Here is a 115,343-nt window from a genome sequence, read left to right on the forward strand (position 1 = left end):
GATGATGCCCGTCCCCCGCTGATCATTTCCGGCCCCATACCGCGTGGCGAAGAGCAGGAGTTCCATGTACTGAAACCCCGCATTCAACGCCTGGTAGATGCCCAGAAAAAAGTAACCACCCAGTTCCTGAACGATGCCAAGAAATTAATAGCAGAAGGCAAGGACGATCCCAAAACAGGCGGTTTAGCGCTGATGCGCGCCTGGCGCGGGTTGCCCAAGAACAGCGCTTTAATTAAATACCTGAGCGAACCTGGTAACAAAGTGCTGCTGCAAAAAGCAGAGAACTATTACCTGGCCGACCAGCAGCGCGAAATGCCGAAGGTGGATGAGCAGCTGTACTTTCATATAGATGAAAAGAACAACAGCGTAGACCTTACGGACAAAGGCATTCACCTTATTACCCAGGAAGGCGAAGATGCCAACTTCTTCATAATGCCGGATGTAGGTTCAGAGATCGCTGAAATAGAAAAGCTGGATATTACCGCTGAAGAAAAGCTGCAACGTAAAGATGTATTGCTGCAGGAGTTTGCACAGAAATCTGACCGCATACACTCCGTACAGCAGCTGCTGAAAGCATACACGCTGTTTGATAATGATGTGGAATACGTGGTAATGGACGGTAAGGTAAAGATCGTGGATGAGCAGACCGGCCGTATACTGGAAGGCCGCCGCTACTCCGACGGTTTGCACCAGGCCATTGAAGCCAAGGAAAACGTGAAAGTGGAAGCTGCTACCCAAACCTTTGCTACCATTACTTTACAGAACTACTTCCGTATGTACCACAAGCTGGCCGGTATGACCGGTACAGCGGTTACAGAAGCCGGTGAACTGTGGGAAATATACAAGCTGGATGTAGTAACCATTCCCACCAACCTGCCTATTACCCGTATTGATGCGGAAGACCTGGTATACAAAACCAAACGCGATAAATACCGCGCTGTAATAGACGAGATCAAGATATTACAGGGTAAAGGCCGCCCGGTACTGGTAGGTACCACCTCCGTGGAAGTATCCGAGCTGCTGAGCAAAATGCTCACCTTTGAAAAAATACCGCACAATGTACTGAACGCCAAACAGCACGCCCGTGAGGCCCAGATAGTGGCTGAAGCAGGGTTGGCAGGCGCTGTAACCATTGCCACCAACATGGCCGGCCGTGGTACGGATATTAAGCTGGGCCCCGGTGTTAAGGAAGCCGGTGGTTTGGCAATTATAGGTACGGAAAGGCATGAAAGCCGCCGTGTAGACCGCCAGCTGCGTGGCCGTGCCGGCCGCCAGGGCGACCCCGGTACTTCCCAGTTCTTTGTATCTCTGGAAGATGACCTGATGCGTATGTTCGGCTCTGACCGTATTGCAGGCCTCATGGACCGCATGGGTTATAAAGAGGGCGAAGTGATACAGCACAGCATGATCACCCGCTCTATTGAACGCGCACAGAAGAAAGTGGAAGAAAACAACTTCGGCATCCGTAAGCGTTTGCTGGAGTATGATGATGTGATGAACAAACAGCGTACCGTGATCTACTCCAAACGTAACCACGCCCTGTTTGGCGAGCGCCTGGCCATTGACATTGACAACTCTTTCTACGATGTGGCGGAAAGCATTATCACCACACATAAGGAAAGCGGCGACCATGAAGCCTTTACGCTGGATGTAATCATGAACTTTTCTATAGATACCGATATTACATTGGAAGATCTGCAGAGAACAGATATTGCACTGTTAACAACTAAATTATACCACCAGGCTAAGGAAAACTATGAGCGTAAAACCGCTGAAATAGCTGCCAAAACCCTGCCGGTGATCACCCAGATCCATAAGGACCAGGGCCACCAGATAGAGAATATTTCCATTCCCTTCACCGATGGTAAAAAAGGCATTAACGTGCTGGCTAACCTGCAAAAGGTGATCGATACCCAGGGACAGGAAACGCTGAGCGCACTGGAACGCAGCATTACCCTGGCGCTGATAGATGATGCGTGGAAAGAGCACCTGCGTGCTATGGACGATCTGAAACAATCTGTACAGGGCGCAGTGTATGAACAAAAAGATCCGTTACTGATCTATAAGTTTGAAGCGTTTAACCTGTTCAAACAAATGGACGGGGAAACCAGCCGCGAGATCGTATCATTCCTGTGCAAATGCGGTATCCCGGTGCGGGAAGACCGGCACCAGGAACAGCAGATCCGTGAAGGACGCGAGCAGAAAACGGATATGAGCCGTATGCGCGCCTCTCACCAGGAGTTTGAAGGTAATGGCCAAGGCGCTGCTACCGCTACTGCAGAACAGGAATATGCTACCAATGCAGAACCTGTGCGCCAGGAGCCGGTTCGTATAGGCCCCAAGGTTGGGCGTAACGATCCCTGCCCTTGTGGAAGCGGGAAGAAGTATAAACAGTGCCACGGAAAAGACCTGTAGATAATTAATTACGAATTAGTTAATTACGAATTACGAATGAATGCGAAGAAAGCATTAGATTCGTAATTCGTAATTTTTTTTATAGTTAATCCATTGTATCCCATGAAGAATGCTACGCATTTTGTAATTGACAACTCGTAATCCATGCAGCTAAATAAATATATTGATCATACTATCCTAAAGCCAACTACCACTAAAGAGGACATTAAAACCCTGTGCATGGAGGCGGTGGAGTATGATTTTGCAGCCGTATGTGTGCCGCCCCCCTTTGTGAAAATAGCTAAGACCTTTACCGGCAATACGGGCGTGAAAGTGGCTACTGTGATCGGGTTCCCGTTTGGGTATTCTGCCATAGAGGCCAAGGTAGCGGAAACCGTACTGGCTATTGTGGACGAGGCCGATGAGCTGGATATAGTGGTTAACCTGATTGCCATCCGTAACCAGGACTGGGCTTACCTGGAAAAAGAAATTGCCACCCTGCTGCCTATTGCGCGCAGCAAAGGGAAAGTGATCAAGGTGATCATTGAAAGTGGCATATTATTGGAAGATGAAATTATACAGTGCTGTGCGCTGTACACCAAATACGCGGTGGATTATGTAAAAACCTCTACCGGGTATGCGGAAAAAGGCGCCAGTGTGGCGGCCGTACAGCTGATGCGGCAACATTTGCCGGCTAATATCCAAATAAAAGCTTCCGGAGGTATTCGTACCTTTGCTTTTGCCCAGGAGCTGATAGCTGCGGGCGCTACCCGGTTAGGATGCAGTGCCAGCGTAGCTATTATGAAGGAAAGCAAGGGACAGGGCTCCAATGGCGCTTCCGGTATTAATTATTAAGTCTTCATTATTAACTATATATGAAATATCTGATTACAGCAGCTTTAGTATTGATGGGTGGCATAGCCGCTGCACAGGACAGTACCTTTGCAACGGCCAGCGGCGGTAATGTAAAGGTGATCAAAGACAGCCGTATTGATATGCTGATCAAAAAACAGATCTACATCAATACGCTGGCTATCCGTAACCAGCCGGGTTTCCGCGTGCAGGTGATCACCACCAACCGCCGGAATGATGCCAGTGAAGCCAAAGCCCGCGTGATGCATGCTTTCCCTGATTACCGCACCTATCTTGACTTTCAGGCGCCTTATTTCAAAGTACGTATTGGCGATTTTAAAACCAGGGAAGAAGCTACCGAGCTGCGCGACAAGCTCTCTGACCTGTTTCCCAACGGCGCATTTGTAGTGCCTGCCCTCATCAACGTATCTCCGGATAAAGAATTGTCGAATGAAGAACCGAATTAAGTCATTAGCCAGTGAATTTGCACCAGCATTCATAGATATCAGACATCATATTCATTCCCATCCTGAACTCTCTTTCCAGGAATATGCCACCTCACAGTTCATCCAACAAAAGCTGGATGAATTTGGCGTTCGTTACCAGGCCAATGTAGCCGGTACCGGCATAGTAGCGCTGGTGGAAGGGAAGAACCCCTCCAAACGCACGGTGGCCATCCGCGCAGATATTGATGCCTTACCTATCGTAGAAGCCAATAACGTTCCTTACAGATCAAAAAATGAAGGCGTAATGCATGCCTGCGGGCATGATGTGCACACCACCTGTGTGCTGGGCGCTACCAAAATATTACAGCAGGTTAAGGAAGAATTTGAAGGCACTGTGAAAGTGCTGTTCCAGCCCGGTGAAGAAAAACATCCCGGCGGGGCCAGCCTCATGATCAAAGACGGCGCGCTTGAAAACCCACGTCCGCAGGCCATTTTAGGGCTGCACGTGTTACCTAATATGGAAACAGGCCTGCTGGGTTTCCGGAGTGGTAAATACATGGCCAGCGCCGATGAAATTTACATTACCATTAAAGGTAAAGGCGGGCATGCCGCAGCGCCTCATCTTACGGTGGATACTATTTTAGTAGCATCCCACCTGGTGGTAAGCCTGCAGCAGATCGTGAGCCGGAATAATGATCCCTTCTCTCCTTCTGTATTATCTATCTGTGCATTTAACGGCGGGCATACTACTAACGTAATTCCCAGTGAAGTTAAGCTGATGGGCACTTTCCGCGCCATGGATGAAACCTGGCGTTTTAAAGCGCATGAACTTATTAAGAAGCAGGCCACTGAGCTGGCGCATGCCATGGGTGCGGATATTGACATTGATATTTTAGTAGGTTACCCTACTTTATATAATAACGAAGAAGTAACTACCCAGGCACGTTCCTTAGCAGAAGCCTATATGGGTAAGGAGCAGGTGGTAGATACGGAAGTGCGGATGGGCGCAGAAGATTTTGCTTTTTACTCACAGATAGTACCGGCCTGTTTTTTCAGGCTGGGTACCGGTAATAAGGCCAGGGGCATTACCTCCGGCGTACATACGCCTACTTTTGATATTGATGAAAATGCCATTGAGATCGGTATGGGCGCAATGGCGTACCTGGCCGCTACACTGGCCGTTTAATTACGAATCAGGTATTTTAAATAAGAAGGCCTCAATCATTATAAAATGATTGAGGCCTTTGTTATTTTATTCGTAATTGAATTACAGTTCCGGGTATAGCGGGAATTGGCCCATAAAGCCGTTCACTTCTTTGCGGATCTTTGTGATCAGCGCCTCGTTATCTGCGTCCAGTAACAGCTCATCCATCCACTGTACTACCTGCGGCATATGCTCTTCTTTCATACCACGGGTGGTGATGGCTGGCACGCCTACGCGGATACCGGAGGTTACAAAAGCAGATTTATCGTCAAAAGGCACCATGTTCTTGTTCACGGTAATATCTGCCTTTACCAGGGTTTGTTCTGCTTTTTTACCGGAAATATTCTTGTTACGCAGGTCAATCAGCAGCAGGTGGTTATCCGTACCGCCGGAAATGATCTGGTAACCTTTGTCCACAAATGCTTTGGCCATGGCCTGGGCATTTTTCAGGATCTGGCGGGCATATACATCATATTCATCTGTCAGGATCTCAAAGAAGGATACTGCTTTAGCTGCGATCACATGCTCCAGCGGGCCGCCCTGGATGCCGGGGAATACCGCGGTATCCAGCAGAGAGCTCATCATACGGATCTCGCCTTTGGGCGTTTTCAGACCAAATGGGTTCTCAAAATCCTTGCCCAGCAATATCATACCGCCACGGGGGCCGCGCAGTGTTTTATGGGTGGTAGTAGTTACAAAGTGGCAATGCTCAAAGGGAGAGTTCAGCAACCCTTTGGCAATAAGGCCTGCGGGGTGGGCAATATCTGCCATTACAAAAGCGCCTACCTGGTCGGCTATGGCGCGGATGCGTTTATAATCCCAATCGCGGCTGTAAGCGCTGGCGCCGCAAACGATCAGCTTCGGCTTTTCTTTCAGCGCTATTTCCTCCATTTTATCATATTCTACCAGGCCGGTTTCTCTGTTAACGCCGTAAAAGAACGGCTGGTACAGCTTTCCGGAGTAGTTCACGGAAGAACCGTGGGTCAGGTGGCCGCCCATGCTCAGGTCCAGTCCCAGAATTTTATCGCCGGGCTGCAGAATGGCCATCATTACAGCGGCATTGGCCTGTGCGCCGGAGTGCGGCTGCACGTTGGCATATGCTGCACCAAAGATCTCCTTAGCCCTGTCAATAGCCAGCTGCTCGCTCTGATCCACTATTTCGCAACCACCATAATATCTACGTCCGGGATACCCTTCTGCATATTTATTGGTTAATACCGTACCCATGGCCTGTATTACCTGCAGGCTGGTAAAGTTTTCAGAAGCTATCAGTTCAATGCCGTGGCGCTGACGTTCCAGTTCCTGGCCGATGATATTGAATATCTGGTTGTCTCTTTGCATGGAGCTTTAAAATTTGCTGCAAAAATAGGTTAAAGGGGAATGAAATGCAATTTGTAAATAGTCCATGGCCGATGGTCCATAGTCCGTTATAAAAAAATTACTATCTTCACGCCCCTGGGGCCATATCCGGCCAGAGAGTAAGCGCTGGAACAACAAACAGCAGCACAGATTTTCTAAACCTAACGCTAAGAATGAAGGCCATAATACCAGTAGCAGGTGCCGGCACCAAGCTACGTCCGCATACATATACACAACCCAAAGCGCTGATACCACTAGCCGGGAGAACCATCCTGAGTATTATTATAGATCAGCTGGTGGAAGCAGGCATACAGGAATTTGTGTTTGTAGTAGGTTACCTGGGAGAGAAGATACAGCATTACGTACAGCAGAAATACCCGGGCCTCACCTGCCATTTTGTACAACAGAACAGCCGCGAAGGTACCGGCCACGCCATTTTACTTACCCGCGACCTGGTGAAAAATGATGAGATCCTGATCGTGCTGGGCGATACCATCTGTGAAGGGGATTACAGTGAGCTGATCAGCTCACCTGTATCTATGCTGGGACTGAAAAAAGTAGATGACCCGCGCAACTTTGGCGTAGCTGAGATAAATGAAGAAGGGCATATTGCCCGTGTGGTGGAAAAACCGCAGATCCCCAAATCCAACCTGGCTTTGGTAGGATTGTACAAGATCAAGGAAACGGAGCAGCTGTATGATTGCCTGCAAAACAATATTGACCAGAAAATAAAATCGCACGATGAATTCCAGCTTACCGATGCGCTGGAATGTATGATACAGCATAACGTGCAGTTCAAACCTTTTAAAGTAAGCAACTGGTTCGATTGCGGGCGTAAAGAAACCCTGCTGGAAACCAATGCCATCCTGCTTAAAAAATACAAGCTGGCCAATAACCCGGTGCTGCCCTATGAAGGCACTATTATTATACCGCCGGTAAGTATTGGTGAAGGCTGTAATATCAAACACTCCATCATTGGGCCCAATGTAGCCATAGGGGATAATACCGTGATCAGCTATTCCATTGTAAAAGATTCTATTATCGGCTCTTTCACCAACCTGTATGAGGTGGTGTTAAAGTCTTCCCTGATCGGCAGCGATGCCAATATCCGCGGGCTAAGCCAGAGTTTGAATATTGGCGATAATACGGAGATTGATCTCGGGTAATGGTCAATTACGAATGGTCAATTCGTAATTATATTTAAATTGCTGTATGGCTAACCGCATCGTACAACTCTTTAACATAAAATACCCCATCATCCAGGCCGGCATGGTATGGGCCAGCGGCTGGCGTTTAGCCAGTGCGGTTAGTAATGCAGGCGGCCTGGGGTTAATTGGCTCCGGCAGCATGTATCCTGATGTGCTGCAGGAGCACATCCGCAAATGCAAGCAAGCTACCCAACAGCCTTTTGGTGTGAACGTGCCCCTGCTATACCCTGACATTGAGCAGCTAATGCAGATCATTATCCGGGAAGGGGTGAAGATCGTATTCACCAGCGCCGGCAATCCTAAAACCTGGACTCCCCTGCTTAAAGAGGCGGGCATTACCGTGGTACACGTGGTATCCAGCTCCGTATTTGCCCTAAAAAGTCAAACCGCTGGTGTGGATGCAGTGGTGGCAGAAGGTTTTGAAGCAGGCGGGCATAACGGGCGGGAAGAAACTACCACCATGGTGCTGATACCTGCTGTATGCGGGCAGGTGCAGATCCCTGTTATTGCAGCGGGTGGCATTGGCTCTGGAAAAGCTATGGCAGCGGCTTTTGCGCTGGGTGCCGAAGGCGTGCAGGTGGGCAGCCGTTTTGTGGCTACGCCGGAAGCCTCATCCCACACAAATTTTAAAGAAGCTGTGCTGCAGGCCAAAGAGGGAGATACTGCATTGTCATTGAAAAAGCTAACGCCGGTACGCCTGCTCAGGAACCGGTTTTATGAAAGCGTAAAAACCGCAGAAGACCGGGGCGCCACGGCAGAAGAGCTGCTTACGCTGCTGGGCCGCAGCCGCGCTAAAAAAGGGATGTTTGAAGGGCAGCTGGAAGAGGGAGAATTGGAAATAGGCCAGGTGAGCGCGCTGATACAAACCATTAAACCTGCGGCCGCCATTGTGCAGGAGATCTGGGAAGAGTACTTACAAACCTGTAAAAGATTGTCGGCCCCCTTCTAATAAGTGTGTAATACAAAAATATATTAGCGCCACTGATCATATTCTTTGGTGATTATGATTTATTTAACATTATTATTGTTAACTTACTAACCAATTACAGCGATAAGCATCTCCAACGACGTTTTTACTGCCAATCAAACTCCCGGTAGTTTTCTAATCTGTTGCCTTACTTAATTGCCTGTTGAATTTCTTTTTAAAAGTGAACTTGTATGAATATCAATGTGTCAAACCTGATGCCCTCTTTTCGTGAAGAAGACTTACGGAACCTTTTTACAAAATTTGGCCAGGTGGCCTCCTGTAGTATTATTACCGATATATTCACCGGCGCCTCCAAAGGATTAGCGAATGTAGTAATGCCGGATAACAATGCAGCAATGGAAGCCATTGCCCAGCTGGACGGATACCGTGTAAACGGCCGGCCCATTGGGGTTAGCATGGCTAAAGAACGCCGGCAGCTCTCTTCCAGCAATGGCAGGAACTACCGGTACTAATGGTGTAGACAGCCCCAGCGTCCCCGTTGCCGGTAATATTGCCCGGCAATCATCTTAAAATGAACACCATGAAAAATATACTGATCATTGACGATGAACCTGGCATTTGCTCCCTGTTACGTACTATACTGGGTAAACAGGGTTTCATGGTGGACACTACTTTATCGGGAAACACAGCACTAAAAATGATTAAAGAAAAATCATATGATATTGTGTTCTGTGATTTCCGGTTAAAAGATAAGGAGCAAGATGGCAGTACACTGCTGCAGGTGATACACACTGCCAACCCGGAAACCGCTGTGATCATTATGACCGGGTACCCGGATGTACGCATTGCCATCCGCCTGATAAAAGAAGGCGCTTATGATTACCTGCCCAAACCCTTTACTGCCACGCAAATAACGGAAGTAGCCAACCGCGCATCAGCTGCGCAGCCGCTGCCCGTTACCACTTTTATAACACCGGCGCCGTTAAATGCAGCCACTCCTAAAAAGGGGCCTGGCCTGCAGCTTAGCGATCATTATGTATATGGCGAAAGTGAAAGCGCCCGGGAGCTGCTGCGGCAAATTAAGCTGGTAGCACCTACCAATTATAGCATTGTAATTTTCGGGGAAACGGGTACCGGTAAAGAATCGGTAGCCCGCCTGGTACATATGAACAGCGCACGGGCCCAAAAGCCATTTGTGGCGCTGGACTGCGGCTGCCTGAGCGATGAGCTGGCGGCCAGTGAATTGTTTGGTCATGAGAAAGGCGCCATTACCGGCGCTGTTAATGCTGTGCAGGGCGCTTTCCGGGAGGCGCAGGGGGGCACCCTGTTCCTGGATGAAATAGGCAACCTGAGTTATAATGTACAGGTAGCGCTGCTACGTGTGGTGCAGGAAAGGGCTATACGGCCTGTTGGCAGCACACAGGAAATACCGGTAGACATTCGCCTTATTGTAGCCTCTAATGAAGATCCGGCTAAAAGTGTAGAAAAAGGCAACTTCCGGCAGGACCTTTTTTACCGGCTGAATGAATTTAATATTGCCGTTCCGCCGCTGCGGGAAAGGCTGCAGGACCTTCCCCTGCTCATTAACAGTTTTGTAGAAGAGATACAGGAAGAGCTGCAGAAAAAATGCGGCGCCTTTTCCGATGATGTAATAGAATACTTTTATACCTACGCCTGGCCCGGCAACATCCGTGAGCTGAAAAATGTGATCAGGAGATTATGCCTGCTGTCCGTAGGTTTGCAGGAAATACCTCTTTCTTTTTTACCACAGGAAATGATGCCCGCTTCGCAGGAAACCGCACAGCAGGATGACAGTACCGCAGCTGAGCAGGAAGACCAGCATCATTTAAAAACAATTTCCCGGCAGGCGGAGTATGACAAGATCCTGTCTGTAATGAAACAGGCCCTGTATAATAAAACCAAAGCAGCACGGCTCATGAATATAGACCGTAAAACATTGTATAATAAGCTGCACCTCTACAACATCAAGCTGTAAACGGCTGCCATCAACCCTTTCTAACGATCCACTTAGCCGCTTCTTTCAGCGTTATCTTTTTACCATACATTAAAATACCGGTACGGTATATTTTACCGGCCAGCCAGGTAGTGAGTAAAAACCCTGCTACCAGGAAGATCATGGATAATGCCAGCTCCCAATAAGCTACCGTGCCCGGTACGCCATAAGGCAGGCGCGCCATCATTACCATAGGAGATGTAAAAGGTATAATGCTGCCCCATACTGCCAGCGCGCTGTTAGGGTTTTGCACGGCCGATATCATGACCATAATACCAATAATGATCGGTAAGGTAATGGGAAAGGTAAGGGATTGCACATCATTAGGATCCTCATTTACCAGGCTGCCTACTGCTGCAAATAAGGCAGAGTAAAACAAATAACCACCCAGGAAATAAAAGATAAAACAGCTGATAAGCAGGCTCCAGTTAATGCTGCCTACTATAAAGTTTATTTTCTCCATTGCATCCGCCATTGCAGCATTATTGGCATTCTGCGCCATGGCGCCGCCCTGGTTAATGGTATGCACGGTATCGGCAGAAAGGAATAAGGGTAACAACATTTGTATAGCCGTCAGCAATACACCCCATATCAGGAACTGTAACAAGCCTACCCCTGCAATACCTACGATCTTACCCATCATGAGCTGAAAAGGTTTTACGCTGGAGATCATTACTTCTGCAATGCGGCTTACCTTTTCCTCCATTACCCCACGCATTACCGACATGCCAAATACCATCAGTATAATATAAATAATAAACCCGCTGCTATAACCTACGGCATAAGCCACGGCGGAGCTGCCTTTGGTTTCCTCATCGCCGCTGCGAAAATCTATTTTTATATCGCTCTTCACCTCATCCAGCTTTTGCCGGTCAATGCCGGCTACTTCCATCCGCTTTTTTTCTATTACATCATTTATCTGCCGGTTCAGATTGCTTTCCAGCATAATGCTGGCGCGGCCTTTACTGTAGTATTCAATGCCGCTGGGGCGGTTAATATCTATGTCGGGAATGTATAATACCCCTGCGTAACCGTATTCCTGGTACTTTTGTTTAAAGGTATCTATCTTCACCAGCTCCAGCGGTTTAAAATAAATGCCTTTGGCATCCGGCAGCTTGCCAATGAACAATTTACTTTCGTCTATTACGGCTATGCGTTTACTATCTTCCCCTTTTACTGCTATAAGAATGGGGATGATAATAGTACCGGCAAAGAACAGCGGTATTAATAACGTTAATATTAAAAAGCTTTTTTTGCGTACGCGGGTACGGAATTCCCTTTTTATGATGAGCCAGATCTTATGCATATTCTTCGGTTTTCTGTACCTGGGTAATAAATATTTCGTTGAGGGTAGGTAATATCTCTTCAAAGTGAGTTACCGGTATATCCTGGCGGATGAAGTGCAGCAGGATATCGTTGGTGCTGCTGTCCTCATTCAGCTTCACGGTATAGGCATGGTCATGCTGTTTAATGATGGTAAAGTGGTGCGTGGCCATTTGCGCAAAGTTGGGTACTACGCCTACGCCAATGCGGAAAAGGTGCTGCTTAAAGGTTTGCTTCACTTCCTGCACCTGGCCTTCCAGCAGCTTCTTGCCTTTATTTACCAGTAAAATGCGGTCGCAAATTTCCTCTACCTGCTCCATCCGGTGGGTGCTGAAGATGATGGTGGTGCCGGCCTTGCTCAGGTCAAAGATCTCCTGCTTAATAAGGTTTGCATTCAGCGGGTCCAGGCCGGAGAAGGGCTCGTCCAGGATCAGCAGGGACGGGTTATGCAGGATGGTGGAAATGAACTGCACTTTTTGCTGCATGCCTTTGCTCAGCTCCTCTACCTTTTTATTCCACCAGGTATTCATATCAAACTTATTGAACCAGTGCTTCACTTTTTCCAGGGCTTCTTTTTCAGAAAGGCCTTTCAGCTGGGCCAGGTAAAGGGCCTGCTCTCCCACCCTCATCTTTTTATACAGCCCCCTTTCTTCCGGCATATAACCAATGGAGTGTATATCTTCCTGCGGGTTAAAGGGACGCCCGTTAAACAATATATTACCTTCATCGGGATAAAAGATGCCGGTGATCATGCGCAGCAGCGTGGTTCTGCCGGCGCCGTTAGGTCCCAGCAAACCAAAGATGCTGCCCCTGGGTATGTCAAAGCTGATATCATCCACTGCTTTGTGTGTGGCATAGTATTTTTTAAGGTGTTGCACCTCCAGTAAGTTCATGCTATAACAGGTAAGGTTAGGAAATAACTTACAATTAAGACTCAATATAAAAGAAAAAATTATGCTTCACGTAACTCATCCAGCAGTTTGCCTACCTGGCGCAGGTATTTTCCGTAAAAGCAGCCTACCCACCACTCTACCAGCGCTATTACTACAACTACCATTGCAATGAACGTAACCACAAAGGAGATGATGATCACCATTTTTTTATGCGGCGTAACCGGCGCAGCAGCTAAATGATCCAGGTCCAATATAACCATTACCAGGTACAGCATTATCAGGGGTATAATGGAATAGTTGAAGGATTTATACATTTCAATATTCAGCTTTATATCATAATACACTTCATATAAATTATCTTTTGAGCTGAGTGTATTGGCATACAGGCGCTGGTAGAACCGGTAGAATTTTGTGAGATGAAACACTGCAAGCATGATCAGCGCTGTATACATGGCATAAAAGGGAACAGGCGGCACACCACGTATTGACAGCAGGGGAAAAAATCCCATCAGGAAAAAGAACACGATGAGCATAATAAACTCTGTACGCATATTCTTCCTGAGCTTTGTTACCGGCATGTGTGCGCTTTTCAGGCGCTGCAAGGTTTCCGGCAGCACGGCATCTTTTCCTTCATCACTGTTCCAGGCAGACTGTAGCTCATCAAAATTCATAACCTTGTTGTTTTATAAGTGCTTTCAATTTTGTTTTGGCCCTGTTTAGCTTTACCCGGGTGTTGCCTTCACTGATGCCCAGGTTGGCTGCTATTTCTTTGTGCGAATAATTTTCCAGGTGGTAAAAGATCAATGCCTTTTCTATATTATCCAGCTTTTGCACGGCTTTGTAAAAGTGCGCCAGCTGCAGCTCTTTGAGGACTGACGGATCTTCTTCAACCGCTATATGTTCCGGCAGCTCAGGGATGCTGCTGATCTTCTTATTTTCTTTCCTGAAAAATACTACGGCGGTATTCAAAGCCACGCGGTACATCCAGGTGGAGAATTTACTCTGGCTGTTAAATGAATCATAGGATCTCCAAAGCTGGTATATGACCTCCTGGAAAAGATCCTGCTGATCTTCCGGGGTATCCATATACATTTTGGAAATTTTATGGATAATGCCTTTATGCACTTCCATAAGATTAAGGAATGCTGTTTCCCTGGTGTTCAAAGTAGCCATGCTTTAATTCATAATAGCCCCTTTGCTGTGGTATTTGCGCCAGGTATTATGATCCATTTATAAGATGAGTAGCTGCAAGCGGGGAATTGTTACAAGTTATCTTGCATTAAATTTTATGATCGCATCAGCTACCCGTTCTCCATCCATAGCGGCAGATACAATGCCGCCGGCATAACCGGCGCCTTCGCCGCAGGGATATAAACCTTTTATCTGCGGATGCATGAGTGTATCATTATCGCGGGGTATACGTACCGGCGAGGAAGTGCGGGATTCAGTGGCCACCAGTATAGCATTGTCCGTATAATAACCTTTCATTTTACGGCCAAAGGCTTTGAAAGCGGCCGCCAGCCGCGTGTGCACGGCCGGGGGTAATACATTACGCAAGTTGGTGCTGTGTACGCCGGGTACATAAGAACAATCCGGCAGGGTGGCGGATACTTTGCCGTTTACAAAATCCGTCATACGTTGTGCAGGTGCTACAAATTTGCCGCCGCCCATTTTATAGGCCTGCTGCTCTATCTGTTGCTGGTAGTACATGGCAGCCAAAGGGCCTTTATCTGCAAAAGGAGCAAAGTCTGTTTCATCCACCGTTACTACCATACCGGAGTTGGCAAAAGGGTTATTACGTTTGGAGGGCGACCATCCATTTACTACCAGCTCACCAGGATTAGTAGCAGCGGGTGCAATAATGCCACCGGGGCACATACAAAAAGAAAATACGCCGCGCCCTTCTACCTGCTCAACCAAACTGTAACTGGCAGGCGGCAGGTATTCGCCCCGCACCGCGCAATGGTATTGCGCACTATCTATTAATGCCTGCGGATGTTCAACGCGTACACCTAACGCAAAGGGTTTGGCTTCAATAAGAATTTTTTGCTGATGCAGCATTTCAAAAATATCACGTGCAGAGTGGCCGGTAGCCAGTATGACATGCGCTGCATCAAAGGTATGTCCGGCAACGGTACTTACACCTGTGATAGCGCCATTCCGCAACTGTAATTGTGTCACCTTTTCATTAAAGTGTACTTCGCCTCCGCTATCAATGATCTGCTGACGCATAGCAGTAATAATATGCGGCAGCTTGTTAGTGCCTATATGCGGATGCGCTTCATAGAGTATTTTTTCTGCTGCGCCAAAATGGACAAAAACGTTGAGCACGTGATCCACGTTTCCACGCTTTGTAGCGCGCGTATATAGCTTACCATCTGAATAGGTACCGGCGCCGCCTTCTCCAAAACAGTAATTGGATTCAGGATTTATTTCACCGTTCTTATTTAATGCGGCCAGGTCGCGGCGGCGGGTACGCACATCCGGCCCGCGTTCCAGCACAATGGGTTTAATACCCGCGCTGATGAGGTGTAATGCGGCAAATAATCCTGCCGGCCCTGCGCCTATAATTACTACGCGCGGTGCGTTGGGGGCAAGCATCTCATATGATGGTATGAAAACTTCGCGTGCATGGAAGGGCTCATCTGCAAATACCTGTAACGTTAATATATAATATACCTGCTGCCGGGAGCGGGCATCAATGGAACGTTTTAAGATGTTGTAACCGGTAATATTGCGGGCGGGGATGCCCAGGGCTGCTGCCGCCTGTTGGGTGATGGCGGTATCTGAGGCCGCTTCCTGCGGCAATAATTTTAAAGAGAGCTGTTGTATCATGCAGGTTAGGTATTTATCCTAAAACAATGCAGCCATTATGTATGGCAGGGGAAAAAGTGAAAGGTGAAAAGTGAATGAATCACCTCTCACCTTTTACTATTCATTTAAGTAGTTATACTTAGAACGGAAGATCATCAGAATCTCCTCCGCTTTGGGAGGCCGGTACTTCCTGGGAGGTATTATAGTTAGGCATGCGGTCTGCACCTGGCGCTGCGCCGGCTACTACAGACTCCATACGCCACGCATCCAGGTTAGTGATATAGTTCACTTTACCATCTTTTTCCCAGCGGGTGCCTTTAATATTAAAATATACTTTTACGGTTTCGCCTTCGTTATAACGGTCTACAATACCGGTGCGGTCCTGTACGCACTGGAACTTAATATAGTTATTAATAACCCGGCCATTGATATCATCTGATTTCTCAATAACGAACTCCCTTGTTTTAAAGGTTTCACTGCGTTGAACCGTATTATATTTTACGATCAGCTTTCCTATGATTTCAAAACTCATAAAAATATTTTTTTAACTGTTCAGATGCGCCAAAGATAGGCTTTTGAAAGGATTCACCGGAAATTAAATTTTACACAGGCTATGCACCGCCCGGCGTTCATATAATAAATTTGCACGGTATTTGATACAGGAACGACATTTTTTTTAATGCAGATACTAACATAGTTTTACACCCGCGTTGAACTTTGTTAACGAGTTGTAAACATCATTTTTTTTGTACCATGTTATTTTATCTTTCATATAGCATATCTATGGTAAACAGGTTAATCAAAATTAGAAGCAACTGTATATCAGACCAGTGTATTTTACCTTTATTATACTAGTGTAGTACACAATGAAAATCAACGCATAAACAAAGGGAAAAGTAACACCGAACAGGAGGACAAAGACTGTAAACAGATGGAGATAAACAAGGGTAGGAAAATTTTTTTTTTCAACATTTTCTACAGATATTCGTCGTCCTGTCTGAAAATTTTCTGACATCCACTGTTGGGAAATTTTGAAATTCGAGAACATCCTTAATTAACAACAATATAATTTTTTTAATCTCAATGAATAAAACTTGCGAACAAGTTTGGGAAAGGTGTCTTAATATAATTAGGGATATTGTGGAATGGCAGCCATTTAAAACCTGGTTTGAACCTATTAAGCCCATCAAACTTGAAAACAATGTTTTAACGATCCAAGTCCCCAGTCAGTTTTTTTATGAATATCTGGAAGAGCATTACGTTGGACTGTTAGGAAAGACCATCAAAAGGGAATTAGGTAAAGAGGCGAGGTTAGAGTACAGAATAGTAGTTGAAAATGGAACACCACACCAGCATCCCAAAACGGTGAATATGCCTACGCAGTTCACGAAGCTCCAGAAAGACAGTGAAGTGGACTTCCCGTTAACCATACAGAATCCGGTTAAGAATCCTTTTGTTATACCGGGCATTAAACGTGTACAGATTGATTCACAGCTCAATCCTAATTACACCTTTGATTCCTTTATAGAAGGTGACTGTAACCGCGTAGCCCGCAGGGCAGGTAAAACTGTTTCGGAGAAACCAGGCGGTACTTCGTTTAACCCCTTAGTAGTATATGGTGGTGTTGGCTTAGGCAAAACACACCTTGCACAGGCTATTGGGAACGAGGTAAAAAGAGTACATCCCAACAAGGCGGTATTATATGTAAGCGCGGAGAAATTCATTAACCAGTTTATTGATCACTCCAAGAACAGTATTATTAATGACTTCATACATTTCTATCAGCTGATAGATGTATTAATAGTAGATGATATACAGTTCTTTGCCCGTGCTGAAAAAACGCAGGATGCTTTTTTTGCCATCTTCAACCACCTGCACCAATCCGGTAAACAGCTGATCTTAACTTCTGATAAGCCGCCCAAAGACCTGGATGGTTTACAGGAAAGATTACTGAGCCGTTTCCGCTGGGGCCTGAGCGCTGACATGCAGGTGCCTGATTTTGAAACGCGCATGGAGATCCTGGAAATGAAGATGCGTAACGATGGGCTGGAGATGCCGAAAGAAGTGATCAAGTATGTGGCTTATAATATACAAAGCAATGTACGCGAGCTGGAAGGCGCATTAATATCCCTGCTGGCACAATCTTCCCTGAACCGGAAAGAGATTGACCTGGAGCTGGCCAAACGCGTGCTGAAATCCTTTGTGAAAACATCTTCCAAAGAGATCACTATTGAAAGCATCCAGAAAATGGTGTGCGAATATTTTGATGTGCCTTATGATAAGCTGCTGCAGAAAACACGCAAGCGCGAAATTGTACAGGCCCGCCAGATCACCATGTACCTGGCCAAATCATTTACGAAAAATTCTTTAAAGACCATTGGCGAACATTTTGGCGGCCGTGACCACACTACGGTGATACACTCCTGCCAAACGGTGAAAGACCTGATGGATACTGATATTACCTTCCGCGACAGCGTGATTGAATTACAACAGAAAGTGCAACTGGCCGCTATGTAAGCGTGCCCTCCCTATCCCTGCAACATAACCCTGCTAACCTTATTGGAAAAAATGTCCCGGCACACGCCGGGACATTTTTCTTTTGTATACTCCTGTTAACCCTTAACAATTTCATAAATTCGCCCATGCGTAAAACTTTCCACGCAGTCAATATCTTTGAGCGGCAATAGCCATATGCAATACGAGGCTACGATATGGGACAGGGTTCAACAAGGGAATGCAAATGCATTTCAGCAGCTGTTTGACCAACACTGGGAGCCCCTTTTTACCTATGCCTGTAAAATATTAAAAGATCCCGCCCTTGCCCAGGATACCCTGCAAAGCTTATTCATTCACCTCTGGGAAAAACATAACACACTGCCACAGGTAAAAGCCGTGGCTCCTTACCTGCGCCAGGCGCTGCGCAACCGCCTGCTGAACGTATTGCGGGACCAGCAGGTGTATGAGCACCATGTAGCTGCGTTCCGGCAAGCCGTACTTGATAGCGATAATTCGCTGCTGGAAGACCTGCAGGGAAAAGAAACCGAACAACAACTATTGCAGTCTATCAATACTTTGCCGGAGAAAATGAAAAATGTATTTTACCTGCACCGTATTGAAAACCTGTCTGTGACTGAAATAGCCGCCCGTACGGGTTCATCCGAACAAACCATCCGTAACCAGCTGAATACTGCTTTACAACGTTTAAAAACCAGGTGGAATTCAATTGCCTGGTTCTTTTTGTGAGGATATAAAAAAAGAGGAGACAGGGTATACCGGTTAACTACTGCTTGTGCTTATTACTTATGTACCTGGCCTTGCGTTTATCTCATACTTTTAGCATCCTGCCTATATAACGCCCAATGTTACCGAATTGTTAAGCGCTTTTCAAAAATAGTTAAAACCTTTTGCGGCCGTGTCTTTATATAAAAGACAGCTGTATCGTGAACAAAGCTACCCTGCTATATTTACTGGATAAGTTCAAACAAGGCCTTTGCACTGCGGAGGAGCACCAGCTGTTATACCGCTGGCTGGATCAGCTGGAGCAGGAAGCCCCGGAACAGGCCTTACTTACCGCAGAAGAAAAACAGCAGGTGAAGAACAGCATGCTGCAGCACATTCTTTCAGCCATGGCCCCCTCCCGCCGCAGGCTCCCGCTGCACTTACGCTGGGTGCAGGTAGCAGCTGCCATTACCATACTGGCAGGCATCACTTATTTATTACGTTTGCAGCTTACGCCCAAACAGGCAGGCTGGCTTACGCAGCAGAACAACAGCACAGCCATGCAGCGCCTGTTATTGCCGGATAGCTCACTGGTAATGCTGGGGGCACATACCACCCTGCAATACACCCGCAGCGGCAGAACTATTAAATTATTACAGGGCAAGGCATTTTTTGATGTGCGCACCAATCCGCAGCAACCTTTTACCGTAGAAAGCAATGGCATACATACTACTGTGCTGGGCACCTCCTTTTCGGTAGCTGCCTATAAACAATTGTATGCCTGCCGTGTAACCGTAATAACAGGTAAGGTACAGGTACATAACTATGGCATTTTAACACCCGCACAACGCATTACCATACCAGCCGCAGAAAAAACAGCGCTGCGCGATAGTATAGCGCTGCCCGATGCGCTGGCCTGGACCAGCGGCACTATTGTGCTGCGCAATGCCAGCCTGCAGGAGCTGTTATATATGTTACAGGAGCAGTATGGCATTACGCCCCATACACGGCTAAATACACAGCAGGGGAATTACACCCTTCGCTTACAGGCAGCTATGCCTTTGGAGCAGGTATTAACTATCGTAGAAAAAATAAGTTATAAACCAAAAATCCGCTTCCGTATGCAGCAACATCAACTAACTGTTTATTAAGCTTAGCTATAACGCACCACTGACTATTATTTAAGAAAAAACTACCTGCAGCTCTTAGCGTAAAAAATAAGCCCGCTAAAAGCTAATAGCCTTGTCATGACCTTAACAATTACCCATATGGAAAAAAACAGACCACTATTGCATTCCGCTTTTTACCGTTTGGCCTTTGCGGCCTCACTGGCCCTGATGCTGGTGAGCGCAGTAGCCATGGCCTTACCCGGCTCCGCACAGGTGCTTAAAAAAGTAGTACGCCAGCTACAGGTACCTGCCGGCAGCCTTTCCAGCGCTTTAAAGAAATTAGAGACCACGGCAGGTATCAGCCTCGCCTACGATGAAACTGCCCTGCAGAAAGTATCTGTTACTGCCGGTACTTACAAAGCCAGCGCAGTGGAAGATATTTTGCAGGCGCTGCTGCGTAATACGTCGCTCACTTTTGAAGAACGCTACAACACCATTCTTATTTATGATAAGGAAATGTTGCAGCACAGCTCTGTGCAACAGGTAGCGGAAAAGATCACCCTTGCCGGTACAGTTGCAGATAAGAACGGCCCGTTAATAGGCGCTACGGTTGTGGTGAAAGGCACTACCACCGGCACCAGCACAGATGCAGGCGGACGTTTTACCCTGTCCGTAGCCGCTGCTGACAACCTGGTATTACAGGTTAGCATGGTAGGTTTTAAAACAGCAGAAGTGCCGGTAGGCGCACAACGCAGCTTTACCATTCTGCTGGAAGAAAATGCGCTGAACCTGGACCAGCTGGTAGTAGTAGGTTATGGCACCCAGCGTAAAGCCACACTTTCCGGCGCAGTAGCAGATGTGCAGCTGGATAAGCTCAGCTCCCGCTCCCTGAACGATCTTGCAGAAGCCTTACAGGGCAAAGCCCCGGGCGTAATAGTACAAAACCAGGGTGGCGATCCTACCTCTGTGCCTAAAGTATATATACGCGGCCTGGGTGGCATTAACGGGGAAGATCCGCTGTACGTTGTGGACGGCGCTATTTATACCGGCGGCCCTATTAACCCGAATGACATTGCATCCATGAACGTGCTGAAAGACGCTGCTGCCGCTATTTACGGCGCACGCGCATCCGGCGGTGTAGTGATCATTACTACTAAAAAAGGAAAAGAAGGCGCTGCCACCGTTACGCTGGATGCCAAGGCAGGTTTCCAGATGGCGGCCAAAAAATTAAATACCCTTACTGCCAAACAGTTTGCAGATGTAATGAACACAGCTGCTGATGCAGCCGGCAACCCGCGCCTGGATGCATTTGACGCCAGCAAATACCCCGACGGACAAATTACCCGCACCAACTGGCTGGATGAAATTTTTCGCACCGGTAAGATCCAGGACTACAATGTGAATGTAAATGGCGGTAATGCCAAATCACACTACTACATGGGTTTTGGCTACCGCAAAGGCGAAGGCATTTTGCTGAACACTTATAGTGAGCGCTACTCCTTCCGCATGAATTCCGATGCGCAGATCAAGCCCTGGTTAAAGATCGGTGAAAACCTTTCCTACACTTACACGAATGGTAACGGCACTAACACCACCAGCCCTTACACCGGTGTTATTTATACCGCATTGGGTTACCCGCGTAATGTAACACCTTATACATCTACCGGCGCTTTCAGCGGCATGCCTGAACAATATGCCGGCGCTTATGGCGACCTGGCTAACCCGGTAGCTATATTGCAACGCCTGGATTATAAAGAACCAGTAAGCAATATTAACCTGAACCCTTATGCAGAAGTGCAGCTCACCAAAGACCTGCTGTTCCGCTCCAACTTTGCAGTTACCAAATCGTTCGATAACGCCAAGAGCTTTGCCACCAAAGCACCGGAGATCGGTAAGATCAGCAACAGCAATGAGCTGCGCCAGCAGATCAATAACTTTTCCGAGCTCCTCTCAGAGCAAACACTTACCTATAACAAACAGCTGGGCGATCATCACCTGAACGTGCTGGCCGGTTATACCTTCCAACAGCATGATGGCGATTACCTGACCGTATATGCCAACGGCTTTAACGATGAACGGAATGAGTACCGTTATTTTGATAACGCCACCATCCTCAACAAACCTTCCAGCGGAAAAGATAAATGGGCCATTGAATCATACCTGGGCCGTGTGAACTATGATTACCGGAGCAAATACCTGTTTACGCTGTTAGGCCGAAGGGATGGTACTTCCCGCGTAGCAGCCGATCACCGTTATGAGAATTATTACTCTGTTTCCGGTGGCTGGGTGCTTACAGAAGAAGATTTTTTACATGATATTAAATGGCTCAACTTTCTGAAGCTGCGCGGCAGCTATGGCCTGTTAGGCAACCTGGCCAGCCTGCCCAGCAACGCGGTAAGCATTCCCATGAAATCCACACAGATCTTTATAGGCGCTGATCCTACGCAGGTAGGGGGCTACGCGGAAGATGCACTGTCTAACCCCTACCTTACCTGGGCTAACTCCCGCCAGGTGAACATTGGTACAGACATTGGCCTGTTTAACAACAGCCTTTCATTAGTGGCAGATTATTTTGTGAAGACCACTGAAAAAATGCTGATGCAAACCGCACCGCCCAGCACTGCCGGCGTAACCAACGGTGCATGGAAAAATGCCGGTAAGTTCCGCGACAATGGTATTGAGCTGGGATTGAACTATAACGGCAGCAGCGGTAAAGACTTTCAATACAGCGCAGGCGTTACTTTAACCAAGCTAAATAACAAGCTGCTGGCGCTGGATGAAGGCAGAACCACTTTGCCCAACAGCATTAACGTGCGCAGCAGCCTTACCCCCATCCGTATTGAAACCGGCCATCCGCTGTATTCTTACTACGTGGTAAAAACCGATGGCATTTTCAAAACACAGGAAGAGGTAAATAATTATAAGAACAAGGATGGTGATCTGATACAGCCCAATGCCAAACCAGGTGATATCCGTTTTGTAGACAAGAACGGCGATGGTATGATCACGAATGATGACCGCCAGTTTGCAGGCAGCCCCTATCCTGATTTCACCTATGGATTTAGCTTTAACGCCAGCTATAAGGGTTTTGACCTGAACCTGTTCATGCAGGGTGTACAGGGCAATAAATTATTCAATGCGCTGAAGTACACTAACATGAACGCCAGCATTGGTACTAACTACAACATGCTCTCCGGCATTCTGAATGCATGGACACCGGAAAACCCCAACAGCAATATACCGCGCATTAATGCCAGTGATGCCAACGGCAACTACGGCACCACCTCTGACTGGTATATTGAGAACGGATCTTACCTGCGTATTAAGAACGTAACGCTGGGTTATACCTTACCGGGCATACTTACCAAACGCGTTGGCTTAAACAGTTTACGTGTATACGTTACTGCTAATAACCTGTACACCTTTACCAAGTATAAAGGTTTTGATCCCGAAGTAGGTATGGACCAATACGGCATAGACGCCGGCCGCTACCCGCAGGCACGCAGCGTATTGGTTGGGTTGAATGTTAATTTTTAGGCTGAAAGCGCAAAGCAGAAAGCATAAAGCTGAAGGCATTTGATGATTAAAAAATTGAATGATAATATGAAAATGATTATAAAGAATTTGATCTGGGCAACGGTGGTTATTATAGCGCTGGGCGCCTGTAACAAAAAGCTGGACATTGTGCCGGAAGGCTCGCCTACTACCGGCAATTTCTGGACCACTGATAAAGACGCCATAGCCGGCGCCAACGCCATGTATGATCAGTTTGACGATGAAAACTTTTACGGCCGCGGTTACTGGTGGTTCATTAATGCCAGCGACGATATGGTTACCGGCCGTATAAAAGCGGAAGGTGATAACATCAAGAACTTTAACCGCAACTTTATAGGCGGCTCTTATACGGAAGGACAGTGGAAGCTGCGCTACATTGTGATCAAACGCGCCAATGACGTTATCCTGAAAGTGCCGTCCATTAATATGGACGCTGCGCTGAAGAACCGCATTTTAGGGGAAGCTTATTTCCTGAGCGGTTTAATGTATTTCCAGCTGGCATATACGTATGGCGGTGTACCCATTGTTAACCGCGACAGCCTGTTGAATGATAAACCTATTCCCCGTGCAGCCAGCGCAGATATAGTGTATGAATATGCAGAGAAGGAACTGAAACAGGCATCTGCCCTGCTGCCTTATTTTGATCAGCTGGCGCAGGCAGACTATGGCCGCCCGCATAAAACAGCGGCCCTGGCATTCCTGAGCAAAATGTTCCTGTATAAAAAGGATTATGCGCATGCAGAACAGTATGCAGATTCTGTGATCTTAAGCGGCAAACACCAGCTGTTGGATAACTTCAGCGATGTGTTCACCATTGCCAACAACTGGTCTAAAGAATACATCTGGAGCGCTTACTCCACCATGAAAGGCACCGGTGGCTGGGGCAGCATACTGCCTGGTGTAATGCTGGAAAACAAAGGCTGGGGTAAGTACAACGGCTGGGGTTATTACATGCCTACCAAAGAGCTGTATGACGCCTATGAAACCGGCGATAAACGCAGGGAAGCCACCATTCTTAAACCCGGCGATCATTTTACCTTTTGGGGAAAAGATACCGTGTACGGATCGCTGAACAGCCTTTCCGGCTACCAGTTCCGCAAATACATGGAGCCTTTCAGCTATGCCAACGCCATTCACCTGAGCCCTAACGGCGACCACCCTACTACGGACCTGTGTGTGCCGCTGCTGCGCTATGCGGAGATCATTCTCATAAAAGCAGAAGCCAAGCTGATGCAGGGTAAAAATGCAGATGTGGAGATCAACCAGATCCGCCACCGGGCAGGGTTAGCCAATGTAACCAATGCTACCATGGACGAGCTGAAAAAACAGCGCCGCTGTGAGCTGGCCGGTGAGTGGGCCAACCGCCATTATGACCTGGTACGCTGGGGCGATGCGCAGGCTGCCTACAGCAAAGCGCTGCACGGCACCGGTGGGCGCGAAGTGTGGCCCGCCCGCACTTTTAACCCGGCCATCCATAACGTTTGGCCCGTGCCGCAAAGTGAGATCGACAACAGTGGCGGTATTGTAACCCAGAACACGGGCTGGTAAACCGTTCATAATTTTTAATAGTATGATCAATTACGAACTATGAAAGATGATCAAACCGATTATTAAATTCGTAGTTCGTAATTGATCTTTTTCATTTAAACAGCAGCCATATTTATGCAACAACACATCCGGAATATTTTATTCGCCCTCCTCATACTACCCTCTGCCTATGCGCAAATCATTACGCATACCACTGCTAATGCGCATGCACATAACGATTACGAACATCTCCTCCCTTTTTATACCGCTTATTACAAAAACTTTGGCTCCATAGAAGCAGATGTATTTGCCCGGAACGGGCAGCTGTATGTAGCCCACAATGAAAAAGATATTGACAGCAGCCGTACACTGACCGCTTTATACCTGCAGCCGCTGCGGGCCATGATCCGGAAAAATAACGGCAATGCTTTTAAAGATGGTAAGCCATTACAGCTGCTGATCGATTTTAAAACAGACAGTGTGCTCACCATGCAAACGCTGGTGAAGCAATTGCAGCAATACCCGGACATTACCGGCAATGCGCATGTACAGATCGTTATCAGCGGCAGCCAGCCCGTACCAGCGCAATGGGCGCAATACCCTGCTTATATCCTGTTTGATGGCAAGCCGGGAAGCTACCCCGAGGGCGCCTTACAGCGCATGCCCCTGTTCAGCTATAACTTCCAGGAGTACACGAAATGGAATGGGAAGGGCAAAATGGTAGTTGCAGATGAAAAGCATGTACAGGCGCTGATAGACAGCGTACACCAGCTGCATAAAAAGATCCGTTTCTGGGGCGCTCCGGACAACGTAAATACCTGGATCACTTTGGCACACATGGGCGTGGATTATATTGGCACCGACCAATTGGATGAGCTTTCAAAATACCTGGAAACCCGCCCCTCCGGCGAATACCAGTCTACAAATAATACGCATGCGCTTTACAAAGCGCGTTATGTAAATAATGATAAGCTATCAAGGGTAAAGAACGTGATACTGCTGATCGGGGATGGCATGGGCCTTACGGAAATTTATGCCGGTTACACCGGTAACCGCGGGCAGCTGAACCTGTTGCAGATGATCAATATCGGTTTTTCCAAAACCAGCTCCGCGGATAGCTATATCACAGATTCTGCTGCCGGCGCTACTGCCATAGCCAGCGGGCAAAAAACCAATAACCGTTACATTGGGGTAGATGCTACCGGCGTGGCCCACCCGCCTATACCCCAGCTGATACAGCGTTATGGCATGGAAAGTGCGCTGATCAGCGCCGGCGATATTACGGATGCAACGCCCGCTGCTTTCTACGGCCACCAGGCAGACCGCGCTATGGAAGATGGCATTGCTGCAGATTTCTTAAACAGCCCCGTGAGCATTATGATAGGCGGCGGCAGGCTGCATTTTACACAGCCGCTTAAAGGCCAGCCGCTTACACCCCGGCTGCAGCAAAAAGGCTATACCCTTTACCCGCGTTTTGCAGAGCTGGACAACATACAAACCCGCAAATGGCTGCTGCTGGACGATAGCGCCGTAGTACCTGTATTAAAAGGCCGCGGTGATTTCCTGACCCGCTCTTTACAGAAAACCATACACACTTTGCAGGATAACAGGAACGGCTTTTTTGTAATGGCAGAAGGCGCGCAGATAGATGCCGGCGGCCATGCCAACAATGTGCCCTATAATGTTACAGAGATGATGGATTTTGATAAAGCAATAGGCGCCGCTATGGAATTTGCAGATACCAATGGTGAAACACTGGTGATTGTAACTGCGGATCATGAAACGGGTGGACTGAGCCTGTTAGGCGGCGATATACGAAAAGGATATGTAAGCGGCCATTTCAGCACCAATGACCATACTGCCGTAATGGTGCCGGTTTTTGCCTATGGCCCGCATTCCCTGGACTTCAGGGGCGTGTATGAGAATACGGAGCTTTTTGAAAAGATCATGAAAATACTATCAGTACGTAAGTAGATCCAGCTAATACGGACAATAAATATTGTGCTTACTGCAAATGTATTGCGGCAAGAACCCTCATCTTACACCTGCACCACAAGTACACACATAGAAGGGATATAACGACCAGGAACTTTCGCCTCTATTTTTGACCCTTCAATTAATGCACATGATGCAATACCACGTTTCAAGTAAAACGGCGGCATATACCTCTGTGAGCAATGAGATCCCCAAACATTACCAGCAGCACCGTTTACCGGGTGCTACCTATACGGAATGCATGCAGGGCCCTTTTGGCACTGTGTTGCGGCAGATGATAGAAAATGGAGAATGGATCGTACAGCAGGCGCAATTCTTTATATCTAAAATGGTACGTATATACCCCGTAGCTCAGGAGCCGCTGGGCGTGCTGCACTGCATGCTGTCTGGCTCAGTACCTACTGTATTAAGCGGTTTTGGCGAAGTGCTGCTTCGTGAAAATGCAATACAGTTCTTTTATGTACCGGCCGGCAAAGGCAATACGGCCCTGTTTTCCAAAGGCTATTATGAATCTTTCCAGATAGGCCTTTCAGCAAATTACCTGTCTAATTTTTCACAGAACGGCTCTCTTTTGAGTGAGCAGCTCCAGCAGCTGGAGCAGGCTGCCCCCCAAGGCAGTAATGCCGGCACCTGCCCGTTAAGCCTGCAGGCCCTGGACCAGATCGGGAAAATAAAACATTGCGAGCTACAGGGGCACCGCCGTAAGCTATATTACCAGGCCCGCATCAATGACCTGATGCTGTTATACCTGCATGCGCTGGATGACTGCCAGCAGCTGGCAGTGGTGAATGGTAACAGGTATGAAAAAGAAATGCGGCAGCTGGCCAGCTATATTACAGAGAACCTGGAAAACCCGCTGATGATAGGGCAGATGGCCGGTAAAATGGGATTGCAGCTGCAGGTAATGGAAAAAGAGTTCAAGAAAGTGCACCAGCAAACCATTAAATCCTTTATCCAGGATCAACGTATGAAAAAAGCCTGCATGTTGCTGGCAGATGGGAAAATGAACATTATTGATGTGGCTTATACCGTGGGCTACTCAGATGCGGCTTATTTCACCAACACTTTTAAAAAACAATTAGGCCTTACGCCTACTGAATACCAAAAAAGGGTAAAAAGCAGTACAGACAAGGATCTGCAATGAAAAACGCATCAGGTTGGTAAAAATTACAAGCCATTCTCCTTAAATACTACAAGCAGGTAACAATTGATTTAAAGAAATTTGTTCAGGCGAAGGAAGTCACTCAAAATTACCATTAAACAAACACAGAATAATACCGTATCATTTATTACTCATTTTTTCCCTGGATCTTATTTTCTCATGCTATTTGTATTTGTTGAGCAAACTAATACTATAAGCCTATGTACAAAAAGCCTGTAGTTCCGCAAGGGCCTCCCGCTGATCTGAATGCCGGTACTGTATCAGGTAGCGGCGCCATTACCCCAGCTATGCAGAAAATTCTTAGTAGTATGGAACATTATAACCCATCTGCACAGGAAGCCACTGAACAGTTTTTCCGAGATGCTGTGGGAAAGCTGTTCCTGGCTGCATTAGAGCAAATGTATCAGCAGCAGGAAGCCAAATAACAGCAATAACAAACGATAGGATCTTTAACCACACCTGCGCCATCTCCCGGCCGCTGAAATTATTTCAGGGAGATCACTCATTAAAAAAGCACCCCAAACACCTGCTGTAATGGCGGGGCGGCTACAACAGCGCCAGGTAAAGCTTTTCATCTATGGAAATTTTTCCAAAAGGTACACCCACGGATGTACCCGAGAGGCTGATGCCTTTCATTGCCGGCTGGGCTACGGCCAGCTATACAAAACATGATTTTGGGCACCTGCTGCTGCAGACATTTATGTACAAACGTTACCGTATTTATATTCAGCGCTTCATTACAGAGCAGGCGGCAATTACCTATTTCCGCTGCCCGGTAGGCACAGCGGTATTGCAATTGGCTATTATGGGCCCGGTCAGCAGCAATATTAAAGGGCATGGTGAAAGCACCTTGCAAACAGGCCAGTTCAATTTCTTTTACTTACCTGCAGGCATACACGAACTTCACCTGGGGGCCGGGGAATTTGAGCTGATACATATTGTACCGGACGGCCTTATGCTGGATGAGCTGTCAGCCAGCCGGGAAGATATGAAAAGAGCGCTAACCCACCTGCGCACTGCCAGCGAAGAAGGCTGCTGCCTTACCCCACGGCAAATGAATTACCGGGTGCATGATGTACTTGCCAGTATGCTGCAATGCAAAGAATCCGGCGGCAACCTGCTGGTAGAGCTCAGCACCGGCATCAGCAATCTGCTGAACCTGTATCGTAAATCCTTAAATGACGCGGAATGTATGAAACAGCTACGGGCCTCCTATTACACCGGCACGCTCATTACCATGCGGGAGGAGATACTTCTGAACCCGCATATACAGCAGCATACGCTGGCCTACTTTGCCAGGAAGTATAACATGAGCCAGTCTACCCTGAAAAGATATTTTAAGGAAACCTTCCATCAAACCCTGCATGAATTTGTACGGGAGGAGTGTATGAAAAAAGCAGCCTGGATGCGGGGCAATGCTTCCCTGAGCCTGGAAGATATTGCCGATGAAGTAGGGTATGCCGATAAATCCGGCTTCCTGAAATCGTATAAAAAATACCGCCGTAATGCCTCCTGATAAGATGGTGTGGCGTATTTTTGCTGCATGGTATCTGTTCAAACCTATATTCCAGCTGCATTAGCGCCCTTCATCAAATCGTTCTGGTGCCTGCGGGTTGATGCCGGCATTCAACAGCCGTATGTAGAAGATATTATACCAGACGGGCACCATGAGATCATTTTTCATATGGAGCCGTACATTGCCCAAAGAAACCCGGAACTGCATAACTGCGGTTATGAGCCGGATGCTTTTTTTGCCGGGCAAAACCTGTACAGCTATATGCTGCAATTGCAGGCGGGCGCTATGTTATACGGCATCCGGTTTTACCCGCATACACTGGCTTTACTATTTAATTTTCCTGCTGACCTGCTTACCGGGCAGCTGCTCCCGTTAAATGATGTACCTGCGGCAGATGCCCTGCGCCATTGTATTACGGAAAACCCCGCCCGCACCTTTGCCCGTTTTGAAAAACTGCTGACCAAACAGGTAGCGGCCCTTAACACCGGCAAAGGGTTTGATTATGTAAATGCTGCTGTGGGCTTAATATTGCAAGAGAAAGGGAATGTAAAAGTAGACCGGTTAATACAGGCCACCGGCGTTTCTGTTAAACACCTGGATACCTCCTTTAAAAAATTCGTAGGGATCACCCCTAAAACGCTGTGCCATATTATTAAGCTCAATTATTTTATCCATTACCGGGAGCAGCACCCTGGCAAAAGCCTTACTGACTGCACCTATGAGGCCAGCTTTTATGACCAGTCGCACCTGATAAAATTATTCAAAACCTTTACCGGCAAATTGCCTAAAGCATATTTTAACGAGGTGAATATCATTAGCAACCATTTTACCGGCATGTAAGGCAGTTCATTTTTTTACAATTTTGCGCCGGGCCGGTTGGCTAGGTTTGTATTAAAAAAATGAAAGTACTCTTCTTCCTGCCATTCTTCTTTTGCAACACATTACTGGCCCAGCAGCACATAGCACAGTTTGCGCTATGGCAGCCTAAGAACGGGCAAACGGCCGCTTTTGAAACCGGTTATAAAAAACACCTGGTATGGCACCAAAGCAATGGTGATACCTGGAGCTGGTATGGCTGGTATTTTATTTCCGGCCCGCGTTACGGGCAGTTCCTGGATGCTACTTTTGGCCATGCCTGGCGTGATTTTGACCATCGTGTAAACCCCGCCGGCGATGGGGCAGATAACCAGTTGAACGTAGAACCTTATGCCGATTTTAAGCTGGCATACAAAGCGGCTTTTTTAAGCACCCTCAGTACCGGGGACAGCACCCTGCTGCATTCCAAATTTTTGCGGATGCTCACCTTACAGGTAAGTGATATGAATGAGGGCGCCAAACTGCTGGCCGGCCTAAAACGCAGCTACCAGGACTGCCGTTTCCTGGTATACCGGCTAACAGACGGCGGGCCGGTTAACCAGCTGATCTTATTGCTTGGTTTTAGTAACTTTGAATTGTACGGGTTAAGCGAAAGCCTGCCGGAGGAAATACAACGTATGGAAAGCACTTTAAAGCAGCACACCATTACGGGAATTACCTCTGAAACGCTGGCCTACCGTGCAGATCTAAGCCTGTTAAATTAATATTCATGGATAACATAAACATCAGAGAGAAATACGGATTATTTACAGAACAATGGTCGCCCAGGATCATTGGCGAGCTGAATGGCCAATATGTAAAACTGGCCAAGGTACAGGATGAATTTGTATGGCACAGCCATGATAATGAAGATGAAATGTTCCTGGTTTTCAAAGGTACGCTGTTCATGCATTTCCGCGATAAAATGGTGGAAGTAAAAGAAGGCGAAATGATCATTGTGCCCAAAGGTGTGGAGCATAACCCGCGCACTAACGGGGAGGAAGTATGGATTATGCTGATAGAGCCCAAAGCTACTTTACATACAGGCAATGTGGATCATGAAAGAACGGTGAAGGATCTGCAATGGGTGTAAAATAAAAACAGTAGTGTATCAGGTATGATACACTACTGTTGCGGCTTCCCATAAGGCGGGCACTTCCAGCTTATCTATCAGCTTCTCAAGCACTCTCATAGGTACAACAGCCTCCCGGTTCCGGTTCTGCTGATGCAGATGTTTATACGGTGCTTCCACATACACGATCTTCACACTGGCCTTATACGTTTGGAACAGCTCAATAAGCTGGGCCCTCATTTGCCGGGTGGTATTGGTGGCATTCCATACAAAGGCGGCTTGCCTGCGTAAATATTCCCTGGCTTTTTCTTTAGCGGCCTGTATCACCTGCCCGTTACCAGTTTTATCGGTAGGGTCAATATCCCATTCATTACGGATATCATCCAGTGATATTACCGGCAGATCCAGGAAATGTTTTTTAACATACGTATCTTTTCCTGCGCCGGGCAGGCCGCTCATCAATATCACTTCCGTTACCGCTGTTTCAAAAGGCACATAATCCACATGCACATCCTCCCGCTGCAAATAATGCATGCGGGCGTGCGGCGATGCAAATGTTCTGGAAATACCCCAGCAGCCATGCTCTTTACAAAATTCTTCAAAACAATCTATCCGGTACAGCATCTCTGCCTGATCGGTGCAAATACGGCCCAATACATCTGCCCGGGCCAGTAGCGCCAGCCACTGTGTATTTACTTCCAGGCTGGCTTTCACCAGCTCTTTCAGCGGATCTTTCTTTTCCAGGATCCAGATGGGCAGCCCATGGTAACGCACCAACGCCACGATCTGCTCACGGATCTCAAAAGGGGCCGGCACCGCTGTGTAAAGGATATTCCGGGCTTTCAGCGCGCCCTTGCGGGCATGCCCGTGCGCGGTAATGCTGCCATCCGGCTCCGCAACGGTGGTGCTGTATTTTTCTACATCATGCAGCAAGGCAGCGGCCCATAGTATTTCCTGCTCCTGTACCTGCAGCTGTTCAAAAGCCGGTATTTGAGCTAACGCATCTAATACCATTTGCGTGTGTACGGCTACGTTACCCTCTGCATGGTGGCGGGCATCCTGCGGCACAGTGGCCATACGCTCTACCCAATCAAACGTGCCGGCTAAATGATCCCAGGTTTTATTTTCACTGATCGTCCACATGTTTACCTCCTTCATAATTTAAGCGGGCCCGTTTCCAGCTGCGCGTCCAGTGCTGGTCTGTTTTTACGTGCCCCTTTCTAACATATTTAAATACATTTTCCGCAAATGCAGTAGCCGGGTAACCGGCGGTGCTGCGGGTTACAATACCTTCTATAATGGTTGGCTGCCCGTTGTGCGTATCATAGGGATCAAAGGCGCCCCTGCCGGATACAATGGTTTGTACTTCGTGCTCAAAAACATGCCGGTTCTGCGGTGCAGGAAATACTTTGATCTCCGGCACTACCGGCAGGTCCAGCATAGCTGCATAATACTTTGTTTCTTCCCAGCTAAGCCATTGCCCGTGCTCGCGTACTGCAAACACATAAAAATGATGATCCAGGTTACGATATTGAATAGAATGTACGGCGTAGAGATTTTCCAGGAAGATCTCCAGCGTACCCAGGTCATGCCGGATGCTTTGCCAGAAGCGCCACAGGCTCTCCGTCCACGGAGAGGTGGTAGGCGCTGCATGGGAGCGTGCAAACACGCCCAAACGGGATAAGCAGTTATTTTCCCCGTCCAGCTTTTCAGTATGCACCAATTCAGGTATCCTGCTCAGATGTTCCCAGTAATCATGCTGTATGCGGTCATCACTGGTAGTGCCGGGCGAAAACGGATAATGATAGGTACGGCCGTATTTTTGTGAAATAGCCATGTAATGAGGTTTAATATCAACAATAAGATTCCCCGCCTGCTTTAGAACAGCAGGCTGTGATTGATCCTTAATATGTTGATGATATTACATGGCCCAAGGCTTTGACAATTTTTATTTGATTGCCCTGCAAAGATATAGAATCACTTTCATACCGCAACGGCACATTATTTGCACCCCACTCCAAAAACAGTTATGGAAAAACGCATTTTAGGTATTGTTTTATCCCTGCTGGGCGTGGTAGGGTTAATTATAGCAGCGGTGCAGTTTATAAATGGCACACAGGGTACCCGGGGCGTTAAAAGCATCATTATCTTTGCATTATTGGGCGCCATCTTCTTTTTCTCCGGCATAGGGCTGATCAAAAATACCAAGGACAAACCTTCCTGAACATTTATTTATACAACGCCAGCACTTCTTTTAAAATAACATTGATCTTTTTTATAGGCAGGTCTTTATCTGCATCCAGCAGCAATATTTTCATCCGTGCCCGTTTTTCCGTAAGCAGGTCGGGATGATGAATACTTTTCCCTTCCACAATCCCAATGTAGGGCTGCCCCGTACACTTTATGTACCCACAGGTAGCAAGCTGTAACAAGACCGGTTTATTATTTTTTGTACCTTGCAGCCGTTATACTTCACCAGGTCTAAGTCGTTTGATGTTCGCCACCATCTAAAGCCTTTTCATATGTCCACAGCAACTATGGCGTTGCCTAATACCGCCATTAAACGTACACGTATTGAATCTATTGATCTGCTGCGGGGTACTGTAATGATCATCATGGCATTAGACCATGTACGGGATTACTTTCACGGCAGCGCTTACATTTTTGATCCTACGGATCTATCTCAAACCACGGTGTTCCTGTTCTTTACACGGTGGATCACGCATTTTTGCGCGCCTGTTTTTGCATTCCTGGCCGGCACTTCCGCCTACATCAGCAGCACGCGGAAAACTAAAAAGGAGCTTTCCTTTTTCCTGTTAACACGCGGCCTGTGGCTGGTACTGCTGGAATTTGCCTTTGTAACTTTTGAATGGACGTTCAACCCGGCCTATAAAGTGTTCCTAGTGCAGGTGATCTGGGCGCTGGGCGTAAGCATGATCGTTTTATCCGCATTGATCTACTTACCCTGGCGGTCTATTTTACTGATCGGGCTTGCCCTTATTTTCGGGCATAACCTGCTGGATGGCGTGCATAAGGAAGGCAGCATTTTCTGGGCTTTCCTGCATGATCAGCGTTACTTCCAGCTGGGCGCTACCGGCTTGTTTGTGGGGTATCCTATTCTGCCCTGGATAGGTATTATGGCCACGGGGTATTGTTTGGGTAAGCTATATACCCCGCAGTTTGATGCGGCTAAAAGAAAACAAACGCTCATCTACCTTGGGCTGGGCGCCATAGCTTTGTTTATTATTATCCGCGCCATTAACATCTATGGCGATCCGAATGCATGGAGCACACAACCTAAGCCGGTGTTCACCTTCCTGTCTTTCCTGAATATTACCAAGTATCCGCCATCCCTGTTGTACACCTTAGTTACGCTGGGCCCTGCATTCCTGTTCCTGGCCTTCACGGAAAAGCCGCTGAACGGCCTTACGGAAAAGCTGGTGGTCATTGGCCGGGTGCCTATGTTCTTTTACCTGGTGCATATTGCGGTTATACACGCATTGGGTTTTATAGGCGCTGAAATATCCGGCCATCATTGGACGGATATGATCCTTAGCAACTGGGTAACCGCCAGCCCGGAGCTGAAGAACTACGGCTTTAGCCTGGGTATTGTATACCTTTTATGGATAGTGGTGATCATTGGCTTATATCCTTTATGTAAATGGTATGATACTTACAAAAGGAATCACCGGGAAAAGCAATGGTTGAGCTATCTTTAAAAGATAAATGAACCAACATGCAGGATATTGATACTACCTTACGCAACTGGGCAGGCAATTATGCGTACAGCACGCAAAACTTACACTGTCCTGATTCAGTGGCAGCCGTACAGCAGCTGGTAAAGGAGCTGCCGCATTTAAGAGTGCTGGGCACCCGGCATTGTTTTAACAGTATTGCTGATTCTACGGAGCATTTGGTTTCCCTGCAGCAGCTAAACCAGGTAATATCCCTTGACGCCGAAAACCAAACGGTAACGGTAGGCGGTGGTATCAACTACGGGCAGCTATGCCCTCACCTGCAAAAGAACGGTTTTGCCTTACATAACCTGGCATCTTTACCACATATTTCAATAGCAGGCGCCTGCGCTACTGCTACCCACGGATCGGGCAGCGGGAATGGCAACCTGGCTACGGCTGTTGCCGCGCTGGAAATGGTGGTTGCTTCCGGAGAGGTGGTTACGCTATCGCGGGAAAAAGATGGCGCTACATTCCGGGGAGCCGTGGTGGGCCTGGGCAGTGCAGGTGTAGTAACCCAGCTAACATTAGACATTGTTCCTTCCTATTCTATACAGCAGGATCTTTACGAGCACCTGCCTTTTACTGCGCTGGAAAACCGGCTGGAAGCTATTTTTTCCAGCGCTTACAGTGTAAGCCTGTTCACTGACTGGAAGCGCCGCACCTTTAGCCAGGTATGGCTGAAACGCCGGGTGGAAGCGGGCCAGCAGCTGGGAATGCCAGATGATTTTTTTGGCGCAACGCTGGCTACAAAAGCATTACATCCCATTGGCGAATTATCTGCAGTGCATTGTACAGAACAAATGGGCGTTCCAGGCCCCTGGTTTGAACGGCTGCCGCATTTCCGTATGAACTTTACCCCCAGCAGCGGCGAAGAATTACAATCAGAATATTTTGTATCGCTGGATGATGGGTATGATGCGCTGCTGGCTATAGACCAGATAAGGGACCATATTGCGCCGCACCTGTTAATTTCAGAGATCCGTACTATTGATGCAGATGGCTTTTGGATGAGCCCCTGTTACAAACAACCCTGCCTGGCCATTCACTTCACCTGGCAGCAGGACTGGGAGGCCGTACAGCAGGTATTACCATTAATTGAAACGCAGCTGGCGCCTTTTAATGCCCGCCCTCACTGGGGTAAAGTATTTACCATGGCGCCGGAACGGATAAAGCTCTTATACAAAAAGCTGCCGGAGTTCCGGCAGCTTTTGCAAACGTATGATCCCGGAGGAAAGTTCAGGAATGCGTTTGTGGACGGGTATATTTTTTAGCGCTTTTGCATCAGTGCGCGCCTGCAGCAGCAGTGATGTTGCTGAATACAGGGTTTATCCTCAGGTATTTATTTGACCCGTCAAAGCTCACTTCATAATCTGAGCTGAAGTGGGTGCTTTTACGATAGTAATCCGTAGTAATGATCTGCGCCCCGGAATTGCAGGCGGCCTGGAAAGATGACTTATCATTCAGGCGGGCTTCTTTGGTATCTGCATCGGCACGGGTGCGGATGATATAACCTTTGGCTACCAGGTCTTTTATTTCCGGCATCCTGGGATTGTTGCGGATCATCATGGCTGCTTCAGGTGTGCCGGGATCTGCATTTACAAATAACACGCGGCCTTTTAAAGACGGGTGGCCGGCAATGTACATGGCTCTTTTACGGTCATGATCATCCAGCACAAAAAGAAATTTACCCCGGGCTGCTTTCAGGGCAGGCCAGTTATCATGCAGCACGGCTTCTTCCAGGGTATTGTAATTACCCCGTACCTTATCCGGTGTAATAATATTTTCTGCGCCTAAATAATCCGTCAGCTCTTTATCCAGTGCCTGGAAAGTGGCTTCTGTAACAGGTTCCGGCTCTGTAAGCATGGAATTTTCTTTGCGGGGCTCCCCTCCTTTTACTTCCAGGGTAATGAATACGGGATAATGATCCGGGTGTTTATCCGACCAGGCTTTCAGATCCTGCAGGCCCTGTTTAAGGGTCAGGCAATAGCTGCGGAAATCCAGGTCAGGGATATGAAATACTTTAAAGCCAGGCTGGTTCATCACGCCATCAGGATCAAAAGGCGGCTGACCGGGCGCCCAGTCCAGCCCTTTGGGATGCGCATATCTTCCGCCTTTTTCATCTGCATACGCATCAATCTCCAGGTTCAGCAAACCCATATCCAGCTGCGCTGTTAAGGGAATGTGCTCGTAATCTATTTTGCTGGCGGAAACAGAATCTTTTTGCTGAAATACTTTAAATAATGCGGGGTCAATGGCCTTTTTATAACTGTTGTGCGAGCCTATCACCTGGATCCTGTTCATATGCAGATCGTCCGGCAGTCCTTCTTTATGCAGCACCGGCAGGGCCAGCGCCAGGCTAAGGCTTATTAATGTTTTCAACATAATCATGGTTTTAAAAAAGCCGGCCTGTTGTTACAGGCCGGCTACAGGTTTCAACAAAGTTAGTTAGGATATCCCGGATTTTGTCTCAGGTTTGTGTTTAACCTGATCTCCGTGATAGGTATAGGATAAATACGACGGGTTACATCTTTATTCATGCTCAGGTTATCGTTCGGCAAAGGATATTCCGTTTCAAACTGGCCAAAGCGGATAAGGTCCTGGCGGCGCCAGCCTTCCCATGAAAGCTCGCGTGCACGCTCGTCCAGGATAGCCTGCAGGTCTACACTGGTAGCCTGCTGAGCGCCGGCGCGGGTGCGCAGCTTGTTCACCAGTATAAGCGGCGTTTGTACTTCCCCGTTCACCGCAGTTGCAGGAGCGCCGCGTAAAATGGCTTCTGCTTTCATCAGCAGCACATCGGCCAAGCGGAATACCGGCACATCATTCCCATTCAGGCGGGTTGCCTGTGTGATGGCAGGATCCGGGTAGTATTTGATAGAACGTACGCCGGAGGCCTGGCTAAGACGTGTGTTACCAATATCCATAGGTTTGCCGGGTACCAGTATAAGCGGTTTATAAATTATGATCTGCGTGCCGTCATCAGGGTACAATACCGGCTGGTTTGTGAAACCGCCTGCACCATCCGGGTAGAACTGCGGGCCTGCCAGCCAGGTTTGGGTGCGGGCATCGCCGGGTATATTAAAGCGGTCATAAAACTCAGGCGTAGTGCTCATGGCAATACTTAAACCTACGTTAAAACCGTATGCCTGTACCAGGTAATAGTAAAACCCAAAACGGGTGAACTGGTTGCCGGGGATCTGCTGATCATAAGGCACCGCAAAAATGGTTTCGTTGATCTGCGGACCATTATTAGGCAGGAAAATATCACGAAAATTGTGGTCCAGCGCGTAGTTGGTGTTTGACTGAATGCTGTCGGCCATGGCCACTACATCCTTATAACGGTCTATACCGGTATACGTTACGGAGTTCAGGTACAATTTTGCCAGCAGCGCAAATGCCATAGCTTTAGTAGGACGGCCATACTGCAGCAGGTTAGTAGCTGCGTTATTGCTTTTGGAAGGCAGTGATGGTGCAATGGCCTTCAGCTCTGATTCAATATAGGCAAATACGGTAGCACGCGGCTGTGTACTGGGCAGGGTATCTACCGGGAAAGTAGTGATCAGCGGCACATTACCATAGGTATCCATCATAAAGTAGTAGTACAATGCGCGCATAGCCCTTACTTCCACTGTTAAAGATGCTTTGGTGGCATCATCCAGCTTGGAGCCGGCCAGCACGCTAACCAGGCGGTTACAGTTATTAATACCGCCAAAACCCCATTGCCATATACCGGTTACATATGGGTGGTCAATGGTCCAGGTGTGGTAGTGGCACTGGCGGTACTGGCCACCATCATCAAAGTTACCATCGCGTGCAGGAATAATAGCTTCGTCTGTTGACAGCTCCTGCATACGCCAGTAGTTAATGGCGTAATTAGATGACAGGTTGGAGTACATGGTACCCAGCAAAGCGGCATAATCTGAGGATGTTTCCGGGAAGTTGCCGCCTACGTACTGCGACTCAACATCCACATCCAGCTTGCGACAGCCACTGATGGATACAAGCGCCGCCAGTGCTGTTATGATCAAATATATTCTTTTCATCCGTTAATATTTTTGTAGTTACTTTTTTAATCTGCCTCCGTTAAAACGCAGCGGATACCCCTATGATATAAGTGCGTGTTTTAGGATAGAAGTTGTTGTTATCAATACCGGGGGTAACGCCGCCGATGTTAATCTCAGGATCCACACCACGGTATTTGGTGATCACAAAAAGGTTATTACCGGATACATAAAAGCGGATGCTTTTTACAGATTGTGTATGCGGTTTGAAGGTGTAACCTAAAGTAACGTTATCCATACGCAGGTACGAACCACTTTCCAGGAAACGGTCAGAGATCAGGTAGGCATTAATATCCTTGTAAGATTCCTGTAAGGTAAAAGTGGGAATGTTCTGGATCTTGGAATCTACCGGGTTGTTTAAACCTGCCAGGGTAGCGTTCAGTATTTTGTTACCGGTTACGCCGCGCACCAGGAAGTTCAGGTCAAAACTTTTGTAGTAGAAGGTGTTGGTCCAGCCGTAAATAAGGGATGGCTGGGCGTTACCGGCAATCCTTGCATCAGTGGTCAGCGGCTGTGTGGCGATCACTTTCCCGTCTGCATTTTCATAAGAGCTTACGCCATTCTCATTCTTACCTACATAATGCCACAGGTTAAAGGTACCCAGGGCCTCACCGGGCAGAATGATCTGGCTGTAGTTACCTGACTGGCCTTTACCACCCAGCTGCGCGGTTTGAATGTAGTTGATGGTGAATTTATCGTTCGATAATTTTTCGATCGAATTCTTGTTGTGCGCCAGGTTAACGGAGGTTTTCCAGGTAAAGCTCTTGGTTCTTACCGGCACGGCGTTGATCACCAGCTCTATACCACTGTTCTTAATGCTGCCTACGTTTGCGGTATAGGTAGGTACAAAATACTGGGTAGTGGAAACCGGGTACTGATCATAGATCAGGTCAGATGTTTTCTTGATATAATAATCCACAGAACCATTGATACGGTCTTTCAGAAGACCGAAGTCCAGGCCGATGTTGGTAGTAGCGGTGCTTTCCCATTTCAGGTCAGGATTGTCATTACGTACCGGGCCAATGGAATTGGTAACATTACCGTTATACAGGAACTTGGGACTGGCGGATGAACCATATACCAGCAGCGAAGAGAAGGCGTTGAAGCCGGCGCTGTTACCGGAGGCTCCGTAACCTACCCTTAATTTCAGGAAGCTGATAGCCCGTATATTCTTCATAAATTCTTCATTGCTGATATTCCAGCCGGCAGAGATGGCCGGGAAATACCCCCAGCGGTTGTTCACACCAAATGCAGAAGAGCCATCATTACGCAGGGATGCCTGGAACAGGTATTTATCTGCATAGGCATACTGCACACGTGCATAATAAGAGATCAGGCGCAGGGTGGAGATCGGGTTGTTATCAAATGCGATCTGCGAAGTATTGGACGGGTTGGAGAGGTACAGGTTATTATACGTCAGGTTATCATTGGAGAAGTTCTGCGTAGTGATCCCGAAACCATCATTGCTACGGTCCTGCTGATAGGTGTAACCACCTAACAGGCGCAGGGTATGCTGCCCAAATTCGCGGTCGTAATTGAAATAGGATTCCAGTACGGTGCTGGTGTTCAGATATGATTTACGGGTAGCCAAACCGTTAAAGTTCACTGCCAGACCGGAAAAGCGGTTGTAGTAGCTGTTATAGTTGTATTCATCCCGTTGGGTAGATGCGGACAGGGTATATTTCAGGCCTTTTATAATGTCTACCTGTACCAGTCCGTTGATCAGTGTTTTGTTATCATCTGTTTTAATGAAGTTATTATCGATCAGGGACAGCGGGTTTAAAGTGCCGCTACCGGTACGGGCATAATATTCTTTATAAGAACCGTCTTTATTGAACGGGCTTACTGTTGGCAGGTAAAAAAGGCGGTTGGATAATACCTGCGGCTGTACGATGTCGTCGCCTTTAGTATGGCTGTTAGTAACGGTAACGCCTAATTTTAAACGGTTACTGAAGAAACGTTGTGTCAGGAAACCTCTTACAGTGGTACGTTCCAGGGAACTATTCTTCAGCACACCATTATTTTTCAGATAGTTTACGCTGCCGCCATAATCGGTGTTGGCTGTGGCGCCGCCAAAAGAAATATTATGGTTCATTGAATACCCTTTTCTTTTGGTGAGGGCCTGCCAGTTGGTGCTGGAGCCGTCATCATTCAGAACAGGGATCAGGGTTTGGCCGTTCTTGGCCAGGTAACCACGCAGCTCGTCTGCGCTCAGCATATCAATTTCTTTGGATACTTCTTCCATAGCGCCGTAGGCACTGTAATTCAGCCTTGTTTGTCCGGGTTTGGCTCTTTTGGTAGTTACCATAATTACGCCGTTGGAGGCACGTGCACCGTAAATAGCAGTGGCAGCGGCATCTTTCAGCACATCAATGCTTTCAATATCTGCAGGCGCCAGCAGGTCAATAGAAGCGCCGGGTACACCATCAATTACATAAAAGGGTTCCATAGCGCCACCGGTAGTACGGATGGTGGAGGGGCCCCTTAATACCACGGCAGGCGCCTGGTTGGGGTCACCGCTTTTGGTTACGTTCAAACCGGCTACTTTACCCTGCAGTAATTCTGCGGGGCTGGTTAATACGCCCTGGTTAAACTCTTCCGACTTAATAGTGGTGATGGATACCGTTACATCTTTTTTACTGGCGGTACCATAACCAATTACCACTACATCTTTTAATTGTTTGGTATCTGTTACCAGGGTAATGTTAATTACTTTTTTATTTTCTGCTTTTGCTTCTTTGGGTACGGATCCCATTAAAGAGAACAGCAACACCTCATCGGGTCCGTTCACAGTAAGCGTGTAGGCGCCGTTGGCGTTGGTGGTGGTGCCCCGGTTAGTGCCTTTTACCGACACGGTTACACCGGGCAGCGGTGCATTGTTTTCGTCCGTAACGATACCTTTAATGGTGCCATCTGTGCGCTGGGCATAGGATGTAATTCCCAACAGCATTACCCATAACAACACAAAGGTTGCTTTGACAGCTGTACGGCAAAATGGCTTTAATGATAAAGCGTACATTTTCTTCATTTCATTTAATTGTTAAGGATTGCTTTGAATCTGATAGATCTTGTTGGTCCGTTTTTGGTTCAGTAGCTATAATATCAATTGTCGTCATTTTCCCCTATGGTAATACGTGTGTCAAAAAGCTATCCCCCAGCCTTAACAATTCCTTCACATTGAAGGGCCTGTTATAGGATGACCAGATAAGCATATGACATACATGATCACCTTGGACATTATTACTTGTATTGGCTCCTGTTTCAGGTTATTGCTACAGTATACATTTTACGATCCTGGTTTATGTGGCGTTGTTTTTCATACGGGTACAGTTAGCGGCGCAGTTTTATCCGTGATCCATAACAGCTGGGTCTTTCTATAGGTTTTACCGGTATTTTACTGGCCAGGGCAATATTAGATAAAAAAGTGCAACCGGATAATAATATTGGGGATAAAAAAAACACCAGGTGGTAAACCCGGTGTTTTAGGATATATTAAAAACGGTCCCAGAATGGCGGCGGTTCAATGCCCAGGGATCGCAGGTACACATAACCCTGGCCGCGGTGGTGAATTTCATTATCCACCAGGTATAAAAAGTTAGCGTAAATGGGGCCTTCGTACATCCCAAAAGCTTTTTCCACTTCGTGAAAGCGTTCCGGGGAGATCTGCGGCCAGAGCGCTTCTATTTCCGCGGTCACCTCATCCCACTGCTTTAATATTTCTTCTTTGGTGGCCGGCAAAGGTTTTTCGGAATGATGCTCCAGCTCATTGATCTGCGGCCATTTACCCGTGGCAACACCTTTAATTCCGCCGCTTGCCAGGCCGGTTAGTTCTTCTGCCAGGCCGGCAAATGGGCGCATACCGCCAATGGAATAGCTGAAAAGCTTATCTTCGGGAAATGCAACAATGACGCGGCGGGTTAATTGACGGTGTCCCTGCCAGTGCTGCAGCAGCTCTTCGGGGCTGATAACCTGTGCAGGAGCGGAAAAAGTGGTATTGGTTGCCATGATTAAAGGGTTTTAAAGTTTAATAATCTGTTTGACAATACGAAGTAACACAGGGGGAGTGACAGCCTTATGTCAGTATGCGCAGGAAGAATTTTAAAATTTTTTTGTGGTGTGACCTCAACAAAAGATCAAAAAAAGGGTTGTAATGTAATAGTTCCTTTACAGGTTGTATAAATTCCGGTTACATTGCCCGGTGATTGCAAAAGAAGGCCCCCTTTCCGGGTAAGATCCCGGCGGTATTGAGCTAACAGCCCATCAGCCCGGTTTTATCAGTGAAAAAGATGCTTTTATTATGGACGATGATGACCACCGCTTTCGTTATTTCCGCCGATAAATGGTTAATTGGCATAATTTAAGCTGCACAGGCTAGTTTATAGAAAAGCCGGCTGTCTTAATTATTGAACGGTTTTTAATTATTAACGCTTAAATTAAATATTACTATGGCAAAAACAGCTAAATCAGCTACCAAGGAAACGCCTGCTAAAAAAGCAACAGCGAAAGCTGCTGCCCCCAAAACTGCCGCTAAGAAAAGCAATACAGGTTTAATGGCCCCGCTTACGCCCAGCCCTGCATTAGCTGCAGTTGTAGGCAGCCAACCTTTGCCAAGAACAGAGATCATCAAAAAAATCTGGGATTATATTAAGGCGCATGGCCTGCAGGATCAGCAGAACAAACGCATGATCAATGCCGATGATAAGCTGAAAGGGATTTTTGAAGGTAAGAGCCAGATCTCTATGTTTGAACTGGCAAAAGTAGTAGGCAAACATGTAAGCTAAAAAGGTATATGAGGTAAAACAGTGGGCGCAGGCTATGGCTTTGCGCCGCTGTTCGGCCTTGCTGTTTGTCATTTGTACAGGCAGTATGCCTGCGTCACTGCGCACTGCTCACGGGCGAAAATCTGTAAACATCATCATTCCCCCGCCTGTCTGAGCTGAAATATCCCCGGCTATCATGATCATATAACAGCAAGCCAAAATCATTACTGCGGCTGTTCACTGGCGCCCCTGCATTTTGTGGCGCTGCTATTGCTTTGTATACATCTTCCAGCCCGGGGTGCGCAGCACAACATCCTTTACCCGGGCCGTATGTTTTATATAGAACAGTTCCGGGAACTCCCAGCCTGTCCGCCCGTTTTCAAAGCGGGCATAGGAAGGGCCTGAAAAAATATCACGCGCTATTAAATTAATAATGAATAATTAATAATGGAGAACGCATTTCAAATATGTCATGTACATCAACTGCATTTTCTAAATTGTAATGCAAATTTCACGTGTACTAACGGCATCCCCGATTATTAATTATTCATTCTTCATTATTAATTACTACCGCTCGAGTACAGTTTTAAGGTTCATTAAACTAATTTCAAGGTCTTTGCCTAACATTCCTTCGAGGTTCATTAATAACAGCATAATGTTCATGGGGTATTTCATGCTGCTGCTGAAGCTCCATTTTACTTTTGTCTGATCCTCTGCCAGCGCAGTAGTGCTTATATTCCCGAAAGCCACGCCCTCAAAGGGTCTTACAAAACGTAGCTCCAGGTCTATGCGGTCTCCTTCTGTAATACCTTTTATTTCCTGCTCTCCTTTGCCAACATTCTTTACCTTACTATCCCAGGCGTAGATAAACCCTGCATTCCCATCGGTACCGGTATAAGTTTTTATTGCATCCGGATCGGCCATAGACCATTTGTTGTAGTTGTCCTGGTTCTTAATGAAACGGATGTAGTTGAAAACAGTTTGTTTAGGCTGGCGGATAGTGATCTCCCGCGCTACAGTGTAGCTCTTTTTGCTAAATAGTGCTACAATTAACAGGAGCGCTACCAGTGCAACAATAATAAGAACGATAGTGAGTAGAATGTTCATGGCTGCAGGTTAAGAATGATGGCTGAATATTAAAAACCAGTTTCCCGGGTCTTATGAAAGTAAATGTAAGACACGGTGAGGATGGCTAAACCTACCAGCGGCATAATACCCATTGCCGGCCCAACTACAACAATATTGGCAATCATGGCAGAGATGAGTGAAATACCAAATCCAACATAAGCCCATTCTTTGAATCGTGCAGGGATCATAGGCAGTATCAGCAGAATGCCGCCGATGATCTTACCAATACCTAATTCTACGCCAAAGTATGCAGGGAAACCCATGCTGCGGATCCCTTCTTTTGCCATGGGTGAATTGAACCATACGGCGGCAGGTACCGCATCCAGCAATACAAATAAGGAAGTGAAGATCCAATAGATCACTTTGTCTTTACGGATGCTTTTTGCTTTTGTGGTGGCTGTTAAAGTTGTCATGTTAGTATGTTTTAAAAGTTTAAAAAATTTCGTTTGGTTTGATGATGTAAAGCTACTTTGCCGGTTGAAATTAGAAGGTCTGTGAATACGACATTGTAAGGGGGAGATCACGACATTCCATTTTACCCTGGAATTGTTATATTTGTATAAGCCTATTCTGAACTAAAATGCAATTCCAACAGATACCTCCTCCCGACCATCTGAAAGCCTATATACGCACGTTCTGGGCCCTGGAAAGCGATGCGGCCGATGATACTTCCAAATCATTCCGGACCATGGCGGATGGCTGTCCCGGGCTGCTGTTCCAGCAACCGGAAAAGGGGGTTATTTACCAGAATGATAAACAGCTGCCTAACATCATCTTATACGGACAGGCAACTACGCACGCGGCGCTTAGCCTGAAAGGGCAGTTCAGCACCATCGGCATTTTCTTTCAGCCGAATGCATTAAACGCAATATTCAGACTGAATGCAGAAGCCCTAACTGATACCTGTTTAAACCTGGATGAGCTGGCGGGCGAACATGGTTTTTCCCTGCTTAACCAGGTTTCCAATGCAGCCGGTATCTATGGCCAGGTGGACGTTATCTGCTCCTATATTACTGCGCTGCTCCACAAACAAAACCGCGATGCGGATAATGCCATGCAGTTTGCGTTGTCCAGCATTATACAGTCAAAAGGCAGTGTGTCGCTTATTACTTTACGGGAAACATTACAGCTGTCTGAAAGAAGCTTTGAGCGTAAATTCAAACAGCATGTAGGCATACCGCCCAAGCTGTTCTCGCGCATTGCACGTTTCCAGGCATCGCTGGAACAGCTGAAGCGTAACCAGTTTGATAAGCTGTCTGATATTGCTTTTGAAAATGATTATGCGGATCAGTCGCACTTTATCCGCTCCTTTAAAGAGTTTGCAGGCTGCTCCCCTTTCCAGTACCAGAAACTGGGCCCGGAAGTGATAGATAATTTAACGGAGCTAGTCTTGTAATCATCCAACAGGTATATATTTAAATGCCCGGTGATCCTGACGGATACCGGGCATTTCTTTTAGGATGACAGGCCGGTCTACTCGGAGCGTAAGCTTTTTATGGGATTGGCCAATGCTGCTTTAACAGACTGGAAACTAATAGTACCCAGCGCAATGATCATAGCCAGCACGCCCGCCATTATAAACACCCACCACTGAATGCTGATGCGGTAGCTGTATTGCTGCAGCCAGCTATTCATGATCCACCAGGTTAGAGGGAATGCAATTACAGCCGATACGATCACCAGCCGTAAAAAGCCCCTGGATAAAAGGCGGGTAATATTAAATGTGCTGGCGCCCAGCACTTTGCGGACACCTATTTCCTTGGTACGGCGTTCTGCCGTATAGGCGGCTAATCCAAATAATCCCAGGCAGGAGATCAGGATGGCTAATACTGCAAATACCCTGGACAGCTTGCTGATCAGCATTTCGCTCATGAACATATCATTAAACTGCCCATCTACAAAGCCATACTCAAACGGGTAATCGGGATTATCTTTTTTCATTACGCCGGCAATTTTGTCCAGCGCAGCTTCTGTATCACTATGCTGTTTAATGCGTACATACATTAACGTGGTGAACTGTGGAAGGCAGAAAAACACAACCGGATCAGGCTTGCCATACATATTGCCATATACATAATCTTTTACCACACCTATTACGCGCAGGTTAAAGTTTTGGTTGGGTTTATCACCAGGCATTAACATGGTTTTGCCAATTGCGCTGCCTTCGCCCAGCAGTTTGGCCATGGACTCCGTTACCAGGATGTTAAAGTATTTTATTGTAGAATCCTTAGGTTCAAAATCCGGCGTCATTTCCACTACGTCCGTAGGTTTAAAGTCCCTGCCGTCAACCAGCTGCATACCTGCTACATTTACATACTCCGGGCTTACTACCCTTTGGGATACCAGGATCTGGCTGCCCGGTGATTTACCCGGCCAGTCAAGACCAGTGGTATTATTACCACCATAAATGGTTTCATGATCAGCAACCGAAACATTGGTTACTACGCCGGTATTTAACAGGTCCTGTTTAATTAAGGGAAAATTCTTCAGCATATCGCCCTGCAAATTCATCTGGATCAGGTTATCCTTATTGAAACCCAGGTTGCGGTGTTTTACATGCTGGATCTGCTGGTAAATGATAATGGTGCCAATGATCAGCATAATAGACATTGTGAACTGTATTATTACCAACCCCTTACGGATAAAGGCGGCGCTGCCTGTTTTGGCCTGCAATCCTTTTAATACTGCCACCGGGTTAAAAGAGGATAAATAAAACGACGGATAACTGCCCGCCACTATTCCGGATACCAGGGCAATCCCCAGTAAAGCAGCTATGTGTAAAGGCTGCCGTAGCCCTAATACCAGCTCTTTTTGCACCAGTGTATTAAATGCAGGTAAGAACAGCGCCATGATCAACACCGCTGCAACTGCTGATATAAAGGCCATGGCCAAAGCCTCACTCATAAACTGCAGCACCAGTCCGCTTTTACCTACGCCCAGCACCTTGCGGACGCCTACTTCCCGCGCGCGCTTTTCACTGCGGGCAGTAGCCAGGTTCATGAAATTAATACAGGCAATAAATAAAATGATCCAGGCAATAGTGGCAAACAGGCGCACATAGGTAATACGCCCGCCACCTGTGGGTTTGCCATTCCTGAACTCCCCGTACAGACGCCAGTTATGCATATTAAATAAAAAGGGATGCGTGTTGGCGCCCGGTACTTTTTGTTTTATATAATTATACAGCAGCTTATCTACAGATGCAGCCGTTACCCCGGGTTTTAATTCTACAAAGGTTGTAAGGCAGCTATTGTCCCAGCGCTGCGCCCAGGGGCTTTTGCGGTAATAGATCTCAAAGGGGGCTATCCACTCAAACCGCAGCGTGGAATTGGCTGGCAGGTCTTTCAGCACACCAGTGACCACATAATCCTGCTCCCTGTTCACCCGTACGGTTTTACCCAGCGCATTTTTTTCTGTTCCAAAAAATTTACGTGCTGTCTTTTCTGTGATCACTAAAGAATAGAGCTGCGTAAAAGCGGTTTTGGGATTGCCCTGCACAAAAGGCAGGGTAAACATATCAAACAATGAAGCTTCTGCATACCGGCCGGTGGCATACAATGGTTTATCGCCAACGGTAAACAACAGGCTGGCCCCTTCTTCCGTATACCTGCAGGTATTGGCAATACCAGGCAGCTCCGCTTTCAGGGCCGGTCCCATAACTCCTGGGGTAGAGGTATGGGTGCTCACCCCATTGTCCATGTCGGAGTTTACCTTGGTAATGTACAGCCGGTCCTGTTTTTCATGGAAATTATCAAAGGTCATTTCATCTTCCACCCATAAAAAGATCAGTCCTGCGCAGGCCATCCCTATTGCCAGCCCAAAGATGTTCAGGAAGCTATAGGTTTTGTTTTTCCAGAGACTGCGCGTGGTGGCTTTGAAATGGGTGGTAAGCATAACTATTGGTTTGATCCGGATGGCAGCACCAAGAAAATGCCATCTTTCCATTCACTTAAAAACCAATTACTTGAAGATATAGATATACAACAAACTGTCCGCTTGTAATAAGGGCAATGTCCGGAAGTGAACAGTTTAACTACAGCCAGGTAGCTGGCTTAGTCAACCCCCTGCATGAATGTATTAAATGCCTTTATAAATTTTTGTTGTGTTTCCTGCGGAATGTCATTATAAAAAGCTACCTGGAAATCCCTTTCCAGTGCTGCATTGGTGGTACTGGGTATATGAATGTTCCGCGAATGTACGATACCTATTAACTGATCTTTTTCAAATACCAATTGTATGCGCATTAACGGCGAAGGATCATCCATCCAGTTCTCATAGTTGAAATAGGTAATGAAAGGCGGCATGCGGTCATCTTTTTCCAGCTTAAAGTTGCTGATAAAGGGCTGCATAGTTTTAAGGGAACGGTCTGTTATCTTGCTTAGATAATCCTCCAATTCATTTTCTATAATGGATGCGGGATACAGGTTATCCTTGTAAGTGTAGCCGGTCAGCTCTGCCCAGGTTTTCTTTGTAGTGGTGCTGGTACTAACCGGTATGTCTTTTAATATTTCACCTACCACCTTACCATCTACTATGATCTTGTGTCCTTTATGGAGGGTATCCGTACCATAAGCGTCATTCGGCAGCTCTGCGAGCAAGCCAATATTATACCAGCCGTTTTTGCCTTCAGTACTGTTAACCAGGGTGTGATCGTTTAAAGAAAAGATCACTTCTCCATTAGCGCTGCTGCGGATATTGGCGGGGCCGTTTATTCTTTCACCGATCATAGGGCCGGTAAAGGCGGAGGGTTTTTCTTTTGTTACCGGTGCAGGAGTGGTATGGGTAGTATCTGATTGATCATTGGTATTGGTAGATGTGTTACAGCTGGCGGCCAGGATAATGATGATAAAAAGTGTAAGGATATGCTTCATGCTGGTGATTAGGATTTGAAGCGAAAAGTAACAAAAATTGGACCTGTAATTTTGTACTTTCATCATTTAATGTTCCTTATATGAATTTGTTGGAGCTACCAAGATCTTTTTTTCGCAAACCAACCCAGGCTACTCCGATAACAATACTGATGGGAAGGCCTATATATGACCTGGATACCTATATTGCCCTGCACCTCAAAGAGGCAGAAGAAAGCAGCCAAAAATTCAAACTGCCACCCCTTTAATTGTTACAAAAAAGCAATGGGAACAATTAAGCGGCATACGCCACCTAACCATTCCCATTTTTTCACTATGTATTAATCTCCGCTTACGGTTACAGCGGTACGTTAAAATGCGTATAAGTAGTAAAACCTAAGAAGGTATTATCATTCGGCACGCTCAGCGGGTCCTGCAAATTCCTTAAATATTCCAGGTTGCTGGTTTTGTAATAATTGTACGCTACTTCTGTACCCGGGAATACAGGGCTGGAAGTAGTACAATAGTTACAGCCGGTGCTGCGGTTATAAGCCGCGCGCATAAAGTTATACCCCAGGCTGATCAGGTTTGAGTTGTAGGTGTAAATACCATTATCCCCCTGGATACGCGCCAGCTCCGCACCATAAGCAAAAGCCGTTAAAGAATACTGGAAGTGCACGCAATCCTGGCGGTCGCACAGCTCAGGAATAGAGCCATCCGATTTAACAATAATGGGCAGGTATTTCACAAGGTCGTTATAACCATTCTGGTATACCGTAACACTGTTCAGGAAAATGCCGATCGCCATTTTTGCATAGGCAGCAGAAGCGTTCCAGTTATTATTGTAAACCGGGCATTTGTTGATATAGTTATTCTTAACGTTGTTCAGGTAGTTAGAGAACTGCGCAATGTCTGCATCAGACCAGCCGGAGGATTTGCCAAACGGTTTGTAATAGCGGATGATCTCTGCCGCAGCTACAAAGCTGGGCGTTGTCCAGGAGGCTTCCAGCGCAGGCTGCAGGGCATTGGTGCTGGAATTTAATAAGGCGTAGTTCTTAAATGTGTAAGACCAGCCGTTTAAGATCTGGATAGCCTGCTTAGCATACGTATCAGTACCGGTTTTAGCCCAGCGTAACGCTAACCCATATACTAATTCCGCATCGCGCCGGATCTGGCTTTTGGAGGGTGATGTAGCGCCGTTGGAACCTACTACTACTGTGGCGTAAAAAGAAGTGGGTACAGAATACTTGTTAACGTAGTCCAGCACTTTCTGGTAAGACGCTAAACGGGCAGCATCGCCACCATTGGCCTGGCTGCCGATATAATCCAGGCTGGCCTGTGTGTTTAAAACGCCTGGGTGCACGAAAGAAGTAATAGCCGGGGCGGCCAGCGCCACAGGGCTTACCTCCATTTTGTCGATCGTATCTTTACCGGTAGCGCCCTGTTTGGTACAGCTAAACAGGATGGATGCAGACAACAGCAGGCTGATGCCCAGCAAGCGGGAATTCATGTGTTTCTTCATAAGAAAAAAAAGGGATTTGTGTGGTTAGAGGATTTGGTTTTGGTTTAAAGAATGATCTAATACGGATATGGCTTATGCGATGACGTGATTGCTAAAAACAGTACAATTAAAGATCCATGGAATTTTACACAGTGCGCTCGTAATGCAACGTAAATTAATAAACCAACTTAATATTTACAAATATTTTTAATTGCAATCGTTTGTGTATAGATAAAATCAAATATTTGCCTATTTATATGAATATTTGAAAATCAAATGCTAAAGCAATTCTCCTGCGGTTGTACTGCAGTTAAAAGTCCATCCCGATTTTTTTTATCTTACAGGCTGCGTCATTTTTTAAACCTAATCTGATATTGTAGTTATGAAAGTTTTAGTTACCGGAAGCGCCGGTCACCTGGGTGAAGCGCTGGTGCGCACCCTGCGGGATATGCAGTATGAAGTGATTAGCCTGGACATACTAGCCTCTCCTTTTACTACGCATACCGGTTCTATTGTGGATCGTGATTTCGTGAAAAGCTGTATGCAGGGCGTACAAACTGTTTTTCATACCGCTACCCTGCATAAACCACATGTGGGTACGCATAGCCTGCAGCAGTTCATTGATACCAACATTACAGGTACGCTCAATCTCTTACAGGAATCTGTTGCCGCGGGAGTGGAAAGTTTTCTGTTCACCAGCACTACCAGTGTTTTTGGCGATGCGCTGGTACCACCGGCTGGCGAGCCGGCTGCCTGGATAACGGAAACGGTTACACCGGTTCCTAAAAATATTTATGGTGTTACCAAGGCCGCTGCAGAAGATCTTTGTCAGCTGTTTTACCGCAACTATAAGCTGCCCTGCCTTGTGTTGCGTACGTCCCGCTTTTTCCCGGAAGAAGATGATCACAAGGGCATGCGCGATGCTTATGCGGATGCTAACCTGAAAACAAACGAATACCTTTTTCGCCGGGTGGATATTGAAGATGCAGTGAGCGCGCACATAACAGCAGCTCCGCGTGCAAAGGATATTGGTTTCGGCAAATATATTATCAGCGCCACCACCCCTTTTCAGCCCGGCGATATGCAGGCGCTGCGCGATCATGCGCCGCAGGTGGTAGAAAAGTATGTGCCGGAGTATGCCGCCTTATACCAGCAGCACGGCTGGCGCATGCATCCCAGCCTGGACCGTGTATATGTAAATGAAAAAGCGCGCAGGGAGCTGGGCTGGCAGCCTAAATATGATTTTCATTACCTGATGGAACGCTTAAAAACAACTACCGATCTGCGAAGCCCTATGGCAAAGCTGATCGGCGCTAAAGGGTATCATGCAGAAGATTTTTCTGAAGGGCCTTACCCGGTGCAGCATTAAGGATTCTTTTCATCATGATAAGCAAAGCAGCGGCATGACACAAAGCCCCCCCTTTAATGTCTCATTCACCCGCCCAGGGGCACCGGCAGGCAGCCTACATTTGTATCATAAACAAATTGAGGATCATGAGAAAGCTAATACTGCAAGTACAAACATCTGTAGATGGCTACATGGCCGGCAAAGACGGCGGCGCCAGCTGGATGTTATGGAACTGGGGCAATGACTGGAACTGGGATGCGGAGCTGCAGCAATACCATACGGATCTGACAGCGTCTGTTGATTGCATACTGCTTAGCCGGAAAATGGCAACAGAGGGTTTCATTCACCACTGGGCCGGTATGGCAAAACAAACCGGTAATCCACAGGCACGGTTTGCCGGTTATATTACCCAGGCGCAAAAAGTGGTATTCACCAAAACGCTGCAAAGATCCGAATGGGAAAATACAGTGCTTGCCAAAGGCGATCTTGCGGAAAAAGTTAATCAGCTGAAACAGGCCACGGGTAAGAATATCATTGCTTATGGCGGTGTTACCTTTGCCGGCTCGCTCCTAAAAGCCGGGTTGGTTGATGAGCTGCACCTGGTGGTTAATCCCGTAGCTATTGGAGATGGGTTATCTGTCTTCAGCAGCTTAACAGGCCCGCTGCCTTTCTCTTTAATTGTTGCTACCGGTTATAAAAGCAGTATGGTGCTGTTGAAATACGGCAAACCATCTTAAAGAAAAAGCCGCATCTGGTGCAGATGCGGCTTTCTTCATATTTTTAGGAAACGGCATCCTTGCCGATCACCGTCCAGTCGTCATTTCCATGCCCTTTTTCAATCCAGCGGTCCATTTCTTTGGCAATGGCGGGTATCACGGCTAAGTGAGTACCGCCTTTTGCAGCTGCTTCCATGAACAAGCCAGTATCTTTCCGGGCCATATTCAATTCCCAGGAAGGCTGATCGTATTTGCCGCTCGATACTCTTTTCAGCCGTGCAGGCAGCATAGCAGCGGGGTTCCAGGAATCAAACAATGTAGATATATCGCCCAGCGGTATGTTCAATGCTTTTGCCAATGAAAGCGTATCTGCAATACCTGCCGTAAAGCTTACCAGGAATAGATTGCCAATGAGCTTCATACCAGCGGCCCGGCCTTCTTCCGCTCCAAAGTTGATGACCTTACCGGTCATCTGAGACAAAGCCGGTTCCAGCTTTTTAATTACTTCCTGGTCACCGGATACCAGCATATAACCGGTGCTTTCCAGCGCATTTTGCGGGCCCATAAATACCGGTGCATGCAGGTAGGTAAAACCGCGTGCTTTCCAGTCTTTGGTTCTTTGTATAGCGCCTTCTGCAGAAGTGGTGGTGTGATCAATAATGATGGCGCCGGGTTTAAAACCTGCGCTGGCATTGGCCAGCACTTCGTTTACTGCGGCATCATCCTTAACAACAATATGGATCACGTCTGCACCGCGTACAGCGTCAGCTACTTCTGCAAATGCTTTGGCGCCATCTGCTTCCAGCGCAGTGGCTTTAGATGCAGTTCTGTTCCAAACCTGCACCTGCCCGCCCTTCCTGATCATTGCTCTTACAAAGTTGGCCCCTAAAAGGCCCATGCCTAAGAATGCTACCATTGTTCCTTGATTTGAAATAAAGATAGCAAATGTGCATTGTATATGGCTATACGTTTTTATATACTCCTGCGAACTCCTGTGCAAAATCTGCCAGCTGCACTTTTCCAAAAGCAGTATCCTGGTGTTTGCGGTAATCATCCAGTAAAATACCGCTGCGCAAAGCAACACCTATTTCAAGGATGTATACCCTGGCCATTTCCTCCGACAAACCATTCTGCAGCATACCCTGTAACATATCTTCGTCAGAAAAGCCCATCCATTGCAGGTTTGGCTTACCAATAGCTTCCCCTAATGCAGCTGCTATCTGGCCGCCGTTCTTTTCATCACCGGCTATATAACATACCTGCTTACCGGTAAAATTCAGGGTATCCAATGCCTCCGCAGCAGCAGCTGCAATATCTGCCGGGTGCGACAACACCATATTTACCGTAGCATCAAAGTTATTGCCGATAATATGCTGATGTTTTATCATCCCCATTGCGCCAAAGAAATTGGTATAGAACATACCGGGCCGCAGGTGTAATACATGGATATCTTTTAAAGCATTCAGCCTGGCTTCCACATAATGGTTAGCGCCGGCAGGCCCGGGACCATCAGGCATATGCGCGCCAATGCTGCTCAGGTTCACCACGTGCTGTACGCCGGTTTGCGCAATGGCATTGGCATACCTTTCGCCGGCTGCCTTCATATAAGCCCGGAGATCTTTGGAAGTGTAGTTAGGCGGTATCATGGTAAATACGGCATCTGCATTTTCAAATGCGCGTAATAAAAGATCAGCATCTTCTATAGAGCCTATAACCGGGATGGCGTTTAACGCTTCAATGGCGGCTGTTTTACCGGGGTCCTGACTTACCACCCTTACCCGGTGTCCTTTTGCAGTTAATGTTTCCGTAAGGCGCCGGCCTATATTGCCCAGCGATCCTGTAATAGTAATGTTCATAGCTTAAATTTTACTGCAACAAAAGTAAATTTGTACTTACTTTTGTACAAGTACTTACCCTAAAGTATGTAGCTATGACCAAGGTAAAAGAAAGCTCCACCATCCAGGAAAATAAAAAGAGTGCATTTGAGGAATGCCCGGTTACCTATGTAATGGAAAAGATAGGCGGGTATTGGAAACCCATTATTTTATTCCAGCTATTATCCGGCAGTAAACGGTACAGTGATCTGCGGAAAGCCATTCCTGCCATTACAGAAAAAGTGCTGATCCAGCACCTGAAACAGCTGGAAGCAGATAAGCTGCTAACCCGGAAAGCCATGCCGGTAGTACCTCCGCATGTTACCTACAGCCTTACAAGATCGGGACTGGCCTTAAAGCCGGTGTTGTATGAAATGGCGGTATGGGCTGTGCAGGACAGTAAAGAAAATGCAAAAACATTCCGCAGGAACCTGAAGCATTTCCCGGGAATGAGCTGAGGGCATTATTTTTTACGGGGGATTATAAAGCTCCGGTCATCTTTCGTGAAGCCTATTTTGGGATAGTATTCCATGGCAGTAGGTACAGAGAGTAACAGGATCATCGTTTGCTCACCTACCTTTTCCTGCACCAGATCCACCAGCTTTTTTCCAATACCTAGTTTCTGGTAATCTGATCTTATTGCCAGGTCGGCCAGGTAGGTGCTCCATACCCAATCTGTAATACAACGGGCTGCACCAACCAGCTTATCATTATCCCATGCAGTTACTACCAGGTTTGAGCTTTCATACATTACTTTAATCCTTTCCCGGTCATGTATAGGCCGCGGCAAACCTGCATTTCCATAAAGCTCAATTACCTGTTCCGGCGTAGGTATTACGTCGTATCTGTATGCTAATTCCATATAGGTTGTTATTTTTCCCTTGATCTGTTGTACAGGAAATCCAGTGCTGCGTGATCGGCCATAGGTTTGGTTTCCTGCTTTTCCCCTAATATCATTATTTTTTTATCATTCACAGTATAGGCCTCCCATACCGGCAATCCGCTCCCATTGGGGTTTCCGGTGCTGGCAAAATTAGCCCAGTAGGCACACATTACTTTTGCCAGTTCCTGGTCTGCCGCTTCCCAGGGGCGTTGCACAAATTGTAAGTTGCCGTAAGCATAGGGCACTTCTGCAGTATGAAAAGCGCCGTACTTCACATACCCGCCGGTAGCAGGCGGTTTGCGGGTAAACCGGTACACGTACACCTTATTCCCATGGCTGCTTTGCATATTGGCCCAGGTATAATTTTGCACTCCAAAGATCTGGTCGCGGGAAAGCTTTAGCTGTGAAAGCGCCGCTACTGAATCATTTGTTGCAGGATAAAATTGCAGGAATGTTTGCGCATCAGCGCCATACCAGTCAGCAGCCTGCTGTTTAAAATCTGCCGCATTTTTCACCGGGCTGAATAACAATCCTTCATCCTCATTCCAACCTGTTAGCAGGCTTACTTTATTTTCTTTGCCCTGCGTAAATATATCCATGATCGCATCCGGTAATACATACCCGTCAATAACAGCACCGCGGAAGCCCTCCGCTTTTTTCAGCAGCTCTTCTGCCGGCACGGCCCGCAGCTCATTGATGGTGGAAACATGGAACTGCTTCATTATTTTTTCTCCATCTCCTTCACCTCTTTGCAAGGCCGCATTCCCATTGGTAAAGTTGCCGCCACTTTCTGCAATGGCCTTTTGAAATAAACCTTTTGCAAGTGGCGACGCTACCAGGCAATTCACACTCATAGAACCAGCAGACTGTCCTGCAATGGTTACATTAGCGGGATCGCCGCCAAACTTTGTAATATTCTTCCGTACCCATTTCAGCGCTGCTATCTGATCAAGCAGGCCGTAATTACCGGAAGCATGATACGGGGCTTCTTTGCTTAATGCAGGATGTGCTAAAAAACCGAAAATGCCCACGCGGTAATTAATGCTTACAAACACAATTCCCTTTTTTGCCATGGCTTCACCATCATAGATCGGCACCCCGCTGCCACCGCTCACAAAACCGCCTCCATAGATCCATACCAGTACCGGGCGTTTCTCTTTAGCATCCTTTGCACCGGTCCATACATTCAGGTATAAACAGTCCTCACTGATGGGTGTTTCCGGTATCAGAAATTCGGCAGACCACATGCTGAAGGGCACCGGTTTATTTTGCATGGGACTGGGACCAAAGCGGTCGCAGGTTTTTACCCCCTTCCATGAAACTACGGGCTGTGGCGCTTTCCAGCGTAATACGCCTATGGGTTTGGCTGCAAAGGGAATACCTTTAAAAATATGAATATCGCCGGCAGTATTAACCGTGCCTGATATGTAGCCGCCTTCTACTTTGATCTTATCAAATGCGGCATCGGTTGTAAATGCACAAATAGTCAGGGCAAGCAGTAAGGCAAAAAAATAAGCGGACCGGGTATAGCGCTTCATAACGGGTAACTTTTCAATACGTGAATATTCTGAGGTGATCCTATCGTGCACCTGGCTTCCTTATTAAAGATAATGAGAAAGAACGGGAATCGGTAACCGTGGGATGAAACTGCAAGCGGCTTTAAAAACAGCACTTAAATATTATTATAAATATAATATATTTGTACGGGACCTCTACAAGTATTGGTACAACACCATGACATTCAAAGATAAATTGCCTGTCAGCTATTTGCTTTTTACAACCCGTGGAAGGATCAACCGCCTTACTTACTGGGTGGCAGCTTTATTTATATGGAGCACCTTTTACGTGTTGTATAACCTGCTGAATGCGGCTTTCACCCCTGCCGCCACTTTTGTTATTTATCCATTATTATTCTGGGTCTTGTTTGCTACGGCGGCTAAACGGCTGCATGATACCAATAAAAGTGCGTGGTGGCTGACCTGCCTGTTAGTACCTGTGGCCGGGCCCCTGTGGCTGGTGTGGTTATTAGGTTTCCGGAAAGGCACTGTATACCCGAACCGTTTTGGCACCGTGCCCGGTGCTGCTGCAGATTATTATAAAAATGATGCCGGCACCCTGATACCACATTTAAAAACGGAAGAAAGGCTGATCAACGATGTTACACAGCTGAATCCTGTGCTGGTAGCGCAGGTGGCAGCACCACAAACGGTGGAGGAGCTGCAGCAGCTGGTACGTACGGCAACCCGCCCTCTTTCTGTAGGTGGCGGGCGTTTCAGCATGGGCGGGCAAACTGCCAGCCCGCAAAGTATTCACATTGATATGCGCGCGCTGAATAAGGTGCTTGCATTTTCTGCGGAACAAAAAAATATCACCGTGCAGGCGGGCGCCCGCTGGTGCGATATACAGCATTATATTGACCCGCATGGGCTGAGCATCAAGATCATGCAAACCTATGCCAACTTCACCGTGGGCGGGGCGCTTAGCGTAAATTGCCATGGGCGTTACATTGGCCTTGGGCCGTTGATCCTGTCCGTACGCAGCCTGGATGTGCTGTTGGCTAACGGTGAAATGATACAGGTTTCGCCCACAGAAAAACCCGAAATTTTTTATGCCTGTGTGGGCTGCTATAATGCCATTGCTATTATTGTAAATGTAACGCTGGAGCTGGAAGATAACATCGCTGTTAAACGGCAGCAGGTGAAAATGAAAGGAGATGCCTATAGGCCGTATTTCTTTGAAAATGTGCGGGAGAATAAAGATGTGATCTTTCATAACGGTGATATCTATCCGCCGTTCTATAAAAATGTACGTGCCGTAAGCTGGGTGCGGACTGATGAAAAGCCCACGGAAAAAACCAGGCTGATGCCGCTGGCCGCTGCTTACCCGCTGGAACGCTACTTCATGGGCGCTTTTAGCAAAAACGATTTTGGGAAATGGCGCCGTGAGTTCATCATTGACCCGCTGTTATACAAGTTCAAAAAAGTGCATTACCGCAACTACGAAGCGGGGTATGATGTGATGGAGCTGGAACCGGCTTCCAGGCACCAAAGCACCTACGTGCTGCAGGAATATTTTGTACCGGTGCAAAAATTTGATGCGTTCCTGGCGCTGATGTCGGAGATCTTTATCCGGCATAATGTGAATGTTATAAATGTATCTATCCGTCATGCAAAGGCGGACAGCGGCTCGCTGCTGGCCTGGGCCAGGGAAGAGGTATTTGCCTTTGTAGTGTACTACAAACAAAATACAGACGATGCGGAAAAAGGTCGCGTAGCCGTATGGACAAGGGAGCTGATAGACGCTGCCCTTTCCCTGGACGGAGCTTATTATCTGCCCTATCAGCCGCATGCTACCAGCGAACAGTTTCACCGCGCCTATCCAAGAGCAAAAGAATTATTTACACTAAAAAAGCAGCTGGATCCCACGGGTAAATTCCGTAATGTGATCTGGGATACTTACTATAAATAACCTGCATATGCAATCTGAGTTCAAAGCCGTATTTTCTGACACTAAATGGAGCGATGATTTTTACCGTTTCCTCCAGGTGATCTTTCATTTATACCCGGAAGATAAGTTCCACCACCTGATAGCTACCGTTACAAAGGAAAAAGCTACCGACGAAGAAATTTATAAAACCGTGCAGCAAAAGCTGCCGGGTATAAAACCTTTCCTTTCTGAATTTACGTTTGCATTACCTGCGCTGAAAAAGCAGAAGAAGGAAATGGCCCGGCAGGTATTACAGCTGTTAGCTGAGCGCCGGAAAATTGATGGTTACCTGGAGATCGGCTCTACCGGCCGCTATATCAGTGAGCTGCGCAAACATATTACGCTTAGCGGCAACATTTATTTAACCAATGATATTGCGCCCAGCAATGCGCCGGGCGATATTTTCGAGCGCGGGCAGCTCCGTAAGCTGGGCACGTTCATCCCGCTGGACTATTCCCCTATTAAAGCAACAGAGATCCCGGATGAAAGCCTGGACCTGGTAACCTGCCACATTGGGCTGCATCACTGCCCTGATGAGCTGTTAGCCGGTTTCATGCAATCCATTCACCGGGTATTAAGAAAGGGGGGATTGTTCATTATCCGTGATCATGATGTAAAAACACCGGCTATGGCCACTTTTGTATCGCTGGTGCATACTGTTTTTAACCTGGGATTAAAGGTAAGCTGGGAAACGGATCACGGTGAATACAAATCGTTTAAATCAATAGATGAGTGGAGTAAGATCATTTCTTCTTACGGTTTCAAAGACCTGGGCGCGCGAATATTGCAGGATAAAGATCCTTCGGATAATACGCTGGTATCATTCATCAAGCTGTAAGTATGAAACGGTTGTACATTCTCACCTTTTGTTCCCTGTGTTTATCTATGAGCATTTTCTTTTTTAAGCGGCAGCCATCTACCATAGCGGCCGGCAAAGGTTTGGTGATCCCTAAGGAATGGCTGGTAACCAACAAAAAAACCCTAACGCCTGCCAAGGATGTAAGGCCGGCAGATCAAACCTTCCTGACCTTCCCGGAATGGTTCCTGGTTTTTAGCCCGGAAGAGCAGGCTAATTATTTTAAGCAGCATACGGCTACTACTTTCCCGTATATGCGGCATACTTCGCAGATATGGAAAAGCTACCGCATTGTAAATAAACAGATCAAAGGAAATTTCCCTCCCAACTGGGGATACCATTTTATGATCTGGGTAATTGGTGTAAGCACTACCGTGGAATACACCGCCAAGTCGTTGTATGAAAATATTGTAGGCCGGTTAACAGATACCGGGCAGCCCGCTACAGCAGAAGACCAGTTTAATGCAAAATATACGCAGGACTATGTAGACTTTATTAAAGACCTGCCCTGGTACCAGTTTGATTTTAAAAGCCGGTTAAAAGACCTTTGGAAAAACACCTCCTTTTCCGGCCCTCACTTTTTCCGCAAGTGGGAGCGCAGGTACATGCTGACCACTGAGCTTGCGGTAAAATTTATATACGGAAAGCTGATCGGCATTGGTACCAAACAGGTATATGAAGCAGCATTGCTCAATACCGCCGTGGTGCTGGATGATGACAGCCTGCATTACCTGCCCCGCTACGATAAATTTGCCGCCGCTGCACTGGAGCTGGCGCAGCAGGGACATAGCTTTAAAGAAATTGCAGGCAATAACTCCGCCATCCTGCTAACGGTGTGGGTACCGGCAGATCATAAAACGGATTTTGCCAATGCGCAAACCGTGTTTATACAGCCTATTACTTCTTATCCAACTATGAAACGGGTAGCTATTGCTACACCGGTGAGCGCATTAAGCGGGGTGCTGCTGGAGCTGAAGAAAGCGGGTGTGCAGGTGGAGCATGTGTTTGATTTCTGATCTTATTTCTTCATTATTTTTTCCGTGAGCCGGTAATATTCCGGTGTAAACATTTCAGGTGCCAGTTTCATTTCCAGCAGCTGCAATATTTGTTTGTACTGCCGTTTTAAATAGAAGCTGCGGGCTATTTTCAGCTCCCGGTCATTGTAGTATATGGTCGTCTGCGGGTCATCATATTTCTCAACCTCCCGCATATCTACTTCGTAAATGCTTGTTTAATATTAAATGCTAGGCGTTGAGGTCAATATCAATATCATATTTATCCAGCAGCCCGGCAATGCCGGATAAAGAAAAACGGGTCTTCTTTAACCGGTTCTTTTCCGGATCAATAGAATAGTTATAGGCCGCGCGGAGATCTGTTTTTTCCAGCAGGGTATTATCAAAGGTAGCCCGGGTAAGATCGCAATTATCGAAAACAGCGCTTGTGAGGTCGCAGCCGGTAAAATCAGCTTCCTGTAGCTGTGAGTTTTTAAAGATTATTTTTTTGAGCTTAATCTCAAAGAAAGAAACATGGTTCAGCACACAATTGTCAACACTAAACGCCAGGCCGAATTTATTACACTCATCAAACCGGAGCCCCAGCATTTTGCAATCCTTAAAAGTAATATCCCGGAAAGCGGCATTTTTTAATTTAGCCAAACTCAGGTTACAAGCGGTGAATGTGCAATCCAGAAATTTTATTCCGGCCAGGTTTGCATTGGAAAGGTCGCAGCTTACAAAGATGCAATTCTCATATTCACCAATCTCCAAAGGGTTTTCGGAAAAGTTAACCTTATCGTATGTTATATCAACTATTACAGGAGGTTCCATGATGGCAGCAGCTTGTCCTTAAAGATAATCATCCTGTCCGTTCTATCCGAAAATATCCCTGTTCGTCGGAATTTCATTTCTTATGTAAGCCGCCTGGTGTTGATTTGCATAGGCCTATTGCTTTCTTTGCAACGATAATATTATTTCATATATATACAAGGGCACGGCCCAGCCAAACCAGAATAAAGAGGGAGATACTTCTGCAAAACTCCCTTTGTCCTGGATATAAGGCAGCTTGTTTAAAAGGGCGGAAATGACAAATGCAACTGTTATCAGGTAGCTCCTGGTCATCCACTCCTTATGTAATTTGAATTTTTTCCTCACCGCAGTAAGATAAGCCAGGAAGCTGGCCGTTAGCCATACGCTCACCCAAACCTGCAGCGTAAAAGCATAGGACCACCCCACTGCATATGCCGTTGTAAAGGATAAATAAACAGCGCAGGAACCGCTGATCAAAATGGCCAGCAGGTATGCTCTCCCCACTTGCCTGTGTAATACCCAACGTTTGTTCCTGAACCTTTCCCAGAACTGCAGCGGGCCGGTTAACAGCGCAATTCCACCGCCGGTAATATGCAGTAATAAGATCCATTTAGTTTTATCATATTTACCCAGCTCACCTGGATCCAGTGTGAAAAAGTGTGCTGCGCCAAGCAAAAAATAAGCTGAAAGTGCTATTACTATAATTCCCGAAAATAATCTCCACAGCTCCTGTGTATTTTTCCCCCGCGCCGCTCCGGTTACTTTATGCTGAATTGCCATTGCTATAAATAATTTTATGCAAACATATTTTACCGGGCTGCCGGGATCAATAACTGATAAATTATTCGGATACTGATAAATTTATCAGTATGGGCACATTGCCGTTTTAGCATTAAATTGCTGAAAAAAAATGTACCAAAAGAAACTACCCGAAGACCTGGAATGCGGCATCACCATTGCCATGAGAAGCTTTGGCGGGAAATGGAAACCATGCATTATAGACGCTATAGATAAGGGCTTCAGGCGCCCTAGTGAACTGCACAAAGTAATTACAGAGGCAACGCCCAGGGTGATAGACTTACAGCTTCGTGAACTGGAGATTGCGGGAATTGTATATAAAGAAACCAGCAGCGGTTTTCCGCTGTACACTGCTTACTACCTAACTGAAAAAGGAGAAAGCATTTTACCGGTCCTTTCCTTAATGAACAATTGGGGATTACAAAATAAAGACGGGGCACATGACCTTCAGCCTCAAAAGAAGAACCGGGTTATATGCATCTAACCAAAATGTCCTTCTCCAAACATATGCTATCTCTGGCAAGATAAGCCTCCCATAGGCAAATGAATGATCGCACTTCCGGCAACCGGCTGCCCTTAACCTGCCAGATTGTGCGCTACAAGTCGCTGATTCCTGCTCATATCCTGCATTCTTAAACAGGATCACTGATCTCTAAACCATCACATTGCTGTATCTGAAGAAATACCAATCCGGTAAAATGTTCTTCTACGGAGAAGATCTTGTTTTAAGCAGAATGGAAAGGAAAATAGAAGCCGGTATGCTTCAATTCAGATAAGGGGAAAATGCTGTGATAAAGAGAGGATATAATGGGGATCGGGAGAAATTTTGTAGGGCAACTATTAAAAAAATCGTTGCCACTTAATGGAAGGTCTATCGCTTTGCTTCGTAAATGACCTGGTTTTGAAATTCACCTACGGTTACTTTCCCGTAAATGGTCCTGGTCCAGCCGTTTTCAAAACCATGATTATTGGCGATCAGGAAGCCTTTATGCGCATCTGTTTTAATGATCTTGTGCGCGTCAATGTATCGCCCTTTTACTTTACAGAATACAATATCACCGATCTTATATTCAGGCGCCTTTTCAAAGCTTAGCTGGCTGCCGCTTTTCAGAATGGGCAACATAGAGCTGCCAAATGCTTTCATTTTTCCCTTGCCTGTTGATTCCAGGTCGGATTTCAATCTTTCGTACTTGTTCATTTTTTGAAATTTTCATTGGTTATTATTTGATCACAAAGGAATTATTCATCTGCGCAACCTAGCTGCGCAGATGAATATTATTTGAAAAATAGTATGGAATAGCAAAGAAAAAGCCCGCCAATACCATGATTAGCGGACCAGATATTTTTAAACAATAACAGCTGCTTATGGAACATTCAGCTCCTGCCAGGGGATTGTCATTTGAGGCTGAGTACTTTTTGCGCCCTCCAGCGATAGCAGGCTGGCTTTTGCCTCAAGCCCGCCCGCAAAACCAGTTAGCCCTCCGGATGCGCCAATAACCCGGTGGCAGGGAACAACAATTGAAATGGGGTTACGGCCATTGGCCGCACCTACCGCACGTACAGCTTTGGGGTTGCCCAGCTGGTTAGCGATCTGGGTATAACTCCGGGTTTCCCCATAAGGTATGGTCAGCAAGGCATTCCATACTTCTTTCTGAAATTTTGTTCCGATGGGATCCAGCCCCAATGCAAAAGAGCTGCGCTTTCCTTCAAAATATTCTCTTAGCTGCCGTTCTGTTTCAAGCAGTATGGGATGGTTATTATCCTCAACATCAGCTTTTGCATGTACCCGGTTCGGATTATCATTTTCCCAAAGAATAGCAGCAAGGCCTTTGACGCTACCGATGAGTGTTAACCTGCCTACGGGAGAATCCATGTATTTATACTGATATTCCATTGGGATGAGTTTTAAACTTTACAAGCAGCCTTTGCTTATCCATAGCAAGTTAAATATCTTTTAGGAAAACATATTCGTGGTATCATGCTGTTAGCAAGCATTATCTCCCAAATTGCGGCCTTCCTGATCTAAAACAAGACGCAATAACACCATACAAAAAACCGCACCATTTCTGATGCGGCTTTTAATTTCTGCCGGGCTAACCGGGATATTATTGAGCTTTTTTATAACAGATCTTTGGTTTCATTGTAATACGTTCAGGATCTGTATAAAGCTGTACTCTTTTTCTATGATTGTAATTTGCCACTCACCTTTTACTTTTTTAAGGTAATTAATAATGCATCCAGTTTTTCCAGTGTGGCCATCATTCCTTGCTCCATACCCATTTGAATAACCGTTTCCAGGTCTGAAAGAGATTTATAGGTGACGATGGTTTCTACCAAAGCATTTTCCCCCTTGTCGGTAAAAGTTACAATCCATTCTGCACGGGGCAGGTCTTTATTTATTTCACCTGCTTCATTACTGAAAGCATCTAAAGAGGTGTAATAGTCAATTGGCTTAATTTTTACGTACTCAGTATAACCCCAATATTCTGTTCCGTTAGGTTCTATCATTGCATAATGCCAATGGCCTCCTTCGCGAAAATCCATTGATTTTGTCTTGGTGGTTAAGGGCGCGGGCGCAAACCATTGGTCAAGCAATTCGCTTTTAGTATAACAATCCCAAACCAATGGCCGGTCTCCTAAAAACTCACGTCTGATTGTGAGCGTGTTTTTCTCCTTATCCGCAATGAAGTCGAACTGCAAATTGTTTTTCATTATTTTTTCTTTTTTATCGTTAATAAAAGTTGATCGAGTTGTTGAAATCGGCTCTCCCAGATCTTCCTGTATTGTACCAGCCATTTAACTATCTCTTTCATTATGTCAACCTCAAGCTGATAATATATTTCCCGGCCCTGGTATTCCTGTTTCACCAATTCGCATTCAGTTAAAATTTTCATATGCTTTGAAATGGCTTGCCGTGTCATGTCAAAATGCTCGGCAATAGCACTGGGTGTCATTGCATGTAATGCAATTAAAACCAGGATGGCCCTTCGTGTCGGGTCGGCAATGGCTTGAAAAATATCTCTTCTCACTGAAGTATCATTTTGATTTGTGATTATTTCCTTAGCATCGGCAGGTACTTTTCCCTGTTGTCAATAATTATCCAAAAAATGATTGCGATCAATGCAAATACGATGGGCAAACCAGCTGGAGCCATGCTGATGTTAGCAAGCAGAATACCTGTCAAAACAGGTAAAATAACAATGGCGCCAAGCGCCCTGGTCCTGTTGAAGATCAATAACAAACCGCCCAGAATTTCTATGGTTCCAACCAGCGGCATAAGCCAGCCGATTTCGGCAAATGCCATTCCTGCCTTCACCATTTTTTCAGGCATATCCTTAGGGATTGGCATATAATGGAAGAATTTATCCAAACCTGCATTTATAAACATCAGGCCGGCCAGCAGGGATAAAACAAAAAGGATCTTACTTTTCATAGTTGTTGTTATTTTATATAATAAACCATTCGGTTGCAAATATAAACGCAACCATTCGGTTTATCAAATTTATTTTCAAAGAACTTGTCAGGAGGCCTATTCCCCCTAAATATCCTATCTTTCAACATGCAGCACCAAGAATTTGAAACTCCGGAAGAGCTACGGGATACCATAAAGTGCTTTTGGCATAACACCAAAGACTTCGGGGAACAGTTATCGGGTTTTGAGGTGATCCCTGATGGTTACGCTGAAATTATTTTTCATTTTGGAAGCCCCTGCAGCATTTCTTACGATGGAGTTTTGCAATCATTGCCATCACCGTTTATGGTGGGTCTGCTCAATGAGCCGGTTACTTTTTACGCGAAAAGCCGTTTAGAGATCATTGGTATCAGGTGCTTCCCATGGACCGTGTTTGATCTGCTCGGACTTCCGTCCGGTAAGGGTGGCATACATGTGTTTGAGCATCCTGTGGCCCAGCTGCAATCCACTTTGAACAAGTGTGTTCAGGCCGGCAGAATAGAGGAAGCCATCGCCCAGGTAAAACAGTATTTTTTGGATGCACGGTCGCGGATCCCCGCTGACAGCATGTTATTCAAAGCAGGAGTTGCTATGCGGGAAGCAAACGGCAGCATGCCGGTAAGCCAGGTAGCAGCTGCTGCTCATGCAACGATTCGTACACTGGAAAGGAAGTTCAAACAATCTTCCGGTCATACCGTCAAAGACGTATCTGCGCTGATACGCTTTGAGCAGGTACGCAACCAATTATGGCTGTATCCGGATTCCAACATTGCCGGCTTAGCTCACGAGCTGGGCTATACGGACCAATCCCACCTAAGCAGAGAATTCAAACGCTACAGCGGCACTACGCCGGCAGCATTTGCGCGACAGGCAAAGAAAGTCAATCAGGCTCTAAGCAACGATTTTGTCGCATTTGTACAAGCCTAGTGCAGAAGCATTCCGGAATTTTGTGTTTCAATTATTTTATATGAACACAATACCTGAAAGCAGGAACCCCACACAAGATCATACTATTTACGATGTAATTATTTCCGGCGCTGGACCTGTAGGCCTTTTTCTCGCCTGTGAGCTTGCCCTGGCCAAATGTTCTGTCCTGATACTGGAAAAGGCAGCGGATCCGCACTCGCCATTAAAGCAGCTTCCTTTTGGGATCCGGGGACTAAATGCACTTTCTGTTGAAGCGCTTTACCGCCGTGGGTTATTAGATGAACTTGAAGTACCAAAACGTCTTAAAAATCCTCACCAAAACGCCGTACAAGGGCCACGCCGCCAGGCAGGACACTTCGCCGGCATTCCATTCCATGACGGCGATATTGACACCACACAATGGAAGTATCGTTTGCCTGGCTCCACCGACACCATTTTGATTGCTGAAATGGAGGAGCTTGAAACCGTGCTGTCCCGCCGTGCAACATCCCTGGGTGTGGTAATCAGGCGCGGGCTTGCTATTACCGGCTTTCATCATACAGCCGATGGAGTAACCGTTCTGTCAGGTAATCAATCTTTTCAAAGTAAATGGCTCGTGGGTTGCGATGGCGCCCGTAGTGTTGTTCGTAAAACAGGCGGTTTTGACTTCGCTGGTACAGAGCCGGAATTTCCCGGCTACTCTGTTAAAGTGGGCATCGCCGACCCGGATAAGCTGAGCCCTGGCCGAAACCTGACACCAAGAGGCATGTACCTGCAATCGCAGCCAGGTTACCTGGCAATACAGGATTTTGATGGAGGAGCATTTCATGGTTCAGAAAAGCCGGTCACACGTGAGCACGTACAGGAGGTGTTACGCCGCATTTCGGACACCAATGTAACTATCAGCACCCTGCATTTCGCAACCACATGGACTGACCGCGCAAGGCAGTCCACCACCTACCGCAACGGACGCGTACTTTTAGCCGGCGATGCCGCACACATTCATTCGCCATTAGGAGGTCAGGGGCTTAACCTTGGACTGGGCGACGCTATAAACCTCGGCTGGAAACTCGCTGCAACCATCCGGCAGAAAGCACCGGAAGGCTTGCTGGACAGCTATCAAACCGAACGGCATCCAATTGGAGTACAGGTGCTGGATTGGTCACGTGCCCAGGTTGCAATCATGAAACCTGGTCCAACGGCGCGCGCGCTGAATGCAATTATCCGCGACCTTATGAATACTCGTGATGGCGCCACCTACTTTGCAGGAAGGGTGTGGGGCATTTTCACACATTACGATCTTGGTGGCGGCCACCCCCTGGTAGGATACAGCGTTCCTAACTTTGAGCTGGAAGATGGTGCAGGCATTGGCGAATTCATGCACGATGGCAAAGGGATACTGCTTGATTTTGATATGAATGCTTCACATAAAACTTTGGCAGGTGAGTATGGTGATCAGATGAAGTATGTTTCAGGCAGTGCAAAGGACCGGTTAGGTGTAAGCGCTGTACTGATTCGCCCTGATGGGATTATTGCCTGGGCTTCTGATAGCGAGGCTGATTGCAGCGAATTACAGAAGGCTGCCGGGCGGTGGTTTGTTTAATGCAGGGGTGGGTGGTAAGAGCTTTTCTGATATGCCATACATGTGGTAAAGTGCTAACTGGAAGCGCATCAAAGGGTCACGCGAAACATTATCCAATAAAAAAGCCGCACCATTCCTCATGCGGTTTTTTCTTCTCCAGTCGGGGTGACTGACAGGTCTCGAACTTTTGGATAGATGAGATCAGAGACTTAAAGCAATTAAGGTACCTGTTCTCAAACACATCAAGTTACTAAGCTACCCTGTAATTATATAAATACCTTTGGAAATTGATAAATATCTTTCTTATATCGTCAGCATCGCCCAATATATCAAGTGCGTCATTAACAGAATGATATTTTAACTGCAATAGTGCTGGTAATTTTTCCTGGTCAAGCTCCTCTACCCCCGTTTCAACATACTTAGACAGTACGAACTCAATAAATTCTCTTTGCTCTGTGCTTAACCCCTTCATAATTTCAGATCTAGCCTGGTTAACTCTTTCATCACGTGTAATAGGGGCTATTGCAAAAGAAATTAATTCCAATACATCAAACAGATCACTACGTTCAGCGTCTACAACTTTTTGTAAGTTAGTTAACTGGTCCTTGTCAAAACCAGCCTCTTCCAGCCGCAGTAACAAGGCTTTTCGCGTAGCAGGGTCAGACCAAATCCTCCTCAATTCAGCCTCACTGTTAAACACTTCGGGAAACTTACCAAACAGCCTATCTAAAAACTCCTGCATGGTTATAGGTTTGCCATCTGCATCAAAAAAAGCTGTTTCAATTGTGTGTGTTATTTCATGCTCTTTACCGCCCCTAAGCTTTATTTTAATCATTTTCTTTTTAGGAGCACTGTCTCCTTCGTCGCTTCCATAACCACCATATAGTTCTTCAACAAGTGTTGTTTCTGCGGGCGTAGGATACCCCGGTACAGGTTCTTCAGGCTCACCATCCCACTCAGGATCCTTAAAATGCTCGTAAGCTTTTACAAAATCGTATATAGTAAAGTAATCTTTACCCTCAAATACACGTGTTCCGCGCCCAACTATCTGCTTAAACTCAATTATGTCTTTTACTGGTCGCAACAAAACTATATTGCGCACATTCTTAGCATCCACGCCCGTTGATAACTTATAAGATGTTGTAAGTATAGTAGGGATGCTTTTTTCATTATCCTGAAACTCCCGCAAATATTGTTCTCCAAGTTCTCCGTCGTTTGCTGTGACACGAACACAATAATTAGGTTCTGTACTTTTCTTTAACTGGTTAATAAATATTCTGATAAGATTAGCATGTTTTTGCGTCCTGCAAAACACGATGGTTTTCTCTGTCTGATCTATTTCATTCATGAATATCCTGACACGCTCTTTCTCCCGTTCGTACATTTCAATGGTCAGGTTGAAATCCTTTTCCGTATATATCTTCTTCGGATCAAATCCTTCCTCCCCTTCCAGTATTTCATCTTCTTCATCGAATGTATATTCATCCAGTGACGTAGTTATTTTTCGTACTTTATACGGCGTTAGAAAACCATCATTGATACCGTCTTTCAGCGAATAGATATATACCGGCTTACCAAAATATTTATATGTATCGGTATTTTCCCTACGTTTGGGGGTAGCTGTAAGCCCTAGCTGCACTGCTGGCGAAAAATATTCCAGGATGCCACGCCACGTACTTTCGTCATTAGCGCCACCACGATGACACTCATCTATGATAATAAGGTCAAAATAATCCGGTGGGTATTGCCCGAAATAGGGAGTATCATTCGGGCCGCTCATAAAGGTTTGGAATATCGTAAAAAAGATGCTGCCGTTTACAGGCACTTTACCGCTCTTCTTTATTTCTTTGGGCTTAATGCGTACTAATGCGTCTTCAGGGAAAGCAGAGAATGCGTTGAATGCCTGGTTAGCTAAAATATTCCTGTCTGCAAGGAATAAAATGCGCGGCCTTCGTGTGCCATCATATTTTAAGTTCCAGCGGGCATGAAACAATTTCCATGCTATTTGAAAAGCAATAAATGTTTTGCCGGTACCGGTAGCGAGTGTCAGTAATATTCGGGATTGATTATTAGCAATAGCATCTGTTACCCGCTCTACCGCAGTTTCCTGGTAAAAGTGCGGTGTTTTACTCCTGGTATCATATGGCTCCTCGCTTAGCTCCTCCTGCCATTTATTTTCTTGTGGAAAAGTTTTATCCCATAACTCATCCGGTGTCAGGAAGTCCGTCACCCAATCTTCCTTACCGCTTTCCATACATATCTGGTATATCTCTTTGCCGTTGGCTGCATAGGCCGTTTCCAGCTGCAGCTTTATTGCGTAGTCTTTCGCCTGTCCTATACCCTCGCCTACATGCTGCTCATCACTTTTAGCCTCTATAACAGCCAGCTTGCGCCCCTTATATGCCAGCACATAATCTGCTTTCAACGGCGCTTTTCGCCGCTGTCCAGGCATTATTTTGCCAGGAGTTATAGGGTATTCACGGTGTACTTTTACCTCACCACCTGTTACCCAGCCATTACCGGCCAGCTTGGGATCTATCAGCTCGGCCCTTGTTTCGGCTTCATTCATACGTATTCGGGTATTGGTTTATTTGTTAGCTCTCCGCTAAAGGCTTTTTTAAGTATGCTTTTCTTCAGATCTTCTAATTGAGCGAGCTTTTGTTCATACATTTCTTCCAGTCTTATTGTATGCATATAAAGAGTATTCAATTTCGACACAATACTTTTCTGTTCTTTTAATGGTGGAAATGGAAATAATTCATTCTCAAATGTCCCTAAATTAATATTATCCTGTGCGCTGCCCTTACTTTTTGATTGCAGATATACTTTAAATGACTGAAGCAAAAACTCAACAAAATGCAAATCAGCAACTTTTTCATTTACAACAAGGCCGATGATACTGTCGGGAAAGCATGCATCGAAATCCAATATCCCCGTTTCTGCAATGTTAGCCGCAATAGTTATACAAATAGTTCCTTTAGGCCACAGTTTACTTTGAGCTAATCCTATTTCATTATATGTCTGGGTATATTTTGTGATAAAATGATTACTGTTTCTGATATCTCCAGTCTGAATAAAAGGATATTTGCCACCATATAATTTCTTGTCATTTCTTGGCCTGTGTTTTGATTTTCCACGACCAAAGGAAATAGCAATTTGTGCTAATATTTTCTCTTCCCAATCATCCCCTCTATTTTCAAACACCTCGTTCAAATAATTTTCAAAAAGCTCTTTGGCATTATTTAAGTTTTGCTCGACATTGGCTTTTGCTTTATCTAACGCTGCAAATGCTTTGTCTAAAAGGGCTACTATTTGCTTTTGTTCTTGAAAACTTGGTAAGGGAAGTACGATACCTCGCATTTTCTCCTGATTTAACTTAGGCACAGTTAACCCAGTGATATATTTACTTAAATCGGAAAAGTTCAAAAAATATACTATCCACTTATCGATGACTTTTGACATGTGCGGCCTAATAACATGGGCATGATTGTTTACCCAATATCTACCTTCTACTATAAAAGCCGTATTATCTCCTGCTCCCCATTTAGCTCCATCTTCACCTATTAAAACTAATCTTTCACTAAAAATATAATCGTCAACATAACTTAATACTCCTGTTGCTCCATAATACGGATATTGCCCTTCAACTCGATGTTTTTTAGTAATAGGTTTTCTTTTACTGTCTAGAATATCACAAACTTCTCCAAGAGTTACATTTCTCCAAGTACTCATATCAATTCAGCTATTTGGTCAAGTATATCATTTATCTCCACATCCAGTTGGCGCATTTCTTTCAGTATCTGCTTAGGACTGCGTAAAGTATTCTCCTCTTTTTTATTGGGGTTCTTCACGCTGAGGTCGAAGGTCTTGCTGTCAATATCCACCATCTTCATCGTCCAGCTATTTTCGCTATCTGCTTTTGTCTTCTGCAGCTTCAAGAAATTTTCCAGGTCTTTTTCATTCAATGCATTGGTCTTGCCCAGATTGCGGTCCAGGTTTAGCTGGTAGTACCACACTTTACGGGTAGCAGTTCCTTTCTCAAAAAACAGCACTACGGTTTTGACACCCGCACCTGTAAATGTCCCGCCAGGCATATCCAATATCGTATGCAGGTTACAGCTTTCCAGCAGTAGCTTGCGCAGTTGGATGCTGGCTTTATCAGTATTGCTCAGAAAAGTATTTTTTATTACCACACCAGCCCTGCCGTTGGCCTTCAATATTTTTATAAAATGCTGCATGAACAGGTAAGCAGTTTCGCTGCTACGTATGGTAAAGTTTTCCTGTACCTCGGCACGCTCCTTTCCGCCAAACGGTGGGTTGGCCAGCACAACATTGTAACGGTCTTTATCACTTATATCGTTTAGGTTTTCGCTCAGCGTATTGGTGTGTATAATATTAGGGGCTTCAATACCATGTAGTATCATGTTCATTACCCCAATTATATATGCCAGTGATTTTTTCTCCTTGCCGTAAAAGGTTTTCTTTTGCAGGGTTTCCATGTCTTTGGTGCTCAGCTTACCTTGCTTCAGGTACTCAAACGCCTCTACGAGGAAGCCTGCACTACCTGCCGCCCCGTCATAAATGGTTTCGCCGATCTTTGGGTCAACGACTTTTATAATGGTTTTGATAAGTGGGCGCGGCGTATAATATTCACCACCGTTACGCCCTGCATTGCCCATATTCTTTATTTTGTCTTCGTACAGGCTGCTCATTTCATGCTTTTCGGCATGTGTACGAAAGCGCAACTCGTCTACACGGTTTATTACCTCGCGTAGGTTATAACCGCTTTGTACCTTATTCTTCAGCTCATGGAATATCTCCCCTATTTTATACTCTATAGTATCAGGATGTTCTGCTGTTGTACGAAACTTACGCAGGTAAGGAAACAATTTACCATCCACAAAATCCTTCAGGTCATCACCTGTTAGTGCCTTGTGATTATCCAGTTTCCCGTCTTTGGTCTTAGGACAAGCCCATGCATTCCATTTGTATTTATCTGAAATTATAGGTGCGTATGTTTTGCCAGACAATTTGGCTTCGGCCTCTTTTGATTTCTCTAAATCGTCAAGGTATTTGAGAAACAATATCCAGGAGGTCTGCTCTACATAATCCAGCTCACTACTACATCCGGCATCTTTCCACAGATGGTCGTCAATATTTTTAAAAGCTTGTTCGAACATAGATTTGAAATGGCTGTAAGTTATATAAAGTGATGCTAAAAGGCATCATAATGAATCGTATCATCACCACTGTAACCTAATAACAGCGATAACATTGATAGCTTTGCTTAGTACCTATAAGATAAATATCTCAAACTAGTATACCAAAAAAACTTGATTAGACTCGAATCAAATAATACTGAAAATGACCAATTTGTAAATCTGCTATTATAGCACAAATGATAAACCCGCTCCCACGACGGGTTTCATTTTCCAGTCAGGGCGGCAACATCCCAACTCTCAACCTTCCCGATCCAAAATCAGCACGCAATAACACAAAAAAGCCGCACCATTCCTGATGCGGCTTTTTCTTTCTGTCGGGGCGGCAAGATTCGAACTTGCGACCTCCTGCTCCCAAAGCAGGCGCGATAACCGGGCTACGCTACGCCCCGAACCCTTTAAAAAAGCTTGAGAGCCCTCTCAAACTTTCCGCGGTGAGGGAGGGATTCGAACCCTCGGTACAGTGTTACCCGTACGACGGTTTAGCAAACCGTTCCTTTCGGCCACTCAGGCACCTCACCATCCCCTTTGTTGGGGGTTGCAAAAATAGGAATTATTTAGAATTATCCAAAAGCATTTGCATTTTTTGCAATCACACCGCTCAAGAATCAGTACAATAAGGCCATTCACTTATAATTATTTATTTTTAACAGCTAAATACTCCTTTCATGCAAACCTGCTATCGTCTGCTTTTGATAGCTGCCCTTGCCCTCGGCGCCTGTAACCGGCCCGGCAAAAATGCGGCAGCCCTCGAAGACTCTACTGCATTCAAAGCTATTACTGAAGAAGGTTTCCGTCAGCACCTGAACGTGCTGGCAGCCGATTCCTTTGAAGGCAGAAAACCCTTCACCCCTGGTGAAGAAAAAACCATCCGCTACCTCGAAACACAATTTAAACAACTGGGCCTGCAGCCCGGTAACGGTAACAGCTATGTACAGGAAGTACCAATGGTGGAGATCACCTCCGAACCAGCCGGCCCCCTGGTATTTAAAGGCAAGGGCGGACAGCTCTCCCTCAAATACCTGGACGATTATGTAGCCACTACCCGCCGTGTAACATCTAAAGTGCAGCTGAACAACAGTGAGCTGGTATTTGCCGGTTATGGCATTGTAGCGCCGGAATATAACTGGAATGATTATGCCGGGCTGGATGTAAAAGGCAAAACCGTGGTAGTGCTGGTAAATGATCCGGGATTTGCTGATACTGCGCTGTTCAAAGGCCATACCATGTCCTACTACGGCCGCTGGACATATAAATACGAAGAAGCAGCCCGTCAGGGCGCTGCCGGTGTTATTATTATACATGATACTGCCCCGGCCAGCTATCCCTGGGCCGTGGTAAGAAGCGGCTGGTCCGGCGCTAAGCTGTACCTGCAAACGGAAGATAATGATATGTCGCGCGCTGGTATGGAAGGCTGGATCACACTGGATGCCGCCAAAAAATTATTCCAGCTGGCCGGTGTATCCGATACGCTGATGCAAAGCGCACGTAAACCGGGCTTTAAGCCGGTGCCCCTGCCGGTAACCGCTTCTGTGGTGATCAATAACAAGCTCAAAAAATCTACCTCTCATAATGTGCTGGCCGTATGGCCCGGCGCTACCAAACCGCAGGAATACATTATTTACTCCGCCCACTGGGATCACCTGGGTATTGGAGAAGCCATCAAAGGCGATTCCATTTACAACGGCGCTGCCGACAATGCTACCGGCACCGTGGCTTTGCTGGAAATTGCCAAAGCCTTTGTCAGCCTGCAGCAACGCCCGGCCCGTTCTATTTTGTTCATTGGCCTTACCGGCGAAGAGCAGGGGCTGTTAGGATCAGAGTATTATGCCACCCACCCGGTATTTCCGAAAGACAGCACCGTGGCTGATATTAACATGGATGTGCTAAACACTTACGGCCGCACAAAAGACCTCACCATTGTAGGATTAGGTCAGTCTGAGCTGGATGATTATGCGGAACGTGCTGCCGCCAAACAGGGACGCACCATTTCCCCGGATGAAAATCCTTCTGCCGGTCACTTCTTCCGTTCAGATCATTTCAATTTTGCAAAAGTGGGCATCCCCGCCCTGTATGCAGGCAGCGGAACACAGTCATTGGAGCATGATACCGCCTGGGCCAAAACGAAGATAGAGGAATATGGGCGCGACCGCTACCACTCTCCTTTTGACCAGGTAGACAGCACCTGGGAATACTCCGGCATGGTGGAAGATGCGCAGCTGTTATTTGATGTAGGCCATACCTTAAGTAATGAAACTACTTTCCCCGCATGGAAACAGGGCTCTGAATTTAAAGCCGCAAGGGAGAAGAAATAATAATACAAAAGCTCAATAAGAACGGAGATCTGCTGAAAGCAGGTCTCCGTTCTTATTTGGTATGCTTCCCGGAAATTAATCCAGGCGCAGGTTTGCATTCTGGGTAAATGCTACCGGTATCCAGATGGAATAGCCCACCAGTTTTGTTGTAGACTGTGTAACATATTCACCAAACTTGATAGCGCCATTCTTATAAACAATATGCTCCCATATCACAGTATGATCGCCGGTAGGTGATGGATAATGATCAATATACTTTAAAGAAGTTTGCTCATTATTAAGCCATTGCCAGTTAAACTGAACGGTAAAGCCATCTGCATTGTAATGGGTACCGGTCCCGTCTGCACGGAAGGTCAGTGTTTGAATGTCCAGGCTTTCAGTGTTGCCGGACCCACCTCTCAGGTAATAGCTGATGGAGCTATTGTCCCTTACCCACCTTGACTCCTGTGTTTTCCATACAGTAGAGGTAAGAATAGCAGTGGTCATTGCCGTGTCTTTAAGCTGCAGGGTGTCGGTAATATGTACGGTATCGCGTACAACAAGGGTATCGGTATTTTCCTTGCTACAGGATGAAACACTCACCTGAAGAGAGGCCAACGCGACAATGGCTAATACGGGTAACGCTGATAAAAGTTTCATTGGTAAGGGTATTTTTAAGGAGCAAAAATAGGATATTTTACGTATTCAAATGAATTTTTATAATATATATTGTGATTTGAATTGTAAGCGCATGGAATGGGGGATTAATTGCTACAAGTGCATAAAGATCTCAGCCATCCCTTCCAGACCTAAGGCACAGGCCGTTCCTGCCTCTAACACGGATTTAACGTTTTTTATGCAATTTATCCTGTGTAATACGTTATCTTGGTTAGAACTTGGGATAAGCGAACTAAAGAGTTGGAGATATGCGAACCTACAACTTTGCCTATACCTTATTTAACCAGTTTTAATAATCAGCATGAAAGCATTTACACTGTTAACAGACCCGGTGTATGTAAAACCGGATGGGGAGTACACCCGCCTGCAAAAATTTTTCAGATCACTTATTAAGGATGAGCGTGACCTGCCCTTTGTCTATCTCACCATTCGCATTACCCTCACCTTAATACCGCTGGCGATCTTATTGTACATACCCGGTGTAAATAACTGGATCTGGTGGACGGCCGCAGTCGCCTACCTGGTGCTCAATAATCTTATCCTGAAAGGTCCTTATATCCTGATGCTGCATTGTACCAGCCACCGCGTTTTTTTTGAACGTAAATACAATTGGCTGAACCATTACCTGCCCTGGGTGCTGGGCCCCTTTTTTGGGCAAAGCCCGGAAACGTATTATAGCCATCATATTGGCATGCATCACCCGGAAAACAATATGCCGGATGATGACAGCTGCACCATGTTCTTTCAACGGGATTCACTGCGGGGTTTTGCGAAATATTTCGGCAGCTTCTTTTTTGCCGGCATCTTTCACCTGGCCAGCTATTTTATCCGTAAGAACCGTAAAAACCTGCTGAAACGTGCGGTAAGAGGCGAGGTCCTGTTTATTGCCATGTGCGTAGGCTTATGTTTTGTGAACTGGCCGGCCACCCTGGTGGTATTTATTATCCCCTTCACCTTTTCCCGTGTGGTGATGATGATGGGCAACTGGGCACAGCATGCTTTTATTTGCGCCAGTGAGCCGGATAATCCTTACAAGAACAGTATTACCTGTATTAATTCCACTTACAACCGCCAGTGCTGGAATGATGGTTACCATATTGGCCACCATCTGAAACCCGCTATGCACTGGACAGATTATCCGAATAACTTCCGCCAGAACCTGGATGTTTATGTGGCTAACGACGCTGTGGTATTTGAGGGTATCGACTATATGCAGATCTTTCTTTTCCTGATGCTGAAACGTTACGATCTGCTGGCTAAGCATTTTGTGAATATCGGTAACCGTTATAATTCTGATGCGGAAGTGATCTCTTTCCTGAAACAGCGCACCCGCAGGTTCCCTGCAATGGCAGTAGCCAGCAAAGCAGCCGTAGCCTGATCATAACATAACTTTCTATAAACGTAAAAGCACCCGGCAAGCCGGGTGCTTTTTTTTGCATGGTTTCCTCTTAACAATTGATCCTATGAAAACATTAGAAATTAGCTTTATTCACATCCCACCACAACCGGGTGCCGCCATTATCCTGGCCGCCCAGCAACTGAATGCCCTTGTTCAGCTCTGTTCTGTTGGTATTGTACTCATTCTGCGGGTAAGGTAAGCGGCGCACCTGTATATCGGTATCAATAGTACCACCACTGTTATTATTCACTACCGTGAACAGTTTGGGATAACCCGTACGGCGGAACTCTGTCCAGGCTTCCTGTCCTTCGGGGAACATCGCGATCCATTTCTGCGTCATTATGCGCTCCAGCTTTTGTTCGCTGGTAGCAGCATCGCTCCACTGGATAGTAATATCAGAAGGCGCAGCTGCATTGTTAGCCGCATTCTTCGGATCTGTATAACCGGCTGGTTTTGCGGTGCTGTTATTTATATAAGCAGCATCCGTTACCCCCCACTGTGCCAGGGAGGTATTGATCCCCTGCTCATATAACGACTGTGCAGTACCGCCGGTATTGGACCAGCCGCGCAGGGCAGCCTCCGCACGCAGAAAATATACTTCTGCAGCGGTCATCAGCTGTACCGGTGTAGTTAAGGTAAAAGAAGGTGCGCTGCCATCCTTAAAGTTGAGGGTAGAGTAAGTCTGGTAAGCCGGCTTATTAACGGTGCTGCCTATACGGATACCTTTATACTGTACCGGGAAACTGGCGTCAGTAGAGCGGTCCATGTAACGGCCAATGCGCGGATCGTTGTAGCCGGACATATAACTCTGGATAGACGCGCCAATATTAATATCCGTCCAGTTCATGGCTATAAACACCAGCGGGTTGCTGAAACCGGCACCGGAAACTTTCACTTTCATGATACCGTCATTATCCGTGATCACGCCGCCTTCAGCAGGGTTCAGTGCTTTTTCCGCCTGTGCCCTTGCCGTAGTAGGATCGATCTTTACAATGTGCATGGCTAAACGCAGGCGCAGGGAGTTGGCAAACTGCAGCCAGCGGTTAAAATCTCCGTTATACACCAGGTCCATGGGCGCAAATTCAAAAGGCAGCTTTTGCCCGCTGCTGATCCAGGATCTCAGCGTAGTGGTGGCAGCATCCAGCTCTGTAAAAAAGCTGTTGTAAATGGCTTGCTGGTTATCATACGGCACACCGGATTTAGCGCTGCCGGCCTGGCTGTAGGGTAATGGCCCGTAAATATCTGTGGCCCGGCCCATGGCCATGATCTTCACAAGCTGCGCTACCGCAAATACAGCCGGGTAATCTTTATCCACGCCCATGCCCTGCATCTTGCTTACGTAAGACAATACATCCAGGTACACTACTTTAAACGGTTCACCATTCCAGCTGGTCATCATAAAATAGTTCATGTTGGTATTGCCGCCAAATGCGTTGGACGACATCATATAACCCGAAAAACAATCCGCGTTCAGGTTCTGCTGCAGCTGGTAAGAGTTGGGATCACCACCGCCGGAGAAATTGATCACCGCCATCTGCTCATGCGTCATAAGGGAGGTGAGGTTGGTATTTACACCGGTATTATCCGTATTATACCTTTCAAAGTTCTTGGTACAGGCACTGGCACCGGTTAAGATCACCCCCGTCATAAACAGTAAGCGGTATAACCGGCAGGACTTGTATATATTGTTGTTAGTACGTTTCATGTTGAATCAGTTTTTTAGAAAGAGGCATTTAAAGACAGACCAAAACTGCGGGTTGCCGGCGGCATAAAAATGTCTACACCTGCCAGGCCGTTACCGGTTGACATAGTTACTTCCGGGTCAAACGGCGCCTTTTTGGAGAAGTAAGCCAGGTTACGGCCTACCAGCCCTACTTTCAGGCCTTTGATGAAATGGGTCTTTACCGGGATGGCGTAGTTCAGCGCTACTTCACGCAGGCGCACCACGGTAGCGCTGTAAATGTATTCGCTGGATACGCCGGTACGGCCGCCTGTTACAGCATACCAGCTCTGCGCATCTACTACGCTCACGGCTTTACCGGTGGGGTCTGCCCCATTCACCTTTACACCGCCTGCATCCCGCGCATCACCGCTGGCTTTGGATACGCCATACTGGTCCATCATGGCCTGTGTTACAGACAATACCTGCCCGCCAAATTTGCCATCTATCAGAAAACCTAAAGAAAAATTACCGTAAGTAATGTTATTGTTCCAGCCCAGCTGCCATTTGGTGTTGGCATTGCCCAGGTACGTGAGGTCGCCGCCCTGCACAATGGGTTTGCCGCTTGCATCTATCATTACACGTCCCTGCGCATCGTGCTGTAAGCTGGTGCCATAAATATCCCCGTAAGAGCCGCCTTTGGCAAACTGTGATGCATAGCTGGTGCCGGATTGCCCGCTCAGCGTAAAGTAAGGTACCCGGTCATCCAGGGAAATTACTTTGTTATCATTTACAGAGTAATTCAGCGCCGTATTCCATTTCAGCTTACTGCTGCGGATCACATCATAACCTATGGATACTTCTACCCCTTTGTTCTGGATGTTACCGGCATTAATGTAAAAGCTGTTGTAGTAAGTAGCCTGGCTGGCGGCTATTTCCAGCGTCTGGTTCTTGGTATTGGTTTTATAATAGGTAGCATCTACATTCAAACGGTTGTTGAAGAAACGCCACTCTGTACCCAGCTCCAGCGAGTTGGTAAGCTCCGGCTTCAGCGTGGTAAAGGGCGCTTTGGTATTGTTAATTACACCGCCGCCGGCGCCAATCGTATAGGCCGCCGGGTTACTCATATATGCGTCAGGAGAATTACCTACCTGCGCAAACGAACCTCTTACCTTGGCATAGCTGATAGCCTGCGGTAAGGTAAGCACCTGGCTCAGTATGAAGTTCAAACCTACAGAGGGATAGAAGTAGCTCATATCCGGTGTGTAAGAAAGGTTAGAAGCCCAATCGTTACGGGCCGTCAGGTCCAGGTATACCCAGTCATTATAAGAGATGTTGGCGCTGGCAAACACGGATTGCCACTGGCTGTGCTTTTCCTGCATGGTAGCAGAGTTCAGCGGGTTTAATACCTTAAAGTTCTGCAGGGTGAATACGTTGGGCAGGTACAATCCATCCTGGCCGGAAGCGTAATAGTTACCGGTAGTTTTTACATCCCGTACGCTGGTACCTACCAGGCCTGTTACCTTGAACTTATTAACAGGGAAGTTAAAGTTGGCGATCAGATCACCGTATTGCTGAGTGTTTACGCCGTTGCGGTAATTGTAAGCGCCGTTCACCGGTGCAATTACAGTGCTGGTACCATCATATAACTTCTGCTCGTAAATATCATTGATGCGGTCTATACTTCCTCTGGCCTGTATGTTCAGCCAGGGTTTCACATCATATTTTACGCTGGCGTTCATCAGCACCCTGTTACGGGTAAGTGAGTTGGTGTTACGGTTAACGATCCACCAGGGGTTCTGCTGTATATCTTCCGGGAAAGCCCAGTTCTGTGTGGGCCGGTTGGTAGCGGCATTCAGCTGCTCAAAGCCATTTTTATATGGCAGTATATCCACCCCGCGCGGGAACAGGTACAGGCCCGTTAAAGGATTAGTGTAAAAACCGGCAGTGGGTGTGTTGTCAATGGTCTGCGTTACATAGTTCACATCTCCTTCCACCGTCAGCTTATTATCGAAGAAGTGACCGGTTTCCTTAAACGTAATATTATTACGGCCCAGCTTATTACCCGGCTCAATACCTTTGGCGCTGGTGTTGGCGTAAGAGAAATATGTTTGTGCTTTATCCGTACCTACAGAAAGGTTTACGGAGTTGGTCCAGTTCTGGCCGGTCTGGTAAAAATCATCCAGGTTATCGTGGCCGCCGTTGGAAATTTTATTGCCCCAGCTTTGGGTAGGCGTGCCGGCTGTTTGCCCGTAATTATTCTGGAACTCCGGTTTAGTGGCCACTTTGTCAATGGTGTACACAGAAGATACATTCACCTGCAGGCGGCCTGCCTTACCACTTTTGGTGGTAATGAGGATCACGCCATTAGCGCCCTGGCTGCCGTATAATGCAGCAGCAGAAGCACCTTTCAGCACGGAAATGCTTTCAATATCTTCCGGGTTCAGGTTAGAGATGGGATCCCCGCCATCATAGGAAGTACCGCCACCATAAGAGCTATTAGGCTGATTGGTGGTAGTATTATTCATTGGCACCCCATCAATTACATACAATGCCTGGTTGCTTTGCAGGCCGGATTTGTTACCGCGCAAAATTACCTTGGCAGAACCACCCACACCGGAGGAGCTGGAGGAGATGTTTAACCCGGCTACCTTACCATTCAGGGTATTTACCAGGTTAGATGTTTTTACCTTGGTAAGCTCACTGCCATTTACCTGCTGGGTGGCATAGGTAACAGACCTTTCCGATCTTTTTACACCTAATGCGGTTACCACTACTACATCTTTCAGTTTGTTCACCGCCTGTTTAAGGGCAACGGTGATGTTTACGGTTTCATTGTTCACTGTTAGCTGCTGTTCCTGCGGCTCATACCCTAAAAAAGAGATGGCCAGGGTATAAGTGCCGGGGGCTATATTGGCAATGGTAAAGGAGCCGTCTGCGCCAGTTTGCGCACCACGTTTAATCTCCTTCAGGTATACTACGGCGCCGAACAGGGGTTGCCCGGTTTCATCTTTTACGGTGCCTTGTACGGTCTGGGGCGGCGGTGGTGTAACGGCGGCCCCGCCGGGCTTTGCGCGGATAATAATGATCTTGCCGGCTACCTCGTAGGTGAGTGGTAAACCTTTGAGGCAGGTGGTCAGCACTTCATCTACCGACGCTTCTTTTACATTAATATCAATATTCCTGGTCTGCTTGATCAGGTTATTGTCGTACAGGAGGGAAAAGCCGCTCTGGGCCTGGATGTCGGCAAACACCTTGCTAAGCGGTACGTTCTTTGCGGCCAGGGTTATCTTTTGCGAATATCCCTTAGCACTGATCTGTAAAATGCCAACCAATAAAAAAAGTGTGGTCAATTTCATAACAAGAATGAGGTTGGTGGCTGCAAAATGTCGCCTGGGCGGCACTTTACAATGTACCCGTAGTTTCATAACTTTGTTTGGTTTGGTTAATTAAAGTTGTTCAACGCATCTTTGTAGTTATTCCAAACGCCCGCCGGGAGTGTTCGCTGCACTTCCGGCTTTTTTTTGGAAAACCCTGTTTATTTAAATTTTCAATACACGTGTTTGTTTGCTATGTGTTGTTGATTGTCCCTTATCTGTGATTATTATAATTAACTCATTATTATTAAGCGGTTGCCTTCCATGCGGTAATGTACCCCGCTGCCTTCCAGCGCTTTTAAAACATCTGCCAGGTACACGTTCCGGGCTATTTTGCCTACAAATTCATAATCTTTTACCGGTCCTTCATACACCACTTCCAGGCCGTACCAGCGGGCTATCTGCCGCATCAGTGCGGGCAGGTCGGCTTTATTGAACTGGAAATAACCGTTCTTCCAGGCCATGGCCTGCTCCATATCCGCTTCTTTTACCAGGTTCATATTCCCGTTCCTTTGCAGGCGGGCCTGCTGCCCGGGGGCCAGTAATAGGGAAGCGGCGCCCTTGCTCATTTTCACAGCGCCCTCCAGTAAAGTGGTGCGCACTTCTGTTTCATCGCTATAGGCGTTCACGTTAAAGTGGGTGCCTAATACTTCTACTACTGCCTCATTCACCTTCACCCGGAAAGGGAGGGTTTTATTATGCGCTATTTCAAAATATCCTTCTCCATGCAGCTCTACGCTACGCTCATTACCGGTAAAGTGGTTAGGAAAACGTAAGGAGGAGGCGGCATTCAGCCATACCTTGCTGCCATCCGGCAGGGTAAGCTGGTACTGGCCGCCAGCGGGGGTGGTAATGGTGTTAAAAACCGCCTCGCTGCCGTTGCTGGCAGCGGGCGGGGTATAAGCCAGTTGTCCGTTTTTCAGTTTTATAATGCGGGTGCTGCCCTGCTGCGCCAGTACGCCATTCTGTGCGCTGTCCAGCACAATGGTGCTGCCGTCTGCCAGGGTAAGCATGGCCCGGTTACCGCCAGGGGCATGTACCTGGGGTACGGCTGCTTTGGGTACTGCCTGGGCTACCGGTTGCGGGGCAGGCTTACGTAACCAGTACAAAGCGCCGGCAGCCAACAATACCAGCACCGCAGCGGCGGCTGCTACTCTTTTCAGGTATACTACGCTACGGCGGCGTATGGGAGCCGGCCCTTCATCCAGCGCATCCAGCCGGCTTTCCAGCCTGTATGCAAATTCCGGGGAAATGGGCAGGAACGCCTTAAACTCCTCCGGCACATCGCACTGCTGTAGTACAGCATTGAACTCCGCCGGGGTAACTTGCTGCAGCCAGGCGCTTACCTGTGCAGCTTCTTCCGGCGAGGCAGCGCCCCGGGCATACTTTTCCAGTAATAATATAATTGTCGGCTGGTCCATGGGTAGTTTCTGCTATACAGGAGTAAAGACGCACTCCTGCCTCAAATGGACACCCCGAAGAGAAAGTTTTTTTGAATTTTTTTTAACCGATTGGTTATCAGCAACAATCTGAACAAATCAGTCCTCGACAGCGCAAGGTTAAGAAAGTTATGTATTGAGGGATCGATCGGTCCTGCAGGAAGGCAGACACTTTTATTCCAGGTGCAGCTGCTGCTTAATAAAATGGATGGAGGCATACAGGTGTTTCTTCACCGCGGAGCGGGAAATATGGAAGGCGGCAGCTATTTCATTGAGAGACATACTTTGCTGCGTGCGCATAAAAAAGATCTGCTGCTTGCGTTTGGGTAGTTTTGTAATGGCATCCATGGCAGCACGTTCGTATTCCTTATAAATAAGGTCGCCTTCTACGGTACTGCCGGTTTCCACCTGGCCGGCACTGAGGTCCTGTGCAGCTTTCAGGCGGGTGGCCTGTTGCCGGGAATGGTCAAACAGCTTGTTTTTGGCCATAATGAACAAGTAATCTTCCAGGGAGCGGATCGCTGTGAGGGTTTCCCGGCGCTCCCACATTTTCAGGAAAATGTCCTGGATAATCTCTTCAGCATCGGCCTGGGAGCGGGTGCTGAAGTGCACAAAGCGGTATAGAGCCGGGAAACAGGCGGTATACAGGTCTGCAAAAGCCTGCCTGTCCCCCGCTGAAGCCTTCAGCAGCAGGTCCTCCACATTGGCCATTACTGTCTTCTCATTTGCGGCAGCCCCTAACATGTTATACGAGAGGAGGCGAAGGTAACTAAAATTAGATTTGGAAACTTTTGGCCCAACCTTTAAAACAGCTTAAAATTAGGGCGTACCCTTCCTTTACATTTTACATTTAAAATCTTACATTTTACATTTTATAAGAATAAGTAACTAAATTTGCGCTCTACTATAATATTTGATTAAACTTTTATGCGTACTATTTCACTAAAAAGGGTTGTAGTTACTGGGTTGGGAGCATTAACGCCTATCGGGAATGATGTAAACACTTTTTGGAAAAATATCAAAGCCGGCACCAGTGGTGCGGCGCCGATCACCCGGTTTGATACCACAGAATTTAAGACCAAGTTTGCCTGTGAGCTGAAAAACTTTGATATAGAAAAGTTCATGGAAAAGAAAGAGGCCCGTAAAATGGACCTTTTTACACAATATGCTATGGTAGCCGCTCAGGAGGCTATTGAAAATGCCGGTATCAACTCCGGGGATATTGACAAAACAAAGATCGGTGTGATCTGGGCCTCTGGCAACGGCGGTATGCAAACCTTCGAAGACCAGATCGTGGAATTTACCCAGGGTGGCTTTATTCCCAAGTTCAATCCCTTCTTTATTCCCAAGCTGATCTCTGACATTGCAGCAGGACAAATAGCCATTAAATATGGCTTTATGGGTATAAACTATTGTACGGTATCTGCCTGCGCTTCTTCCAGCAGCGCCCTGGTAGATGCTTTTAACTACATACGTTTAGGCAAGGCCAATGTAATTGTAGCCGGTGGCTCTGAAGCGCCTATTACCCGTGCAGGTATTGCCGGTTTTAACGCGCTGAAAGCCCTCAGCACCCGCAATGAGGAGCCGGTAACAGCCTCCCGCCCCTTTGATACGGACCGCGATGGTTTTGTAATGGGCGAAGGCGCAGGCGCCATCATCCTGGAAGAATATGAGCACGCGGTAAAAAGAGGTGCTACTATTTATGGGGAAATGGTAGGCGGCGCCATGACGGCAGATGCTTACCACCTGACCGCTACCCACCCCGAAGGGCTGGGCGCTAAGCTGGGTATGAAAGAAGCCCTGGAAGATGCGGAGCTGACCCTGGAAGATGTAGATTATATTAATGCACACGCTACCTCTACCCCGGTAGGCGATATCAGCGAGCTGAAAGCCATTACCGGCCTTTTTGGGGAGCAGGTGAAAAAGCTGAACGTAAGCGCTACCAAATCCATGACCGGCCACTTACTGGGTGCTGCCGGCGCTATTGAGGCCATTGCCTGTATCAAGGCTACCCAGGAGGATATTGTGCCCCCCACCATTAATACAACGGTATTGGGCGAAGGTATTCCTACGGATGTAAACCTGACCATTGGTAAGGCGCAACAGCGTAAAGTGGATGTTGCCATGAGTAATACTTTTGGATTTGGCGGACATAATGCCATTGTAGTATTTACAAAAGTAAAAGCATAAAAATTTCGTGCTATCACTAACGTGGTGGCTCACATACTGCTTTATATTTAAAAAAAGGAACGGCTGTTTTAACTAACGGCCGTTCTTTTTTTTGGCACAGAATTTCGGTACCTTTTGCATATATGTTGCCTATGCACCGCTTATCCACGCTGCTTTTTATTTGCTGCTTTTTCAGCATAACGGCGTTTGCACAAAGAACTGAAGCTAATCTGAACGAAGCTAACGTACCTGCCTATACGCTCCCCGACCCGTTACAAATGGCTGACGGTAAAACCGTTACCACCGTACAACAATGGAACAAGGTGCAGCGCCCCTATATATATCACCTGTTTGAAACCAATGTGTATGGCCGTTTTCCGCGCACGCCGGTGCAAATGAGCTTTAAGGTGACCAGCCTGAACCCCTATGCGCTGGACAGCCTGGCCACCTGCAAACAGATCACCCTGTATTTTAACCGGGCCGATTCCAATGCACAGATCCACCTGTTATTATACCTGCCCAATAAAGTACGGGGCCAGGTACCCGTATTCCTGGGCATGAACTTTTATGGCAACCAGTCAGTAGCAGATGATACCACCATCCCCATAACTCCGCATTATACGGTAAAAGGCCCCGGCATTGTTGATAACCATGCTACAGAAGCCTCCCGGGGCGCACAGGCATCACAATGGCCTATCAAAGATATTATCAGCCGCGGGTATGGCGTGGCCACCTTTTTTTACGGAGAGGTGGAAGCGGATAAACCGGACGGCTGGCAAACCGGTTTCCGCACGCAGCTAAAAGATGTATTACATATAGAACCGCAGGAGTGGAGCGCCATGGGCGTATGGGCATGGGCGTTATGCCGCGCGCTGGATTACCTGCGGCAGGACCGCAGGGTAAATGAGGACCTGGTGCTGCTGATGGGCCACTCCCGCCTGGGTAAAGCCGCCCTCTGGGCCGGCGCCAGCGATCCGCGTTTTGCCATGGTGATCTCCAATGAATCCGGCGAAGGCGGGGCCGCCCTCTCCAAACGCGACTATGGCGAGAACATAGAGATCATTACCCGCGCCTTTCCTCACTGGTTTGTAGCCAATTATAAAACCTTTGCGAATAATACCGCCGCTTTGCCGGTAGACCAGCACATGCTGCTGGCCCTGATTGCCCCCCGGCCCTTATACGTAGCCAGCGCCGAAGGCGACCAATGGTCCGATCCCCGCGGCGAATTCCTCAGCGCCCGCAATGCTGAACCGGTGTACAAACTGTTTGGCAAAGAAGGCGTTGGCACTGAAACTTTTCCACACACACAGCAGCCCACCGGGGAGTTTATCCGCTATCACATCCGCTCCGGCAAACATGATGTTACCTCCTACGATTGGGAGCAATACCTGCAGTTTGTAGGTAAACATATGGCCCTGCGTTAATCTGAAAAATTTGACTGTTGGCAACCAATTATGGCGTAGTTTAGTAGCTTGAAAAAGTTCGGACAAGGACTTTTTGAGGACTTTAGCTTATGTCAAAGAAGAAGAATGCAACGGTTCCTGCTGTACCGGTAGCTGCGGATGATAATATTGCAGTGTTTGGCGCCCGGGAACACAACCTGAAGAACCTGGACCTGCAGTTGCCCAAGAATAAGCTGGTGGTGATCACCGGCATCAGTGGCAGCGGCAAATCATCACTGGCTTTTGATACCATCTATGCGGAAGGTCAGCGCCGTTATATGGAAAGCTTTTCCGCCTACGCCCGCCAGTTTATTGGCGATATGGAAAGGCCGGATGTAGATAAGATCACCGGCCTTTCGCCGGTTATTTCCATAGAACAGAAAACCACCAACAAAAATCCCCGCTCTACTGTAGGCACTATCACAGAGATCTATGATTTTCTGCGCCTGCTGTATGCCCGTGTAGGTGTAGCCTATTCCTATAACACCGGCAAGCGTATGACGCGTTTTTCCGAAGAGGAAATACTGGCCCACCTGTTTAAGCACTACGCCAAAAAGAAGCTGGTGATACTGGCCCCCCTGGTACGCGGCCGTAAAGGCCATTACCGGGAGCTGTTTGAGCAGGTGCGCAAGCAGGGTTACCTGAAAGTGCGGGTGGATGGTGAGGTCCAGGACCTGAAAGAGCGCATGCAGGTAGACCGCTATAAGATACACGATATTGAGTTGGTAATAGACCGCATACAGGTACAGGAAGATGCCCGCACCCGCATTAGCCAGAGCGTGCAAAAGGCCCTGCAAATGGGCAAAGGGCTGCTGTTTGTAATGGACAACGACACCGAAAAGGTAAGCCAGTACAGTAAGCAGCTGATGTGTGAGGATACCGGCCTTTCCTACGAAGAGCCCTCTCCCAACACATTCTCCTTTAACTCCCCCTACGGCGCCTGCCCACGCTGTAAAGGCCTGGGCACCATTTACCAGATCAATATGGATGAGGTGATCCCGGATCACAGCGTATCAATTAACGATGGCGGCCTGGCGCCCCTGGGCGAAGCGCGGGATACCTTTACCTTTAAACAGGTACAGCAGCTTTCCCGCAAATATAAATTCTCCCTCACTGCACCCATCAGCGATATTCCGCAAAAAGCCATGAACGTACTGCTGTTCGGCGATGAAAACGGCAAGCTGGAAGTGGATATGGACTTTGGTTCCAACGGCAACGGGGAATACGCTACCGAATATGAAGGCGTAGTGAATATGGTGCGCCGCTATTTCAATGATACCTCCTCTGACTACGTGCGTAACTGGGCAGAAGGTTTTATGCAGCTGAGCACCTGCCCGGAATGTAACGGCGCACGTCTGAAAAAGGAAAGCCTGCATTTTAAGGTAGATGAAAAGAATATTTCCGAGCTGGGGGAAATGGACCTGGATAAGCTGCAGGACTGGTTCCGGAACATTGAAAAACGGCTGGACAGCAAACAGAATGTTATTGCCAAAGATATTCTTAAAGAAATAAGGGAAAGGCTGCAGTTCCTGCTGAACGTAGGTTTAAGCTACCTGACCCTGAACCGCCCCACCCGTTCGTTAAGCGGCGGGGAATCGCAACGCATCCGCCTGGCCACCCAGATAGGATCACAGCTGATGGGCATCACCTATATCCTGGATGAGCCCAGCATAGGCCTGCACCAGCGGGATAATATGCAGCTGATAGAAGCCCTGCAGCACCTGCGGGAAATGGGCAATACAGTGATCGTGGTGGAGCACGATAAAGATATTATGCTGCATGCCGATCACCTGGTGGATGTAGGTCCCGGCGCCGGTATTCATGGTGGACAGATCATTGCCCAGGGCACGCCCCAGCAGGTAGTAAAGCTGAATACGCCTACGGCTGGTTACCTGAATGGTAAACACGGCGTTACTATCCCGGCAGAAAGAAGGAAAGGCAACGGTAAGTTCCTGGAGCTGAAAGGCGCTACCGGCAATAACCTGAAGAATGTAAGCTTAAAGCTGCCCCTGGGCACTTTTATTTGCGTAACAGGCGTTTCCGGCAGCGGTAAATCCACCCTCATTAATGAAACGCTGTACCCTATCCTCTCTAAACATGCATATGATTCCAAGCTGGTACCACTGGCTTATAAGAGCATAAAGGGTTTAGAGAATATTGATAAAGTGATTGAGATAGATCAATCGCCCATAGGCCGCACCCCGCGCAGCAACCCGGCTACCTACTGTGGTTTCTTCACTGATATCCGCCAGCTGTTCTCACAGGTGCCGGAAGCCAAGATCAGGGGATATAATGCCGGCCGTTTTTCCTTTAATGTTAAAAGCGGCCGTTGCGATGTGTGTGAAGGCGGCGGCATGCGCGTAATAGAAATGAACTTTTTGCCGGATGTATATGTGCATTGTGAAAAATGCAACGGGCGCCGCTACAACCGCGAAACCCTGGAAATACGATACAAAGGCAAGTCCATTTCCGATGTGCTGGATATGACGGTGGATGAAGCCGTGGAATTTTTCCAGCCCGTGAATTACATTTACCGCAAGGTTAAAACCCTGCAGGATGTGGGACTGGGGTATATTACCCTGGGCCAGTCGGCCGTAACCCTTTCCGGTGGCGAGGCCCAGCGTGTAAAGCTGGCCACGGAGCTGTCCAAGAAAGATACCGGTAAAACCATTTACATCCTGGACGAACCTACTACCGGCCTGCACTTCCAGGATATACAATTGCTCCTGAACGTGCTGAATAAGCTGGTAGACCGGGGCAATACCGTCCTGGTAATTGAACATAACCTGGATGTGATCAAAATGGCAGACCACATCATTGACCTGGGGCCTGAAGGCGGCGGCGGTGGCGGTACCATTCTTTGCACCGGTACTCCGGAAGAAGTGAGCACCTGTAAGGATAGCCACACGGCGAAATTCCTGAAGAAAGAGCTGTATAATTAATAATGAAGAATGAATAATTAATAATAATGGGTATGAATATTACACGTAATATCGTACTCTTAATTATTGATTGTTCATTCTTCATATTGAACAATAATTGTAACGCGCAACATTACCCTCTTGATTATTAATTATTCATTATTAATCATTAATTACTAACGGCTTATTTGTGAAGTACTTTATATTGTTATTACTGTTAGCGGCGGTGGCCTGTGACGATGAGACCAAGTTCTGTGACCAGGCGCTGAACACGGATCTGCACATGCGCTTTATACGCGACAGCGCCGGTTTTACACGGGATACTACCATGGACCAGGTAACGCTGTATGCGCTGAAAATGGATAGTATTTACCGCAAACAGGCGGTGTCGGATGTATTTCTGTCCCTGTCGCCGGTGGCAGACAGCAGCCGTTTTTACCTGAAGGTTGATTCCATCTCCGAGCCGGATACTATCACCTTCCGGTACAAAAGAGCACCACACTTTGTTTCTCCGGGTTGCGGTTTTGCCACTTTTTTTAACCTGGATACGGTGATCAGCACCAATAATACCATCCAATCACTATTGATCAATCAAAAGGCTATAACTTCCACCACGAATGATACAGCGCATATTACTTTATATTTTGGTATTTAGCAGCAGCTGCATAGGGGCGCACGCACAGGTGAAAAAACCTGCGCTTACGCCTATAGACAGCAGCGTACGGGCTGCAGATACCACTGCGCGTAAAAACGTTGCGGAAAAGAAAAAGCCTGTGCCGGCCTTACCGGATAGTATATACGAAGTACCCGGCGGTTTAAGGATCGGTATTGACATTAGCCGTTTTATCCTCAAAGTATTTCAACCTTACAGAACGGATATTTCCTTTGCCGGTGATATGCGTATTAAAAAAGACCTGTACCTGGCCGCAGAACTGGGTTTTCATACCACCTCGCACAGTGATAGCAACTACACCTATAAAGGCAATGGCATTTTTACAACCGTAGGGGTGGATTGGAATTTCCTGCAAAAGATCAGCAATAAGGAACGGTACATGATCTATGGCGGTATCCGCTATGGATTTGCCCATCTGAATTATGAGGCGCCCAGTTATACTATTTATGATTCTTACTGGGGCGATAAGCTGCCGGGCAGCTTTCCTAAAACCAGCGTGAATGCGCATTGGGTAGAGCTGATACTGGGGCTGAAAGCAGAGGTATTAAAGAACTTCTTTTTAGGATGGAGCATCCGGGAAAAGATCAAGGTGAGCGGCCCTGGCAAAGATCTTGCATTTCCCCCCATTGTTATACCCGGTTTTGGCAGCGGCACCAAAGGATCGCAGTTCGACTGGCAATACACTGTATCTTATTGTATACCCTTAGGGAATATTAAAGTACATGTACCCAGGAAAGCAGAACCGCCGAAAAGGCGCTAGCGTGGTCAATTACTCCCTGATCATTTCAACATGCGGTATATTATCTTCCAGGTACATATCGCTACTCTGGCGGAAGCCTAAGGAGCTATAGAATTGCAGTAAATATTGCTGCGCGCCTATCTTAATAGGTTGTTTGCCAAAACGCGCTTCCAGTAAAGCAATAGACTTTTCCATCAAGGCCCTTCCTGTACCGGTGCCCCTTACTTCCTTTGCGGTGATCACTCTTCCGATAGAAGCCATTTCATATTTAATGCCAGGGGCAAACAGGCGGGTATAGGCTACCAGCTTGTGATCGTCATTATAACCCATTACATGCACGGCCTGCTGGTCAGCATAATCCATATCCTGGTAAGGACAATTTTGTTCTACTACAAAAACTTCGCTGCGCAGGTGCAGCAGCTCATATAATTCTGTTGTGGTTAATGATTCAAATGTTTTCTCTATCCAGATCATAATGATATTAGTTCTTAATGTATATTCCTGTTGCAAGAGCCAGGCACAAAGCATTTAACCTCATTTCCTGCGCACAACCGCCGCCACGCTCAACGCCATGGACTATGGACCATCGACCATGGACTTTTTTCCAAAACTAGCCCAAACCTTTCATAAATTTACGCCCTTTATAAGTGTGTAACCGTCAACAAATTGATCATGAGTGAAAAAGGCAGGGCTTTCCTGACACTGGAACATATTACCGTACGTTACCTGGATAAAACATTATTCACCCACCTGAACTGGGAAGTGCTGGAGGGCCAGCAGTGGGCCATTACAGGCAACAGCGGCTCCGGCAAAACAGCGTTGTTAAATACAATTGCAGGCCGCTTTAACGTGATCAACGGCGGTATCCATTACCACTTTTATGACCAGTACCGGCAGCAGCACACCATCACAGATCCGTATTTCACCTATCGCAACCTGCTGGCGCAGGTAGCCCATCATCATAATTTCCGTAACCGTAGCAATACGTCTGATTTTTATTACCAGCAACGCTTTAACAGCATGGATGCAGGCGATGCCCCTACCGTGCGCCAATACCTGTATGGGGAGGCCGCTACCCCGCAGGAGGAGCCCCTGCTGGCGCCTCTGCGCATTAATCCCCTGCTGGATAAGGAGCTTATTAAACTCTCCAACGGGGAAACCCGCCGCGTAATGATTGCCAAAGGCCTGCTGCAAAAACCCGTGCTGCTGATGCTGGATAATCCCTTCACAGGCCTGGATGTGCAAACCCGCCGGCATTTTATGGACATGGTGAACCAGATCATTGCCAGCGGCATTCATGTGCTGCTGGTTACCAATCCAACAGAAATACCGGATAATATTACCCATGTGCTTACGCTGGATAATGGGGTCATAACAGGCAGGTATACACGCCAGGAATTTCAGCAGCTGCCCATTGCCACCACCGCAGCGGCAAATGATGGCCCGGTTATTAACGAAGAAAAGCTGCAGGCGCTGGTACAACCTGCCCCCCGCGCATTTAATACCATTGTGCATATGGAAAATGTGCACGTGCAGTACGGCGATAATACAATACTGGACAATATTAACTGGACCGTAAAGCCCAATGAGAAATGGGCCTTGCTGGGGCCTAACGGCGCAGGTAAATCTACCCTGCTTAGCCTTATAAATGCAGATAATCCGCAGGCTTACGCAAATGAGCTGTACCTGTTTGACCGTAAGCGCGGAAGCGGGGAAAGCATCTGGGATATAAAACGTAAGATCGGGTTTGTATCACCGGAGCTGCACCAGTATTTTCCCACTGCTAACAACTGCCTGCAGGTAGTGTGTTCCGGCTTTTTTGATATTATTGGCCCTACGCGTAAACCATCCCCGGAGCAAACCACCCATGCACAGGGCTGGATGGAAATACTGGGCATTGACCAATATAGTACGCAATCTTTTAAACAGGTGCCTGAAAGCATACAAAGGCTGGCCCTGCTGGCCCGCGCACTGGTGAAAGACCCGCCCCTGCTTATTTTTGATGAGCCCTGCCAGGGGCTGGACAGCCGGCAAAAACAGCATTTTAAACAGGTAATAGATACCCTGTGCGCAGTAATGGAGCTTACCCTGATCTTTGTAACACATTACCAGGAGGAAATACCTGCTTCTGTAACAAAGGTATTACAGCTGGAAAAGGGAAAGGTAGTGGCTTCCTGAGGTTTTCGTATATACCATGCTGTTATAAACAATAATATTTTTCTGGTATTTTTTTGAAAAATGTAAACATTTTATGAAACCGTGGGGTAGTAAATTAACGTATGTAAAGGAAGCCACGTGAGTTTGTAATTACATTGTTAACCAAAAAACTATCCGCCATGAATCCACAGCCTAATCTGTTATTGAATCCATTACAGCACATTCACCAGTTGCTCACTGAGTTACCCCTGGCCGTTAAAACCCGCATTTGTACAGAGTGTAACTGGAGCCTGCCTACTTATTACCGCAAAGTAAAAGGCGCGCATATCAGCAATGCAGAAAAAGAAAAGATCACCTTCATCCTTTTTGATCAGCTGCAACAAACCTGGCAGCGTTGCAAAAATGGCCATAATCCGCCGCCAGCACCAGCTGCAGCACTGTCATAAAAAGCCAGATCTGATTATACATTTTACATTATCTTTATGCGTACCTAAACCCAGTAGAGAGAATGTATCCCAAAACAAAGCATGCGGCTGTCACCGCTCTTACCACCTTCCTGGTGGCGTTGTTATTGTTACCGGCATGTAAGCAAGCCAAAAAAGTCATGAATCCCGCACTGGCCCGGTATATTGAGGCCTATACTGCAGGTGTAATATCCAAGCAGAGTACTATTCGTGTACAATTGGCCGGCAATGTAAACGTAACGCATACACAGAATGAGCCCCTGGAAGGTGGTATTTTCAAATTCAGCCCGGATATTGAAGGGAAAGCCTATTGGGTAGATGCCACTACCGTTGAATTCAGGCCGGATGAAAACCTGCAGCCAGGTAAAACATATAATGCCACTTTCCGCCTGTCAAAAGTGCTGAAAGTGCCGGATGATCTTTCGTCATTCGACTTTGAATTCCGCGTCATTAAACCTTCCTTTTCACTGGAAGATAATGGCCTGAAGGCATCTGATAATTCCACGCTCGACAAAATGACCTTTTCCGGCGTGGTGCATACCGCTGATGTGGAAGATCCGCAGCAGATAGAAAAGCTGGTGAGCAATCATTATAACGGGCAAACATTGCCCATTACCTGGCAGCATAACCCGGCAGAAAAAACATCACGCTTTACCATTGCCAACATCAGCAGGGGCAATACAGAACGCCCGCTGGAGCTGACCTGGAATGGTAAACCACTGTCAGTAGATATTGATGGCAAAAAAAGTATCCCGGTACCTGCAACCGGCGTATTTAAAGTGCTGGATATACGCGCAGTGTCTGAACCGGAGCAGCATCTGCTGGTACAGTTCTCTGACCCCGTCAGCGTAGCGCAAAACCTGGATGGCTTGATCGGTATCAGCGGGCAGGCCGACCTGCGTTATTCTATAGAAGGCAGTGAAGTAAAGGTATTTGCACCTGCACGCCTGGAGGGTAATTATACCATTGCCGTGAATGAAGGCATCCTGAACATTACGGATAAACGCCTGGGCACTACCATGACCGGCAATGTGAACTTTGAGAACACCTTACCGGCAGTAAGCATACCCGGTAATGGGGTTATACTGCCCCAGAGCAGCAAGCTGGCCCTGCCTTTTGAAGCCGTGAACCTGAAGGCCGTAGATGTAACCATCATTAAAATTTATGAACAGAACATACCGCAGTACCTGCAAACCAACAGCCTGAACGGCGATCAGGAGCTGCGCCGTGTAGGCAAGCCCGTGGTGGAAAAAACCATCCGCCTGGATATGGATAAATCCCTGAACCTGCACAAACGTAACCGCTTTTTCCTGGACCTGGAAAAACTGCTGCGTACAGAGCCCGGGGCTATTTACCGCGTAACGCTGGGCTTCCGCAAAGCCTATGCGCTGCAAACCTGCAAGAGCGAAGAAGGTGACGGCGACCATGCCGGCAGTGAGGAAGAAGACGAAGAAGAACAACGTTACTATGGCGATGCCATAGACGAAGACGATTCCTTCTGGCAGCGGTATGATAGTTATTATCCCTACGGGTATAACTGGGAAGAAAGAGGATCGCCCTGCTCCAACTCTTACTACGCCAAAGACAAATGGGCATCGCGCAACATCATTGCCTCTAACATTGGCTTAACGGCCAAACGGGGTAATGATAACAGCATGGTAGTAGCAGTAACGGATATACGTGATACCAAATCACTGATGGGCGTAGAGCTGGAGCTGCTGGATTACCAGCAGCAGGTGATCTATAAAACCAAGAGCGACGGCGATGGCATGGCCTTCTTTGACCTGAAACGCAAGCCCTGGCTGCTGATTGCTAAAAAGGGTGATGAACGCGGTTACCTGAAGCTGGATGATGGCAGCTCCCTGCCCCTGAGCCGTTTTGATGTGAAGGGAGAGGAAGTGCAGAACGGTATTAAAGGTTTCCTGTATGGAGAGCGTGGCGTATGGCGCCCCGGCGATTCCCTGTTCCTTACATTCATTTTAGAGGATAAGGAGAAAAAGCTGCCGGAAGATCACCCGGTTACCTTAGAATTATACAATCCTAAAGGGCAGCTGTATAAACGTTTAACACAACACCAATCACTGAACGGCTTTTATAATTTCACTACTGCCACTGCTGCAGAAGACCCTACCGGCAGCTGGAGCGCTAAAGTAAAAGTAGGTGGCGCTGTATTCCAGAAAAATCTGCGCATAGAAACCGTAAAGCCTAACCGCTTAAAAATAAAGCTGGACTTTGGCAAAGCAGCCTTGTCCAAAAAATCTGCAACCTCCGGTACCCTTTCTGCCGCCTGGCTGTTTGGCGCTACGGCCCAGCATTTAAAGGCTAAGGTAGATGTGTCGCTGAGCTCACAAACCACCCGCTTTCCCAAGTTTGCGGATTATGCGTTTGATGACCCGGTTACCCATTTTGAAACAGAGGATAAAACCCTGTTTGAAGGCCCCCTGGGCGATAATGGAGCCGCCAATGTAAGTGCAGACCTGCCCTTAGGTAAGCTGGCGCCCGGCCAGCTGAAAGCCAATTTTGAAGTGAAGGTGTTTGAGCCGGGTGGCGATTTTAGTATTGATCACTTCTCCATGCCTTACAATCCTTTTGCTTCTTATGCGGGCCTGCGCATGCCGCAGGGCGACCGCTTAACAGGCATGCTGCTTACCGATAAACCACACGCAGTAAGCCTGGTGAATGTAGATGAGCAGGGCAACCTGCTGCCCGGCGACCATGAAGTACAGGTAGAGCTGTACAAGATCCGCTGGCGCTGGTGGTGGGATGAAAGTGAGAATGAAGACCTCAGCAACTTTACACAGGACAGCTATAACCAGCTGCTGCAAAAAGAAACCGTTACCCTGCACAATGGTAAAGGCGACTGGAACCTGCAGATCAGCTACCCGGACTGGGGCCGTTACCTGGTAAGGGTAAAAGACCTGCAAAGCGGCCATACCAGCGGCCAAACAGTATATATTGACTGGCCGGGATGGGCGGAGCGTATGCAAAAGGACAATCCTGCAGAAGCAGCCATGCTGGTATTTACATCCGATAAAACACAGTACAATGTAGGCGACAATATCACACTCACCATTCCCAGCAGCGAAGGCGGGCGGGGCCTGGTAAGCATTGAATCCGGCAGCCGGGTATTGAAAACAGAATGGCTCAGCACACAAAAAGGGCAAACCACTTTTAGCTTTAAGGCAGAAAAGAATATGGCCCCTAATATATACGTGAACGTTAGCTTGCTGCAGCCGCATGCGCAAACGGTGAACGATCTGCCCATCCGTATGTACGGCACCATTCCCATTGCAGTATCAGACCAGAACACGATACTGTCGCCACAGATAAAGCTACCCACTACTTTACGGCCGGAACAGGAAGCCAGCATTACTGTATCAGAAGCCAAAGGCAAAGCCATGACATATACTATTGCCCTGGTAGATGAAGGCCTGCTGGACCTGACCCGTTTTAAAACACCGGACCCGCACAGCGCTTTCTATGCACGGGAAGCATTGGGCGTAAAAACCTGGGACCTGTTTGATTATGTGATCGGCGCCTGGGGCGCAGATATGGATCGCATTTTAAGCATAGGCGGTGATGAAGGCCTGGACCGTGGCGCCAGCAATGCCAAAGCCAACCGCTTTAAACCGGTAGTGAAATTCATGGGACCTTTTTACCTGAAAAAAGGCCAGTCGCAAACGCACAACTTTAAGCTGCCTCCTTACATTGGCTCCGTAAAAGCCATGGTAGTAGCAGGTCAGGATGGCGCATATGGTATGACTGAAAAAACGGCTGCGGTGAAAAAACCGCTCATGCTGTTAACCTCCTTACCGCGTGTGCTGGGCCCTACAGAAACTATACAATTACCCGTTACCGTATTTGGGCTGGAAAATAATATCCGCAATGCCACCGTTACCCTTAGCACCAACAACCTGCTGGAAGTGGTGGGAGAAAATACCAAAACCGTAACCTTCTCCCAACCGGGCGAACAAATGGTGTATTTCGATGTACGTGTAAAAGCGCAGGTAGGCGTAGCCAAAGTGAAAGTAACTGCCAGCAGCGGCAGTGAGCGGGCAGAAGAAGCTACAGAGCTGCAGGTACGCAACCCCAACCCGGTGATCACCAGCACGCTGGAAAACACACTGGAAGCACGCGGCGTATGGAATACTTCGTTTAGCCCTGTGGGTATGGCCGGCACTAACAGCGGCACGCTGGAAGTATCTACCATTCCGCCGCTGAACCTGGCCAAACGTCTCAACTACCTGATCCAGTATCCGCATGGCTGTATTGAGCAAACTACCTCCAGCGTATTCCCGCAGCTGATGCTGAACCAGCTCACTGACCTGAAATCCAGCCAGCAGGCGGAAATAGATCATAACATTAAAGCAGGCATTAACCGCCTCAAAGGTTTCCAGGCATCTGACGGTGGCTTTAGCTACTGGCCGGGTGAAAGTACCCCTGACGAGTGGGGCACTAACTATGCAGGCCACTTCCTGCTGGAAGCACAGGCCAAAGGATATGCATTGCCACCCGGCCTGCTGGACCAGTGGAAAAAATACCAGCGCAATAAAGCAGCCACCTGGGCGCCCAGCACCTATAACTTCTATGGTGGTGACTTAATACAATCATACCGGCTGTACCTGCTGGCACTGGCCAAAGTGCCGGAGCTGGGCGCAATGAACCGGCTGAAGGAGTTCAAGTATTTATCCGTACCGGCTAAATGGCGGCTGGCAGCCACTTACCGCCTGAGCGGGCAACCGGAAGTAGCCAATGCCTTAATTAAGAACTTACCTACAGAGGTAAAACCATACAACCAGCTGGGCGGTACCTTTGGTTCTGACCTGCGCGATAAAGCTATGATACTGGAAACCCTCACGGCCATGGGCCAGCGCGCCCGCGCCGGTGAGCTGGTAAAACAAATTGCCGCCCTGTTATCACAGGAAAGCTGGTACAGCACGCAAACCACTGCTTACACGTTAATAGCCATTGCCAAATATTGCGGCAGCAATACCAGCGGTAGTAAAATGAACTTTACCTACCAGCTGAACAATGCTAAAGGCAGCGTAAACGGCAACTCTTATATTACGCAGATACCCGTAACCTTTACCGGTGCAGCAGGTAATGTAAACCTGCAGAACAACGGGCAGAATGTGCTTTATGCACGCCTTATTCTGCAGGGCCAGCCGGAAGCCGGGCAGGAACCAGTGGCAGCGCATAACCCGGATGTGCTGGATATGCAGGTGAAGTACAGCACCCGCAGTGGCAAACCCATAGACCCGGCTACCTTATCACAGGGCACAGACTTTATGGCTACCGTTACCATCCGCAACCCCGGCAAACGCGGGTATTACGAGCAGATGGCGCTAAGCCAGATCTTCCCCTCCGGCTGGGAAATTCTGAACACCCGCCTGCTGGAAAGTGACAGCGCATTTTCGCAATCGCCCTTTACGTATATGGATATCCGTGATGACAGGGTGTACACCTACTTTAATATTGAAGAAAACAAAACTTACACGTATAATGTGCTGCTGAATGCCGCCTATTTAGGCCGTTATTATTTACCGGCCACCTCCTGCGAAGCCATGTATGATAATACCATTCATGACTTTGCACCCGGGAAATGGATAGAGATCGTGAAGTAGCATTACGAATGGTCAATTACGAATGGAGTAGTTCAAGTGAATTAGTAACACGGCTAGCTGCTTCATTCGTAATTTTTAAATGATAATTAAAATTAATTATGCTCCGCTGGATGGTACGTAAGAAATGGTGGTTGCTGGGTGCTGCGGTACTGCTTATTACGTACTATTTCCTGTTACCCGCCAAACTATTTACCACTCCCACTTCTTATGTGATCGAAGATGCCAATGGCGAGCTGTTAAGCGCCACCATAGCGGCAGACGGGCAATGGCGTTTCCCGGTTGCCAATACCGTTCCGGATAAATTTGCTCAATGCATTACCACGTACGAGGATAAACGTTTTTATTACCACTGGGGAGTAGACCCGCTGGCGCTGGGCAGGGCCATTAAACAAAACCTGGGCCGCCATAAAGTAGTAAGCGGCGGCAGCACCATTACCATGCAGGTAATACGGCTGGCGCGTAATAAACCCCGCAACCTCTGGCAAAAGCTGGTAGAAGCCGTACTGGCCACCCGCCTGGAATTTTCCTTTTCCAAGAAAAAGATCTTAGCCTTATATGCCGGTAACGCCCCTTTTGGCGGTAACGTAGTAGGGCTGGAAGCCGCTGCCTGGCGTTATTACGGCCGCAGCGCACAACAGCTTTCCTGGGGCGAGACGGCCGCACTGGCCGTACTGCCCAATAGCCCGGCCCTGGTGCATCCTGGCCGGAACCGGCAAACGTTAATGAATAAACGTAACCAGCTGCTGGATAAATTATACCAACAGCATCGTATTGACAGCCTTAGCTGCCGCCTGGCCAAGCTGGAGCCGCTGCCGGAACAGCCATTGCCATTGCCACAATGGGCGCCGCATTTGCTGGATCATTTCCGGCAGGATGCAGCCCAGCAAAAACAGCAGGGCACCACCCGCATCCGCACCACAGTGGAAGCCGGTCTGCAACGCAATGTAACCGGCATTATAGAACGTTACCAGCGCCAGTACAAAGCCAATGGTATCAACAATGCCGCAGCCATTGTACTGGATGTGGAAACCGGCAATACACTTGCTTATGTTGGCAACATTTACAACCCTGCTGATCCGGAGCTGGAAAGCCATGTGGATGTGATACAGGCTCCCCGCAGCCCCGGCAGCACATTAAAACCGGTATTATATGCCGCCATGCTGAATGATGGTTTGCTGTTACCGCATACTTTAGTACCTGATATTCCTACGCAAATTGCCGGTTATAGCCCGCAGAACTTTGACCTGGGTTATGATGGTGCAGTACCGGCATCCCGCGCGCTTTCCCGCTCCCTGAACATACCGGCCGTACGTATGTTGCAGCAATACCGTTATGAGCGCTTTCATGCGCTGCTGAAAAAAATGGTCATTACCACGCTCAATCGCCCGGCAGATCATTACGGTCTGTCAATGATATTAGGCGGCGGCGAAACCACTTTGTGGGAAATGAGCGGTATGTACGCCAGCATGGCCCGTACCCTGCTGCACCTGGACCAATACAAGGGTAAATATGACCCGGACGATATACATGCCCCCAATTATGTAAAAGGCGTGCAGCGCCCCTCTGAACATGCGCTTAGCAATGCCGGCGTGTTAGATGCCGGCGCTATCTGGTATGCCTTTCAGGCCATGGAAGAAGTAATGCGGCCCGGTGAAGAATTATTATGGCAGCAGTTCTCCTCCTCCCAGCGGGTAGCCTGGAAAACCGGTACCAGCTTTGGTTTCCGGGATGGATGGGCGCTTGGCGTTACCCCGCAATATGTGGTAGGCGTATGGGTGGGTAATGCAGATGGGGAAGGCCGCCCGGGGCTAATAGGCGTAGCCACCGCAGCACCGGTAATGTTCGACATATTCCGCCTGCTGCGTACCAGCGGCTGGTTTGCCACACCCTATAATAAGCTGCGTAAGATTGAAGTATGCCGCCAGAGTGGTTACCGGGCTGGTGATGCCTGTCCGGATAAAGATTCTTTATGGGTACCGGTGGCTGGGTTAAGAACGGGTGTATGTCCGTATCACCAGCTCATTCACCTGGATCATACCGGCCAGTGGCGGGTTACGGCCAACTGTGAAGCGCCGGACCAAATGCAGCACAAGCCCTGGTTTGTACTGCCGCCTTCAATGGAATTTTACTATCGCTCCAAAAATAATTACCAGCCCCTGCCCCCTTATAAACCAGACTGCCTGGCCACGCTAACGCAGGACAAAGCACCCATGGAGCTTATTTACCCCCGCCCCAATACCCGCATTTTTGTACCCATTGAAATTGACGGTCAGCCGGGGCAAACCATTTTCACCGCTACCCACCGCGATGCCAATGCACATATTTACTGGCACCTGGATAATACCTATGTAGGCACCACTACAGAGTTTCACCAGATGGCGCTGCATCCTGCGCCCGGTAAGCATACTATTACATTAGTAGATGAAGACGGAGAGGAGATTAAAACGGAGTTTGAGATACTGGCGAAGGAAAAATAAAAATATGCAGATGTGCAGATATGCAAATGTGCAGATGGATTAAAGCGAATATTATTTATGCATTACTCATTTGCGCATCCTTTCACTGGCACATCAGCACATTAAACTCATTTCCACATCTGCACATTAATAGTTGTACTTCTCTTTCCACATCGCTTTCAGATACCGCCGCAGCTCATCCTCTCTTGCATTCTTCCCGGGATCATAGAGTTTGGTGCCCGCTATTTCATCCGGCAAATATTCCTGGGCTTCAAAATTGTTTTGGAAATCATGGGAGTACTTGTAGTTCTTTCCATAACCCTGCTCCTTCATCAATTTCGTAGGAGCGTTACGGATATGCAGCGGTACCGGCAGGTCGCCGGTTTGGGATACAATAGCCTGCGCAGTACCAATAGCCATGTAAGAGGCATTACTCTTGGGTGATGATGCCAGGTAAGTAGCGCACTGGGAAAGAATGATCCTGGCCTCCGGGTGGCCGATCAGGTTCACCGCCTGGAAACAGTTGGTAGCCAACAACAGCGCATTAGGGTTGGCATTGCCAATATCTTCCGATGCCAGTATCACCATACGGCGGGCAATGAATTTTACATCCTCCCCGCCCGCTATCATGCGCGCCAGCCAGTATACGGCCCCGTTAGGATCGCTGCCGCGGATGGATTTAATGAAGGCGGAAATAATATCATAATGCTGTTCCCCAGCCTTATCATAAATAGCAATACGCTGCTGTGCAATGTCCATCACTTTTTCATCGGTGATCACCACGGGGTCCTCCTGCAGGGTATCTACTACCAGCTCAAACAGGTTTAACAGCTTACGGGCATCGCCGCCTGAAATATTCAGCAACGCAGTGGTGTCTTTAATGTTGATGTTCTTTTCCCGCAGCCACTCATCTTTTTGCATAGCCTGCTGCAACAGCTGCCGCAATTCCGGCTCTCCTAAAGGTTTCAGCACATATACCTGGCAGCGGGAGAGCAAGGCCGCATTCACTTCAAACGAAGGGTTTTCTGTAGTAGCGCCTATCAGGGTAATGATCCCCTTTTCCACGGCGCCCAGTAAAGCATCCTGCTGGGATTTATTAAAGCGGTGTATCTCGTCAATAAACAATACGGCATGGCCCTGCTTACGGGCAATCTCTATCACTTCCCGCACTTCCTTTACACCGGCAGAAATGGCGCTCAAAGTGTAAAATGGAACTTCCAGTGTATGGGCAACAATATTGGCGATAGTGGTTTTGCCCACGCCCGGCGGGCCCCACAGGATCATGGAAGGTATTTTGCCCTGCTGTAGCGCTTTACGCAAAATACTGCCTTCCCCGGTCAAATGTTCCTGCCCCACCAGCTCATCCAGCGTGGCCGGTCTTAAACGTTCTGCTAAAGGCTCCATAATTTTATAGTTATTGTTTTTTCTCCTGCCACTGCCTCAGGTAGCCAAAAGATAAAGCACAGTTGACCAGCACACCAGCAGCATGCAGCACCAGCACGATCACCAAACCGGTCATTAAGCTACGCATGGCCTGTATGCTGGGCACGGGCTGGTTCTTGGGCAGCTGCTTCATGGCTTCCTGCAACATTTCATCCAGGTGTATAAGGCCATAAATACCATTGGTGATCAGCATCACGGCGTAAAAAATAGCCATGAACCCCATAATGCGGATGCCGCCTGGTGTATTGGACTTCAGGGGTTTGGCAGGGTCTTTCAGGCTTTGCTGCAGGGAAAGGCTTAACACGCTGTGGATCACTACTGATCCGGTTAACAATACAAAAATAAGCACCGCTGATAAAGCCGGTGTAACCAGTAAAGCCAACAACATTATCAAGGTAAAAAAGCCTGCCACCAGTAAGCTGATAATACTGAGAAACCTGAATAATCCTAACTTCGAAGACATCTGTACTCTTTTTATACTTACAAACCTAGCTAAATTAGTTGACAGTGAACCGGCTATCAAATTTTCCGGACGGTAACCACCAAATCCGTTAAATAATCTTTAATTCGTGTAAATTTAAAAACTAAACCTGTTTTACTTATGAACAAAAAGCATGCTGTAAAGCTATTGTTGCTGGCGGCCATAACCTCGTCTATGGCGGCCTGCAATTCACAAAGTACATCAGAGCAGATAGCGGCCGACTCAACCAAAGTACCCGCCTATGATCTGAGCTCCATAGACTCCAGCTACAAACCCTGTGACGACTTTGACAATTTTTCGAATGGCAACTGGAAAAAAAATAACCCCATCCCCTCCACAGAAAGCCGCTGGGGCGCCTTTAACGTACTGGATAAAGAGAACAAGGAAGTAAGGTTAAAAGGCATTATAGCAGAGATCACCCAGCAAACAGAACTTAAAAAAGGTACGGAAGAACAACAGATTGCTGATTATTACAGATCATTCCTGGATACCGCTACCATTGAAAAGCTGGGCATCACACCTTTGCAACCCTATCTTGATAAGATCAATGGGATCAAAACACTGGAAGACTGGTCTAAAGTAAGCGGCGAATTACAGAAGATGGGCATTCCCACCTTTGAAATGTTCGGTATAGATGCCGATGCCCGCAACAGCAGCATGAATGCATTATACGCTTCACAGGGCGGACTAAGCTTACGCGAAAGAAGCTATTATGACCGTACGGATTCCAACACCGTAAATGTGCGGAAACAGTTTGTATCCCATGTAGATACCATGTTCCAGATGGCTGGTTTCCCTGATAAGGATCCCGGGAAAACCCTGCTGGATTTTGAGACCAAACTGGCTAAGCTGCAGCTCACCAACGTACAGCGCCGCGACCCTGTTAAAACCTACAATAAAGTTGCTTTCAGCGAGCTGAAAACACTGGCGCCCCAATTCAACTGGGAATCTTACGCCAGTGAGCAGGGTATTAAAAGTGATACCGTTATCGTTGAAGATAAACCTTACGTTAAGAACGCCGGCGCGCTGTTGAAAGCCACCCCGCTGGAAACCCTGAAGCTGTACACCCGCTGGCAGCTGCTGAGCCACTTTGCCAGCTTCCTGCCTAAGAAATTTGATGACGCCAACTTCCGCTTCTACGCTACCGTGATGAGCGGTCAGAAAGAGCAGAAGAAACGTACTGAAAGGGCCATCCGCTCTACAGACGGTACTTTAGGCATGCCCCTGGGTAAATTATTTGCCAGGAGATATTTCCCGGAAAGCTCCAAGCAGAAAGTTTCTGATATGATCGAGAATGTACGTAAAGTATATGGCGAAAGAATTGACAAGCTGACCTGGATGAGCGACTCCACTAAAAAAATGGCGCATAAAAAGCTAGCCTCCTTTACCTACAAGATCGGTTATCCTGATAAATGGAAAGATTATTCTTCCATCAAGATCGGACCCGGCACCCTCATTGAAAACCTGGTTGCTGCTGCTTACTACGATAACAATGAAGCAGTAGCCAAAATAGGCAAACCGGTAGATAAGAAAGAATGGTTAATGACCCCGCAAACCGTGAATGCTTACTACAATCCGCTGAATAATGAAGTAGTGTTCCCGGCCGGTATCCTGCAACCGCCCTTCTTTAACCCCAACGCAGATGATGCTATTAACTATGGTGGTATTATCGCGGTGATCGGGCATGAATTTACCCATGGTTTTGACGACCAGGGCTCCCAGTTTGATGCTGATGGTAACCTGAAAAACTGGTGGGGCGCCGCTGACCGCGCAAACTTTGATAAACTTACCAGGCGTTATGTTGATTATTTCAGCACCATAGAAGCCCAACCGGGTTTCAAGATCAATGGCGCTTTAACCATTGGTGAAAACGTGGCTGACCTGGGTGGTTTAACCCTGGCCTACCATGCGCTGGAACAATCCTTTAATGGTAAAGAACCCGCTCCCATAGACGGTTACACCTGGAAACAGCGTTTCTTCCTGGGCTGGGCACAGGTATGGCATGGTAATACAACCGATGCTGCACTGCGCAACCAGATCCAGACAGATCCGCACTCCCCGGCCCGTTTCCGTATTAACGGCCCGCTGCCGCATATGAAAGAGTTCCAGGATGCCTGGGGCTGCACCAGCGGCAAAATGGTGCTGGCAGATACTGCCCGTGTGGTGATCTGGTAATTCCCGCTAATATGAACCTCCGTGGCCCGCACAGCTATTGTTGTGCGGGCCACGGCTTTTTACCGTATATTTGTGGCGTTTTAAAAGATCAAGATTATGCTGACTTTAGTGAAACAATACCGGAAAGAGCTGCGCAATATATTGTTGTTTGCTGTGATCGTTGCCCTGCTGCCTTACGTTCCGCAGGCTTTTCATTTCCTGGAAACCTTTACCGGCACCATGCTCCTGCTGGCTGCGTTATGTGGTACTGTGCTGGGTTTAAGCCTGAAACTGCATTATCGTATTACGGTGCTGCGCATTGCTAAAGAAGAGAACCTGTAAATAATACTACCGCCATGAAAAAATTATTATTTGCTTTTGCTGTTGCTGCCGGCTTAATGTCCTGTGGCAGCACTGCCAAACAAGCCCCCATGCAGGAAACGGCTATGGAAGATTCCACTGTTAGCGCGGTGACCCTCATTGCGCTGGGCAGAATGGGCGACCCCATCTGCGAAATGCCTTATGATACCAGCTATGTGGAATATAGCGTGTACAAAGGTGATACCGTGCACTTCTGCTCCCCTACCTGCAAAGGCGTGTTTGATAAGAACCCGGAGAAATATGCCACAAACCTGAAATAATTCAGCTTACTACTTATAGCAAAAGGGCTGTGTTTCGTATGAAGCACAGCCCTTTGCAATGATATATATACATGTGTATCAATCTCCATTAAGCTCAAAAAAAGCGTCCCGGTTATTACACCGGAACGCTCTTAAAAAACATATGTGCAGGCGCTTAGAAACTGTAACGCAAGCCTAACTGCATCTGATAGCGGGAGCTAAAGAAGTCCTTGGAGTAAGGAGTGCCCGGATCAGACCAGGTGTATTTCGGATAATCGGTAGCAGCATTAGCCGGTGTACCCTGCTGTTTCAAACCAACGCTGGCAGTAGAGTTGAAGGCATTGGATGAGAAGTATTGAATACCCCAGTTCTTGTTCAGCAGGTTGGTAAGGTTCACGATATCATAAGTAAGCGTGATAGTGTGTGTACGTTTACCGGCTTTAATGTTGTAGTCCTGTGTAAAGCGGATATCGGCCTGGGTATTCCAGGGTGTACGGCCACCATTACGTTCTGTGAACTGGCCACGGCGGCTGCTCAGGTATTTATCTTTATCAATGTAGGCATCAAAGGCTGCAGCTTGCTGTACAGCAGTGGCGCCGTTGGCGATATCATTAAAGAAGTTAACGGTTTCGCCCTTCCTGGGAATATATGCCAGGCTTACCTGCTGCGGTGTACCCTGTATAGTTGCATTCAGGAAACCGTAAGTGAACGGCACACCGGATGAGGTGTTGAAGAACACAGCAACACTGGAAACCCATTTACCTTTCTTATTCCAGTCCACACGGTAGTTAGCTGTAGCTACTATGCGGTGACGGATATCAAAGTTAGAGTATGCCAGCTGCGGATTGTTAGGATTCAATGCCTGGTTCAGCTGCCAGTTAGATTCCATGGAGTTACGGATACCGTTGGTAATGTCTTTAGACTGACCATAAGTATACGCGGCGCTTGCATTTAAACCGAATTTGAAACGTTTGCTCACCTGGCCGGTAATACTGTAACGGTAACCCTGATCGGTGTTTGACAGCTGGTAAGCATTGGTGTACAGTGAATTTATTTTGCTGCCGCTGAAAATAGGCTGCAGGTGCTGTTTGTCATATGCTTCATAATAAACCGGGTTATCAACCAGGTTCACCTGCTGAAAACGCAGGTCATGAATGGTTTTGGTATAAATACCTTCTACGGAAAAACGCCATTGGTCAGCGGTGTTGTAATCCAGCGCCAGGCTGCTTCTCCACATCTGCGGCATTTTAAAGTTATTATCGATCATATCTACCTGGGTAGCGCCTTTTGCATCATGTACATCTTTACCCTGTGCAGTTACAAACTGTGCTAAACCATTAGGGGAGGTAGAGATGGGGTTAGAACCTGCAACCGGGCGGTCCGTATCGGTTTTGTAACCAAACTTGGTATCATAGGCGCCGTAAGTAACACCGTTGTTGTAATAAGCATAACCTAACCATGCAAACGGAATACGGCCGGTAAATAAGCCGGTACCGCCACGTATAACAAGACTCTGGTCGCCTTTCACATCATAGTTAAAACCTAAGCGGGGAGAGATCTGTACGTTGTTCAGGTAATCATTCTTAATATCCCTGGGTAAGGTATAAGTATAAGTGGTACCATAGTTAGGATCTGCCGGTGAGCCGGTGGTTTTATCACTCAGCGGCTGCATGTTAGGCAGGTAGGTATAATCCAAACGCACACCCGGGGTAATTTTCAAATGGTCGCCCACTTGAATTTCATCCTGTGCATACAGGCTATACAGCTGTACTTTAAACTGTGCCGGCGGATTATTCATGATATAATCACGGGTATTATCGGTATAGTTAAAGTTGCCACGTACACGGGAAGGTTTGTCTGCCAGGAAATCAGCAATAGAACCGTAGTCAACACGGCCGTTCCAGGAGTTCACAAAACCATAGGTGATGTTATATAATTCGTTGTGCGTACCAACGGTAATATTATGGTTGCCTTTGAAGAAGGTTACGTTATCGGTGAACTCAAAGGTTTTTTGTTTCATGTTAAAGATGCTGGCCTCACGGTCTGTACCCAGGAAAATGGTACCGCCGTTGGAAGCGATCTGGATCTGTGCCAGGGCCGGGTTAGATACTGGATCACGATAATCGTGAATGCTGGAATAACCTACTATCAGGCTGTTGGACAGTGTATTGGAAAACTGGCTTTTCAGCTCAGCCACCGTAGAGGTTTGGTTGTTCACCTGTTTGTAGTCAATACCGCCAAAACGGAAGTTCTGCTGATCACGCTCCAGGTTTGTAGCCTGTGAGGTGATGGTATTGTTACGGATAGACAGCTGATGTTTGTCGTTAATACGCCAGTCTAAACGGTTAAAGAACTTGTTGGAGTTGGAGTAAATGCTGGTGTTATCATAAGTGCCGGGATTGTAATCTGCACCAAAGCTCAGCATGTGCTGTTTGATCTGCTCTGCCTGATCTGCGGTCAGCAGCTTCATATCCGGTGAACCGGCAGCCAGGATCACAGGATCGCGGCGGCGGGTAATTTCTTCGTTGCTGAAGAAGAACAGCTTATCTTTTATAATGGGAAAGCCTACACGAACACCGGTCTGGTAATCATGAAAATCAGAAGGCAGCTTAGAACCATCACCGGCGTTGTTCTTACCGATCATGAAAGCGCCACGGCCAAAACCGTATACGGAGCCATGGAACTCATTGGTACCACTGCGGGTAACGGCGTTAATACTACCGCCTAAGAAGTTACCGATCTTCACATCATACGGCGCCAGGTATACCTGTATATCCTGGATAGCATCCAGCGATACCGGGTTGGTGCGGGTGCTGCTGCCCGGCTGGCCGGAGCTGTTGGTTTGCCCGCCCAGTGAAGGGCTAAAACCAATAGCATCGTTATTGATAGCGCCATCCAGCGTTACGTTGTTATAACGGAAGTTAGTACCCAGGAAAGAGTTGTTATTACTTTGCGGTGTGGTACGGGTAAAATCCTGCAGGCTGCGGTTCAGGCTGGGCAGGGTTTTCAGCTGCTCCTGTCCTATGCGCCCGCTTTTAGGCGCAGTGTTGCCTACTACCACTATTTCACTTAAAGCGGTAGATTCTTCTTCCAGCTTAAAGTTAAAAGTGCTGCCACCCAGGCCCAGGTTAATATCGCCCCGTTCGTCTTTTTTATAACCTATGAAAGATACGCTGATGGTATAAGGCCCACCGGGATTCAGGTTAGGTAAAATGTAGCGGCCATCGGCATTGGTTTGTGCCCCTGATTTAGCGCCGGTGCTGGTGTTTACAGCTACAACCGTAACACCAGGCAGGTTTTCACCTTTGGCATTGGTTACTTTCCCCGTGATCTGGGAAGTGGTGATCTGTGCGTACAAACCGGTAGTGGTAAGCGTAAAACCGGCCAGTAGTAAAAAAAATGCGTAGAATATCCTGTTCACGTCTGTTGTATTTTGACGCAAACGTACCCTTGCCACATTATGCGTATGTTAACGGAATATTAAATTAATGTTAACTCGCAGGCGCGACTATGATCTTCAAAGTATTATAGATCAATTATGATATGATATGTGCTGTTTTTATGGTTTTTGGGCTGATAGAATCTTATATAATCAAGGTTTAAGGTTAAGGAATGAGCATCCCTTCCGGGTTAACCCCGCTCGGTTCGCATATTCTCCTAAATTAGATAAGCAGTGTTATGGGATTGTTACGGGAATATTAAGTTTAGTGCTGATGTAAAAAAAAGATGGCCCCTCTACGGAGCCACCTTCTTTGTGCTTATTATTATTACTAACCAATGATCGTTACATTCTTCCCGCCTCTATTATCTCTGCATAAAAGAAACCGTCCCGCTAAAAAGCAGGACGGTACTTGAACAGTTTATGAAAATCTACGCTTACGCAAATTATTTAGTAGCATATGCGGTTTCCTGGGGCCCCCAGTTAATCCATGACTGTTTGGTCCAGGGATTAGCCGGATCAACAGCGCCAACATATGTTACTTTATCAAAGAAACTATCAAAATCAGCAGAGAAAGCAGCTGTTTTGCTGATCTTCAGTGCAAATTCAGTGTTAGATGCCTTGAAGTTGCTTACAGAAGGTACTGCAGTAAATACATCAGCTAAAGCAGCAGCGCTTACGTTATTGTTGGCAGCAGCCATGATCAGGGTCTGGATACCGGCAACTGTCAGGTAAGAGGCATCTTTGTTATCGCCATCAAATAATACAGGGCCAATAGCGGCGGCGCCATTACCACGTTGATCTGTGATGGGGCTAATACCGGAAGCCTGGAATATACAGTTAGTCAGTTTAGAAGTACCATCTGACAGGTAATCCTGAGCTACTTTACTTTCTACGTCTATAGCAACGGGCAAACCGCTGATTACAGAGTTAGCAACAGTAAAGGTGGCACCTCTTCTCCAACGTGCACCGGAGTAGAAGTAATCACCGCTACCGGTAGCGCTGCCAGGACCAACGATGGTTACATTGGAGATCATCGGGTGAGTGAAAGGAGTGCTGGTGTTAGCGCCATTCAGGTTATCTACTTCCATACCGTTAGACAGGCTCACGATATCAGAGAATTTTGCATCCTGTAATACTACGCAGAACTGCAGCTTACCTTTAAAACCGCTGTCCATATCAAAGTTATCATCCAGGGTACCATAAGCAACCAGGTATTTACAGCTTACAGTGCCGCCAAACCATTCAAAAGCATCATCACCGGAATAGCTTACCTGTACGTGATCTACAGTAGTACCGCTACCAACTGCGTAGAAGGTAACGCCATTCACTTCAGAGTCTTTGGTGTCGGCCAGTGCAATACCGCCAAATTCAACACGTACATACTGCAGTGTACCGGAGTTATCGGTATCAACAAATGCACCGGTAGCATCACTGTATCCCAGGTCCACGGTAGCATCTGCACCTTGAATACCTTCTACCTTTCTTTTATCAACCGGACGGTTGGTGCTGGCTTTACCCAACAGCATAATACCACCCCAGTCACCAGGCTTGCGTGAGCCAACTGCTTTCTCAGAAGTGAATACGATCGGCTGATCAGCAGTACCTTTTGCAATCAGTTTTGCACCACGGGTAATGATCAATGTACCACCTTTGGTAGGAGATATCTGGCCGCCCAGGATGGTGGTGCCAGGCTGTATTGTTAAAGTAGCGTTATTTACCACATACACATAATCCCGCATTACATATACAGTGTCTTTTGATAAAGTTCTGTCTTTGTCAATTTTACCAACCAGCACTACCTGTTGTTTTTCTCCACCAGTATCCGGTGTTGGATTGTCATCATCGCTACAAGACATAAACCCCAAAGCAATACCTGTCAAGGCAAGGAAGGAAGCACGAAGGTGTTTCATAATAGTCATTTAGTTTCTGTAAAAAAATAAAACGTGTGTTATTTAATCGTTAGTCAAATATTAACAATGCGCTAAGTTCTTAATGGAACGTATAGTTAAATGAAAGCGAGAAGTTTGTACCCATTTTATATGAATAGAATATATAGTCTGTACCTTCTTTATAAGCCTTTTTGTTATCCTTGTTCTGATACAATAAATATGGGTTATTAAAGATGTCGGAAATGTTCACCTTTAATTCTGCATTATTCTTGAACAGTTTTTTGCTCAGCTGCACATCCAGCAGGTTACGGGAATTCTCATACACATCCAGCTTGTTACTGCTGTCATCACCTACCGTATTAATGCGGGGACCAATGCGATTATAGAGGATGGTAAGGCCCATGCTATTGGAAGGATCATTCAACTGCAAACCGGCATTCACCAGGTAGGGAGACTGGCCTGGTAAAGGACGCGTTTCACCATTGATGTTACGAACGGTTTGGTTCGGATTTTTTATGGAGGAGTGAATGTAAGCGGCATTCAGGAACACGTAAGAGTTGGTACCCCATTTCTTTAACAGGAACTCCATATTCTTTCTTATTTCCAGCTCAGCGCCTATAGTGTTGGCATTGTCCAGGTTAATATAGGTACGGTCATTATTATCTATACTATACCAGGTTTCAGAAATGGGATTTTTAAACCGTTTGTAGAACGCAGCTACGGCAAAAGTTTCGCCGGCATGCGGGTACAGCTCATAGCGCAGGTCCACATTGGTAATGCGCGTTTGCTTTAACGCCGGGTTACCGAATACAGCTGCGGAGTTAAGGAAATCATAGAAGCTGAAAGAAGCTATTTCCCGGAACTCAGGTCTTGCCACAGTATTGGAATAAGACAAACGCAGGTTGGTCTTTTCAGTTAACGCATATACGATGTTAGCAGAAGGCAGGAAGCTGTTATACGTAGTATCTGTAGTGAAGATAGAACCCGTTTGTGTAACAGGCTTCAGCTGCTGGCGGTAAGATTCAAAACGCAGGCCCCAGATCACACGCAGTTTTTCGGTAATAAAATTATCGAAAGCAAAATAACCGGCGCTCAGGTTAGAGTTGGCTTTGTAGTTATTCTCCGGTGAGCTGTCATCACGCAGGTATAAACCATTACTTCCCAGGTTAGGGGTAGCAAACAACAGCTGCGGAGGCATCGTTAAATTATCATAGCTGAAATCAAAGCTCCGGTGGTAAGAGAACGGGCGGTAGTTAGAGGTACGCTTACGGTATTGTTCAAATACACCCAGCTTCAGCGTTTGCTTGGAATCTTTGATCAGCGGGAACTGGAAAGAAGCGCCACCATTATAAATATTGTCATTTACCTTGGCAAAGGAACGGGATGTACCGCCATTCACCGGCTGGTCCACAATGGCGTGAT

Annotated in this window: 92 protein-coding genes and 2 tRNA genes (1 of these 94 running past the window's edge); 48 read left to right on the plus strand and 46 right to left on the minus strand. The window is 47.1% G+C overall.

All coding sequences use genetic code 11. The features are described from left to right. The 4 genes from KVT36_RS14970 to KVT36_RS14985 form a co-directional block, all read left to right on the plus strand. The coding region (locus KVT36_RS14970) for an SEC-C metal-binding domain-containing protein (protein WP_217604291.1) at positions 1-2,415 on the plus strand (2,415 nt) is incomplete at its 5' end. Between the two features lie 144 nt (positions 2,416-2,559). Next, positions 2,560-3,249, plus strand: a complete 690-nt coding sequence (gene deoC, locus KVT36_RS14975; protein ID WP_217604292.1) for a deoxyribose-phosphate aldolase — start codon at positions 2,560-2,562, stop codon at positions 3,247-3,249. 20 nt (positions 3,250-3,269) lie between these two features. Continuing rightward, the gene (locus tag KVT36_RS14980; protein WP_217604293.1) at positions 3,270-3,713 is read left to right on the plus strand and encodes an SPOR domain-containing protein; all 444 of its coding nucleotides are present in this window, start codon (positions 3,270-3,272) and stop codon (positions 3,711-3,713) included. After that, the gene (locus KVT36_RS14985) at positions 3,697-4,878 is read left to right on the plus strand and encodes a M20 family metallopeptidase (RefSeq protein ID WP_217604294.1); all 1,182 of its coding nucleotides are present in this window, start codon (positions 3,697-3,699) and stop codon (positions 4,876-4,878) included. Before KVT36_RS14980 ends, KVT36_RS14985 begins: the two co-directional genes overlap by 17 nt. A gap of 81 nt (positions 4,879-4,959) precedes the next feature. On the opposite strand, the gene glyA is transcribed toward KVT36_RS14985, so the two are convergent. Then, positions 4,960-6,237, minus strand: a complete 1,278-nt coding sequence (gene glyA / locus KVT36_RS14990) for a serine hydroxymethyltransferase (protein ID WP_217604295.1) — start codon at positions 6,235-6,237, stop codon at positions 4,960-4,962. Between the two features lie 191 nt (positions 6,238-6,428). Between glyA and KVT36_RS14995 the strand changes: the two genes are divergently transcribed. The 4 genes from KVT36_RS14995 to KVT36_RS15010 all read left to right on the plus strand — a co-directional run bounded on the left by KVT36_RS14995 (position 6,429) and on the right by KVT36_RS15010 (position 10,387). Then, on the plus strand, positions 6,429-7,421 hold the full coding sequence (locus KVT36_RS14995) for a sugar phosphate nucleotidyltransferase (protein WP_217604296.1): 993 nt from the start codon (positions 6,429-6,431) through the stop codon (positions 7,419-7,421). Between the two features lie 46 nt (positions 7,422-7,467). After that, positions 7,468-8,412 (plus strand): nitronate monooxygenase family protein, encoded by a 945-nt coding sequence (locus KVT36_RS15000; RefSeq protein ID WP_217604297.1) that lies wholly within the window; start codon positions 7,468-7,470, stop codon positions 8,410-8,412. Positions 8,413-8,621: 209 nt separating this feature from the next. Beyond that, positions 8,622-8,903, plus strand: a complete 282-nt coding sequence (locus KVT36_RS15005) for a hypothetical protein (protein WP_089906371.1) — start codon at positions 8,622-8,624, stop codon at positions 8,901-8,903. Positions 8,904-8,971: 68 nt separating this feature from the next. Beyond that, positions 8,972-10,387, plus strand: coding sequence for a sigma-54 dependent transcriptional regulator (locus tag KVT36_RS15010; protein ID WP_217604298.1), 1,416 nt, complete (start codon positions 8,972-8,974; stop codon positions 10,385-10,387). Between the two features lie 10 nt (positions 10,388-10,397). On the opposite strand, the gene KVT36_RS15015 is transcribed toward KVT36_RS15010, so the two are convergent. From KVT36_RS15015 to KVT36_RS15040, 6 genes are all read right to left on the minus strand, one after another. Next, positions 10,398-11,711 carry an ABC transporter permease gene (locus KVT36_RS15015; protein WP_217604299.1) on the minus strand — a complete coding sequence of 438 codons (1,314 nt, stop codon included), beginning with the start codon at positions 11,709-11,711 and terminating at the stop codon, positions 10,398-10,400. Then, on the minus strand, positions 11,704-12,621 hold the full coding sequence (locus KVT36_RS15020) for an ABC transporter ATP-binding protein (RefSeq protein WP_217604300.1): 918 nt from the start codon (positions 12,619-12,621) through the stop codon (positions 11,704-11,706). Before KVT36_RS15020 ends, KVT36_RS15015 begins: the two co-directional genes overlap by 8 nt. Positions 12,622-12,680: 59 nt before the next feature. Then, positions 12,681-13,292 (minus strand): hypothetical protein, encoded by a 612-nt coding sequence (locus KVT36_RS15025; RefSeq protein ID WP_217604301.1) that lies wholly within the window; start codon positions 13,290-13,292, stop codon positions 12,681-12,683. After that, complete coding sequence (locus KVT36_RS15030; protein WP_217604302.1) at positions 13,282-13,794, minus strand: RNA polymerase sigma factor; 513 nt, start codon at positions 13,792-13,794, stop codon at positions 13,282-13,284. The genes KVT36_RS15025 and KVT36_RS15030 overlap by 11 nt, the downstream gene beginning before the upstream one ends. A gap of 96 nt (positions 13,795-13,890) precedes the next feature. Beyond that, positions 13,891-15,456, minus strand: coding sequence for an NAD(P)/FAD-dependent oxidoreductase (locus KVT36_RS15035; RefSeq protein ID WP_217604303.1), 1,566 nt, complete (start codon positions 15,454-15,456; stop codon positions 13,891-13,893). A 118-nt stretch (positions 15,457-15,574) separates the two neighbouring features. Continuing rightward, positions 15,575-15,967 (minus strand): DUF3127 domain-containing protein, encoded by a 393-nt coding sequence (locus tag KVT36_RS15040; RefSeq protein ID WP_089906378.1) that lies wholly within the window; start codon positions 15,965-15,967, stop codon positions 15,575-15,577. A 551-nt stretch (positions 15,968-16,518) separates the two neighbouring features. Between KVT36_RS15040 and dnaA the strand changes: the two genes are divergently transcribed. From dnaA to KVT36_RS15100, 12 genes are all read left to right on the plus strand, one after another. Beyond that, positions 16,519-17,952, plus strand: a complete 1,434-nt coding sequence (gene dnaA / locus KVT36_RS15045) for a chromosomal replication initiator protein DnaA (protein WP_217604304.1) — start codon at positions 16,519-16,521, stop codon at positions 17,950-17,952. A gap of 174 nt (positions 17,953-18,126) precedes the next feature. Continuing rightward, positions 18,127-18,678: an RNA polymerase sigma factor gene (locus KVT36_RS15050; RefSeq protein ID WP_217604305.1), complete on the plus strand. Its 552-nt coding sequence runs from the start codon at positions 18,127-18,129 to the stop codon at positions 18,676-18,678. A gap of 197 nt (positions 18,679-18,875) precedes the next feature. Further along, positions 18,876-19,805, plus strand: coding sequence for a FecR domain-containing protein (locus KVT36_RS33185; RefSeq protein ID WP_217604306.1), 930 nt, complete (start codon positions 18,876-18,878; stop codon positions 19,803-19,805). Positions 19,806-19,922: 117 nt separating this feature from the next. Then, entirely contained in the window at positions 19,923-23,300 is a 3,378-nt protein-coding gene (locus KVT36_RS15060) for a TonB-dependent receptor (RefSeq protein ID WP_217604307.1), read from the plus strand. 66 nt (positions 23,301-23,366) lie between these two features. After that, the gene (locus tag KVT36_RS15065; protein ID WP_217604308.1) at positions 23,367-24,866 is read left to right on the plus strand and encodes a RagB/SusD family nutrient uptake outer membrane protein; all 1,500 of its coding nucleotides are present in this window, start codon (positions 23,367-23,369) and stop codon (positions 24,864-24,866) included. Between the two features lie 114 nt (positions 24,867-24,980). Next, positions 24,981-26,819 carry an alkaline phosphatase gene (locus KVT36_RS15070; protein WP_217604309.1) on the plus strand — a complete coding sequence of 613 codons (1,839 nt, stop codon included), beginning with the start codon at positions 24,981-24,983 and terminating at the stop codon, positions 26,817-26,819. Positions 26,820-26,970: 151 nt separating this feature from the next. Beyond that, complete coding sequence (locus KVT36_RS15075; protein WP_217604310.1) at positions 26,971-27,984, plus strand: AraC family transcriptional regulator; 1,014 nt, start codon at positions 26,971-26,973, stop codon at positions 27,982-27,984. Between the two features lie 218 nt (positions 27,985-28,202). Continuing rightward, on the plus strand, positions 28,203-28,427 hold the full coding sequence (locus KVT36_RS15080) for a hypothetical protein (protein WP_217604311.1): 225 nt from the start codon (positions 28,203-28,205) through the stop codon (positions 28,425-28,427). A gap of 152 nt (positions 28,428-28,579) precedes the next feature. Then, positions 28,580-29,518 carry an AraC family transcriptional regulator gene (locus KVT36_RS15085; protein WP_217604312.1) on the plus strand — a complete coding sequence of 313 codons (939 nt, stop codon included), beginning with the start codon at positions 28,580-28,582 and terminating at the stop codon, positions 29,516-29,518. Between the two features lie 27 nt (positions 29,519-29,545). Further along, on the plus strand, positions 29,546-30,358 hold the full coding sequence (locus KVT36_RS15090) for a helix-turn-helix domain-containing protein (protein ID WP_217604313.1): 813 nt from the start codon (positions 29,546-29,548) through the stop codon (positions 30,356-30,358). A 59-nt stretch (positions 30,359-30,417) separates the two neighbouring features. Further along, positions 30,418-31,098, plus strand: coding sequence for a hypothetical protein (locus KVT36_RS15095; protein ID WP_217604314.1), 681 nt, complete (start codon positions 30,418-30,420; stop codon positions 31,096-31,098). Positions 31,099-31,103: 5 nt separating this feature from the next. Beyond that, positions 31,104-31,466 (plus strand): cupin domain-containing protein, encoded by a 363-nt coding sequence (locus KVT36_RS15100; protein WP_217604315.1) that lies wholly within the window; start codon positions 31,104-31,106, stop codon positions 31,464-31,466. An 18-nt stretch (positions 31,467-31,484) separates the two neighbouring features. On the opposite strand, the gene KVT36_RS15105 is transcribed toward KVT36_RS15100, so the two are convergent. Beyond that, complete coding sequence (locus tag KVT36_RS15105) at positions 31,485-32,603, minus strand: AAA family ATPase (protein ID WP_254640016.1); 1,119 nt, start codon at positions 32,601-32,603, stop codon at positions 31,485-31,487. Then, positions 32,572-33,282 (minus strand): RNA ligase family protein, encoded by a 711-nt coding sequence (locus tag KVT36_RS15110; RefSeq protein WP_217604316.1) that lies wholly within the window; start codon positions 33,280-33,282, stop codon positions 32,572-32,574. Before KVT36_RS15110 ends, KVT36_RS15105 begins: the two co-directional genes overlap by 32 nt. Before the next feature lie 192 nt (positions 33,283-33,474). Here KVT36_RS15110 and KVT36_RS15115 point away from each other — a divergent pair, with 192 nt between their 5' ends. The 3 genes from KVT36_RS15115 (at position 33,475) to KVT36_RS15125 (ending at position 36,453) form a co-directional block, all read left to right on the plus strand. Continuing rightward, entirely contained in the window at positions 33,475-33,669 is a 195-nt protein-coding gene (locus tag KVT36_RS15115; RefSeq protein WP_089906390.1) for a hypothetical protein, read from the plus strand. 298 nt (positions 33,670-33,967) lie between these two features. Further along, a complete protein-coding gene (locus KVT36_RS15120; protein ID WP_217604317.1) occupies positions 33,968-35,164 on the plus strand; it encodes a DUF1624 domain-containing protein in 1,197 nt (398 codons plus the stop codon). Between the two features lie 17 nt (positions 35,165-35,181). Further along, positions 35,182-36,453, plus strand: coding sequence for an FAD-binding protein (locus KVT36_RS15125; protein WP_217604318.1), 1,272 nt, complete (start codon positions 35,182-35,184; stop codon positions 36,451-36,453). A 10-nt stretch (positions 36,454-36,463) separates the two neighbouring features. On the opposite strand, the gene KVT36_RS15130 is transcribed toward KVT36_RS15125, so the two are convergent. The 4 genes from KVT36_RS15130 to KVT36_RS15145 form a co-directional block, all read right to left on the minus strand. Beyond that, complete coding sequence (locus KVT36_RS15130) at positions 36,464-37,564, minus strand: phosphatidylinositol-specific phospholipase C1-like protein (protein ID WP_254640017.1); 1,101 nt, start codon at positions 37,562-37,564, stop codon at positions 36,464-36,466. A 59-nt stretch (positions 37,565-37,623) separates the two neighbouring features. Then, on the minus strand, positions 37,624-39,222 hold the full coding sequence (locus tag KVT36_RS15135) for a RagB/SusD family nutrient uptake outer membrane protein (RefSeq protein WP_217604319.1): 1,599 nt from the start codon (positions 39,220-39,222) through the stop codon (positions 37,624-37,626). Between the two features lie 40 nt (positions 39,223-39,262). Then, a complete protein-coding gene (locus tag KVT36_RS15140; RefSeq protein ID WP_217604320.1) occupies positions 39,263-42,268 on the minus strand; it encodes a SusC/RagA family TonB-linked outer membrane protein in 3,006 nt (1,001 codons plus the stop codon). A 464-nt stretch (positions 42,269-42,732) separates the two neighbouring features. Continuing rightward, a complete protein-coding gene (locus tag KVT36_RS15145; protein ID WP_217604321.1) occupies positions 42,733-43,245 on the minus strand; it encodes a DinB family protein in 513 nt (170 codons plus the stop codon). A 440-nt stretch (positions 43,246-43,685) separates the two neighbouring features. Here KVT36_RS15145 and KVT36_RS15150 point away from each other — a divergent pair, with 440 nt between their 5' ends. After that, positions 43,686-44,021, plus strand: coding sequence for an SWIB/MDM2 domain-containing protein (locus tag KVT36_RS15150; protein WP_089906396.1), 336 nt, complete (start codon positions 43,686-43,688; stop codon positions 44,019-44,021). A 546-nt stretch (positions 44,022-44,567) separates the two neighbouring features. Here the strand turns inward: KVT36_RS15150 and KVT36_RS15155 are convergent. Together KVT36_RS15155 and KVT36_RS15160 are read right to left on the minus strand one after the other, a co-directional pair. After that, on the minus strand, positions 44,568-45,107 hold the full coding sequence (locus KVT36_RS15155) for an SRPBCC family protein (protein WP_217604322.1): 540 nt from the start codon (positions 45,105-45,107) through the stop codon (positions 44,568-44,570). Between the two features lie 29 nt (positions 45,108-45,136). Next, complete coding sequence (locus tag KVT36_RS15160; protein WP_217604323.1) at positions 45,137-45,541, minus strand: DoxX family protein; 405 nt, start codon at positions 45,539-45,541, stop codon at positions 45,137-45,139. 167 nt (positions 45,542-45,708) lie between these two features. Between KVT36_RS15160 and KVT36_RS15165 the strand changes: the two genes are divergently transcribed. After that, positions 45,709-46,524, plus strand: coding sequence for a helix-turn-helix domain-containing protein (locus KVT36_RS15165; RefSeq protein ID WP_217604324.1), 816 nt, complete (start codon positions 45,709-45,711; stop codon positions 46,522-46,524). Between the two features lie 77 nt (positions 46,525-46,601). Here KVT36_RS15165 and KVT36_RS15170 read toward each other — a convergent pair whose 3' ends face one another. From KVT36_RS15170 to KVT36_RS15180, 3 genes are all read right to left on the minus strand, one after another. After that, positions 46,602-49,022 carry an ABC transporter permease gene (locus tag KVT36_RS15170; protein ID WP_217604325.1) on the minus strand — a complete coding sequence of 807 codons (2,421 nt, stop codon included), beginning with the start codon at positions 49,020-49,022 and terminating at the stop codon, positions 46,602-46,604. Positions 49,023-49,180: 158 nt separating this feature from the next. Then, a complete protein-coding gene (locus tag KVT36_RS15175) occupies positions 49,181-49,999 on the minus strand; it encodes a hypothetical protein (protein WP_217604326.1) in 819 nt (272 codons plus the stop codon). A 334-nt stretch (positions 50,000-50,333) separates the two neighbouring features. Next, positions 50,334-51,497, minus strand: a complete 1,164-nt coding sequence (locus tag KVT36_RS15180) for an alginate lyase family protein (protein ID WP_217604327.1) — start codon at positions 51,495-51,497, stop codon at positions 50,334-50,336. 361 nt (positions 51,498-51,858) lie between these two features. Between KVT36_RS15180 and KVT36_RS15185 the strand changes: the two genes are divergently transcribed. Both KVT36_RS15185 and KVT36_RS15190 read left to right on the plus strand, forming a co-directional pair. Then, positions 51,859-52,845 (plus strand): NAD(P)-dependent oxidoreductase, encoded by a 987-nt coding sequence (locus KVT36_RS15185; RefSeq protein ID WP_217604328.1) that lies wholly within the window; start codon positions 51,859-51,861, stop codon positions 52,843-52,845. A gap of 125 nt (positions 52,846-52,970) precedes the next feature. Next, a complete protein-coding gene (locus tag KVT36_RS15190; protein ID WP_217604329.1) occupies positions 52,971-53,561 on the plus strand; it encodes a dihydrofolate reductase family protein in 591 nt (196 codons plus the stop codon). Between the two features lie 43 nt (positions 53,562-53,604). Here the strand turns inward: KVT36_RS15190 and KVT36_RS15195 are convergent, their stop codons facing one another. Further along, positions 53,605-54,456, minus strand: a complete 852-nt coding sequence (locus KVT36_RS15195) for an NAD(P)-dependent oxidoreductase (RefSeq protein ID WP_217604330.1) — start codon at positions 54,454-54,456, stop codon at positions 53,605-53,607. Positions 54,457-54,502: 46 nt separating this feature from the next. Beyond that, entirely contained in the window at positions 54,503-55,396 is an 894-nt protein-coding gene (locus KVT36_RS15200; RefSeq protein ID WP_217604331.1) for an NmrA family NAD(P)-binding protein, read from the minus strand. A 74-nt stretch (positions 55,397-55,470) separates the two neighbouring features. Here KVT36_RS15200 and KVT36_RS15205 point away from each other — a divergent pair, with 74 nt between their 5' ends. Continuing rightward, entirely contained in the window at positions 55,471-55,872 is a 402-nt protein-coding gene (locus KVT36_RS15205; RefSeq protein WP_217604332.1) for a helix-turn-helix domain-containing protein, read from the plus strand. Positions 55,873-55,877: 5 nt separating this feature from the next. Here the strand turns inward: KVT36_RS15205 and KVT36_RS15210 are convergent, their stop codons facing one another. Both KVT36_RS15210 and KVT36_RS15215 read right to left on the minus strand, forming a co-directional pair. Next, on the minus strand, positions 55,878-56,276 hold the full coding sequence (locus KVT36_RS15210; protein ID WP_217604333.1) for a GNAT family N-acetyltransferase: 399 nt from the start codon (positions 56,274-56,276) through the stop codon (positions 55,878-55,880). 8 nt (positions 56,277-56,284) lie between these two features. Beyond that, positions 56,285-57,835: a carboxylesterase/lipase family protein gene (locus KVT36_RS15215; RefSeq protein ID WP_217604334.1), complete on the minus strand. Its 1,551-nt coding sequence runs from the start codon at positions 57,833-57,835 to the stop codon at positions 56,285-56,287. Positions 57,836-57,938: 103 nt separating this feature from the next. Between KVT36_RS15215 and KVT36_RS15220 the strand changes: the two genes are divergently transcribed. Genes KVT36_RS15220 through KVT36_RS15230 form a run of 3 tightly spaced genes read left to right on the plus strand, consistent with a single transcriptional unit; the run spans position 57,939 to position 61,655 of the window. Continuing rightward, complete coding sequence (locus tag KVT36_RS15220) at positions 57,939-59,765, plus strand: FAD-binding protein (protein WP_217604335.1); 1,827 nt, start codon at positions 57,939-57,941, stop codon at positions 59,763-59,765. A gap of 7 nt (positions 59,766-59,772) precedes the next feature. Beyond that, positions 59,773-60,621 (plus strand): class I SAM-dependent methyltransferase, encoded by an 849-nt coding sequence (locus KVT36_RS15225; protein ID WP_217604336.1) that lies wholly within the window; start codon positions 59,773-59,775, stop codon positions 60,619-60,621. A 2-nt stretch (positions 60,622-60,623) separates the two neighbouring features. Continuing rightward, positions 60,624-61,655: a hypothetical protein gene (locus KVT36_RS15230; protein ID WP_217604337.1), complete on the plus strand. Its 1,032-nt coding sequence runs from the start codon at positions 60,624-60,626 to the stop codon at positions 61,653-61,655. A gap of 2 nt (positions 61,656-61,657) precedes the next feature. Here KVT36_RS15230 and KVT36_RS15235 read toward each other — a convergent pair whose 3' ends face one another. The 3 genes from KVT36_RS15235 to KVT36_RS15245 form a co-directional block, all read right to left on the minus strand. After that, the gene (locus KVT36_RS15235; protein ID WP_217604338.1) at positions 61,658-61,849 is read right to left on the minus strand and encodes a hypothetical protein; all 192 of its coding nucleotides are present in this window, start codon (positions 61,847-61,849) and stop codon (positions 61,658-61,660) included. Between the two features lie 34 nt (positions 61,850-61,883). Beyond that, positions 61,884-62,465 carry a pentapeptide repeat-containing protein gene (locus KVT36_RS15240; RefSeq protein WP_217604339.1) on the minus strand — a complete coding sequence of 194 codons (582 nt, stop codon included), beginning with the start codon at positions 62,463-62,465 and terminating at the stop codon, positions 61,884-61,886. 114 nt (positions 62,466-62,579) lie between these two features. After that, positions 62,580-63,224: a DUF2306 domain-containing protein gene (locus tag KVT36_RS15245; protein WP_254640018.1), complete on the minus strand. Its 645-nt coding sequence runs from the start codon at positions 63,222-63,224 to the stop codon at positions 62,580-62,582. Between the two features lie 130 nt (positions 63,225-63,354). Here KVT36_RS15245 and KVT36_RS15250 point away from each other — a divergent pair, with 130 nt between their 5' ends. Beyond that, positions 63,355-63,726 carry a helix-turn-helix domain-containing protein gene (locus KVT36_RS15250; RefSeq protein WP_217604340.1) on the plus strand — a complete coding sequence of 124 codons (372 nt, stop codon included), beginning with the start codon at positions 63,355-63,357 and terminating at the stop codon, positions 63,724-63,726. Between the two features lie 387 nt (positions 63,727-64,113). Here KVT36_RS15250 and KVT36_RS15255 read toward each other — a convergent pair whose 3' ends face one another. From KVT36_RS15255 to KVT36_RS15275, 5 genes are all read right to left on the minus strand, one after another. Next, a complete protein-coding gene (locus tag KVT36_RS15255; protein ID WP_217604341.1) occupies positions 64,114-64,440 on the minus strand; it encodes a S24/S26 family peptidase in 327 nt (108 codons plus the stop codon). 165 nt (positions 64,441-64,605) lie between these two features. Beyond that, positions 64,606-65,136 (minus strand): methylated-DNA--[protein]-cysteine S-methyltransferase, encoded by a 531-nt coding sequence (locus tag KVT36_RS15260; RefSeq protein ID WP_217604342.1) that lies wholly within the window; start codon positions 65,134-65,136, stop codon positions 64,606-64,608. A 314-nt stretch (positions 65,137-65,450) separates the two neighbouring features. Further along, the gene (locus KVT36_RS15265; RefSeq protein ID WP_217604343.1) at positions 65,451-65,954 is read right to left on the minus strand and encodes an SRPBCC domain-containing protein; all 504 of its coding nucleotides are present in this window, start codon (positions 65,952-65,954) and stop codon (positions 65,451-65,453) included. Continuing rightward, the gene (locus KVT36_RS15270; RefSeq protein WP_217604344.1) at positions 65,954-66,271 is read right to left on the minus strand and encodes a metalloregulator ArsR/SmtB family transcription factor; all 318 of its coding nucleotides are present in this window, start codon (positions 66,269-66,271) and stop codon (positions 65,954-65,956) included. Before KVT36_RS15270 ends, KVT36_RS15265 begins: the two co-directional genes overlap by 1 nt. A 23-nt stretch (positions 66,272-66,294) precedes the next feature. Next, positions 66,295-66,675 (minus strand): DoxX family membrane protein, encoded by a 381-nt coding sequence (locus KVT36_RS15275; RefSeq protein WP_217604345.1) that lies wholly within the window; start codon positions 66,673-66,675, stop codon positions 66,295-66,297. 126 nt (positions 66,676-66,801) lie between these two features. Between KVT36_RS15275 and KVT36_RS15280 the strand changes: the two genes are divergently transcribed. Further along, entirely contained in the window at positions 66,802-67,620 is an 819-nt protein-coding gene (locus tag KVT36_RS15280) for a helix-turn-helix domain-containing protein (protein WP_217604346.1), read from the plus strand. Positions 67,621-67,660: 40 nt separating this feature from the next. Continuing rightward, on the plus strand, positions 67,661-69,202 hold the full coding sequence (locus tag KVT36_RS15285; RefSeq protein WP_217604347.1) for an FAD-dependent monooxygenase: 1,542 nt from the start codon (positions 67,661-67,663) through the stop codon (positions 69,200-69,202). Between the two features lie 229 nt (positions 69,203-69,431). Here the strand turns inward: KVT36_RS15285 and hsdR are convergent, their stop codons facing one another. The 5 genes from hsdR to KVT36_RS15310 form a co-directional block, all read right to left on the minus strand. Beyond that, entirely contained in the window at positions 69,432-71,750 is a 2,319-nt protein-coding gene (hsdR, locus tag KVT36_RS15290) for an EcoAI/FtnUII family type I restriction enzme subunit R (RefSeq protein ID WP_217604348.1), read from the minus strand. After that, on the minus strand, positions 71,747-72,913 hold the full coding sequence (locus KVT36_RS15295; protein ID WP_217604349.1) for a restriction endonuclease subunit S: 1,167 nt from the start codon (positions 72,911-72,913) through the stop codon (positions 71,747-71,749). The genes hsdR and KVT36_RS15295 overlap by 4 nt, the downstream gene beginning before the upstream one ends. Further along, entirely contained in the window at positions 72,910-74,361 is a 1,452-nt protein-coding gene (locus tag KVT36_RS15300) for an N-6 DNA methylase (RefSeq protein ID WP_217604350.1), read from the minus strand. The genes KVT36_RS15295 and KVT36_RS15300 overlap by 4 nt, the downstream gene beginning before the upstream one ends. A gap of 356 nt (positions 74,362-74,717) precedes the next feature. Next, positions 74,718-74,792 (minus strand) — tRNA-Pro (locus KVT36_RS15305). A gap of 40 nt (positions 74,793-74,832) precedes the next feature. After that, positions 74,833-74,921: transfer RNA gene (locus KVT36_RS15310), tRNA-Ser, on the minus strand. Between the two features lie 147 nt (positions 74,922-75,068). Here KVT36_RS15310 and KVT36_RS15315 point away from each other — a divergent pair. Further along, the gene (locus KVT36_RS15315) at positions 75,069-76,715 is read left to right on the plus strand and encodes a M28 family metallopeptidase (protein WP_217604351.1); all 1,647 of its coding nucleotides are present in this window, start codon (positions 75,069-75,071) and stop codon (positions 76,713-76,715) included. 75 nt (positions 76,716-76,790) lie between these two features. Here the strand turns inward: KVT36_RS15315 and KVT36_RS15320 are convergent, their stop codons facing one another. Then, on the minus strand, positions 76,791-77,354 hold the full coding sequence (locus tag KVT36_RS15320; RefSeq protein WP_217604352.1) for a hypothetical protein: 564 nt from the start codon (positions 77,352-77,354) through the stop codon (positions 76,791-76,793). Between the two features lie 319 nt (positions 77,355-77,673). Here KVT36_RS15320 and KVT36_RS15325 point away from each other — a divergent pair, with 319 nt between their 5' ends. After that, positions 77,674-78,750, plus strand: a complete 1,077-nt coding sequence (locus tag KVT36_RS15325; protein ID WP_217604353.1) for a fatty acid desaturase — start codon at positions 77,674-77,676, stop codon at positions 78,748-78,750. Between the two features lie 94 nt (positions 78,751-78,844). Here KVT36_RS15325 and KVT36_RS15330 read toward each other — a convergent pair whose 3' ends face one another. The 4 genes from KVT36_RS15330 to KVT36_RS15345 form a co-directional block, all read right to left on the minus strand. Next, positions 78,845-80,476, minus strand: coding sequence for a SusD/RagB family nutrient-binding outer membrane lipoprotein (locus KVT36_RS15330; protein ID WP_254640019.1), 1,632 nt, complete (start codon positions 80,474-80,476; stop codon positions 78,845-78,847). Positions 80,477-80,490: 14 nt separating this feature from the next. After that, on the minus strand, positions 80,491-83,859 hold the full coding sequence (locus tag KVT36_RS15335) for a SusC/RagA family TonB-linked outer membrane protein (protein ID WP_254640020.1): 3,369 nt from the start codon (positions 83,857-83,859) through the stop codon (positions 80,491-80,493). Positions 83,860-84,041: 182 nt separating this feature from the next. Beyond that, a complete protein-coding gene (locus KVT36_RS15340) occupies positions 84,042-85,229 on the minus strand; it encodes a FecR family protein (RefSeq protein ID WP_217604354.1) in 1,188 nt (395 codons plus the stop codon). Between the two features lie 192 nt (positions 85,230-85,421). Continuing rightward, positions 85,422-85,991, minus strand: coding sequence for an RNA polymerase sigma factor (locus tag KVT36_RS15345; RefSeq protein ID WP_217604355.1), 570 nt, complete (start codon positions 85,989-85,991; stop codon positions 85,422-85,424). 183 nt (positions 85,992-86,174) lie between these two features. Here KVT36_RS15345 and fabF point away from each other — a divergent pair, with 183 nt between their 5' ends. From fabF to KVT36_RS15370, 5 genes are all read left to right on the plus strand, one after another. Next, positions 86,175-87,437 carry a beta-ketoacyl-ACP synthase II gene (fabF, locus tag KVT36_RS15350; RefSeq protein ID WP_217604356.1) on the plus strand — a complete coding sequence of 421 codons (1,263 nt, stop codon included), beginning with the start codon at positions 86,175-86,177 and terminating at the stop codon, positions 87,435-87,437. Between the two features lie 131 nt (positions 87,438-87,568). Next, the gene (locus KVT36_RS15355) at positions 87,569-88,840 is read left to right on the plus strand and encodes a S9 family peptidase (protein ID WP_217604357.1); all 1,272 of its coding nucleotides are present in this window, start codon (positions 87,569-87,571) and stop codon (positions 88,838-88,840) included. Positions 88,841-88,929: 89 nt separating this feature from the next. Then, positions 88,930-91,800 (plus strand): excinuclease ABC subunit UvrA, encoded by a 2,871-nt coding sequence (uvrA, locus tag KVT36_RS15360; protein WP_217604358.1) that lies wholly within the window; start codon positions 88,930-88,932, stop codon positions 91,798-91,800. Positions 91,801-91,969: 169 nt separating this feature from the next. Further along, positions 91,970-92,434 (plus strand): DUF6452 family protein, encoded by a 465-nt coding sequence (locus KVT36_RS33190; RefSeq protein ID WP_217604359.1) that lies wholly within the window; start codon positions 91,970-91,972, stop codon positions 92,432-92,434. Further along, a complete protein-coding gene (locus tag KVT36_RS15370) occupies positions 92,397-93,212 on the plus strand; it encodes a DUF6048 family protein (RefSeq protein WP_217604360.1) in 816 nt (271 codons plus the stop codon). The genes KVT36_RS33190 and KVT36_RS15370 overlap by 38 nt, the downstream gene beginning before the upstream one ends. A gap of 9 nt (positions 93,213-93,221) precedes the next feature. Here KVT36_RS15370 and KVT36_RS15375 read toward each other — a convergent pair whose 3' ends face one another. Beyond that, the gene (locus KVT36_RS15375) at positions 93,222-93,665 is read right to left on the minus strand and encodes a GNAT family N-acetyltransferase (RefSeq protein ID WP_217604361.1); all 444 of its coding nucleotides are present in this window, start codon (positions 93,663-93,665) and stop codon (positions 93,222-93,224) included. A 198-nt stretch (positions 93,666-93,863) separates the two neighbouring features. Here KVT36_RS15375 and KVT36_RS15380 point away from each other — a divergent pair, with 198 nt between their 5' ends. From KVT36_RS15380 to pbpC, 4 genes are all read left to right on the plus strand, one after another. After that, a complete protein-coding gene (locus KVT36_RS15380; protein WP_217604362.1) occupies positions 93,864-95,369 on the plus strand; it encodes an ATP-binding cassette domain-containing protein in 1,506 nt (501 codons plus the stop codon). A gap of 158 nt (positions 95,370-95,527) precedes the next feature. Beyond that, positions 95,528-95,794, plus strand: a complete 267-nt coding sequence (locus KVT36_RS15385; RefSeq protein WP_217604363.1) for a hypothetical protein — start codon at positions 95,528-95,530, stop codon at positions 95,792-95,794. A gap of 62 nt (positions 95,795-95,856) precedes the next feature. After that, positions 95,857-101,436, plus strand: a complete 5,580-nt coding sequence (locus KVT36_RS15390; RefSeq protein ID WP_217604364.1) for an alpha-2-macroglobulin — start codon at positions 95,857-95,859, stop codon at positions 101,434-101,436. Between the two features lie 98 nt (positions 101,437-101,534). Then, on the plus strand, positions 101,535-103,913 hold the full coding sequence (gene pbpC / locus KVT36_RS15395) for a penicillin-binding protein 1C (RefSeq protein ID WP_217604365.1): 2,379 nt from the start codon (positions 101,535-101,537) through the stop codon (positions 103,911-103,913). 126 nt (positions 103,914-104,039) lie between these two features. On the opposite strand, the gene KVT36_RS15400 is transcribed toward pbpC, so the two are convergent. Further along, complete coding sequence (locus KVT36_RS15400) at positions 104,040-105,296, minus strand: replication-associated recombination protein A (RefSeq protein WP_217604366.1); 1,257 nt, start codon at positions 105,294-105,296, stop codon at positions 104,040-104,042. 10 nt (positions 105,297-105,306) lie between these two features. Further along, positions 105,307-105,798 carry a hypothetical protein gene (locus KVT36_RS15405; protein WP_217604367.1) on the minus strand — a complete coding sequence of 164 codons (492 nt, stop codon included), beginning with the start codon at positions 105,796-105,798 and terminating at the stop codon, positions 105,307-105,309. A gap of 138 nt (positions 105,799-105,936) precedes the next feature. Here KVT36_RS15405 and KVT36_RS15410 point away from each other — a divergent pair, with 138 nt between their 5' ends. The 3 genes from KVT36_RS15410 to KVT36_RS15420 all read left to right on the plus strand — a co-directional run bounded on the left by KVT36_RS15410 (position 105,937) and on the right by KVT36_RS15420 (position 108,611). Next, positions 105,937-107,991, plus strand: a complete 2,055-nt coding sequence (locus KVT36_RS15410; protein ID WP_217604368.1) for a M13 family metallopeptidase — start codon at positions 105,937-105,939, stop codon at positions 107,989-107,991. Positions 107,992-108,087: 96 nt separating this feature from the next. Continuing rightward, positions 108,088-108,312: a hypothetical protein gene (locus KVT36_RS15415; RefSeq protein WP_217604369.1), complete on the plus strand. Its 225-nt coding sequence runs from the start codon at positions 108,088-108,090 to the stop codon at positions 108,310-108,312. A gap of 14 nt (positions 108,313-108,326) precedes the next feature. Further along, positions 108,327-108,611, plus strand: a complete 285-nt coding sequence (locus tag KVT36_RS15420; protein WP_217604370.1) for a YHS domain-containing protein — start codon at positions 108,327-108,329, stop codon at positions 108,609-108,611. 154 nt (positions 108,612-108,765) lie between these two features. On the opposite strand, the gene KVT36_RS15425 is transcribed toward KVT36_RS15420, so the two are convergent. The 3 genes from KVT36_RS15425 to KVT36_RS15435 all read right to left on the minus strand — a co-directional run. Continuing rightward, entirely contained in the window at positions 108,766-112,011 is a 3,246-nt protein-coding gene (locus KVT36_RS15425; protein WP_217604371.1) for a carboxypeptidase regulatory-like domain-containing protein, read from the minus strand. Positions 112,012-112,475: 464 nt separating this feature from the next. Continuing rightward, positions 112,476-113,942 (minus strand): hypothetical protein, encoded by a 1,467-nt coding sequence (locus KVT36_RS15430; RefSeq protein WP_217604372.1) that lies wholly within the window; start codon positions 113,940-113,942, stop codon positions 112,476-112,478. Positions 113,943-114,021: 79 nt separating this feature from the next. Then, positions 114,022-115,343 carry the end of a TonB-dependent receptor gene (locus KVT36_RS15435; protein ID WP_217604373.1) on the minus strand. 1,465 nt of this gene lie beyond the right edge of the window, so the window shows 1,322 of its 2,787 coding nt (coding positions 1,466-2,787); its start codon lies off the right edge, out of view — the gene reads right to left on this strand; it ends in the stop codon at positions 114,022-114,024.

Source organism: Chitinophaga sp. GbtcB8 (assembly GCF_019091455.1).
In the GTDB taxonomy this organism is placed as follows: domain Bacteria; phylum Bacteroidota; class Bacteroidia; order Chitinophagales; family Chitinophagaceae; genus Chitinophaga.

Coding starts and splice junctions, on each gene's coding strand:
- deoC (WP_217604292.1), top strand. CDS start 2,560: ATGCAGCTAAATAAATATATTGATCATACTATCCTAAAGCCAACTACC.
- KVT36_RS14980 (WP_217604293.1), top strand. CDS start 3,270: ATGAAATATCTGATTACAGCAGCTTTAGTATTGATGGGTGGCATAGCC.
- KVT36_RS14985 (WP_217604294.1), top strand. CDS start 3,697: ATGAAGAACCGAATTAAGTCATTAGCCAGTGAATTTGCACCAGCATTC.
- glyA (WP_217604295.1), bottom strand. CDS start 6,237: ATGCAAAGAGACAACCAGATATTCAATATCATCGGCCAGGAACTGGAA.
- KVT36_RS14995 (WP_217604296.1), top strand. CDS start 6,429: ATGAAGGCCATAATACCAGTAGCAGGTGCCGGCACCAAGCTACGTCCG.
- KVT36_RS15000 (WP_217604297.1), top strand. CDS start 7,468: ATGGCTAACCGCATCGTACAACTCTTTAACATAAAATACCCCATCATC.
- KVT36_RS15005 (WP_089906371.1), top strand. CDS start 8,622: ATGAATATCAATGTGTCAAACCTGATGCCCTCTTTTCGTGAAGAAGAC.
- KVT36_RS15010 (WP_217604298.1), top strand. CDS start 8,972: ATGAAAAATATACTGATCATTGACGATGAACCTGGCATTTGCTCCCTG.
- KVT36_RS15015 (WP_217604299.1), bottom strand. CDS start 11,711: ATGCATAAGATCTGGCTCATCATAAAAAGGGAATTCCGTACCCGCGTA.
- KVT36_RS15020 (WP_217604300.1), bottom strand. CDS start 12,621: ATGAACTTACTGGAGGTGCAACACCTTAAAAAATACTATGCCACACAC.
- KVT36_RS15025 (WP_217604301.1), bottom strand. CDS start 13,292: ATGAATTTTGATGAGCTACAGTCTGCCTGGAACAGTGATGAAGGAAAA.
- KVT36_RS15030 (WP_217604302.1), bottom strand. CDS start 13,794: ATGGCTACTTTGAACACCAGGGAAACAGCATTCCTTAATCTTATGGAA.
- KVT36_RS15035 (WP_217604303.1), bottom strand. CDS start 15,456: ATGATACAACAGCTCTCTTTAAAATTATTGCCGCAGGAAGCGGCCTCA.
- KVT36_RS15040 (WP_089906378.1), bottom strand. CDS start 15,967: ATGAGTTTTGAAATCATAGGAAAGCTGATCGTAAAATATAATACGGTT.
- dnaA (WP_217604304.1), top strand. CDS start 16,519: ATGAATAAAACTTGCGAACAAGTTTGGGAAAGGTGTCTTAATATAATT.
- KVT36_RS15050 (WP_217604305.1), top strand. CDS start 18,127: ATGCAATACGAGGCTACGATATGGGACAGGGTTCAACAAGGGAATGCA.
- KVT36_RS15060 (WP_217604307.1), top strand. CDS start 19,923: ATGGAAAAAAACAGACCACTATTGCATTCCGCTTTTTACCGTTTGGCC.
- KVT36_RS15065 (WP_217604308.1), top strand. CDS start 23,367: ATGAAAATGATTATAAAGAATTTGATCTGGGCAACGGTGGTTATTATA.
- KVT36_RS15070 (WP_217604309.1), top strand. CDS start 24,981: ATGCAACAACACATCCGGAATATTTTATTCGCCCTCCTCATACTACCC.
- KVT36_RS15075 (WP_217604310.1), top strand. CDS start 26,971: ATGATGCAATACCACGTTTCAAGTAAAACGGCGGCATATACCTCTGTG.
- KVT36_RS15080 (WP_217604311.1), top strand. CDS start 28,203: ATGTACAAAAAGCCTGTAGTTCCGCAAGGGCCTCCCGCTGATCTGAAT.
- KVT36_RS15085 (WP_217604312.1), top strand. CDS start 28,580: ATGGAAATTTTTCCAAAAGGTACACCCACGGATGTACCCGAGAGGCTG.
- KVT36_RS15090 (WP_217604313.1), top strand. CDS start 29,546: ATGGTATCTGTTCAAACCTATATTCCAGCTGCATTAGCGCCCTTCATC.
- KVT36_RS15095 (WP_217604314.1), top strand. CDS start 30,418: ATGAAAGTACTCTTCTTCCTGCCATTCTTCTTTTGCAACACATTACTG.
- KVT36_RS15100 (WP_217604315.1), top strand. CDS start 31,104: ATGGATAACATAAACATCAGAGAGAAATACGGATTATTTACAGAACAA.
- KVT36_RS15105 (WP_254640016.1), bottom strand. CDS start 32,603: ATGAAGGAGGTAAACATGTGGACGATCAGTGAAAATAAAACCTGGGAT.
- KVT36_RS15110 (WP_217604316.1), bottom strand. CDS start 33,282: ATGGCTATTTCACAAAAATACGGCCGTACCTATCATTATCCGTTTTCG.
- KVT36_RS15115 (WP_089906390.1), top strand. CDS start 33,475: ATGGAAAAACGCATTTTAGGTATTGTTTTATCCCTGCTGGGCGTGGTA.
- KVT36_RS15120 (WP_217604317.1), top strand. CDS start 33,968: ATGTCCACAGCAACTATGGCGTTGCCTAATACCGCCATTAAACGTACA.
- KVT36_RS15125 (WP_217604318.1), top strand. CDS start 35,182: ATGCAGGATATTGATACTACCTTACGCAACTGGGCAGGCAATTATGCG.
- KVT36_RS15130 (WP_254640017.1), bottom strand. CDS start 37,564: ATGTTGAAAACATTAATAAGCCTTAGCCTGGCGCTGGCCCTGCCGGTG.
- KVT36_RS15135 (WP_217604319.1), bottom strand. CDS start 39,222: ATGAAAAGAATATATTTGATCATAACAGCACTGGCGGCGCTTGTATCC.
- KVT36_RS15140 (WP_217604320.1), bottom strand. CDS start 42,268: ATGAAGAAAATGTACGCTTTATCATTAAAGCCATTTTGCCGTACAGCT.
- KVT36_RS15145 (WP_217604321.1), bottom strand. CDS start 43,245: ATGGCAACCAATACCACTTTTTCCGCTCCTGCACAGGTTATCAGCCCC.
- KVT36_RS15150 (WP_089906396.1), top strand. CDS start 43,686: ATGGCAAAAACAGCTAAATCAGCTACCAAGGAAACGCCTGCTAAAAAA.
- KVT36_RS15155 (WP_217604322.1), bottom strand. CDS start 45,107: ATGAACATTCTACTCACTATCGTTCTTATTATTGTTGCACTGGTAGCG.
- KVT36_RS15160 (WP_217604323.1), bottom strand. CDS start 45,541: ATGACAACTTTAACAGCCACCACAAAAGCAAAAAGCATCCGTAAAGAC.
- KVT36_RS15165 (WP_217604324.1), top strand. CDS start 45,709: ATGCAATTCCAACAGATACCTCCTCCCGACCATCTGAAAGCCTATATA.
- KVT36_RS15170 (WP_217604325.1), bottom strand. CDS start 49,022: ATGCTTACCACCCATTTCAAAGCCACCACGCGCAGTCTCTGGAAAAAC.
- KVT36_RS15175 (WP_217604326.1), bottom strand. CDS start 49,999: ATGAAGCATATCCTTACACTTTTTATCATCATTATCCTGGCCGCCAGC.
- KVT36_RS15180 (WP_217604327.1), bottom strand. CDS start 51,497: ATGAAGAAACACATGAATTCCCGCTTGCTGGGCATCAGCCTGCTGTTG.
- KVT36_RS15185 (WP_217604328.1), top strand. CDS start 51,859: ATGAAAGTTTTAGTTACCGGAAGCGCCGGTCACCTGGGTGAAGCGCTG.
- KVT36_RS15190 (WP_217604329.1), top strand. CDS start 52,971: ATGAGAAAGCTAATACTGCAAGTACAAACATCTGTAGATGGCTACATG.
- KVT36_RS15195 (WP_217604330.1), bottom strand. CDS start 54,456: ATGGTAGCATTCTTAGGCATGGGCCTTTTAGGGGCCAACTTTGTAAGA.
- KVT36_RS15200 (WP_217604331.1), bottom strand. CDS start 55,396: ATGAACATTACTATTACAGGATCGCTGGGCAATATAGGCCGGCGCCTT.
- KVT36_RS15205 (WP_217604332.1), top strand. CDS start 55,471: ATGACCAAGGTAAAAGAAAGCTCCACCATCCAGGAAAATAAAAAGAGT.
- KVT36_RS15210 (WP_217604333.1), bottom strand. CDS start 56,276: ATGGAATTAGCATACAGATACGACGTAATACCTACGCCGGAACAGGTA.
- KVT36_RS15215 (WP_217604334.1), bottom strand. CDS start 57,835: ATGAAGCGCTATACCCGGTCCGCTTATTTTTTTGCCTTACTGCTTGCC.
- KVT36_RS15220 (WP_217604335.1), top strand. CDS start 57,939: ATGAAACTGCAAGCGGCTTTAAAAACAGCACTTAAATATTATTATAAA.
- KVT36_RS15225 (WP_217604336.1), top strand. CDS start 59,773: ATGCAATCTGAGTTCAAAGCCGTATTTTCTGACACTAAATGGAGCGAT.
- KVT36_RS15230 (WP_217604337.1), top strand. CDS start 60,624: ATGAAACGGTTGTACATTCTCACCTTTTGTTCCCTGTGTTTATCTATG.
- KVT36_RS15235 (WP_217604338.1), bottom strand. CDS start 61,849: ATGCGGGAGGTTGAGAAATATGATGACCCGCAGACGACCATATACTAC.
- KVT36_RS15240 (WP_217604339.1), bottom strand. CDS start 62,465: ATGGAACCTCCTGTAATAGTTGATATAACATACGATAAGGTTAACTTT.
- KVT36_RS15245 (WP_254640018.1), bottom strand. CDS start 63,224: ATGGCAATTCAGCATAAAGTAACCGGAGCGGCGCGGGGGAAAAATACA.
- KVT36_RS15250 (WP_217604340.1), top strand. CDS start 63,355: ATGTACCAAAAGAAACTACCCGAAGACCTGGAATGCGGCATCACCATT.
- KVT36_RS15255 (WP_217604341.1), bottom strand. CDS start 64,440: ATGAACAAGTACGAAAGATTGAAATCCGACCTGGAATCAACAGGCAAG.
- KVT36_RS15260 (WP_217604342.1), bottom strand. CDS start 65,136: ATGGAATATCAGTATAAATACATGGATTCTCCCGTAGGCAGGTTAACA.
- KVT36_RS15265 (WP_217604343.1), bottom strand. CDS start 65,954: ATGAAAAACAATTTGCAGTTCGACTTCATTGCGGATAAGGAGAAAAAC.
- KVT36_RS15275 (WP_217604345.1), bottom strand. CDS start 66,675: ATGAAAAGTAAGATCCTTTTTGTTTTATCCCTGCTGGCCGGCCTGATG.
- KVT36_RS15280 (WP_217604346.1), top strand. CDS start 66,802: ATGCAGCACCAAGAATTTGAAACTCCGGAAGAGCTACGGGATACCATA.
- KVT36_RS15285 (WP_217604347.1), top strand. CDS start 67,661: ATGAACACAATACCTGAAAGCAGGAACCCCACACAAGATCATACTATT.
- hsdR (WP_217604348.1), bottom strand. CDS start 71,750: ATGAATGAAGCCGAAACAAGGGCCGAGCTGATAGATCCCAAGCTGGCC.
- KVT36_RS15295 (WP_217604349.1), bottom strand. CDS start 72,913: ATGAGTACTTGGAGAAATGTAACTCTTGGAGAAGTTTGTGATATTCTA.
- KVT36_RS15300 (WP_217604350.1), bottom strand. CDS start 74,361: ATGTTCGAACAAGCTTTTAAAAATATTGACGACCATCTGTGGAAAGAT.
- KVT36_RS15315 (WP_217604351.1), top strand. CDS start 75,069: ATGCAAACCTGCTATCGTCTGCTTTTGATAGCTGCCCTTGCCCTCGGC.
- KVT36_RS15320 (WP_217604352.1), bottom strand. CDS start 77,354: ATGAAACTTTTATCAGCGTTACCCGTATTAGCCATTGTCGCGTTGGCC.
- KVT36_RS15325 (WP_217604353.1), top strand. CDS start 77,674: ATGAAAGCATTTACACTGTTAACAGACCCGGTGTATGTAAAACCGGAT.
- KVT36_RS15330 (WP_254640019.1), bottom strand. CDS start 80,476: ATGAAACGTACTAACAACAATATATACAAGTCCTGCCGGTTATACCGC.
- KVT36_RS15335 (WP_254640020.1), bottom strand. CDS start 83,859: ATGAAACTACGGGTACATTGTAAAGTGCCGCCCAGGCGACATTTTGCA.
- KVT36_RS15340 (WP_217604354.1), bottom strand. CDS start 85,229: ATGGACCAGCCGACAATTATATTATTACTGGAAAAGTATGCCCGGGGC.
- KVT36_RS15345 (WP_217604355.1), bottom strand. CDS start 85,991: ATGTTAGGGGCTGCCGCAAATGAGAAGACAGTAATGGCCAATGTGGAG.
- fabF (WP_217604356.1), top strand. CDS start 86,175: ATGCGTACTATTTCACTAAAAAGGGTTGTAGTTACTGGGTTGGGAGCA.
- KVT36_RS15355 (WP_217604357.1), top strand. CDS start 87,569: ATGCACCGCTTATCCACGCTGCTTTTTATTTGCTGCTTTTTCAGCATA.
- uvrA (WP_217604358.1), top strand. CDS start 88,930: ATGTCAAAGAAGAAGAATGCAACGGTTCCTGCTGTACCGGTAGCTGCG.
- KVT36_RS15370 (WP_217604360.1), top strand. CDS start 92,397: ATGATACAGCGCATATTACTTTATATTTTGGTATTTAGCAGCAGCTGC.
- KVT36_RS15375 (WP_217604361.1), bottom strand. CDS start 93,665: ATGATCTGGATAGAGAAAACATTTGAATCATTAACCACAACAGAATTA.
- KVT36_RS15380 (WP_217604362.1), top strand. CDS start 93,864: ATGAGTGAAAAAGGCAGGGCTTTCCTGACACTGGAACATATTACCGTA.
- KVT36_RS15385 (WP_217604363.1), top strand. CDS start 95,528: ATGAATCCACAGCCTAATCTGTTATTGAATCCATTACAGCACATTCAC.
- KVT36_RS15390 (WP_217604364.1), top strand. CDS start 95,857: ATGTATCCCAAAACAAAGCATGCGGCTGTCACCGCTCTTACCACCTTC.
- pbpC (WP_217604365.1), top strand. CDS start 101,535: ATGCTCCGCTGGATGGTACGTAAGAAATGGTGGTTGCTGGGTGCTGCG.
- KVT36_RS15400 (WP_217604366.1), bottom strand. CDS start 105,296: ATGGAGCCTTTAGCAGAACGTTTAAGACCGGCCACGCTGGATGAGCTG.
- KVT36_RS15405 (WP_217604367.1), bottom strand. CDS start 105,798: ATGTCTTCGAAGTTAGGATTATTCAGGTTTCTCAGTATTATCAGCTTA.
- KVT36_RS15410 (WP_217604368.1), top strand. CDS start 105,937: ATGAACAAAAAGCATGCTGTAAAGCTATTGTTGCTGGCGGCCATAACC.
- KVT36_RS15415 (WP_217604369.1), top strand. CDS start 108,088: ATGCTGACTTTAGTGAAACAATACCGGAAAGAGCTGCGCAATATATTG.
- KVT36_RS15420 (WP_217604370.1), top strand. CDS start 108,327: ATGAAAAAATTATTATTTGCTTTTGCTGTTGCTGCCGGCTTAATGTCC.
- KVT36_RS15430 (WP_217604372.1), bottom strand. CDS start 113,942: ATGAAACACCTTCGTGCTTCCTTCCTTGCCTTGACAGGTATTGCTTTG.